General features: G+C 68.7%; 108 protein-coding genes, 2 tRNA genes and 1 pseudogene (1 of these 111 only partly in view). 50 read left to right on the top strand and 61 right to left on the bottom strand.

The genetic code is table 11. The features are described from left to right. Positions 1-140: the 5' portion of a stealth family protein gene (locus ABZ803_RS12085; RefSeq protein ID WP_357035872.1), read on the bottom strand. It extends 1,270 nt beyond the left edge of the window; only the first 140 of its 1,410 coding nucleotides appear in the window; the start codon lies at positions 138-140; the stop codon falls past the left edge of the window. A gap of 561 nt (positions 141-701) precedes the next feature. On the opposite strand from ABZ803_RS12085, the gene ABZ803_RS12080 reads away from it, so the two are divergent. From ABZ803_RS12080 to ABZ803_RS12055, 6 genes are all read left to right on the top strand, one after another. Continuing rightward, positions 702-1,157 (top strand): flavodoxin domain-containing protein, encoded by a 456-nt coding sequence (locus tag ABZ803_RS12080; RefSeq protein ID WP_357035869.1) that lies wholly within the window; start codon positions 702-704, stop codon positions 1,155-1,157. Between the two features lie 142 nt (positions 1,158-1,299). After that, positions 1,300-1,779, top strand: coding sequence for a hypothetical protein (locus tag ABZ803_RS12075; protein WP_040869971.1), 480 nt, complete (start codon positions 1,300-1,302; stop codon positions 1,777-1,779). Positions 1,780-1,849: 70 nt separating this feature from the next. Beyond that, positions 1,850-2,425, top strand: coding sequence for a TerD family protein (locus ABZ803_RS12070; RefSeq protein WP_040869776.1), 576 nt, complete (start codon positions 1,850-1,852; stop codon positions 2,423-2,425). 563 nt (positions 2,426-2,988) lie between these two features. Beyond that, on the top strand, positions 2,989-3,561 hold the full coding sequence (locus ABZ803_RS12065) for a GNAT family N-acetyltransferase (protein ID WP_357035865.1): 573 nt from the start codon (positions 2,989-2,991) through the stop codon (positions 3,559-3,561). A gap of 72 nt (positions 3,562-3,633) precedes the next feature. Next, positions 3,634-10,026, top strand: coding sequence for an SDR family NAD(P)-dependent oxidoreductase (locus ABZ803_RS12060; RefSeq protein WP_357035862.1), 6,393 nt, complete (start codon positions 3,634-3,636; stop codon positions 10,024-10,026). Next, positions 10,023-11,399: an aminotransferase class I/II-fold pyridoxal phosphate-dependent enzyme gene (locus ABZ803_RS12055; protein WP_357035859.1), complete on the top strand. Its 1,377-nt coding sequence runs from the start codon at positions 10,023-10,025 to the stop codon at positions 11,397-11,399. The genes ABZ803_RS12060 and ABZ803_RS12055 overlap by 4 nt, the downstream gene beginning before the upstream one ends. A gap of 283 nt (positions 11,400-11,682) precedes the next feature. On the opposite strand, the gene ABZ803_RS12050 is transcribed toward ABZ803_RS12055, so the two are convergent. The 5 genes from ABZ803_RS12050 to ABZ803_RS12030 form a co-directional block, all read right to left on the bottom strand. Then, the gene (locus tag ABZ803_RS12050; protein WP_357035856.1) at positions 11,683-12,006 is read right to left on the bottom strand and encodes a hypothetical protein; all 324 of its coding nucleotides are present in this window, start codon (positions 12,004-12,006) and stop codon (positions 11,683-11,685) included. A gap of 61 nt (positions 12,007-12,067) precedes the next feature. Continuing rightward, positions 12,068-12,706: a MazG family protein gene (locus ABZ803_RS12045; RefSeq protein WP_357036337.1), complete on the bottom strand. Its 639-nt coding sequence runs from the start codon at positions 12,704-12,706 to the stop codon at positions 12,068-12,070. Positions 12,707-12,855: 149 nt separating this feature from the next. Continuing rightward, positions 12,856-16,467 (bottom strand): transcription-repair coupling factor, encoded by a 3,612-nt coding sequence (gene mfd, locus ABZ803_RS12040; protein WP_357035852.1) that lies wholly within the window; start codon positions 16,465-16,467, stop codon positions 12,856-12,858. A 914-nt stretch (positions 16,468-17,381) separates the two neighbouring features. Continuing rightward, complete coding sequence (locus ABZ803_RS12035) at positions 17,382-18,029, bottom strand: TetR/AcrR family transcriptional regulator (RefSeq protein WP_039800936.1); 648 nt, start codon at positions 18,027-18,029, stop codon at positions 17,382-17,384. 181 nt (positions 18,030-18,210) lie between these two features. After that, entirely contained in the window at positions 18,211-18,825 is a 615-nt protein-coding gene (locus ABZ803_RS12030; protein ID WP_040869782.1) for a TetR/AcrR family transcriptional regulator, read from the bottom strand. Positions 18,826-19,243: 418 nt separating this feature from the next. Here ABZ803_RS12030 and ABZ803_RS12025 point away from each other — a divergent pair. From ABZ803_RS12025 to ABZ803_RS12000, 6 genes are all read left to right on the top strand, one after another. Then, positions 19,244-19,314: transfer RNA gene (locus ABZ803_RS12025), tRNA-Gln, on the top strand. A 90-nt stretch (positions 19,315-19,404) separates the two neighbouring features. Further along, positions 19,405-20,895 (top strand): bifunctional UDP-N-acetylglucosamine diphosphorylase/glucosamine-1-phosphate N-acetyltransferase GlmU, encoded by a 1,491-nt coding sequence (gene glmU / locus ABZ803_RS12020; RefSeq protein ID WP_357035849.1) that lies wholly within the window; start codon positions 19,405-19,407, stop codon positions 20,893-20,895. Further along, positions 20,892-21,872 carry a ribose-phosphate diphosphokinase gene (locus tag ABZ803_RS12015; RefSeq protein WP_357035846.1) on the top strand — a complete coding sequence of 327 codons (981 nt, stop codon included), beginning with the start codon at positions 20,892-20,894 and terminating at the stop codon, positions 21,870-21,872. The genes glmU and ABZ803_RS12015 overlap by 4 nt, the downstream gene beginning before the upstream one ends. A 94-nt stretch (positions 21,873-21,966) precedes the next feature. After that, on the top strand, positions 21,967-22,227 hold the full coding sequence (locus ABZ803_RS12010) for a hypothetical protein (RefSeq protein WP_357035844.1): 261 nt from the start codon (positions 21,967-21,969) through the stop codon (positions 22,225-22,227). A gap of 104 nt (positions 22,228-22,331) precedes the next feature. Continuing rightward, a complete protein-coding gene (locus ABZ803_RS12005) occupies positions 22,332-23,177 on the top strand; it encodes a hypothetical protein (RefSeq protein WP_357035841.1) in 846 nt (281 codons plus the stop codon). A gap of 50 nt (positions 23,178-23,227) precedes the next feature. Beyond that, the gene (locus tag ABZ803_RS12000; protein ID WP_357035838.1) at positions 23,228-23,875 is read left to right on the top strand and encodes a DUF2461 domain-containing protein; all 648 of its coding nucleotides are present in this window, start codon (positions 23,228-23,230) and stop codon (positions 23,873-23,875) included. 22 nt (positions 23,876-23,897) lie between these two features. On the opposite strand, the gene egtD is transcribed toward ABZ803_RS12000, so the two are convergent. The 4 genes from egtD to egtA form a co-directional block, all read right to left on the bottom strand. Next, positions 23,898-24,869 carry an L-histidine N(alpha)-methyltransferase gene (gene egtD / locus ABZ803_RS11995; RefSeq protein ID WP_357035835.1) on the bottom strand — a complete coding sequence of 324 codons (972 nt, stop codon included), beginning with the start codon at positions 24,867-24,869 and terminating at the stop codon, positions 23,898-23,900. 17 nt (positions 24,870-24,886) lie between these two features. Further along, entirely contained in the window at positions 24,887-25,696 is an 810-nt protein-coding gene (gene egtC, locus ABZ803_RS11990) for an ergothioneine biosynthesis protein EgtC (RefSeq protein ID WP_357035832.1), read from the bottom strand. 87 nt (positions 25,697-25,783) lie between these two features. Further along, positions 25,784-27,130 carry an ergothioneine biosynthesis protein EgtB gene (egtB, locus tag ABZ803_RS11985; protein WP_357035829.1) on the bottom strand — a complete coding sequence of 449 codons (1,347 nt, stop codon included), beginning with the start codon at positions 27,128-27,130 and terminating at the stop codon, positions 25,784-25,786. 100 nt (positions 27,131-27,230) lie between these two features. Further along, complete coding sequence (egtA, locus tag ABZ803_RS11980; RefSeq protein WP_357035826.1) at positions 27,231-28,571, bottom strand: ergothioneine biosynthesis glutamate--cysteine ligase EgtA; 1,341 nt, start codon at positions 28,569-28,571, stop codon at positions 27,231-27,233. Positions 28,572-28,747: 176 nt separating this feature from the next. On the opposite strand from egtA, the gene ABZ803_RS11975 reads away from it, so the two are divergent. Beyond that, on the top strand, positions 28,748-29,938 hold the full coding sequence (locus ABZ803_RS11975) for an aminotransferase class V-fold PLP-dependent enzyme (RefSeq protein ID WP_357035823.1): 1,191 nt from the start codon (positions 28,748-28,750) through the stop codon (positions 29,936-29,938). Between the two features lie 21 nt (positions 29,939-29,959). Here ABZ803_RS11975 and ABZ803_RS11970 read toward each other — a convergent pair whose 3' ends face one another. Further along, entirely contained in the window at positions 29,960-30,514 is a 555-nt protein-coding gene (locus tag ABZ803_RS11970; protein WP_357035820.1) for a TetR-like C-terminal domain-containing protein, read from the bottom strand. 115 nt (positions 30,515-30,629) lie between these two features. Between ABZ803_RS11970 and ABZ803_RS11965 the strand changes: the two genes are divergently transcribed. Together ABZ803_RS11965 and ABZ803_RS11960 are read left to right on the top strand one after the other, a co-directional pair. Further along, on the top strand, positions 30,630-31,289 hold the full coding sequence (locus ABZ803_RS11965; protein ID WP_062972603.1) for a lysophospholipid acyltransferase family protein: 660 nt from the start codon (positions 30,630-30,632) through the stop codon (positions 31,287-31,289). Between the two features lie 98 nt (positions 31,290-31,387). Continuing rightward, a complete protein-coding gene (locus ABZ803_RS11960; protein WP_357035817.1) occupies positions 31,388-33,040 on the top strand; it encodes a fatty acyl-AMP ligase in 1,653 nt (550 codons plus the stop codon). Between the two features lie 36 nt (positions 33,041-33,076). On the opposite strand, the gene pth is transcribed toward ABZ803_RS11960, so the two are convergent. Next, positions 33,077-33,664, bottom strand: coding sequence for an aminoacyl-tRNA hydrolase (gene pth, locus ABZ803_RS11955; protein ID WP_040869799.1), 588 nt, complete (start codon positions 33,662-33,664; stop codon positions 33,077-33,079). Next, entirely contained in the window at positions 33,657-34,259 is a 603-nt protein-coding gene (locus ABZ803_RS11950; RefSeq protein ID WP_357035814.1) for a 50S ribosomal protein L25/general stress protein Ctc, read from the bottom strand. The genes pth and ABZ803_RS11950 overlap by 8 nt, the downstream gene beginning before the upstream one ends. Positions 34,260-34,563: 304 nt before the next feature. Between ABZ803_RS11950 and ABZ803_RS11945 the strand changes: the two genes are divergently transcribed. Beyond that, entirely contained in the window at positions 34,564-36,207 is a 1,644-nt protein-coding gene (locus ABZ803_RS11945) for a peptide chain release factor 3 (protein ID WP_357035811.1), read from the top strand. 1 nt (position 36,208) lies between these two features. Here ABZ803_RS11945 and ABZ803_RS11940 read toward each other — a convergent pair whose 3' ends face one another. Beyond that, positions 36,209-36,736, bottom strand: a complete 528-nt coding sequence (locus ABZ803_RS11940) for a nuclear transport factor 2 family protein (protein WP_157114124.1) — start codon at positions 36,734-36,736, stop codon at positions 36,209-36,211. Between the two features lie 443 nt (positions 36,737-37,179). After that, on the bottom strand, positions 37,180-38,058 hold the full coding sequence (locus ABZ803_RS11935) for an Abi-alpha family protein (protein WP_357035808.1): 879 nt from the start codon (positions 38,056-38,058) through the stop codon (positions 37,180-37,182). 241 nt (positions 38,059-38,299) lie between these two features. Here ABZ803_RS11935 and ABZ803_RS11930 point away from each other — a divergent pair, with 241 nt between their 5' ends. Both ABZ803_RS11930 and ABZ803_RS11925 read left to right on the top strand, forming a co-directional pair. After that, the gene (locus tag ABZ803_RS11930) at positions 38,300-39,574 is read left to right on the top strand and encodes a hypothetical protein (RefSeq protein ID WP_245549089.1); all 1,275 of its coding nucleotides are present in this window, start codon (positions 38,300-38,302) and stop codon (positions 39,572-39,574) included. After that, complete coding sequence (locus ABZ803_RS11925; RefSeq protein WP_357035805.1) at positions 39,565-40,458, top strand: Abi-alpha family protein; 894 nt, start codon at positions 39,565-39,567, stop codon at positions 40,456-40,458. The genes ABZ803_RS11930 and ABZ803_RS11925 overlap by 10 nt, the downstream gene beginning before the upstream one ends. Here the strand turns inward: ABZ803_RS11925 and ABZ803_RS11920 are convergent. Beyond that, entirely contained in the window at positions 40,455-41,048 is a 594-nt protein-coding gene (locus ABZ803_RS11920) for a TetR/AcrR family transcriptional regulator (protein WP_357035802.1), read from the bottom strand. The genes ABZ803_RS11925 and ABZ803_RS11920 overlap by 4 nt on opposite strands. Positions 41,049-41,124: 76 nt before the next feature. Here ABZ803_RS11920 and ABZ803_RS11915 point away from each other — a divergent pair, with 76 nt between their 5' ends. Next, the gene (locus ABZ803_RS11915; RefSeq protein ID WP_357035799.1) at positions 41,125-41,877 is read left to right on the top strand and encodes an SDR family oxidoreductase; all 753 of its coding nucleotides are present in this window, start codon (positions 41,125-41,127) and stop codon (positions 41,875-41,877) included. Positions 41,878-41,967: 90 nt separating this feature from the next. After that, entirely contained in the window at positions 41,968-42,903 is a 936-nt protein-coding gene (locus tag ABZ803_RS11910; RefSeq protein ID WP_357035796.1) for a 4-(cytidine 5'-diphospho)-2-C-methyl-D-erythritol kinase, read from the top strand. Between the two features lie 324 nt (positions 42,904-43,227). Here the strand turns inward: ABZ803_RS11910 and ABZ803_RS11905 are convergent, their stop codons facing one another. Continuing rightward, positions 43,228-44,076: an LLM class flavin-dependent oxidoreductase gene (locus ABZ803_RS11905; RefSeq protein WP_357035793.1), complete on the bottom strand. Its 849-nt coding sequence runs from the start codon at positions 44,074-44,076 to the stop codon at positions 43,228-43,230. Between the two features lie 291 nt (positions 44,077-44,367). Here ABZ803_RS11905 and ABZ803_RS11900 point away from each other — a divergent pair, with 291 nt between their 5' ends. Beyond that, positions 44,368-46,170 carry an ABC-F family ATP-binding cassette domain-containing protein gene (locus ABZ803_RS11900; protein ID WP_357035790.1) on the top strand — a complete coding sequence of 601 codons (1,803 nt, stop codon included), beginning with the start codon at positions 44,368-44,370 and terminating at the stop codon, positions 46,168-46,170. 102 nt (positions 46,171-46,272) lie between these two features. Continuing rightward, entirely contained in the window at positions 46,273-46,479 is a 207-nt protein-coding gene (locus ABZ803_RS11895) for a copper ion binding protein (RefSeq protein WP_357035787.1), read from the top strand. A gap of 70 nt (positions 46,480-46,549) precedes the next feature. On the opposite strand, the gene rsmA is transcribed toward ABZ803_RS11895, so the two are convergent. The 3 genes from rsmA to ABZ803_RS11880 form a co-directional block, all read right to left on the bottom strand. Next, positions 46,550-47,431, bottom strand: a complete 882-nt coding sequence (rsmA, locus tag ABZ803_RS11890) for a 16S rRNA (adenine(1518)-N(6)/adenine(1519)-N(6))-dimethyltransferase RsmA (RefSeq protein ID WP_357035784.1) — start codon at positions 47,429-47,431, stop codon at positions 46,550-46,552. A 50-nt stretch (positions 47,432-47,481) separates the two neighbouring features. Next, the gene (locus ABZ803_RS11885) at positions 47,482-48,609 is read right to left on the bottom strand and encodes a transglycosylase family protein (protein ID WP_357035781.1); all 1,128 of its coding nucleotides are present in this window, start codon (positions 48,607-48,609) and stop codon (positions 47,482-47,484) included. A 197-nt stretch (positions 48,610-48,806) separates the two neighbouring features. Beyond that, positions 48,807-49,634 (bottom strand): TatD family hydrolase, encoded by an 828-nt coding sequence (locus ABZ803_RS11880; RefSeq protein ID WP_357035778.1) that lies wholly within the window; start codon positions 49,632-49,634, stop codon positions 48,807-48,809. 71 nt (positions 49,635-49,705) lie between these two features. Here ABZ803_RS11880 and metG point away from each other — a divergent pair, with 71 nt between their 5' ends. After that, positions 49,706-51,292 carry a methionine--tRNA ligase gene (gene metG / locus ABZ803_RS11875; RefSeq protein ID WP_357035775.1) on the top strand — a complete coding sequence of 529 codons (1,587 nt, stop codon included), beginning with the start codon at positions 49,706-49,708 and terminating at the stop codon, positions 51,290-51,292. Positions 51,293-51,515: 223 nt separating this feature from the next. Then, positions 51,516-52,184 carry a TetR/AcrR family transcriptional regulator gene (locus tag ABZ803_RS11870; protein ID WP_062972630.1) on the top strand — a complete coding sequence of 223 codons (669 nt, stop codon included), beginning with the start codon at positions 51,516-51,518 and terminating at the stop codon, positions 52,182-52,184. A gap of 81 nt (positions 52,185-52,265) precedes the next feature. On the opposite strand, the gene ABZ803_RS11865 is transcribed toward ABZ803_RS11870, so the two are convergent. Together ABZ803_RS11865 and rsmI are read right to left on the bottom strand one after the other, a co-directional pair. Further along, positions 52,266-53,018 (bottom strand): isocitrate lyase/phosphoenolpyruvate mutase family protein, encoded by a 753-nt coding sequence (locus tag ABZ803_RS11865; protein WP_357035771.1) that lies wholly within the window; start codon positions 53,016-53,018, stop codon positions 52,266-52,268. Positions 53,019-53,095: 77 nt separating this feature from the next. After that, positions 53,096-53,935, bottom strand: coding sequence for a 16S rRNA (cytidine(1402)-2'-O)-methyltransferase (rsmI, locus tag ABZ803_RS11860; protein ID WP_357035768.1), 840 nt, complete (start codon positions 53,933-53,935; stop codon positions 53,096-53,098). A gap of 181 nt (positions 53,936-54,116) precedes the next feature. Here rsmI and ABZ803_RS11855 point away from each other — a divergent pair, with 181 nt between their 5' ends. After that, positions 54,117-55,733, top strand: a complete 1,617-nt coding sequence (locus tag ABZ803_RS11855) for a phospholipid carrier-dependent glycosyltransferase (RefSeq protein ID WP_357036332.1) — start codon at positions 54,117-54,119, stop codon at positions 55,731-55,733. Between the two features lie 3 nt (positions 55,734-55,736). Here ABZ803_RS11855 and ABZ803_RS11850 read toward each other — a convergent pair whose 3' ends face one another. Next, positions 55,737-56,096 carry a GntR family transcriptional regulator gene (locus tag ABZ803_RS11850; protein ID WP_062972691.1) on the bottom strand — a complete coding sequence of 120 codons (360 nt, stop codon included), beginning with the start codon at positions 56,094-56,096 and terminating at the stop codon, positions 55,737-55,739. Between the two features lie 8 nt (positions 56,097-56,104). Then, positions 56,105-57,361, bottom strand: a complete 1,257-nt coding sequence (arcA, locus tag ABZ803_RS11845; protein ID WP_040869824.1) for an arginine deiminase — start codon at positions 57,359-57,361, stop codon at positions 56,105-56,107. A 134-nt stretch (positions 57,362-57,495) separates the two neighbouring features. Here arcA and soxR point away from each other — a divergent pair, with 134 nt between their 5' ends. Further along, positions 57,496-57,984, top strand: a complete 489-nt coding sequence (soxR, locus tag ABZ803_RS11840) for a redox-sensitive transcriptional activator SoxR (protein ID WP_040869825.1) — start codon at positions 57,496-57,498, stop codon at positions 57,982-57,984. On the opposite strand, the gene ABZ803_RS11835 is transcribed toward soxR, so the two are convergent. The 7 genes from ABZ803_RS11835 to ABZ803_RS11805 all read right to left on the bottom strand — a co-directional run bounded on the left by ABZ803_RS11835 (position 57,953) and on the right by ABZ803_RS11805 (position 66,037). Continuing rightward, entirely contained in the window at positions 57,953-58,792 is an 840-nt protein-coding gene (locus ABZ803_RS11835) for an SDR family oxidoreductase (protein WP_357035764.1), read from the bottom strand. The two genes, soxR and ABZ803_RS11835, sit on opposite strands and share 32 nt — an antisense overlap. 115 nt (positions 58,793-58,907) lie before the next feature. Then, positions 58,908-60,035 carry a glycosyltransferase gene (locus tag ABZ803_RS11830; protein WP_357035761.1) on the bottom strand — a complete coding sequence of 376 codons (1,128 nt, stop codon included), beginning with the start codon at positions 60,033-60,035 and terminating at the stop codon, positions 58,908-58,910. Positions 60,036-60,128: 93 nt separating this feature from the next. Beyond that, positions 60,129-61,946, bottom strand: a complete 1,818-nt coding sequence (locus ABZ803_RS11825) for an EAL domain-containing protein (protein ID WP_357036329.1) — start codon at positions 61,944-61,946, stop codon at positions 60,129-60,131. Between the two features lie 67 nt (positions 61,947-62,013). Further along, the gene (locus ABZ803_RS11820) at positions 62,014-64,152 is read right to left on the bottom strand and encodes an Rv1355c family protein (protein WP_357035758.1); all 2,139 of its coding nucleotides are present in this window, start codon (positions 64,150-64,152) and stop codon (positions 62,014-62,016) included. Next, positions 64,142-64,915, bottom strand: coding sequence for a hypothetical protein (locus ABZ803_RS11815; RefSeq protein ID WP_357035755.1), 774 nt, complete (start codon positions 64,913-64,915; stop codon positions 64,142-64,144). The genes ABZ803_RS11820 and ABZ803_RS11815 overlap by 11 nt, the downstream gene beginning before the upstream one ends. A 247-nt stretch (positions 64,916-65,162) precedes the next feature. Then, positions 65,163-65,597: an effector binding domain-containing protein gene (locus tag ABZ803_RS11810; RefSeq protein ID WP_062975927.1), complete on the bottom strand. Its 435-nt coding sequence runs from the start codon at positions 65,595-65,597 to the stop codon at positions 65,163-65,165. Beyond that, positions 65,594-66,037 (bottom strand): GyrI-like domain-containing protein, encoded by a 444-nt coding sequence (locus tag ABZ803_RS11805; RefSeq protein WP_357035752.1) that lies wholly within the window; start codon positions 66,035-66,037, stop codon positions 65,594-65,596. The genes ABZ803_RS11810 and ABZ803_RS11805 overlap by 4 nt, the downstream gene beginning before the upstream one ends. A 363-nt stretch (positions 66,038-66,400) precedes the next feature. Between ABZ803_RS11805 and ABZ803_RS11800 the strand changes: the two genes are divergently transcribed. Continuing rightward, entirely contained in the window at positions 66,401-67,138 is a 738-nt protein-coding gene (locus ABZ803_RS11800) for a uracil-DNA glycosylase (RefSeq protein WP_357035749.1), read from the top strand. 29 nt (positions 67,139-67,167) lie between these two features. Here ABZ803_RS11800 and ABZ803_RS11795 read toward each other — a convergent pair whose 3' ends face one another. The 3 genes from ABZ803_RS11795 to ABZ803_RS11785 all read right to left on the bottom strand — a co-directional run bounded on the left by ABZ803_RS11795 (position 67,168) and on the right by ABZ803_RS11785 (position 69,143). After that, positions 67,168-67,401, bottom strand: coding sequence for a hypothetical protein (locus ABZ803_RS11795; protein ID WP_357035746.1), 234 nt, complete (start codon positions 67,399-67,401; stop codon positions 67,168-67,170). A gap of 90 nt (positions 67,402-67,491) precedes the next feature. Then, positions 67,492-67,677: a ferredoxin gene (locus ABZ803_RS11790; protein ID WP_357035743.1), complete on the bottom strand. Its 186-nt coding sequence runs from the start codon at positions 67,675-67,677 to the stop codon at positions 67,492-67,494. Next, a complete protein-coding gene (locus tag ABZ803_RS11785) occupies positions 67,674-69,143 on the bottom strand; it encodes a cytochrome P450 (protein ID WP_357035741.1) in 1,470 nt (489 codons plus the stop codon). Before ABZ803_RS11785 ends, ABZ803_RS11790 begins: the two co-directional genes overlap by 4 nt. A gap of 101 nt (positions 69,144-69,244) precedes the next feature. Here ABZ803_RS11785 and ABZ803_RS11780 point away from each other — a divergent pair, with 101 nt between their 5' ends. Continuing rightward, a complete protein-coding gene (locus ABZ803_RS11780; protein WP_357035738.1) occupies positions 69,245-69,910 on the top strand; it encodes a TetR/AcrR family transcriptional regulator in 666 nt (221 codons plus the stop codon). Here ABZ803_RS11780 and ABZ803_RS11775 read toward each other — a convergent pair. Next, a complete protein-coding gene (locus ABZ803_RS11775; protein ID WP_357035735.1) occupies positions 69,894-70,520 on the bottom strand; it encodes a TetR/AcrR family transcriptional regulator in 627 nt (208 codons plus the stop codon). The genes ABZ803_RS11780 and ABZ803_RS11775 overlap by 17 nt on opposite strands. Before the next feature lie 137 nt (positions 70,521-70,657). Here ABZ803_RS11775 and ABZ803_RS11770 point away from each other — a divergent pair, with 137 nt between their 5' ends. The 3 genes from ABZ803_RS11770 to ABZ803_RS11760 all read left to right on the top strand — a co-directional run bounded on the left by ABZ803_RS11770 (position 70,658) and on the right by ABZ803_RS11760 (position 72,553). Beyond that, positions 70,658-71,110, top strand: coding sequence for a hypothetical protein (locus ABZ803_RS11770; RefSeq protein ID WP_357035732.1), 453 nt, complete (start codon positions 70,658-70,660; stop codon positions 71,108-71,110). A 165-nt stretch (positions 71,111-71,275) separates the two neighbouring features. Next, on the top strand, positions 71,276-71,647 hold the full coding sequence (locus ABZ803_RS11765) for a DUF2511 domain-containing protein (protein ID WP_357035729.1): 372 nt from the start codon (positions 71,276-71,278) through the stop codon (positions 71,645-71,647). Positions 71,648-72,016: 369 nt separating this feature from the next. Further along, positions 72,017-72,553, top strand: coding sequence for a hypothetical protein (locus tag ABZ803_RS11760; protein ID WP_357035726.1), 537 nt, complete (start codon positions 72,017-72,019; stop codon positions 72,551-72,553). A 16-nt stretch (positions 72,554-72,569) separates the two neighbouring features. On the opposite strand, the gene ABZ803_RS11755 is transcribed toward ABZ803_RS11760, so the two are convergent. Beyond that, entirely contained in the window at positions 72,570-73,136 is a 567-nt protein-coding gene (locus ABZ803_RS11755) for a CGNR zinc finger domain-containing protein (protein ID WP_357035723.1), read from the bottom strand. A 103-nt stretch (positions 73,137-73,239) separates the two neighbouring features. On the opposite strand from ABZ803_RS11755, the gene ABZ803_RS11750 reads away from it, so the two are divergent. After that, positions 73,240-74,457 carry an epoxide hydrolase family protein gene (locus tag ABZ803_RS11750; protein WP_357035720.1) on the top strand — a complete coding sequence of 406 codons (1,218 nt, stop codon included), beginning with the start codon at positions 73,240-73,242 and terminating at the stop codon, positions 74,455-74,457. A 675-nt stretch (positions 74,458-75,132) separates the two neighbouring features. Here the strand turns inward: ABZ803_RS11750 and ABZ803_RS11745 are convergent. Continuing rightward, the gene (locus ABZ803_RS11745) at positions 75,133-75,384 is read right to left on the bottom strand and encodes a hypothetical protein (RefSeq protein WP_357035717.1); all 252 of its coding nucleotides are present in this window, start codon (positions 75,382-75,384) and stop codon (positions 75,133-75,135) included. Further along, positions 75,381-76,121: a TauD/TfdA family dioxygenase gene (locus tag ABZ803_RS11740; protein ID WP_357035714.1), complete on the bottom strand. Its 741-nt coding sequence runs from the start codon at positions 76,119-76,121 to the stop codon at positions 75,381-75,383. Before ABZ803_RS11740 ends, ABZ803_RS11745 begins: the two co-directional genes overlap by 4 nt. Positions 76,122-76,219: 98 nt before the next feature. Between ABZ803_RS11740 and ABZ803_RS11735 the strand changes: the two genes are divergently transcribed. From ABZ803_RS11735 to ABZ803_RS11725, 3 genes and pseudogenes are all read left to right on the top strand, one after another. Then, positions 76,220-76,648: an NUDIX hydrolase gene (locus ABZ803_RS11735; protein ID WP_357035711.1), complete on the top strand. Its 429-nt coding sequence runs from the start codon at positions 76,220-76,222 to the stop codon at positions 76,646-76,648. A gap of 11 nt (positions 76,649-76,659) precedes the next feature. After that, positions 76,660-77,922 carry a helix-turn-helix transcriptional regulator gene (locus ABZ803_RS11730; RefSeq protein WP_357035708.1) on the top strand — a complete coding sequence of 421 codons (1,263 nt, stop codon included), beginning with the start codon at positions 76,660-76,662 and terminating at the stop codon, positions 77,920-77,922. A gap of 175 nt (positions 77,923-78,097) precedes the next feature. Further along, a pseudogene (locus tag ABZ803_RS11725) lies at positions 78,098-78,310 on the top strand (tyrosine-type recombinase/integrase); the annotation flags it as partial. 65 nt (positions 78,311-78,375) lie between these two features. Here the strand turns inward: ABZ803_RS11725 and ABZ803_RS11720 are convergent. The 5 genes from ABZ803_RS11720 to ABZ803_RS11700 all read right to left on the bottom strand — a co-directional run bounded on the left by ABZ803_RS11720 (position 78,376) and on the right by ABZ803_RS11700 (position 83,020). Then, positions 78,376-78,448 (bottom strand) — tRNA-Ala (locus ABZ803_RS11720). Between the two features lie 90 nt (positions 78,449-78,538). After that, positions 78,539-79,729, bottom strand: coding sequence for a gephyrin-like molybdotransferase receptor GlpR (gene glpR / locus ABZ803_RS11715; protein WP_357035706.1), 1,191 nt, complete (start codon positions 79,727-79,729; stop codon positions 78,539-78,541). Positions 79,730-79,992: 263 nt separating this feature from the next. Continuing rightward, entirely contained in the window at positions 79,993-80,643 is a 651-nt protein-coding gene (locus tag ABZ803_RS11710) for a GNAT family protein (protein WP_357035703.1), read from the bottom strand. A 12-nt stretch (positions 80,644-80,655) separates the two neighbouring features. Next, on the bottom strand, positions 80,656-81,912 hold the full coding sequence (gene glp, locus ABZ803_RS11705) for a gephyrin-like molybdotransferase Glp (protein ID WP_062975875.1): 1,257 nt from the start codon (positions 81,910-81,912) through the stop codon (positions 80,656-80,658). A gap of 151 nt (positions 81,913-82,063) precedes the next feature. Next, entirely contained in the window at positions 82,064-83,020 is a 957-nt protein-coding gene (locus ABZ803_RS11700; protein WP_357035699.1) for a UTP--glucose-1-phosphate uridylyltransferase, read from the bottom strand. A gap of 68 nt (positions 83,021-83,088) precedes the next feature. Here ABZ803_RS11700 and ABZ803_RS11695 point away from each other — a divergent pair, with 68 nt between their 5' ends. The 3 genes from ABZ803_RS11695 (at position 83,089) to ABZ803_RS11685 (ending at position 84,826) form a co-directional block, all read left to right on the top strand. Continuing rightward, positions 83,089-83,697 (top strand): 5-formyltetrahydrofolate cyclo-ligase, encoded by a 609-nt coding sequence (locus tag ABZ803_RS11695; protein ID WP_357035696.1) that lies wholly within the window; start codon positions 83,089-83,091, stop codon positions 83,695-83,697. Between the two features lie 69 nt (positions 83,698-83,766). After that, complete coding sequence (locus ABZ803_RS11690) at positions 83,767-84,072, top strand: FmdB family zinc ribbon protein (RefSeq protein WP_357035693.1); 306 nt, start codon at positions 83,767-83,769, stop codon at positions 84,070-84,072. Positions 84,073-84,160: 88 nt separating this feature from the next. After that, positions 84,161-84,826, top strand: coding sequence for an SAF domain-containing protein (locus ABZ803_RS11685; RefSeq protein ID WP_357035690.1), 666 nt, complete (start codon positions 84,161-84,163; stop codon positions 84,824-84,826). 174 nt (positions 84,827-85,000) lie between these two features. Here ABZ803_RS11685 and ABZ803_RS11680 read toward each other — a convergent pair whose 3' ends face one another. From ABZ803_RS11680 to ABZ803_RS11645, 8 genes are all read right to left on the bottom strand, one after another. Beyond that, a complete protein-coding gene (locus tag ABZ803_RS11680) occupies positions 85,001-85,672 on the bottom strand; it encodes an MspA family porin (RefSeq protein WP_357035687.1) in 672 nt (223 codons plus the stop codon). Positions 85,673-85,739: 67 nt separating this feature from the next. Beyond that, positions 85,740-86,414, bottom strand: a complete 675-nt coding sequence (locus ABZ803_RS11675; protein ID WP_357035684.1) for an MspA family porin — start codon at positions 86,412-86,414, stop codon at positions 85,740-85,742. Between the two features lie 323 nt (positions 86,415-86,737). After that, positions 86,738-87,409: an MspA family porin gene (locus ABZ803_RS11670; protein WP_357035681.1), complete on the bottom strand. Its 672-nt coding sequence runs from the start codon at positions 87,407-87,409 to the stop codon at positions 86,738-86,740. A gap of 65 nt (positions 87,410-87,474) precedes the next feature. Further along, positions 87,475-88,149: an MspA family porin gene (locus tag ABZ803_RS11665; RefSeq protein WP_062975832.1), complete on the bottom strand. Its 675-nt coding sequence runs from the start codon at positions 88,147-88,149 to the stop codon at positions 87,475-87,477. Between the two features lie 693 nt (positions 88,150-88,842). Then, positions 88,843-89,337, bottom strand: a complete 495-nt coding sequence (locus ABZ803_RS11660) for a MogA/MoaB family molybdenum cofactor biosynthesis protein (RefSeq protein WP_181719529.1) — start codon at positions 89,335-89,337, stop codon at positions 88,843-88,845. 101 nt (positions 89,338-89,438) lie between these two features. Further along, complete coding sequence (locus tag ABZ803_RS11655; RefSeq protein ID WP_357035678.1) at positions 89,439-90,812, bottom strand: trypsin-like peptidase domain-containing protein; 1,374 nt, start codon at positions 90,810-90,812, stop codon at positions 89,439-89,441. Between the two features lie 242 nt (positions 90,813-91,054). Beyond that, positions 91,055-92,440, bottom strand: coding sequence for a HAMP domain-containing sensor histidine kinase (locus tag ABZ803_RS11650; RefSeq protein WP_245549097.1), 1,386 nt, complete (start codon positions 92,438-92,440; stop codon positions 91,055-91,057). Between the two features lie 79 nt (positions 92,441-92,519). Next, entirely contained in the window at positions 92,520-93,206 is a 687-nt protein-coding gene (locus ABZ803_RS11645) for a response regulator transcription factor (protein ID WP_062977293.1), read from the bottom strand. 357 nt (positions 93,207-93,563) lie between these two features. Between ABZ803_RS11645 and ABZ803_RS11640 the strand changes: the two genes are divergently transcribed. The 6 genes from ABZ803_RS11640 (at position 93,564) to ABZ803_RS11615 (ending at position 99,774) form a co-directional block, all read left to right on the top strand. After that, positions 93,564-96,329: an ATP-binding protein gene (locus ABZ803_RS11640; RefSeq protein ID WP_357035675.1), complete on the top strand. Its 2,766-nt coding sequence runs from the start codon at positions 93,564-93,566 to the stop codon at positions 96,327-96,329. Beyond that, positions 96,326-96,736: a roadblock/LC7 domain-containing protein gene (locus ABZ803_RS11635; RefSeq protein ID WP_039801134.1), complete on the top strand. Its 411-nt coding sequence runs from the start codon at positions 96,326-96,328 to the stop codon at positions 96,734-96,736. Before ABZ803_RS11640 ends, ABZ803_RS11635 begins: the two co-directional genes overlap by 4 nt. Positions 96,737-96,743: 7 nt before the next feature. Further along, positions 96,744-97,115: a DUF742 domain-containing protein gene (locus tag ABZ803_RS11630; RefSeq protein WP_040782732.1), complete on the top strand. Its 372-nt coding sequence runs from the start codon at positions 96,744-96,746 to the stop codon at positions 97,113-97,115. A 100-nt stretch (positions 97,116-97,215) separates the two neighbouring features. Then, the gene (locus ABZ803_RS11625) at positions 97,216-97,773 is read left to right on the top strand and encodes an ATP/GTP-binding protein (protein ID WP_040870011.1); all 558 of its coding nucleotides are present in this window, start codon (positions 97,216-97,218) and stop codon (positions 97,771-97,773) included. Further along, positions 97,766-98,566, top strand: coding sequence for an MHYT domain-containing protein (locus ABZ803_RS11620; protein WP_357035671.1), 801 nt, complete (start codon positions 97,766-97,768; stop codon positions 98,564-98,566). Before ABZ803_RS11625 ends, ABZ803_RS11620 begins: the two co-directional genes overlap by 8 nt. Before the next feature lie 158 nt (positions 98,567-98,724). Then, positions 98,725-99,774 (top strand): DUF1906 domain-containing protein, encoded by a 1,050-nt coding sequence (locus ABZ803_RS11615; protein ID WP_357035668.1) that lies wholly within the window; start codon positions 98,725-98,727, stop codon positions 99,772-99,774. A 478-nt stretch (positions 99,775-100,252) separates the two neighbouring features. Here the strand turns inward: ABZ803_RS11615 and rpmF are convergent, their stop codons facing one another. The 3 genes from rpmF to ABZ803_RS11600 are packed head-to-tail and all read right to left on the bottom strand — an operon-like array spanning position 100,253 to position 102,025. Further along, positions 100,253-100,426 (bottom strand): 50S ribosomal protein L32, encoded by a 174-nt coding sequence (gene rpmF, locus ABZ803_RS11610; protein ID WP_040869869.1) that lies wholly within the window; start codon positions 100,424-100,426, stop codon positions 100,253-100,255. A gap of 1 nt (position 100,427) precedes the next feature. Next, positions 100,428-100,688, bottom strand: a complete 261-nt coding sequence (locus ABZ803_RS11605; protein WP_040869871.1) for a type B 50S ribosomal protein L31 — start codon at positions 100,686-100,688, stop codon at positions 100,428-100,430. Then, positions 100,685-102,025, bottom strand: coding sequence for a GTP-binding protein (locus tag ABZ803_RS11600; RefSeq protein WP_357035664.1), 1,341 nt, complete (start codon positions 102,023-102,025; stop codon positions 100,685-100,687). The genes ABZ803_RS11605 and ABZ803_RS11600 overlap by 4 nt, the downstream gene beginning before the upstream one ends. A 101-nt stretch (positions 102,026-102,126) precedes the next feature. On the opposite strand from ABZ803_RS11600, the gene rpmB reads away from it, so the two are divergent. The 4 genes from rpmB to rpsR are packed head-to-tail and all read left to right on the top strand — an operon-like array spanning position 102,127 to position 103,138. Further along, positions 102,127-102,363, top strand: coding sequence for a 50S ribosomal protein L28 (gene rpmB / locus ABZ803_RS11595; RefSeq protein WP_043697994.1), 237 nt, complete (start codon positions 102,127-102,129; stop codon positions 102,361-102,363). A 10-nt stretch (positions 102,364-102,373) separates the two neighbouring features. After that, entirely contained in the window at positions 102,374-102,544 is a 171-nt protein-coding gene (rpmG, locus tag ABZ803_RS11590; protein WP_019049259.1) for a 50S ribosomal protein L33, read from the top strand. 1 nt (position 102,545) lies between these two features. Further along, positions 102,546-102,851 carry a 30S ribosomal protein S14 gene (rpsN, locus tag ABZ803_RS11585; protein ID WP_357035660.1) on the top strand — a complete coding sequence of 102 codons (306 nt, stop codon included), beginning with the start codon at positions 102,546-102,548 and terminating at the stop codon, positions 102,849-102,851. Positions 102,852-102,883: 32 nt separating this feature from the next. Continuing rightward, a complete protein-coding gene (rpsR, locus tag ABZ803_RS11580) occupies positions 102,884-103,138 on the top strand; it encodes a 30S ribosomal protein S18 (protein ID WP_011211513.1) in 255 nt (84 codons plus the stop codon). Between the two features lie 86 nt (positions 103,139-103,224). Here rpsR and ABZ803_RS11575 read toward each other — a convergent pair whose 3' ends face one another. Beyond that, positions 103,225-103,809: a LysM peptidoglycan-binding domain-containing protein gene (locus tag ABZ803_RS11575; protein ID WP_357035657.1), complete on the bottom strand. Its 585-nt coding sequence runs from the start codon at positions 103,807-103,809 to the stop codon at positions 103,225-103,227. A 213-nt stretch (positions 103,810-104,022) separates the two neighbouring features. On the opposite strand from ABZ803_RS11575, the gene ABZ803_RS11570 reads away from it, so the two are divergent. Further along, positions 104,023-104,484 (top strand): hypothetical protein, encoded by a 462-nt coding sequence (locus ABZ803_RS11570; protein WP_357035654.1) that lies wholly within the window; start codon positions 104,023-104,025, stop codon positions 104,482-104,484. A 203-nt stretch (positions 104,485-104,687) separates the two neighbouring features. Here ABZ803_RS11570 and purH read toward each other — a convergent pair whose 3' ends face one another. The 6 genes from purH to sucC form a co-directional block, all read right to left on the bottom strand. Further along, on the bottom strand, positions 104,688-106,259 hold the full coding sequence (gene purH, locus ABZ803_RS11565) for a bifunctional phosphoribosylaminoimidazolecarboxamide formyltransferase/IMP cyclohydrolase (protein WP_357035651.1): 1,572 nt from the start codon (positions 106,257-106,259) through the stop codon (positions 104,688-104,690). Beyond that, entirely contained in the window at positions 106,256-106,912 is a 657-nt protein-coding gene (purN, locus tag ABZ803_RS11560; protein WP_357036324.1) for a phosphoribosylglycinamide formyltransferase, read from the bottom strand. The genes purH and purN overlap by 4 nt, the downstream gene beginning before the upstream one ends. Positions 106,913-106,969: 57 nt before the next feature. Next, positions 106,970-108,463 carry a DUF6350 family protein gene (locus ABZ803_RS11555; RefSeq protein WP_357035648.1) on the bottom strand — a complete coding sequence of 498 codons (1,494 nt, stop codon included), beginning with the start codon at positions 108,461-108,463 and terminating at the stop codon, positions 106,970-106,972. 89 nt (positions 108,464-108,552) lie between these two features. Continuing rightward, complete coding sequence (locus ABZ803_RS11550; RefSeq protein ID WP_357035645.1) at positions 108,553-109,626, bottom strand: DUF5336 domain-containing protein; 1,074 nt, start codon at positions 109,624-109,626, stop codon at positions 108,553-108,555. 440 nt (positions 109,627-110,066) lie between these two features. Then, complete coding sequence (gene sucD, locus ABZ803_RS11545) at positions 110,067-110,981, bottom strand: succinate--CoA ligase subunit alpha (RefSeq protein ID WP_040869884.1); 915 nt, start codon at positions 110,979-110,981, stop codon at positions 110,067-110,069. Between the two features lie 25 nt (positions 110,982-111,006). Next, on the bottom strand, positions 111,007-112,173 hold the full coding sequence (sucC, locus tag ABZ803_RS11540; RefSeq protein ID WP_357035642.1) for an ADP-forming succinate--CoA ligase subunit beta: 1,167 nt from the start codon (positions 112,171-112,173) through the stop codon (positions 111,007-111,009). Positions 112,174-112,710: 537 nt separating this feature from the next. On the opposite strand from sucC, the gene ABZ803_RS11535 reads away from it, so the two are divergent. Continuing rightward, positions 112,711-113,961: a M23 family metallopeptidase gene (locus ABZ803_RS11535; RefSeq protein ID WP_357035639.1), complete on the top strand. Its 1,251-nt coding sequence runs from the start codon at positions 112,711-112,713 to the stop codon at positions 113,959-113,961. The last annotated feature ends 187 nt before the right edge of the window (positions 113,962-114,148 follow it).

Genomic DNA, 114,148 nt, shown 5'->3' with positions numbered 1-114,148 from the left:
TGCGCCGCGTCCGCAGCGAGCACGAGCCGGTGCTCGCCGTCGCGGACGAGCAGAAACGGCACCTCGGCGGCCGCCAGCTCCGCGCGCAGATACCCGAGATCCGCGATCGTCGCGGCCGACACGGCGAAGTTGCTCGCCATGAGCCGCGTCACCATTTCCACTGCCCCCGAATCCACTGCTCCCCTGTCCACCATGACTGTTCTCCACATCCGTCGATCCACCGGTTTCGATACGTCCGGGGCACCGCGCCGAGCCGCGAGTCCGCCGATGCGAGACATCGGCGAGAGAAGACCGCGTCCGGCGCGGTGACATTCAGAAGTGGGGAAGGGAACCGAAGCGGGCGCGCGAATTGATCACCTGGAATGCAGACGACTGGTAGACCATTTCGTATTCACCTCACTCACGGCCGGACGCGCGAAGCGTCATGGATGGAAGCGCTGCACTCGTGCGAGAACTCGAAGGGCACGGGTGGCAACCGCGCAGCCGGACGGTCATCGGCCGGCGAAAAAGTGGTCAGCCCAGAAAACACCGGGCACCCTTACGAATGATGCAACGCGCTGGGGATTCCGTCAATCGTTGCAGCTGGACCGCGTGTGTTCGACCGCCGTCGCCGGTGACGCCCATCCGTGGAAGCCGCAGCGCATCTTCGGCTATAGTTAGGGTAGCCTCACCAAAATCACGCTGGAGAAAGGGTCGCGCCGGTGCGTGTCGTCATCCTGTTCGGAACCGAGATGGGTACCGCGGAGTCCGCGGCCGACAGCATCGCCGAGGAACTGCGCGGCGCGCACGAGGTCTCGGTGCACGATATGGCGGAGTTCGACGTCGAGGATCTGGACGTCCGCGACTTCCACGTCGTCGTGTGCTCGACCTACGGCGACGGCGATCTGCCGACGGGCGCCGAGCCCTTCGCCGACGCGCTCGACCGCCTCGCGCCGGAATTGAGCGGCCTGCGGTTCGCCGTCTTCGGGCTCGGTGACACCGTCTACGGCGACACGTTCAACCGCGGCGGCGAGATCATCGCCGAGAAGCTCGTCGCCCGCGGCGCCGTCCAGCTCGGCGAACACGCGCGCCACGACGCCTCGACCGAGATCCGCGTCCGGGACATGGCTCGGCGATGGGCCGCCGCGCTCGACATTCCCGCGCTGCTCTCGGCCTGACCGACGCCGCGCACCGGCCGCGGGTCTGCGAAGTGAGGTCCGGACAAAGCACCCAGCGCCAGCGCGCAAGGGGCACAGCGCCTTAGACTGCTATCAAGTGCGGCACAGCCCGCCGCGCTCGACGATCCATGAGGTGACGAAGATGGCAGCCGGAGCGAGCCCCGCCCAACGTCAGCACAACTCGACAGATCATCCCGAGCTGGACGTGCTTCCGGAATGGCCCCTGGAAACGATCGGCGTGCTGGTGACGACCGATCCCGCTCCCCATGCGATTCCGGTGTCCTGGCCGGTGCGGGCCGGTGACCGGCGAATCCTGCTCAGCCTGAAGTACGATCGCGGCTCGCTGGCCCGGCTGCGCGACCATCCCGAGGTGGCGCTGCTGATCCTCGGCGGGGGCAACGTGGCGATGTGCGCCAGGGGCACCGCGCACGTGGTCGCCGAGCAGATGCCCGGCGCCGACGACTACGTCGCCGTCCGCATCGACGTCGACGTGATCGACGACCACCGCCAGTCGGCCTTCGCGGTCGTGCAAGGCATCCAGCGCACGGTGCTCGACGACGAGAGCGAACTGCGCGCGCTGAAGGACCGGGTCAGCACCCTGCGATCCTGGGCCGACCACTAGAACTGAAGCAGCCCGACGTTTCCGGGAGCAGAGAGAAGGCGGCACCGCCCGTGCCGCGCGGAAGGGGATCATGAGCGTCACTCTGGCCAAAGGCGGCAACGTCTCGCTGTCGAAGCAGGCGGCGAATCTCACCAAAGTGTCGGTGGGGCTCGGCTGGGACGTACGCACCACCACCGGCGCCGACTACGACCTCGACGCCAGCGCGCTGGCCTGCGGACCGAACCTGAAAGTGCTGTCCGATCAGCATTTCATCTTCTACAACAACCTGCGTTCGCCCGATGGATCCATCGAGCACACCGGCGACAACCTCACCGGTGCGGGCGAAGGCGACGACGAGGTGATCAACGTCGACCTCACCGCCGCCCCGCCGGAGATCACCAACATCTTCTTCCCGGTGTCCATCCACGACGCCGACGCCCGCGGCCAGTCGTTCGGCCAGATCCGCAACGCCTTCATCCGCGTCGTCGACGCGGGCACGGGCGTCGAACTGGCTCGCTACGACCTCACCGAGGACGCGTCCACCGAGACGGCCATGATCTTCGGCGAGCTGTACCGCCACAACAACGAGTGGAAATTCCGCGCCATCGGCCAGGGTTATGCCTCCGGCCTGGCGGGCATCGCCCGCGACTACGGCGTCAACGTCTGACCGCGTTCTCCTTCCACGGCCGCCGCGCCGGGTCTTCCGCTCGACGGTGCGCATAGCACCGTTCGTGAAGACTCGTGCGCGCGAGCCGATCTGTCGCGTTCTCGCGGAGCGCTGATACGACGAGGTGCCGCCGCTGCGCATCCGTCGGACGTCCGCGACGGACACTCACTCGACGATGCCGACGGTGTGCGGCTTGCCGTCTCCGATATCGGCGGCAATATCGCCGCGACCATATCGACTGATAGCACTTTGCTTTGGCCTGAATTGTCCAATTCGAGGCGTACCGGCGGTCCCGGTACTCCCACGAATGGTAAGCCAGAGATTTGCAGAGTGGCGCCCAGCCACTCAAGACTGCCGCACGGGACAACATTGGAACGCGTTACATATTGCACACTACCGGCGGGTAGTGCCGCGCGCGGATTCATGTAGTCTACTGATCGGTAGCTTCTTTCACGGCGCTGCCGCGCAGTCCGCAGATGATCGATATGCCATGAGGGACAACAGTTTTGAAGCAGGCGAACGGACCGGTCGTGCGTCCGGCGACGCGTGATGATGTGACCGAAATGGTGCGCGTACTCAGTGCCGCCTTCGCCGAAGACGATCCGATCGAGGACTTCGTCTTCCCTGACGAGCGCGTGCGTCATCGTCGTGCTGCGCGGATGCTGCGGTTGATGATCGAGTACCGATTCCTGCCCGCGGGCGGCGCTGAGGTCGCCATCGTCGACGACAAGGTGGCCGGAGTGCTGCTTTGGTATCCGGCCGGATACCGGAAAGATTTCTGGCGCGAACTCGTCTCGGGGGTTCAGCTGCTGTTCGCGATGGGCACCGCGACGCGACGCGGGGTCGTCGTGGACACCACCATCGAGCGGGCGGCGCCCGCCGAGCCGAATCTGTGCTGTGTGTACCTCGGGTGCGACCCCGGGGTACAGCGCAGCGGTGTCGGGCGCGCGCTGTTCGGGTCGCTCGTGGCCAAGTCCGACGCGCAATCGGTTCTGCTGTACGGACTCTGCAAGGACGCCAATGTCGACTACTACCGTGCCTTCGGCCTCGAACCGGTGGCCAAGACGGTGCTGGGCAAAAATGGTCCGGAAATGAACGTGGTGGCTCGTCGGCCGCTGCGCAACAACGACGCGTAGCCGGGACCGGCAGCGCGATTCGAGTTCCCATTCCAGTCGGGGAAAATTTTCGAGTTCGATCCAGGGAGTGTTGTGTCCGACATTGCAATTATCGGTATCGGCTGCAGGTACGCCGGAGGTATCGATTCCCCCGAATCCTTCTGGGAATTCATCGTCGGAAAAGGCGACGGTGTCATGGATATCCCGGAGAGCCGCTGGGATTACCGGCGCTTCTACGACCCGGATCGCAGGACACCGGGCCGGATGTACACCAAGCGCGCGGCTTTCATGATCGGTGACCCGTGGGCGTTCGACCCGGACTTCTTCGGCATCTCACCGCGCGAGGCGGCGGCGATGGACCCGCAGCAGCGCCTCGTTCTGGAGGTCACCTGGGAGGCCTTCGACGACGCCGGTATCGCAGGGCGGGTCAGCGGTGCTCCGCTGGGCGTGTACGCCGGCGCGTTCACCATGGACCAGCTGGGCGTTTCGGTCGGCGGCCCGGCGCTGCCGTTCGTCGACATGCATACCGCGGCAGGCGCCTCCTACACGATGATCTCGAACCGGATCGCGTACGCGCTCAACCTGGTCGGCCCCGCCATCACCGTGGACACCGCGTGCTCGTCGTCGCTGGTCGCGGTGCACCTGGCCTGCCAAGCCCTGGACAACGGCGACTGCGAGGTCGCCGTCGCGGGTGGGGTGACCGTGCTGGCCGAGCCCGAGCCGTTCGTCTCCATGTGCAAGGGCGGCTTCCTCGCCGCCGACGGCCGCAGCAAGCCTTTCGACGCCGCCGCCGATGGTTACGGTCGTGGTGAGGGCGCCGGGATGGTGGTGCTGAAGAAGCTGGCCGACGCCGAACGCGATGGTGATCGGGTCTACGCGGTGATCAAGGCGACGGGATCCAACCAGGACGGCCGCACCACGGCGATCACGGTACCCAACGCCGACTCGCAAGAGGCGCTGGCGAAGATGGTGACCCGCCGCGCGGGCATCCGGCCGCACGAGGTCACCTACGTTGAGGCACACGGCACCGGAACCCCGGTCGGAGATCCCCTGGAGCTGAGGGCGATCGGTCGTGCGTATGGCGCCGTCGAGGGCCGCACCACACCGCTGGGTGTCGGCTCGGTCAAGGCCCAGCTCGGCCACACCGAGGCCGCGTCCGGTATCGCGAGTGTCATCAAGTCGGCGCTGGCCGTGTCGAAACGGACCATCGCACCACAGGGTTGGCTGGAAACGCCGAATCCGGACATTCCCTTCGGCGAACTCGGGCTCCGGTTGCAGTTGGAGGCCGAGGAAGTCGGCCCGGAGGTCGAGCGGATGACCGTCGCGGTCAACGGATTCGGCTACGGCGGCACGAACGCGCACGCGATCCTGCAGGAATATCGCCCTTCGATCGCGGCGGAACGTCAGCCGAAACATTTCGGGGTGCTGCCGATTTCCGCGCGCAGCGAGGAGGCCGCACGGGATCTGGCGCGGGGTTTCGCCGAGCGCGTTGCCGATGGCGCCGACCCGGGCCGCCTCGCCGAGGCCGCCTGGACCCGCCGCAATCACCATCTGCTTCGCGCCGGAATACCCTTCGGCGACGACACCGAATTGGTTCGCTCATTGATCGAATTCGCGGGCGGCGCGGGACGGGTGAGCCGGACCGTCGCTCGCAACGTGCCCGAACCGGTATTCGTGTTCACCGGTATGGGTCCGCAATGGTGGGCAATGGGTCGTGAACTGTTGCAGAACGGTGGCACTTTCGCCGCGGAAGCCGAGCGCATCGATGCGGTGTTCCGGGAGATCGCGGGCTGGTCGATCATCGAGGAACTGCTGCGGCCCGAGGAAGAGTCGCGCGTGACGACGACCGCTGTGGCGCAGCCCGCGAATTTCCTCGTGCAGGTCTCCTTGTACGCCATGCTGGACGAGCTGGGCATCAAGCCCGCGGCGATCGTCGGTCACAGCGTCGGCGAGGTGTCGGCCGCCTACGTGACCGGCATGCTGTCGCTGCGCGACGCCCTGCTGGTCAGCTATCACCGCGCCCGGCTACAGGCCACGACCGCCGGATCCGGTGGGATGCTCGCGGTCGGCCTGGCGCTCGCCGACGTGCGGGAGCTGATCGCGGGCGATGGACGGGTGGATGTCGCGGCCGTCAACAGCCCGTCGGCCGTCACGCTCGCCGGTGACGCCCTCCGCTTGGACGAAATCGCGGAAGCACTCACCGAACAGGGTGTTTTCGCCCGTCGACTACAGGTCGAGGTGCCGTACCACAGCCACCTGATGGACCCCATCCTGGACGAGCTGCGCTCCGTACTGAGCGAACTGGAGCTGCGACCGCCCCGCATCCCGCTGTTCTCCACCGTCACCGGTGCGCGCGTCACCGAACCGGATTGGGATGCCGAATACTGGTGCGGAAACGTCCGGCAGGCGGTTCGCTTCCACGACGCGATCACCGAACTCGTGCGCGCGGGCAGCCGTGTGTTCCTCGAGGTCGGCCCGCATCCGGTACTCGGCGCCAATATCCGCGAAATCCTCATCGCCGCGGGCGAGACCGGAGCGTCCGTCGCGACGCTCAACCGCAAGCAGTCCGATGCCGACAGCATCAGGCAGACCATCGCGGGACTGTACAACGCCGGAGCGCTCGATATCGACGCACTGTTCGCCGATTCGACCACCCCGCATATCGATCTGCCTGCCTACCCGTGGCAGCGGACCCATCTGCGCAACGACATCCCGGCATACCAGCGCAAGCGGCACGGCACGCCCGACGCGTATCCGATGCTGGGCGACCAGGATCCGGACGACGCCTCGACCTGGCGGGTCGAGCTGGGCATCGAATCGCTGCCGTGGCTGGCCGACCATGTCGTCGGCGGATCGCGGATCCTGCCCGGCTCGGCCTATCTGGATGCCGCGCTCAGCGCCGCAGCGCTGCGGACCGAGTCGGCGTCCGTGGCGGTCGAAGACGTACGTTTCGTCGCACCACTGGTGATCGACGAGGGCGAGACGCCGATCATGGAGTTCGACCTCGAGGAGTCGACCCGGCGCTTCACCATTCGCTCGCGTGGCGTAGCGGGTTCGGTGTGGACGATCAATGCCGTCGGACGGCTCGTGGAGGGCGTGTACGAACCGGCCAAGATCGACGTGCCCGATGACGATTCCATGCTCGAGATCGATCCCGTCGACTTCTACACCGGCCTCGCGGCGCACGGACTCGATTACGGGCCCACATTCCGCCGCGCGACCTCGATTCGGATCTCCGGCTCCACGGTCGTCGGCACCCTGGATGGCACCATCGCCCGCAAGGCGGGGCATCCGGCACACCCAGCGGTCGTCGACGCGGCGTTGCAGAGCGTGGCCGCCCTGCTCGCGGGCGCGGGCAGCAAGCAGGACGGCGCGATGGTCCCGGTCGCGGTCGGGGCGGTGCGATTGTTCGCGTCGCTGCCCGAGGAGGTCACCGTGGTGGCTCGGCTGGACACCACGGACGAGCCGACGGCGGACATCGACCTGCTCGACGCCGACCACAACCTGCGCATGCAGATCGTCGGGATGAGGTTCGGTTCGATCGCGCCGCGGCCGGGCCCGATGCAGCGGATGGTCGACTTCTTCTACGAGGACCGCTGGGAGATGCGCGATCCCATCGACCGCGCCGCACTGCCTGCGACGGACAACCTGTTCACCGTGGTCGTGGCGATGGACCACGCGGCGACGGAGCGGGCCGAGCACATCGTCCGCATCACCGCTCCTGTTGCGCCGGGCGAGGTTTCGCCCCTGATCGTCACCGGTGACCCGGCCCGTGACGATTTGGAAACCGTGGTGACCGAACGGCTTCGAGCCGCTCGGACGCAGCCGGGCGTCGGCCGCCTGCACCTGGTGGTGGTCGCCGGGTCGAGCTACGACGATATGGACAACCTCTGGACACTGCGGCGGGTTGCCCTGGCCGCGCAACAGTTCCTGGACTCGGCCGCGCAGGACTTCCTCGACAGCTGGCTGGTAGAGCAAGGTTCCGACCGGGATGTCCTCGGTGACGACACCTTCTACGCCTCCCTGGTCACCGAGCGCGCTTACACCCACCCGGAGGGCGATGCCGCGCCGAATCCGAGCCATGCCGCACTGGCCGGTGCCCGTCGTGCGCTGCTCAATGAGCAGACCCGGCTGCGATGGCGGCTGATCGACGTCGAAGCCGACGTCGCCGATGCGGATCTGCGCGCGGAACTGACTATTCCGGGAGCCTTCGTTTTCGACCGCGCCGACGAGGTGTTCCTGCGCAACGGGTTGCGCTGGACCACCGTGGTGAGCCGGACATTGCAGGATCGCCTGGACGCCCTGGACGAGGCCGAGCCGCTGACCGATCCGGAAGCCGATTTCCGGCTGGAGATCCCCAGGACCAAGACCTTCTCGCGGCTGGGCTGGCGGCGTAGCGAGCGGCGGGAGCCCGGTCCGGGTGAGGTCGAGGTGCGCATGGCGGCCATCGGCCTCAACTACAAGGACTCGCTGCGGGTCATCGGACTGCTCGGTGATCGCGAACTCGGCGACACCTTCTTCGGCACCGCGCCGGGCATGGAGGGTGACGGGACCATCGTCCGCGTCGGACCGGGTGTCACCGAATTCGAGATCGGTGACCAGGTCAGCTTGGCGTGCAAGGGGATGATCGGCCGATTCAACACCCTGAGTACGGACCTGGTCTGGCGCGTCGGCGACGGCTTCGAACCGGGCCGATGCAGCAGTTCGACCTCGTTCGTCGCCGCGGAGTACGCGCTGCTGGAGCTGGCCCGGCTACAGCCGGGTGAGACGGTGCTCGTGCACGGCGCGGCCGGCGGTGTCGGTTCGGCGGCAGTGCAGATCGCGAAACTCCACGGCGCGACGGTGATCGGCACCGCCAGCACCGCCGAGCGCCGTGCCTACGTGCTGGAACAAGGTGCGGACCACGCGCTGCACTCGCGGTCGCTGAACTTCGTCGACGACGTTCTCGAACTCACCGGCGGTCGCGGCGCGGATGTGGTGATCAGCTCCGCGCCCGGCGAGATCGTGGTTCAGAACTTCGCCGCGGTCGCGGAGTTCGGGCGCATCATCGAGGTCGGCAAGGCGGACATCTACTTCGGCGGCGTCCTCGAGCTGCGGCACTTCGACAAGAACGTGACGTACTCCTCGTTCGACCTGGACCGGATGATGAAGCTGCGGCAGCACAAGGTCTTCGATTTCGTCAAAGCGGTCAACGGCAGGCTCAACGACGGAACCTATCGGCCGCTGCCCTTCGACACGTTCGGCACCGCCGAGGTAGCCCAGGCGTTCGAGGAAGTGGCGCGATCCACGCGGATCGGCCGCGTCGTGTTGCGCATGGACGAGCAGGCGCCACAGGTGCGCCCGCGGATTCCCGATGTCGTGTTCCACTCCGACGCGCAGTACCTGATCACCGGAGGTTTCGGCGGGTTCGGGCTGGCGATCGGCCGCTGGCTGGTCGGCAAGGGCGTTCGGCGCCTGACCCTGCTCGGACGCGGCGGCGCGACCACCGAGGAGGCCAGGAAACAACTGGCCGTCTGGGAGCAGCAGGGTGTCGAAGTGACCACAGAGCTGGTCGATGTGACCGATCCGGAGGCCGTGGGTGCGGTGATAGCGCGGGCGCACCGGCCCGAGCATCCGCTCAGGGGCATCTTCCACACGGCGGGCGCGGTAGACGACAAGCGGATCCACGCGATGGATCGCAACAGCCTGGGCAAGGTTTTCCTGCCCAAGCTCGACGGCGCGCGAGCCCTGTACGCCGGAGTCGTGGCGGCCGGTGCGCAGCTCGACCAGTTCGTGCTGTTCTCCTCGGGCAGTGCCATCTTCGGCGGGATCGGCCACTACTCCTACACCGCGGCCAATATCGCGGTGAACGCCTATGCGCAAGCCCTCGCCCGCGAGGGAGTCAACGCGCTGGCGGTGGGCTGGGGCCATATGGCCGGAGCCGGTATGGCGGCGGCCGACGAGAATCTCGCGCGCTACCTGGTCAACACGGGATTCGACACGATCGAAATGGACGAGGGACCGGAGTATCTGGAGGAGGCATTGCGACTCGGCGTCACGAGAGTCGACATCTTCCCGATCAACTGGACCCGGGTCGCCGCCACCGGACCGCAGCTGGCCCTGACCGGCCGGATCGAGTCCATGATCGCGGCGGCGGCACAGAACGATTCCGCCGCCAGCCGCCTTCGTACCGAGCTCGCCGCCCTCGACGAGGCCAAACGCAACGAGGTGGTCGCGCACATGCTGGCCGAGCAGCTGGCGTCGGTGATGGGTGTGTCCGCTGAATCGATCGACCTGACCCTGCCCTTGCCGGAATTGGGCCTGGACTCGCTCATGGCGGTGGAATTCGGTTCGCTCGTCACGCAATCCTTGGGTGTCGAACTGATCTCCCTGAAGCTCGGGCGCTCGTTCAGTCTGGAGCAGGCCGGCGCCAAGGCGGCGGAGGCGATCGTCGAAGGCGTCGGCTCGCATGGGGCACCGATCGGCGCGGCGACGGTGCAGGCATGACCGAGTCGGCGCGCGACTTGGCGCGAAAACTACTGGCGGATAAGAGTTCCGGGAGCACCGCGGCGACCGCGCCGCCGGTGCGACCGGTGACGCGGTCGCGGCAACGCCGCGGCCCCGGCCGGCAGTTCGCCGATCATCCGGACGTGGCGGCGGCCGTGCAGAAGCGAGCGATGATCGCGTCACTGTATGAGCAGACCCAGCTGGTGAACCCGTTGTTCCTGCCCCGGACAGGACCCAACGACACGGTTATCCACGTCACGGAGCCGCGGCTGGCGGGCACGGATCTGGTGAACTTCAGCGCCTACAACTACCTCGGCCTGGCCAACCATCCGCGGGTGGTCGACGGCGCGAAGAAGGCCCTGGATCAGTACGGGGCCTCGGCGTCGGCCAGCCGCATCGTCGCCGGTGAGATCCCGCTCTACGAGGAGTTGGAACGCCGCCTCGCCGGCATCTACGGTGTCGGCGACGCCATGGTGACCACCAGCGGTTACCTCACCAATGCCGGTGTGATCGGCTTTCTGCTCGGCGATGGCGATGTCGCGGTCTGCGACTCGCTCATACACGGCAGCGTCATCTCCGGCGTGCAGTGGTCCGGCGCGCGACGCATCAATTTCCGGCACAACGACCCCGAGTCGCTGCGGTCCGTGCTGCGTACCTCGCGCAGCGGCTTCGATCGTGCGCTGGTGGTGCTCGAGGGCCACTACAGCATGGACGGCACCGTCGGCCGCATCGAGGAATTGGCCGCCATCGCACGGGAGTACGACTGTGCGGTGATGGTCGACGAGGCCCACTCCTTCGGGGTCTTCGGCGCCAAGGGGCACGGCATTCGCGAGCACTACGGTCTGCCTGGTGACGCTGTGGACATCTGGATGGCGACGTTGTCCAAGGCGTTGGGTAGCACCGGCGGGTTCGTCGCGGCCGACGCGGATCTCATCGGCGCGATGAAGTCCTCCGCGCCGGGCGTCGCCATGCTCACCGGCGCGCCCGCGCCCGCGGCGATCGGCGCCGCACTCGCGGCACTGGACGTGCTCGAGCGGGAGCCGGAACGCTTGACCCGCCTGTGGGCGAATGCCGCCCTGTTCCACGGTGCGCTCTCCGAACGCGGCGTGAATCTGGGTGTCTCCCATGGCACGCCGATCGTGCCCGTCATCGTTCCCGGCGAGATCCGCGCCGGGTACGTCTCCTCCACCCTGCTGGAGAACGGCGTCTACTCGGGCCTGATCTCCTCGCCCGCGGTCCCGGCCGGACAGGAACGCCTCCGCTTCTTCATCACCTCCGAGCACACCGAGGAGCAGCTGACCAGAACGGTGGATCTGCTCACCGAAACGATCGCCCGAGCCGAGCAGATCCCCGACAGCACGGTCGACAGATGATCCGCACCGCCCACGCAGTCAGCGGCCTGTCGACTGCGCGCATCGGCGAACCCGAGCTCTCCGAATCCGGATTCATCTCGACCGGAATTCGCGCCGATCGCCGACTGTGATCGGAAGGCGCCGACCGCGATTTTCCCGGCCGGCGCCTTCCGCCGCGGATGGTTGCGCGATCCCATCGCAGGGTCTCTGGATGGTCGATCGGTCACGCCACGCGGCACTTTCGGCTCTTCAGGACCGGCTGATCACCGACATCGTGTGCCTTGGATATCCGTGCGCACATCGGTCAACCGCAGCAGACCGGGTCGTCGCAGGGTTTTCCCACTTCACTGCCGTAGGCCACGAAGTCCTTGATGCGCGCCAAGATCTGTTCTGCTGTGTTGGGCTCGAGCGGCGGTAGCGATCGAGCGCTCGGTCGACCCCAGGTGGCCGGGGGGTCGTCGAGGTCGAAACGCGGTGCGCCGTCGATGAACAGTGTCCACAGCGGATGGTCGGGAAAACCGTTCATCCGTAGGACCCACCACTGGCCGTCGACGTGGGCGGCGACGGGAAACCTGCGGTTCCCGGTCGACTGCCATCGTGGTCGTGCGTTCAGCTCGGGGTACGGCATCATCGAGATCCGAAGGGCCGCGCGGATTGCATCGCCGTCTCCACGCCCGAAGCCCGGCGGACTACTCGTCTTCCGGCCAGAAAGCGCGCCAGTCCTCGGCGGTGAGCGGGAGACGTTCACCGCGCTCCTTTTCCGCCGCGTCCTCCGTCGCACGGATAGCGGCGGCGAACGTCAGCGTCGCTTTGCGGAGACGTTCCTCGGCGCTTTCCGGACCACCGAGACGCACCACCCGCAGCGCTTCGGGAACGAGATCGGGCGGGAGACCGGCCTTGGTGCTGCGGGAGACGACCTTTTCGGCGAGTGCCAGGGCGGGCTGGGCCATGGCGATGCCGTCCAGGCAGGAGCGGCGGGACTTCTCGGCGGATTTGCGCTCCTCCCAGGCGCGTTCCTGCGCGGCGATCTTCTCCGCTACCGAGGCGGACGGATCGATCGGGGCGTCGACGAGGTGCGGACTGCGGTTGACCAGCTTGGCGACCAGGGCGGCGGCGACGTCGTCGACCGTGAACTCCCCCGCTGCCTCGGCGATCCGGGAATGGAACAGCACTTGCAACAGCAGGTCCCCGAGTTCTTCCTTGATCGTTTCGGCATCGCTGTGCTGGATGGCGTCGAGCAGCTCGTAGGTCTCCTCGAGCAGATAGGGACGCAGGGAATCGTGGGTCTGCGTGACCTCCCACCCACCGAAATGCCAGAGGCGGTCCATCACCTCGACCGCGCCGGCCAGCCCCGCTGCGACCACCGCCGTGTCCGTGGGCGGCAGCGAGTCGCCGTTCGGCGCGCTACCGGACGGCACGCCCGCGGCGGCACGATGCCGGGCGGCCCGGAGGACGGACTCGTCGCGACCCGTCGAACTCATCGCGGCGCCAACTCGGCGGCGACGGTGAGATCGACCGCCCCTTGCGCCTTCCCGTCCAACGCCAGCAGCAGATCGGCGACGAATTGCAGCAGCACCACATCTCGGACGCGCTCGGCCCCGACACTGTCCTCGACGCGCGGCAACGGAAGCTGCACCACTCCGGACGCGGCGCGGTATCCCGCGCTCGGGTAGAGCCGCTTGAGCCGCATCTGCTTGGAATCGGGCAGATGCAGGGGCGAGATCTTCAACGTCGTCCCGGTGACCGCGATCTCGGTGACCTCGTACTCCCGGGCGAGCAGCCGCAACTTGGCCACCGACACCAGGCGTCCGACCTCCACCGGCAGCGGGCCGTAACGGTCGACGAGTTCGTCCACGACCAGCGCGAGCGCCGCATCCTCCTGCGCCGCGGCGAGTTTGCGGTACGCCTCCAGGCGCAGCCGGTCGCTGGCGATGTAGTCGGGCGGGATGTGCGCGTCCACGGGCAGGTCGATGCGCACCTCCTTGACCTCCTCGGTGGTGATCGGCTTGCCGTCGGCGGCGGCGCGGTAGGCCTCGACGGCCTCGCCGACCAGCCGCACGTAGAGATCGAAGCCGACGCCCGCGACGTGACCGGACTGCTCGGCGCCGAGCACGTTGCCCGCGCCGCGGATCTCCAGGTCCTTCATCGCGACCGCCATGCCCGCGCCGAGGTCGGAGTTCTGCGAGATGGTGGCCAGCCGGTCGTAGGCCGTCTCGGTGAGCGGCTTCTCCGGCGGGTACAGGAAGTAGGCGTAGCCGCGTTCCCGGCTGCGCCCGACCCGGCCGCGCAACTGGTGCAACTGCGAAAGGCCAAGCGCGTCGGCGCGTTCCACGATCAGCGTGTTGGCGTTGGAGATGTCCAGGCCGGTCTCGATGATCGTGGTGCACACCAGCACGTCGTATTCGCGCTGCCAGAAACCCTGCACGGTGGACTCCAGCGCGTCCTCGTTCATCTGGCCGTGCGCGACCACCACCCGCGCCTCCGGCACGAGATCACGAATCCGCTTGGCGGCCTTGTCGATCGATGACACCCGGTTGTGCACGTAGAAGACCTGCCCGTCGCGCAGCAGTTCGCGGCGGATCGCGGCGGTGACCTGCTTGTCGTTGTATCCGCCCACATAGGTGAGCACCGGGTGGCGTTCCTCCGGCGGGGTGAGGATGGTCGACATCTCGCGGATCCCGGCCAGGCTCATCTCCAGGGTGCGCGGGATCGGGGTCGCCGACATGGTGAGCACGTCGACGTGCGTGCGCAGCGCCTTGATGTGCTCCTTGTGCTCGACACCGAACCGCTGCTCCTCGTCGACCACGACGAGGCCGAGGTCCTTCCAGCGCACGCCGGTCTGTAGCAGCCGGTGGGTGCCCACCACGATGTCGACGCTGCCGTCGGCCATCCCCTCCAGCACAGCGCGGGCCTCGGCCGGATCGGTGAAGCGGGACAGGCCCTTCACGGTGATCGGGAAACCCGCGACACGCTCGGCGAACGTCTGCAGATGCTGTTGGGCGAGCAGTGTGGTCGGCACCAGCACGACGACTTGTTTGCCGTCCTGCACCGCCTTGAACGCCGCGCGCACCGCGATCTCGGTCTTGCCGTAGCCGACGTCGCCGCAGACCACGCGGTCCATCGGGACCGGCTTCTCCATATCCGCCTTCACCTCGGCGATGGCGGTCATCTGGTCGACGGTCTCGGTGAACGCGAACGCGTCCTCCATCTCCTTCTGCCACGGCGTGTCGGCCCCGAAGGCGTGACCCGGCGCGGCCTGACGGGCCGCGTACAGCTGCACGAGCTCGCCCGCGATCTCGCGAACTGCCTTGCGCGCCTTGCGTTTCGTGTTGGCCCAGTCCGAGCCGCCGAGCTTGGACAGGCTGGGCATCTCGCCGCCGACGTAGCGGGAGAGCTGGTCAAGCGACTCCATCGGCACGAACAGCCGGTCGCCGGGCTGGCCGCGCTTGCCCGGCGCGTACTCGATCACCAGGTACTCGCGGCGGGCGCCGCCGACGGTGCGTTCGATCATCTCGACGAACTTGCCGATGCCGTGCTGGTCGTGCACCACCATGTCACCGGCGCTCAACGCGAGCGGGTCGACCTGGTTGCGCCGCTTCGCGGGCATCCGCTTGCCCTCGGTCGGCGCGGTGACCCGGTTGCCGGTCAGGTCGGACTCGGCGACCACCACCAAACGGGCGTCTTCGAACACCAGGCCGTCGTGCAGGGAGCCGCACAGCACGCCGACCACGCCCTCGTTCGGCTCGGCGCCGGTCTCCAGCGCCGCGGCGGGCACCTCGGCATCCGCCAGCCGTTCCATGATGCGCTGCGCGGTGCCGTGACCTGCGACGACCACCACGGCCCTGCCGCCGGTGGTCACGTGGGCGCGCAACGAGGCGAACATGGTCGCGACCAGTTCGTCGGACCCGCGCGCGGCGGGGCCGGGCAGCACCCGCAGGACGACCTCGGACGAATCGCCGGAGGCGAGCGGGCTCAGCGTCCACCAGGGCAGACCCTGCCGGTCGGCGCTGGCGTGCACGTCGGACAGCGGCTGGTAGGCCGACGCGGCAAGGTCGAGCCCGTGGCCGCCGAGCGGCGCGGCGCCACCGAACGAGGCAGCCGTCCAGGACGCCTCCAGGAATTCCTCACCGGTGCGCACCAGGTCGGCGGCGCGGGTGCGGATCTTCTCCGGATCGCACAGCAGCACGTGGGTGCCTTCCGGCAGCACCTCGGTGAGCAACCGCAACTGCCCCGGTCGCAGCACCGGCAGCAGCGCTTCCATGCCTTCCACCGGGATGCCCTGGGCCAGCTTCTCCAGCATCTCCACCAGCGCCGCGTCGGCGGAGTTGGCGGCGGCCACCTCGGCGGCCCGCTCCCGCACCTCGGCGGTGAGCAGCAGCTCCCGGCACGGCGACGCGACCACGACGTCCACCGCGACGTCCGGCAGCGAGCGCTGGTCGGCGACGGCGAACGGCCGCAGTTCGGTGATCTCGTCGCCCCAGAACTCGACGCGCACCGGATGGTCGGCGGTGGGTGGGAAGACATCGAGGATGCCGCCGCGCACCGCGAACTCGCCGCGCTTGCCCACCATGTCGACCCGGGTGTAGGCGAATTCCACCAGCCGCAAGAGCAATTCGTCGAAGTCCAGCTCGACGCCCACGCGCAGCACGATCGGCTCGATGTCGCCGAGACCGCCCGCCATCGGCTGCATCAGCGATCGCACCGTGGTCACCACCACGCGCAGGGGCGCGGGGAAATGCGGGTCGTCGGGGTGCGCGATCCGGCGCAGCACCTCCAGCCTGCGCCCCACGGTGTCCGCGCCCGGCGAGAGCCGCTCGTGCGGCAACGTCTCCCAGGACGGGAACTGCGCGACCGCGGGACCGAGCATCTCCGCCAGCTCGACGGTCAGGTCGTCGGCCTCCCGCCCCGTGGCCGTGACCACCACCAGCGGCCGCTCGGCGGCCACCCGCGCCGCGACGAACGGACGCACCGCCGACGGCGCGACCAACGCCACCGACGTGGTCCCGATCAGCTCCGCGACGGTCCGTAGCGAGGTATCGGCACCGGCCGCAGCGGCCAGTCCCGCCAACGGTGGGCGGTGGGTGGACATCGACAACTCCTGAGCGCAGGCGACACGGTTCGAGCGGCCAACCGAGTCTAGTTAAGCGGGTGTCCCGTAATTGCAGCGCCTGCGGCGACGCGCGCTCACGGCTACCGCCGACGTGCGCCGGAGCGACCACGTTCGGGCGACTCTGTCGCGAACACGCGATCACCTGTTTGCGCTCCGGCGGACCGTCGGAGCACCGGCGATCGCATCGTCTCGCGGAGTGCTCGAGAGTTGGCCCCGGCTTCGACGATAAGCGGACATGCGCAACTCCAGCAGGGCGAGCGAAGCGAACCCGGACCGGACTCGTGCCGGCACCGCCCCGTCCGCCCGCCACCAGTACCGAGGCTCACACCGGTCGTCGCTCCCGCCCACACTTCCCGGGTTCGAACGCCGACGCGACCCGCTCACCCCTACCCCGAGTGCCGGGCCGAGCGACACCGAGCTTCCGCCGTTCCCGGCCCGGGGCGCGCCCGAACGAGGCAATACCGTCACGAATCACCACACCGGTCGACCCGAACCCCACCCACCCGAGCCGCGCGCACTTCGTCCCGACTTCGAATCCCGACGCACCCAGCGCACCCCAACTCCCGGTTTCGAGCCAAGCGAGACCGACCATCCACCGTTCCCGGCCCGCCTCGCGTCCGAGTGGCCGCCGCCTCCGCATAGAAGTCGCCAGCGGCGGTCGACCCGAATCCCACCCACCCGAGCCGCGCGCACTTCGTCCCGACTTCGAATCCCGACGCACCCAGCGCACCGCAACTCCCGGTTTCGAGCGAAGCGAGACCGAGCATGCGCCGTTCGCGGCCCGGCTCGCGTTTGCGCGGCCGCCGCGTACGCGACGAAGGAGCAAGCGGCGGTCGCGCAAACGCGAGCCACAAAGGGGCCGCGAACCCGCCGCGCCGCAGGCGCGGCCAAAATTACGGCACGTAGCGGCGCAGGCGCCTAGCGGCGAACTCGCGGAAGTAGGACAACTTCTCCGCCGGCACGAGGGCCGGGAGCAGGAAGTACCACGCGCGCTCCATCCGGACCGCCATCTGGTCGATGGATTCGGTGCCGACGGCGATGATGTGCACGCCCGCGGCCATCTCCTGCCAGAGCAGGCCGATGACCTCCGCGTCCAGGTCGGCGATCAGGTCGCCCTGGGCGATGGCTCGTTCGGCGAGCAGCCGGTAGGTGTCGCCCCAGTTCTTGGCGATGTTGTCGCCTTGGGCGCCGCGGTAGTCGCCGATCTGGTGGGTCAGCTTCAGCATGGCCCCGACCATCGGGTCGTTCATCGATAGATCGGCGACGACGTAGGTGATGCCGATGCACGCTTCCAGCGCGGGCACCCGGGGATCGAAGAAGCCCTGACACGAGCTGGTCAGTCGCTCGTTGCCCTGGTCGACCACGGCGCGCGCCAGCTCTTCCTTCGAGCCGAAGTGAAAATACAAGGCGCCCTTGGTCACATTGGACTGCGCGATGATCTCGCTCAGGCTCGCATTCGCATATCCCAAGCGCAGAAAGACATCGGCCGCGCCTGCCAGGACGGAGTCGCGGGTGATCTCCGCGCGCGCTTGCCTAGCCATCAGATCCGCCTGTCATCCCAAAACCAGCCATCCTGAAGTAGACCGACATCCCGAAGTTGACCGACTTACCGCCCGAACAGCACCCAAAGGATGGGTGAACCGTACCACCAGGCGCGCGCCCGGCAGCCAATTCGAGCATTCGGCAAGACCCGCCGCGCAATTTGCTGGTTAACAATCCGGGTCACTCACCTGCGCTCGCGCGCCACTCCGAACTCAGTTGCGGCTCGGCCTCCAGATGGCTCAGCCCGTTCCAGCACAGGTTCACCAAGTGTGCCGCCACAACCTCTTTCGAGGGTTGGCGCTCGTCGAGCCACCAGGTCGCGGCGGTGGCGACCTGGCCGACGAGCGCCTGCGCGTAGAGGGTGGACAGACTGGTGTCGAACCCGCGCCGCGCGAAATCTCCGGCCAGGATGTGCGCCACCTGATTGGTCGCCTCGTTGAGCAAACTGGAGTACCTGCCCTCCGCCGCCGCGGCGGGCTGATCGCGCACCAGAATTCGAAACCCGTCGGTTCGTTCTTCGATGTAGGTCAGCAGTGCCAGCGCCACCTGTTCGAGCCGGATCCGCGATCGGTTCTGCGTGAGCGAGGAGGTGATCATGTCGAGCAGCATCGACATCTCGCGATCGACGACGACCGCGTACAACCCCTCCTTGCCGCCGAAGTGTTCGTACACCACGGGTTTGGAGACCTGGGCGCGTTGCGCGATCTCCTCGATGGAGGTCGCGTCGTAACCGCGTTCGGCGAACAGCGCGCGCCCGATCTCGATGAGCTGCTGACGCCGCTGCGTGCCGGTCATCCGCGGCCGGGACACTCGATGCGACTCACCCGAAGACACCCCTGCTCCTCCGCCCTCTCCGCGTTGTTGCCGGTCGTGAGTGCCTCGGCGGTTCCCTCCGACCGACGGTCGCATGCCGGGCGGGTCGCGGGCGAGCCCGGCGAGTTGCCCTCGTGCGTGTCGAGCCGGCCGTCGCACCGGGGCTCCGACGCACGACACCGACATTCGGATACCACTGTCCCAGACCGGCCGGGGATCCACCCGCCCGGCCCACCGGTCCGCCGCCGGCGTGTCTGCGGCCGTCCCGGCTCCGCCCTGGTACGGCCGGAATACGCGGACAGGCGGGCCGAACAATTCGCGGGGAGGCGGCCTAGTATGCGAGGATTCATCCCGTGCCATGGCACAGCGGCGGGGTGTTCGCCAACCGCCGGTGTGGCAATCCGCCGTGGTGTAATGGCAGCACATCTGATTTTGGTTCAGAGAGTTCAGGTTCGAGTCCTGGCGGCGGAGCTCGAGAGCACGATGCCCTACCGTTGGCCCGCAGATCGCTGACCAAGCACGACGATGCCCCGCACGAGGACAGGCAGCCGAGGGAGATCCATGCCACAGCAGACCGCCGTCGTCGTTCTCGCAGCCGGTGCCGGGACGCGAATGCGGTCGAAGACCCCCAAGGTCCTGCATTCGCTGGCCGGTCGAAGCATGCTCGCCCACGCGCTGCATGCGGCGAACGAGATCGACCCCGCGTACCTCATCACCGTGGTGGGGCACGACCGCGAGCAAGTCGGCGCGGCGGTGACCGCGGTGGCCGACGAACTGGGCCGGGAGATCACCCCGGCGATCCAGGAACAGCAGCTCGGCACCGGGCACGCCGTGCAGTGCGCGCTGGCCGCCCTGCCGGTCGGATTCACCGGTGACGTACTGGTCACCTCCGCGGACGTGCCGCTGCTGGACGGACACACCCTGGCCGCACTGCTCGACGAGCACCGCAGCTACGCCGAACGCCCCGCGGTCACCGTGCTGACCTTCGTACCGCCGGACCCGAACGGCTACGGCCGCATCGTGCGCGACGCGGAGGGCCAGCTGGCCGAGATCGTCGAGCACGCCGACGCCACCCCCGAGCAGGCCGCGATCACCGAGGTGAACTCCGGTGTGTACGCGTTCGACGCGGCGGTGCTGCGCACCATGATCAGCCGACTGTCCACCGCCAACGCCCAGCACGAGCTGTACCTCACCGACGTGCTGCGCCTGGCCCGCGAGGCAGGTCACCCGGTGCACGGCGCGCGCCTGGTCGACGCGGCCAAGGTCACCGGCGTCAACGATCGGGTGCAACTGGCCTCGGCGGCGCACACGCTCAACCGCTACATCCTGGAACGCCACATGCGCGCGGGCGTCACGATCATGGATCCCGCCTCTACCTGGGTCGACGCCGGTGTGCGCATCGGAAGGGACGCCGTGCTGCGCCCCGGCGTGCAACTTATCGGCAACACTGTCGTCGGCGAGGACGCCGAGATCGGCCCGGACAGCACGCTCACCGACGTTGTCGTCGGCGACGGCGCCCGGGTGATCCGCACCCACGGCGAGGGCGCCACCATCGGCCCGAAGGCGACCATCGGCCCGTTCAGTTACCTGCGGCCCGGCACCGTCGTGGGCGAGGTGGGCAAGCTCGGCGCGTTCGTCGAGACCAAGAACGCCTCGATCGGCGCGCATTCGAAGGTCCCGCACCTGACCTACGTCGGCGACGCCACCATCGGGGAGCACAGCAACATCGGTGCGTCCAGCGTCTTCGTCAACTACGACGGGGTGACCAAGCACCACACCGTGGTCGGCTCGCACGTGCGCACCGGCAGCGACACCATGTTCGTCGCGCCGGTGACGGTGGGTGACGGAGCCTATACGGCGGCGGGTACTGTACTGCGCAGAAACGTTCCGCCCGGAGCTCTCGCGGTCTCCGGCGGACCGCAGAAGAACATCGAGGGCTGGGTGCAGCGACACCGTCCGGGGACGGACGCGGCCCGCGCGGCGGCGGAAGCCATCGCGGCCAAGGAGATGTCGGGTCAGGCAATAGAGCAAAAGGATGGCAATCAGCAGTGACCGCGTCATGGATCGATAACCAGAAGAACCTGATGCTCTTCTCGGGACGCGCTCATCCTGAGCTGGCCGAGCAAGTCGCCAAGGAACTCGACGTCCACGTCACGCCGCAGATCGCGCGGGACTTCGCCAACGGCGAGATCTTCGTCCGGTTCGAGGAGTCGGTCCGTGGTTCCGACGCCTTCGTCCTGCAGAGCTTCCCCGCGCCACTGAACCAGTGGCTGATGGAGCAGCTCATCATGATCGACGCGCTCAAGCGCGGCTCGGCCAAGCGGATCACCGCTGTGCTGCCGTTCTACCCGTACGCCCGCCAGGACAAGAAGCACCGCGGCCGCGAGCCCATCTCGGCCCGTCTGGTCGCGGATCTGCTGAAGACCGCGGGCGCGGACCGGATCATCACCGTCGACCTGCACACCGACCAGATCCAGGGCTTCTTCGACGGCCCCGTCGATCACATGCACGCGCAGGTGCAGCTGGCGGAGTACATCCGCACCAACTACAGCCTCGAGCACATCACCGTCGTCTCCCCGGACTCCGGCCGCGTGCGCGTCGCCGAGAAGTGGGCCGACTCGCTGGGCGGCTCGCCGCTGGCCTTCATCCACAAGACCCGCGACCCGCTGGTGCCCAACCAGGTGAAGTCCAACCGCGTGGTCGGCGAGGTCGAGGGCCGCACCTGCATCCTGATCGACGACATGATCGACACCGGCGGCACCATCGCGGGCGCGGTCAAGGTGCTGAAGGAGGCAGGCGCGGGTGACGTGGTCATCGCCGCGACCCACGGCGTGCTGAGCGCGCCCGCCGCCGAGCGCCTCGCCAACTGCGGCGCCAAGGAGGTCGTGGTGACCAACACCCTCCCGCTGGCGGAAGAGAAGAAGTTCCCGCAGCTCACCGTGCTCTCCATCGCGCCGCTGCTGGCCCGCACCATCCGCGAGGTCTTCGAAAACGGTTCGGTCACCGGCCTTTTCAACGGCAACGCCTAAGCCTCACACCGCGGAAACGGCGGCTCGGACTCCGGTCCGGGCCGCCGTTTCCGCGTTCGCGTTAGCCGCGGCGATCGGTGGGGATACTGAGGGTATGGACCGTGACCCGTTGGAGACCGAAATGGGGGATGACGACCAGGAGGACGAGATCCGCGAGTATCAGCGCAATATCGAGGATCCGCCCGACGACCTGCGCATCCGCTACCACGAGGACGAGGACGACGGCAGGCTCGGCATCGGCGACGAGCTGGATCAGGAGTGGACGCCGCACGACGGCCGCACCGAGGACGACGAGGCGGACGACCGGTCCGCCGAGGTGGCCGCGATCGAGATCGTCGACGACGAGGACCTCTGAGCCGAATACCGCCCCGACGCGCCGCGCTGTAGCAATCGGCTATGACGGCGCGTGCCGCGTGGTAGGCATAGGTTGCGTGACCGGGACGACACGAGGAGGGTGCGATGAGCACGCCGAAGGATCCGGACCACACCGACGACGAGCGGCGGGAGCCGGAGGCACCGTCGTTGTCGAGACAGACCGGTGAGACCTCCGGTGACGAGCCCGCTCAGCCACTGACCGGCGCCGCCCCGGCCCAGACCGGCACACCACCCACCGAGCACGATCCAGCCGCCGCGCGGCCACCGGAAGGCGAGCAGGGTTCGGCGGACCAATGGTGGCAGTCGGGCGGCACACCGCCCGCGGGGCCGCTGGGCGGCCAGTGGGGCGCGGAACCCAGCGGTCAACCGGCCGAACCTCAGCCCTGGGGCGCCGACGGGCCGGGCGGCCAGCAGTCCTGGGGCGCCGAACCCGCCGCGCCGGGGTCCCCGCTGTCGGGTTCCGCTCCCCAGCCTCCGACCGACGAGGAGACGCGCCGGTTCACACCGGACGACCACGCTCGATACGGGTCGGGCGGACACCCCTACCCGCCGTACGGACAGCCCGCCGACGCCGGGCAACCGTATCCGCCGCCCGGGCAACCTCAGTACCCGGCGGGCGGAGGGTACGACCAACCGGCGGCCGGTCCGCAGTACGGCTACCCGTCCTACCCGCAGGAGGGGTACGAGCCGTATGGCACCCCGCCGAGGCAGCCGGGTAGCCAGGTGTACTCGATCATCGGGTTCGTCTGCGCGGTGATCGCGGTGCTGTTCTGCCCGATCTTGTTCGGTCCGGCCGGGATAGTCCTGGGGATCGTCGGGCACAACAAGGGCGAATCGCTAGGCAAATGGGCAGCGATCGCAGCGGCCGTCGGCATGATCATCGGCTTCATCGTGGGATTCGCCGTGTTCGGCGGAGACTTCACGACGTAGATTTCCGGTATGCGTTCCTTCGGTGACACCAGCGCGGCGAGTGTGCGCGCATGACCGGATTCACAGGCTTCCCGCTGGCCGGGCTGGACTTCTACGAAGACTTGGAGGCCGACAACTCCAAGGCTTTCTGGACCACGCACAAGAATATTTACGACGAATCGGTACTCACGCCGATGAAGGCGCTTGTAGCCGAGCTGGAGCCGGATTTCGGCGCGGCGAAGATCTTCCGGCCATATCGGGATGTGCGATTCGCCAAGGACAAGACACCGTACAAGACCGCGCAGGGCGCGGTGGTGCGCGCCGCGCCCGGCGTCGGCTGGTATGTCCAGATCAACGCCGCGGGCCTGTTCGTCGGCGGCGGCTTCTACCAGGGCTCGCCCGATCAGCTCGCGCAACTGCGCGCGACCATCGACGACGAGGTGCGCGGCGGCGAACTGGCGGCGATCCTCGCGAAACTCGCCGGCGCCGGCTTCACCATCGGCGGCGAGAAGCTGAAGACCAAACCCAAGGGTTACGACGCCGACCATCCGCGCATCGACCTGCTGCGGCACAAATCCATCACGTGCGGCAGGGAATTCGGCGCACCCGGCTGGCTGGACACGCCGCGGACGGCGAAGGAGGTCCGCGCCGCGTGGGAGACGATGCGGCCGCTGGTCGAGTGGCTCGCGGCGGTGGTCGGCGGCGCGCCATCCCGGTGACCGCCGCCGACCGGAGCCCCGGTCAGCGCCGTCCGGCGAGGATCAGCGCGAAGCGATCGTCCGGATCGGTCCACACGTGCCCGGTGGCGAAGCCCGCGGCGGCGAGTTCGGCGTCGAGCCCCTCGACCCGGAACTTCGCGGAGATCTCGGTGCGCATCTGTTCGCCGCGGCCGAAACGCACGGTGAGACCGAGGTCGGCGACCGTGACGGTCATGTCCTCGCTCGCCTCCAGCCGCATCTCGATCCACTCCCGCGCCGCGTCCCAGACCGCGATGTGCCGGAACTTCTCCGGCGGGAAGTCGGCGCGCAGGCGAGCGTTCAACACGTGCAGCACATTCCGATTGAACTCGGCGGTGACGCCCGCCGCGTCGTCGTAGGCGGGCACGAGCACCGCCGGGTCGGTGACCAGCCCGGCGCCGAGCAGCAGTTGCTCACCCGGCTCGAGCACGGCGTGGATCCTGGCGAGGAATTCGGCCCTCTCCTCGGGGACGAGGTTGCCGATGGTGCCGCCGAGGAAGGCGATCATCCGGCGACCGCCGCGCGGGAGGTTGTCCAGGGTGTCGGTGAAATCGCTGACCACCCCGTGCACGCCGAGACCAGGGAACTCGGCCGCGACCTCGTCGGCCGCCGCTCGCAGCGCCGCGGACGAAACATCCTGCGGTACATACGTCTTCAAGGGTCCGCGCGCGCTGAGGGCGGTGAGCAGCAGGCGGGTCTTGGCCGCCGATCCGGCGCCCAGTTCGACCAGCACCTCGGCCTGGGCCGCGTCGGCGATCTCGTCGACCACCCGCTCGAGCAGCGCGCGCTCGGTGCGCGTCGGGTAGTACTCGGGCAGCTCGGTGATCCGCTCGAACAGTTCGCTGCCCTTGGCGTCGTAGAACCATTTGGGCGGCAGCCATTTCGGGTTCGCGGTCAGGCCTTGTGTGGCGTCCGAGCGGAGCGCCGTGTTCAGGTCGTCTTCGGTGAGGTGGATGTCCAGCGTGGCTGCGGTCATGGCGCGGGCCTTTCGGGTCAGAGGAGGGCGTCGACGGACAGCGCGCCGGGCCTGGCGCTCACCAGGCTGCGGTCCGGGATCGACCGCCAGCGGGGGTCGTCGTCGAAGGGTTCGGAGGACACGAGCGCGAAATCGTCGGTGACCAGCACCGACAACGAATGGTGGCAGGTGGTCGCCCACAGTTGCGCGCCGTCGGAGAGCAGGAGATTCAGGCGTGCTTCCGGCGCCCGGTCGAGGATCGCGGACACCAGCAGCCGCAGTGCCGCCGGAGCGGCGGACCATTCGCCGTCCGGTGCGCCGGTCGCCAGCAGATCGCACAGCAGTACCCACAGCGTGGCAGCGTCGGTGGCGGATTCCGCCTCCAGCAACCGCGCGGGGGTGAACAGGTCCTCGGCGCCGAGTTCGGCGGCGATGAGCGCGAACTCCTCGGCCACGCCGGTCAGCGTGCGCCGCCAGTCCGGCACTACGCCGTTATGACTGAACGCCCAGCGGTCACGGGTGAACGGCGCGCACGCGGACCGCTCGACCGGCATGCCGACCGTCGCCGACCGCACCGCCGCGAGCACGGCGGCGGACTCCAGCTGCGGAAGCACCTCGTCCACGGCCGGGTCGGTCCAGATCGGCGCCGCGTTGCGGTAACGGCTGGCGGTGACCGTGTCGTCCGCTCCGACGCGCCACCAGGCGACGCCGAACCCGTCGGCGTTGATGGTGCCGCCGTGGCGCATGTCGCGCGGCGCCCACGCCTGCGTGTGCAGCGAATGGGAGCCGAGGGTCAACATGTCGCCTACCCGCACCGGCGGGCCGATGTAACCCAGGTGCCTACACATCGGCACCCTCCGATGCCACCTTCGACCGGCGCGGTCCGCTCACCGCGGGACCATGGTCCGGCCACAGGCCGGAATGACGGGCGTCGCTCACTCGCCTTCTCCCGGACGCAGATCCCGCGCCAAGCGGAATCCGGCGAAGATCTGGCGGCGGATGGGATGGTCCCAGTTTCGGAAGGTGCCGCGACAGGCCACCGGATCGGTGCCGAAGGAACCACCGCGCAGCACACGGTAATCGCCGCCGAAGAACACCTCGGAGTACTCCCGGTACGGGAACACGCGGAAGCCCGGGTACGGCTCGAAACCCGAAGCGGTCCATTCCCACACGTCACCGATCAACTGGTGCACGCCCGCGGGAGACGCCCCGGACGGATACGCGCCGACCTCGGCGGGTTCCAGATGCCGCTGCCCGAGGTTCGCGGTGGTCGCGTCGGGATCGGTGTCGCCCCACGGGAATCGGCGCGACGCGCCGGTGGCCGGATCGAACCTGGCCGCCTTCTCCCACTCCGCTTCGGTGGGCAGGCGCTTACCCGCCCAGTTCGCGTAGGCCTCGGCCTCGAACCAGCACACGTGCACGACCGGCTGCCGCGGCCGCAGCGGGGTCATCACCCCGAATACCCGCCGCCACCAGCGCCCGGACGGATCGCGCTCCCAGAACTGCGGCGCGACGAGGCCTGCCTCGGTGCGGTGCGCCCAGCCGCGCTCGGACCAGAGTTCGGGCCGCTCATAGCCGCCGTCGTCGATGAAGGCCAGGTATTGCTCGTTGGTCACCGGCGCGGCGTCGATCGCGAAGCCCGGAACCAGGACCGGATGTGCGGGGCGTTCGTTGTCCAGCGCCCACACGTCGGTCGAGGTGCCCATGGTGAATTCGCCCCCGGGGATCACGACTTCCCCGGTGACCGGCGCCACGGCGGTGGGTGCGGCCGCCGCGGCGAGCACGGGTGCGCCCGCGCGCAACTGATGGGTGGCCAGCATGGTCTCGTCGTGCTGCTGCTCGTGCTGGGCGATCATGCCGAACGCGAACCCGTCATCGATCAGTGGCCGGCCTCGCAGGTCGCTGCGCTCCAGCACATCCCACACCTTGTCGCGCACGGCGCCGACGTAGTCGCGGGCCTGGCCGGGATCGAGCAACGGTAGTTCGGGCCGGTTCGCGCGGGCGTGTTTGAAGGCGTCGTAGAGCTCGTCGATGTCGGCGCGCACCGCGTCGCGTCCGCCGACGTCGCGCACGAGCCAGAGTTCTTCCTGATTGCCGATGTGCGCGAGGTCCCAGACGAGTGGGCTCATCAGTCGCGAATGCTGGGCTACCAGTTCGGCTTCGTCGAGGCAGTCGGTGAGGGTGAGGGTTCGTTGCCGGGCGCGCGTGAGCACTTCGGCGATCCGGTCGCGCAGCTGTTCGGTACCGGAGTGGTCGGTGAAGGCGGAATGGGAAGTGGTCACGGGAAACGTCTCCGGGATTCGTGCTGATCGGCGTCTGCGCTGCTGGGCGACTCGGCGCGGTGGACCGGGTCGCTGTCGGGGAAATACGGTCGGCTGCTGGTCACAGGGCTGTCTCCGTGGGCTCCGTGCTGTGCTCGATGTCGTCCTCGGTCGGGGTGCGTCCGTGGCGACATCGTTTCGCGGCGGATTCCACGGCGCGGGCGGCGTCGTCGGTCGCGGTGTGCTCGGCCGCCAAGCGCAGCAGGGCCACCGCACCGGCCCGGATGTCGGGATCGGCCAATCCGTAGCGGGCGGCATCGACCCAGCGGCCGGCCAGCGGCGCGGCGATCGAGCTCGCCTCCGCGACCACCGCCGGGCTGGACATGAGCGCGTCGATCACGTGCACCGGCACGGTCCACGCATCGCCGGGCTGGGCGTCGATGTAGCGGACCTCCAGGTGGCCCGAGGCGCGCACCGGCGGGAACAGCGTGGTCAGGTGGTAGTCGAGGTCGCCGATGCCGGGGCGGCGGCCGACCTCGTCGTCCAGTGCGCCGGACAGCCAGTCGGCGAAGGTGGCACCGGGCGGTGCGGACCATTCCGCGCAGTCGCCGTCACCGCCCTCGGCGCCGCCGTCCGGTCGGCGCACGCACAGCAGCGGCACGTCCAGCGCCCATCTGCCGTACGCGGCGATCGGGTCGGCCCAGTCCAGCACCGGAGGGCGGGTGCGCGTGTTGTCCAGCCGCAACCAGGCCCGCATGCGCTGCGACGCCCATGTTCCCGGCGGCGCGCCGCGCAGGCCGGGTGAACAGGCGAAGGCGGCCAGCAGCGCCGGGCCGACGGCGTACAGGGCGCTCCAGCGCGCGGTGACGTCCGCGCGGTCGGCCCCCGCGTCGACGCTGACCTGGGTGGCCGCGGTATTGCACATCATCAGTTTGCCGAACGGCCCGATGCCGCCGAAGGAGCGCTCCATCGCGCGATAGCGCGGCAGCTGAAGCAAGCGCTTGGGGCGGCGGTCCGCGTCGGCGGCGACGGAAACGGGGCGGATGGACCGGGATTCGAGAAGTTCCCGCAACAGGCGGGCATCATCGCGCAGGCGATCACACAGCTGCGCGGCAGCTCCGTAGGGAGCGCTGGAGAGTTCGATCTGACCGCCGGGTTCCAGAGTGACCCGGCTGCCCCCCGGCAAGGCGAGCGCCGGCGAATCGGGGGCGATGGACCGTGGTGCGTACGGTCCGAGTGCGTCCGCCATGGCGGACAGCTGGGGGCGCGGAGCGGCCGATGGACCCGACGCCGAACACTCACCCTGCACCGTGAGCCATTCGAGTTCGGCGCCGATCAGCGCCGGTGGCCCGAGCTTGAAACACACCCCTCCGACATATGCTTCCGCCGCCGCGCGGGAGGACAGTTCTCCCTGCTCGGTGGCACACCCGGCCGACTCAGGACTCTCGAGCGTGACCGCCATGCCAACCTCCAGTGGGCTCCGGGACGTAGTCCGCTGCTCTTCGGTTATCGCCATTCTGCGCGGTGGTATTCCACTCCCCGGCCGAAATTCGAGTGCGGCGATCCATCCAGCGTAGCGACGCAGGCCGACAAGAAACCGACATGAAGCCGAACAATTCACCCGATAAGGTCGGCTCCATGCTGGATGACGATCGCGTACGAGCCGACACTCCCGGATGCGCGGCGGGGCCCGGACCGGGACCCGTTTTCCTCGACAGCGCCGGCTCGTCGCTGCCCCCTCGGGTCGTCACCGACACCGTCGTCGCGCATCTGCGCAGGGAGGCGGAGATCGGCGGCTATCGCGCCGCGAACGAGCGGCTCGACGATCTGGCCGATGTCAAGACCGCGATCGGCGCGCTGATCAACGCCGCGCCCGAGAGCATCGCGCTCAGCGACAGCGCCACGCGCTCGTGGGCGGACTTCTTCTACTCGGTGCCGCTCGCCGCGGGCGATCGCATCCTGGTCTCCGAGGCGGACTACGCCAGCAACGCCATCGCCGCCCTGCAGCGGGCCCGCGCCACCGGCGCCACGGTGGAGAAGATTCCCAGCGACGGGACCGGGCAGATCGACTTGGACGCGCTGTCGGCGCTGGTCGACGAACGGGTCAAGCTCGTGTCGGTGCTGCACGCGCCGACCAACGGCGGGCTGGTCAATCCGGCCGCCGAGGCGACCAGGATCGCGCACTCGGTCGGCGCGCTGGTGCTGCTCGACGCCTGTCAGTCCGCCGGCCAGCTGCCCCTGGACGTGGCCGAACTCGGCGTCGACGCCTTGTCGGCCACCGGCCGCAAGTGGCTGCGCGGCCCGCGCGGCACCGGTTTCCTTTACCTGCGGCCGGAGTTGGCGCGCTCGATGGAACCCGCTCGGCTCGACCTGCACGGCGCGCAATGGACCGGCCCGCACGACTACCGGCTCGCGCCCGATGCCAGCCGCTTCGAGTTCTGGGAATGCGACGTCGCGGGCAGGCTCGGCCTGGGCGCAGCGGTGCGATACCTGCTCGAACTGGGCCCGGACGACGTCTACGCCGCGATCGCGGCCCGCGCCGAGCACCTGCGCAAGGCGCTGCCGGAGATTCCCGGGGTGACCGTGCGCGACATCGGCCTGCGGCACAGCGGCATCGTGTCGTTCACCGTGGACGGCGTCGACTCCGTCGAGGTGCGCGACCGGCTGCTGGCGCAGGACATCACGGTCACGGTCAGCCACGCCGGTTCCACCCTGCTGGATATGACCGGCCGTGGCCTCGCCTCCGTCGTGCGCGCCTCGCCGCACTGCTTCGTCGGCTTCGACGAACTCGATCGCTTCGTCGCCGCGGTGGCGGAACTGCGCGCTTGAGCCGCGAGCGGCCTGCGACACTCAGGCCAGATGCACCGCGAGCGCCCTGGCCACCAGAGCCTCGACGTCGACGCCCGGTGCGACCAGACGCAGGCTGCGATTGGCCTGCGTGGTGGCGATGCCGTGCAGATTCGTCCACAGGGCGATCGCGCGGTTGCGCGGATCGGTCGTGCCCGCCGCCGCGCCGACCAGTTCGGCGAACCGCGCGAACAGCGGCAGGGTGACCGACCGCAGGTTCTCGCCGGAGCCTTCGAGCAGATCGTGCCGGAACATCAGGGTGAACATCTCCGGCCGCCGCGCGGCGAACTCGATGTACTCGGCGCTCATCCGCCCGAGACGGTCGCGCGCGGACTCGGCGTCCACCGCTGTGAACCGGTCGGCGAGGTCGGCGAACCCCCGCGCGGCGATGGCGGCCAGCAGTGCGCGGTGGGTCGGGAAGTAGCGCCGCGGCGCACCGTGCGAGACGCCCGCCGCCCGGGTGATCGCGCGCAACCCCAGTTGCGCGGCGCCCACCTCCTCGAGCAGATCGACGCCGACGTCGACCAGTCGATCTCGCAGCGTCTCGCTCTCGGGCATGCGGACATTGTCTACGCCTGCCACGGCAGAACCACACTCCCGCACATAGACACTGTCTACGCGATGCGGTAGACAATGTCTACGCTTTCGTCTGCGTTCGTCTACGGAGGTCTACATGTGGTACTCGCTGTTCAAGTACGTGCTGCTCGGTCCGCTGCTGCGGCTACTCGGCAGGCCCGATGTGGCGGGGCTGGACAACATCCCGCGCACCGGGCCGGTGATCATCGCGGCCAATCACCTCGCCGTGATCGACTCGCTCTACCTCGCGCTGGTCGTCCCCCGGCGCGTGACGTTCCTGGCGAAACAGGAGTACTTCACCGGGAAGGGCCTGCGCGGCCGGTTCAATCGGTGGTTCTACTCGGTCTCCGGGCAGGTTCCGGTCGACCGGACGGGCGGCGACGCGGCCGCGGGCGCACTGGCCGCGGCCACCCGCATCCTGGAAGCAGGCGGCGTCTGGGCGATCCATCCCGAGGGCACCCGTTCACCGGACGGGCGAATCTACCGCGGCCGCACCGGCACCCTGCGGGTCGCCATGGCCACCGGCGCGCCGGTCGTTCCGGTGACGCTGTCGGGTACCGACCGGGTGAACCCGCGCGGCAGTCGTCTGCCGCGGTTCGGCAAAGTGCGCATCGAGTTCGGGGCGCCGCGCCGCTACCCGCCCGCCGAGCAGCGCCACATGGTGCGCGCCGCCACCGACGAGCTGATGCGCGAACTGGCCGCGCGCTCGGGCCGGTGCTATGTCGACCGCTACGCGGCCACCTTCTCGTCGCTGTGACCTGGGGCCCCCGGAAAAGGGGTTAACGCCGCACCGCGATGGCGGGATAGTGGGGGGAGGCCGGTTCCCGGCGACAGCTGGTGGTTAGGAGATGAACGTTGAGCAGGTTCACCGACGAGATGTATGCCACGGCGCGAAACTCCGAGCGCGGACTGGTAACCGGCGAGCCCAGCGCGCCGCTGCGGCGCACCTGGGCGGAGATCCACCGGATCGCCCGGCGCATGGCGGGCGGGCTGGCCGAAGCGGGCATCGGGCACGGCGACGCGGTCGGCGTGCTCGCGGGCATGCCGGTCGATATCGCCCCGGCCTGCCAGGCCGTCTGGATGCGCGGCGCGTCGATCACCATGCTGCACCAGCCGACTCCGCGCACCGATCTGGTGGTCTGGGCGCGCGACACCGAGACCGTGCTGACCATGATCGAAGCGCGCGCGGTCGTGCTGGGCGCGCCGTTCGAGGCGGCCGAGCCGCTGCTGCGCGAACGCGGCATCACCGTGGTGCGCATCGACCAGCTGCCCGACGGTCCCGACACCGACCCGGTACCCACCGCCGAGGGCGATATCGCGTTGCAGCAGTTGACCTCCGGTTCCACCGGCTCGCCCAAGGCGGTCCGGATCACGCACGAGAACTTCTTCGTCAACGCCCACGCCATGTTCGACCGGGTGAAATTCCAGCTCGACGACGACGTGATGGTCAGCTGGCTGCCCCTGTTCCACGACATGGGCATGGTCGGATTCCTCAGCGTCCCGATGCAATTCGGCGCCGAAGTGGTGTGCGTGACGCCGCTGGACTTCCTCACCAAGCCGCTGCTGTGGGCCGAGCTGATCAGCAAATATCACGGAACCGTCACCGCCGCACCGAATTTCGCCTATTCGCTGCTGGCCCGGCGGCTGCGGCAGGCCGACGACGGCGCGTTCGACCTCAGCAGCGTGCGCTACATGTGGAACGGCGCCGAACCGGTGGACCCGGACACCATGGACGCTCTGGCCGCCGCCGGGAAACGCTTCGGGCTCAACCCGATGGCGCTCACCCCCGTCTACGGCATGGCCGAGACCACGCTCGCCGTGTCGATCCCCGACGCCGGTCACGGACAGGTGCTCGACGTGATCGATGCCGATCTGCTCGAAGCGATCGGCAAGGCGGTGCCCGTGCCGGAGGAGCACGGCCAGCCCGCCAACATCCGCAGGCTGCCCACCCTCGGCTATCTGGTCGACCATCTGGAGGGCCGCATCGTCGACAGCGAACGTCAGCCGCTGCCTACCCGGTCGGTGGGTGTGATCGAATTGCGCGGCCCCGCGGTCACTTCCGGGTATGTGACGGTGGACGGATTCCAACCTGCCCAGGACGACGAGGGCTGGCTGGACACCGGCGACATCGGCTACTTCACCGACGAGGGGCTGATCGTGGTGTGCGGCCGGATGAAGGACGTGATCATCATGGGCGGCCGCAACATCTACCCCACCGACATCGAGCGCGCCGCGACCAGGGTGAGCGGCGTACGTCCTGGCAACGCGGTGGCGGTGCGCCTCGACGCGGGCCAGAAGCGGGAGAGCTTCGCCGTGGTGGTGGAGAGCGGCAGCCACCAGAACCCCGAGGAGGTCAAGCGCATCGAGCGCGAGATCGTGCATTCGGTGTTCGCGGAGGTCGGCGCTCGGCCGCGCACGGTCGCCGTGCTCGGCCCCGGCGCACTGCCGAAGACCTCTTCGGGCAAATTGCGCAGGGCCGCGACCGCGATCCATCTGCCGCGCGGATGATCGGCCGGGCGCACCTCGTATCGAGCGGGGTGCGCCTCAGTGCACTTGGTTCTGCGCGGTCTCGAGACCCACGCGCAGCAACAGCTCCACCGCGTCGGCGGCCTGCTCGACGATCACCGGGACCTCTTTGCGCTCCGGCGCGGAGAACGGCTTCAGCACGTAGTCGGCCGGATCCTGGCGGCCCGGCGGGCGGCCGATGCCGATGCGGGTGCGCAGGTAGTCCTTGGTGGTCAGGGCGCTGGAGACGGAGCGCAGACCGTTGTGGCCGCCCTCGCCGCCGCCGCGCTTGAGCCGGATGGCGCCGAACGGCAGGTCGAGTTCGTCGTGCACGACGATCACCTCGGTCGGCGGCACGGAGAAGAACTTCGCCAGCGCGGCCACCGGCCGCCCGGACAGGTTCATGAACGACCGCGGCTTCGCGATCAGCACCTGACGCCCGTCCAGCCGCGCCTGCAGCAGGTCGGCGCCGGATTTCTTGTGCACACCGAAACGGCCGCCGACGCGCTCGGCGAGCACGTCGGCGACCAGGAAACCCACATTGTGCCGGGTGCGCTCGTATTCGGGACCGGGGTTGCCCAGTCCGACGACGAGCGCGGGCCCGGCGGACGGTGCGCTGTTACTCAGCGCTCTCGCCCTCGGCCTCGGCCGTTTCCTCGCCCTCGACGGGCTCGGCGGCCGGGGCGGCGATCACGTTGACGATCAGGGTCTCCGCATCGGCGGCCAGCTCGACGCCCTCGGGCAGCTGCAGCTCGCCCGCGGTGATCTGGGTGCCGGCCTCGATGCCCTCGACGGAGACCTCGATGGACTCGGGCAGCTTCAGCGCGTCGGCCAGGACGGAGACGGTGGTGGCTTCCTGGGTGACCAGGGTGCCAGGGGCGGCGTCGCCCGCGACGGTGACGTTCACGTCGGCGGTGACCTTCTCGCCGCGCTTGATGATCAGCAGGTCGGCGTGCTCGATGTAGCGACGGATCGGGTGCACCACAACGGACTTGGTCAGCGCGAGCTGCTTCTGGCCGTCGATGACGAGGTTCAGCACCGCGTTGGTGCCGTGCTCACGCAGGATGGCGGCGAAGGCCTGGGCGTTCACCGACAGATGCTGCGGGTCGGCCTGGTGGCCGTACAGCACGGCCGGGACGTTGCCCGCACGACGGGTACGGCGGGCGGCGCCCTTGCCGAACTCGGTACGTACGGATGCTTCGAGAAGGTTGACGTCGGACATGACTGGATCTACTCCTACGGCTCTTCCGGGCTGTCAGTTACACGTCAGGGGTTCCGCACACCTGACGGGGGTGGTCTACTCGTCGGGGCGAAGACCGAACGAGGACGGCCGGAAGCCGAGCCGCGTCGATCACGGTGTCGCAAAACTGGTCTGCGGTCACCCTCGCCGAGACAACCCGAACACCATACCCCAGCGCAGAGGCGCTCTTTGAATCGGGTGGTCACCGGCGGTTCGGCTCGCGCTCGAGCGAGTCGCGTACGCTGGCGTGGTTGCCGATCGGTTGTCTGCGAAAGGTTGTCTTGCGTTGAGCGCCTCCCCTGAGGGTGTTGTCGCGCCCGCACCCCGCGGGCTGTCCGCCGAGGTGGCCCGCCGGCGCACGTTCGCGGTGATCTCCCACCCCGACGCGGGCAAGTCCACGCTCACCGAGGCACTCGCCCTGCACGCCAGGATGATCTCCGAGGCGGGCGCGATCCACGGCAAGGCCGGGCGCAAGTCCACCGTCTCGGACTGGATGGAGATGGAGAAGGCGCGCGGCATCTCGGTCAGCTCGACCGCGCTGCAGTTCAACTACCGCGCCGCGGGGTCCGAGGTCGACAGCGTCATCAACCTGGTGGACACCCCCGGCCACTCCGATTTCTCCGAGGACACCTACCGGGTGCTCACCGCCGTCGACGCCGCGGTGATGCTGATCGACGCCGCCAAGGGCCTGGAGCCGCAGACGCTGAAGCTGTTCCAGGTCTGCCGCCACCGCGGCATCCCGGTGATCACCGTGATCAACAAGTGGGACCGGCCGGGCCGGGCTCCGCTGGAACTGCTCGACGAGATCGACGAGCGGATCGGCCTCACCCCCACCCCGCTGTTCCTCCCGGTCGGTATCGCGGGAGATTTCCGCGGCCTGCTGCGCCGCGGCCCGGACGGCGCGGCGCTCGAATACATCCACTTCACCCGCACCGCGGGCGGCGCGACCATCGCGCCGGAGGAGTCGCTGACGCCGGAGGCCGCCGAGGCGCGCGAAGGCGAGCCGTGGATCACCGCCGCGGAGGAGAGCGAGCTGCTCTCGGCCACCGGCCAGGACCACGACCAGGAGTTGTTCCTGGCCGGGCAGACCTCACCGGTCATCTACGCCTCCGCGATGCTGAACTTCGGCGTGCGGCAGCTGCTGGAAACCCTGGTGGCGCTCGCGCCCGCGCCGGGCTCGCGCCGCGATGTCGAGGGCAAGCCGCGCGAGACCGGCGATCCGTTCAGCGCGGTGGTGTTCAAGGTGCAGGCGGGCATGGACGCCGCCCACCGGGACCGGCTCGCCTTCATGCGGATCGTGTCGGGCGAGTTCGAACGCGGCATGGTGGTCACCCACGCGCAGACCGGGCGGCCGTTCGCCACCAAGTACGCGCTGACCGTGTTCGGCCGCGAACGCGCCACCGTCGACACCGCCTACCCCGGTGACGTCGTGGGCCTGGTCAACGCGACGGCGCTGGCTCCGGGGCACACGCTGTTCGTGGACAAGAAGGTGGAGTTCCCGCCGATCCCGTCGTTCGCACCGGAGCATTTCGCCGTGCTGCGGGCCCGTAGCGCGGGCAAGTACAAGCAGTTCCGCAAGGCGATGGACCAGCTCGACTCCGAGGGCGTCGTGCAGGTGCTGCGCAACGACATCCGCGGCGACGCCGCTCCGGTCCTGGCGGCCGTCGGCCCGATGCAGTTCGAAGTGGTGACCGCGCGCATGCTCACGGAGTTCAACGTCGAGACCACGATGGAGCACCTCGGCTACACGCTGGCCCGGCGCACCGATGCCGCGTCGGCGGAGGAACTCGGGCGGCAGCGCGGGGTGGAGGTGTTCACCCGCTCAGACGGTGCGCTGCTCGCGCTGTTCAGCGATAAATGGCGGCTGCAATACATCGAGAAGGAGCACCCGGCGCTCACCTTGGAGCCCCTGGTCGCCACCGCCGACTGAGTCAGCCGGCCTCGGACTCCGGCCGCATCGGCGGGGCACCTGGGTCGCGTTCGATCGAAGAGATGCCGTCTTCTTTCGCGATCAGACCCCAGCGGCTCGACGTCAGCCGCAGGCTGGGCAGGTCGCTGAGGGAGAGCACCACTTCGTAGGTGCGTTCGTAGCCGGTGTGCGAGATGCGCCAGTGGCCGTCGTCGCAGCGGACGTAGCGGTCGGTGTAGAAGGCCGCGCCGCGCAGCAGCATGTTGTGGCCCGGAATGAGCACCGTGTCGGCGAGGTACCACGTGCCGGTCGCGGTGTCGCCGTCCACATCGATCTCCGGGTGGTCGCAGCGGTGCTCGGTGATCACGTGCGGCCCGAGTGTGTTGCGCATGAACGCGATGAACGCCTCGCGCGATTCGAACTGCAGATATTCGCTGTAGGTCGCGGTCGCCTCGGGCACCATGGTGTCGGCGAAGTCATCCCAGGATTTGGTGTCGAGGGTGCGCAGGTACCGGTACTTCAACCGGGAGATCGCCGAAACGTCGTCCAACTCCCGCTCGTCGCGGCCGCGGCCCGCCCGCGGATCGTCGCGCACCTGCCCGAAGTCGATGGTTCCCGCGTCGAAGCGCAGCCGGTCATCGGCGTCGGCATCCCCTTCACCGGCGCTTGTCGCCCGCCTGTCGCGGTTCGGACCCGCACCGACCGGGTCGAAGTCTCGTTCCTCCGGCTCCGGTATGCCGGAATCGATGTCCACCCCGCCGCGCTCTTGGCCGCCCGGGGGAAAGCCCAGGTCGTCGCGCTGCGGCCCACCGGAGCCCGTGCCCCGGTCGTTACGCACTTGCCCAGCGATGCCCAAACCTGGGTCGCCGCGCCCCTGCCCGCCGGTTCGCTGATCCATACCCTCAACAATCCCATCCCGAGTGCCGGATTGGGAGGGTTGTATCAGATTGCTATCACGGCGAGCGGAACATTCCGGTCAAGATCAACTTCGGGTCAGCTCCCGATCGTGAAGCAGGTACGGCAGAAGTCCTCACCGAACTCGGTCAGGCGGAGACTCTTGCGCACGATCTTCGGCGCCCGGCCCGCCTTCTTCAGCGCCGCCTCCACCACGGGCTGCACCTCGAGCACCATGTACCGGCTAAGCACCACCGGATCGTCCGAGGTCAGCGTCAGCCCGAGGCGATTGAGATTGATCAGGTAGGACCGTGCGCGGTCGGGGTAGCGCACCCCGGCCTGCTCGGGCACCGAGGTGAGATCGCCCTGCACCAGTTCCGAGCCGATCCCCAGCGGCCGGTTGGTGCGCACGTCGACCGCCGGCTGCGGGCCGTTGAGCGCCATGAAGCGCAGGATGCGCGCCTCGTCGGGAGCGAGTTCGTCGAGGATGCGGTCGTAGGCCGGGTGCACGTCCTCGGTGAAGTAGACGTCGGCCGACCTGGCCAGCAGCGCGTCGCCACGGCGGCGCAACTCCTCGGTGCTCGCCGAGCGCAGGTAGGGGCCGACGGCCAGCGGCGGCTGCGAGGTGGGGCCGTTGGAGGTCGGGACGTAGCTGACGATCTCCCGGACCGAGCCCTCGGTGACGCCGAGCGCGCTGCGGGCGATGGAACGCAACGCGTTTCCGGTCCGCTCGGCGATCTCCGCCGAGGACTCCCCGTCCAGTGCGGCCTGGGTGATCTCCCTGGTGACCTCGTAGGTCGTGCCGACCGCCCATTGGCTTCCGCGCACGACGGTGCCCGCGGCCACTCCTGCCGCGCGGAACACGCCGCGGATCAGCCGTGCCTCATTGCTGATCTGCCGCTGTTCGACATCCGAACTGCGCTCGACGGCGCGGGAACCTGGCCGGGCCACGTCCTGTCCGGTCCTGTCGTCTGCCACGTTTTCTCCGATATCGCCGGGGGGAACGAATCCGCTCCACAGATTACTTCCCCTTGTGTCGCGGGTCATTCGCACCGCCTGACTCGGACAGTGCGACCGGCACGCGGCGCGCAATAGGGTTTCTTCGAGGAGGGGGTGCTAGTTTTGGGTGCCGGTGAGGCGGCGATCACCGGTGTATCGGCAGGAGGGTGTCGTGTTAGAGAGCGTATTCGGAATCCACCCCACGATCCTCCTCGAGCTCGTGACCATACCGCTTTTCACCGGCGTGATCGGCTACATCACCAACTGGACCGGCGTGCTCATGCTGTTCAAGCCGGTCGCCTTCCACGGTGTCCGAGTTCCCGGTCTGCGCGCGCTGTATCCATTCCTGCCCAAGCGAATTCAGGTCCTTCCGCTGCTCAGCTATGACGGCCGGTTCGGGTGGCAGGGCATCGTCCCGTCGCGCGCCGACAAGATGGCGAGCATCGCGGTCGACAAGGGCCTGGCCAAGCTGGGCAGCGTAGCCGACTTCTACCGGGAGCTCGAGCCGGACAAGCTGGCCGAGCATCTCACCAGCATCGCCGACGCGCAGATCAAGGACATCGTCGAGGACATCCTGCGCCGCGAGCATCCTCAGCTCTGGTACAACCTGCCCGCCCAGGTGCGCGACATGGTGCATGCCAGGGTGCGTCAGCAGCTGCCGGAGATCCTGCGTGAGCTGACCGAGGAATTGGGCGCGAATATCGATCAGCTGCTCGATGTGAAGCAGATGGTGATCCGCTACTTCCAGGCCCGGCCGCATCTGCTCAACACGCTGTTCCAAGTGCTCGGCGCGAAGGAACTGCGATTCATGCAGAACTTCGGTTTCTACTTCGGCGCGCCGATGGGCGTGCTGCTGGTGGCCATCCTGCATCTGAGCGGCTGGTCCAGCCTGGTCGTGCTGCCGATCGGCGGCGTGATCATCGGCTGGGTGGTCAACTGGATCGGCATCAATATGATCTTCGCGCCCGCATATCCGAAGTGGTGGGTCCCGTGGCGGCAGGGCCTGCTGATCAAACGCAAGTCCGAAATCACCGACGGATACGCGGAATTGGTTTCCAGCCAGGTGATCACCGTGGCGAATATCGGCGACGAGTTGCTCAACGGCCCGCGTTCGGATCGCACCATGCAGATGCTGGAGGACACGCTGCGCCCGGCCGCCGACCGCGCGCTCGGCCCCGCGCGCCCTGCGGTCAAGTTCATGCTCGGCAGCCGCGAATACGACTCGCTGCAATCGACCTTCACCAACGAAGCCATGTCCATCGCGCCGATCGCGTTCGCGGATCCGGAGTTCAATGTCCGCCAGGGCAGGCAGATCAACGAATACATCGCCAGGCAGATGGCGATGTTGTCGCCGCCGGACTTCGTCGACATGCTTCGCGCGGCCATCAAGCAGGATGAATGGCTCCTTTTCGTCCATGGCGGCGTGCTGGGGCTCTTCGCCGGATACGCTCATATCCTGATCTTCGGAACGGGAGTGGCGACATCATGGCTGTAGCGAGTCCGGACGACGGCGATCTCGAGGCCGTCGAGCACCTCGACGCGACGGCGGCGAATGCCGGGCCATCGCAGGAGATCGCCCGGCGGCCGGCTTCGGACATCGCTCACACCGACGAATCACCAAGACGGGTCACGGTTCCCGTGGCCACCGTGCGCGCCGCGACCGGCGTCGCACGGGTGGCGTGGACCGCCGTCACCGGGGTGACCTCCTGGGGCGTCGGCACCGCGGTCGACGTCACCTCGACCGTCGTGCGGCGCAGCATCGAGGGAGCCCCACCCCGAGAAGTGCTGGCCGAGGCGGAGTCCGAAGTCCGTGACGCGATGCGCAAAGCGCTCGGCCTTTCCGCCGCCGCGCAACCGCCCGCGCAGGACGCCGTGCCGACGCTGCGCGAGCAGGGCGCCGCGCTGCTGCGGTTGTCGGCCAGCCCGCACGGCGAGGACGACAACCATCCGGCCTTCGCGGGCATGCTCGCCGAGCTGACCCCCGACGAGGCGCGCATCCTGCGTTTCCTGCACCTGGACGGGCCGCAGCCCTCGATCGATATCCGCACCGGACGCCCGCGCGCGCTCGGCTCCGAACGCCTCGGCTCGATGCTCACCCTGATCGGCGAGCACGCCGGCCTGCGCTTCCCCAACCGGATCCAGCAGTACCTGACCAACCTGCGCAGACTGGGCCTGGTCGAGCACGCGCGCGAGCCGGTCGGCAATCCGAACCGGTATCAGCTGCTGGAGGCACAGTCACCGGTGCGGGAGATGCTGAAGCGGTCCGGCTTCGGCACCAAGGTGATCTACCGCAGCGTGGTGCTGACCGACTTCGGCGCGGACTTCGTGCGCACCTGCCTGCCCGTGGTGGTGCAGGACGGACGCGCCTCGGGGCACTAGGGTTCCCAGCCGCGCAGCGCCAGCTCGGCCACCCGCTGCAATTCGGCCCGGCTCGCGCCGTCCCGCGCCGCCTGGGACATTCCTTGCATCACCGTGCCGACATAGCGGGCCAGCGTGCGTGCTTCCAGGTTGGGCGACAGGACGCCCGCGTCGATGTCGGCCTGGATGCGCGCTGCGAACGCGTCGATGTTCCGGTTGCGCATGTCGCGCAGGAAATCGGCGATCTCGGCGCTCGTGGTGTTGACGCCCGCGCTGATCACCAGACAGCCGTGCGGGCATTCCGGCCTGCTGTACTCCACGGCCGCCTCGCGCAGGATGCGCCGGAGCGCCGCGTCTGCGGTGCCCTCCTCGGCGAGCGCCCGCGTGACGAATCCGCCGTAGCGCGCGCCGAATTTGGCGACGACCTCGGCGAACAACGTCTTCTTGTCCCCGAACGCCGCGTACAGGCTGGGCGCACCGATTCCCATCGCCGCGGTCAGGTCGCCGATCGACGTGGCTTCGTACCCGCGTTCCCAGAACAGCCGCATGGCCTTCTCCAGCGCGGCGTCCCGGTCGAAGGATCGGGGCCGCCCGCGGGTCGTGGTACTCATGCCGCAATTTTATAGCGGTCACTAGAGAATGTGCTACCTTGCTTTCTGTAGCGACCGCTAGAGAAAGAGGCGCGTGATGGGCGCACTGACGGGCAAGACGGCACTGGTGACCGGAAGCAGCCGGGGTATCGGCCGGGCGATAGCCGAACGACTGGCCCGCGACGGCGCACGGGTGGCGGTGCACTACAACAGCGACGAGCAGGCCGCGAAGGCGACCGTGGCCGCGATCGAGGCATCGGGCGGCGCGGCATTCACGATTCGCGCCGAACTGGGCGTGCCCGGCGACGCCGAGGCGCTGTGGGCCGCCTTCGACGCGCACGCCGACGGCCTGGACATCCTGGTGAACAACGCGGGCACCGACGGCATCCGGGAGCCGATCGCCGGGACCGACGAGGCGGCGTTCGACCGGGTATTCGCGATCAACGCCAAGGCGCCCTTCTTCATCACTCGCCTCGGCCTGGATCGGTTGCGGCCAGGCGGGCGGATCGTCAACATCTCCACCGGCCTGACCCACGGCGCGTACATGCCGCAGCTGATCGCCTACACCATGACCAAGGGCGCGATCGACAGTTTCACCAGCGTGCTCGCCAAGGAGGTCGGCGCACGCGGCATCACCGTGAACGCGGTGGCCCCGGGCATCATCGACACCGACATGAACGCGAACTGGCTGCGCAACGCCGAAACCCAGGCGGCGGTGGCGGCGATGTCCCCGCTGAAACGAGTGGGGCAGCCCGCCGACGTGGCCGACGTGGTCGGATTCCTCGCCTCCGACGAGGCACGCTGGGTGACCGGGCAGTGGATCGACGCCACCGGCGGCGGCCTGCTGTAACGGCCAGGGGATTGCCCCTCCCCCGGTTCCTTTTCGCGACGCCCGCTACGGAACGGCATCGCCCGGCCGCTCCCATTAGGCTTGAGCACCGTGCTGTCAGTTGTGCCGAGTCCCGTCACCGTGCGGGCGCCGTCGAAGGTGAACCTCCATCTCGGAGTGGGCGACCTGCGTGCCGACGGCTACCACGATCTGACCACGGTGTTCCAAGCGCTGTCCCTGAGCGACGATCTGGAGATCTCCCCCTCGGGTTCGCTGGCCGTCCGGGTCACCGGAGAGGGCGCCGCGGACGTGCCGACCGACCGGACGAACCTGGTCTGGAAGGCGGCCGTCCGGCTCGCGCACCTCGGCGGCCGTGCGCCCCTGGTGGAAATCGCCATCGCCAAAGGTATTCCGGTAGCCGGGGGCATGGCGGGCGGGAGCGCCGACGCCGCCGCCGCGCTGGTCGGGCTGAACGAGCTGTGGGACCTGGGACTGTCCAGGGAGGAACTGAGCGCGGTGGCGGCCGAACTCGGCAGCGATGTGCCGTTCGCCCTGCACGGCGGCACCGCGCTCGGCACCGGCCGCGGGGAGCGCCTGCTGCCGGTGCTGTCGCGCAATACCTTTCACTGGGTGCTCGCCTTCGCCAAAGGCGGCCTGTCCACGCCCGCGGTCTTCGCCGAACTCGACCGGTTGCGCGAGCACGGCGACCCGCCTCGGGTCGGCGAACCGCAGCAGTTGATGCAAGCGCTGGCCTCCGGCGACGCGCACCAGCTCGCACCCTTGCTCGGCAACGACCTCCAAGCGGCGGCGGTGTCGCTGAAGCCGGAACTGCGCCGCACGCTGCGGGCGGGTGTCACGGCGGGCGCGCTGGCCGGGCTGGTGTCCGGCTCCGGGCCCACGTGCGCGTTCCTGTGCGAGAGCGAGGAATCGGCGATCTCGGTGGCCGCCGAACTCGCGGGCGCGGGCGTCTGCCGCAGCGTGCGGACGGCCAGTGGGCCCGTGCCGGGCGCGCGCGTCCTCAGCGCCGACCCGTCCGGCAAGCACTGACCGCCACGAGCCCGGATCGCCCAATGGTGGATCTGCCACGGCGAGCAACTGGTTGCCGAGGCACGGCCCCGTGAACGGTCGGTCGGTCGGTAGGTGGGCGATACGCACAGGTCCGCCGCGGCTCGACCATGCCGCCGCGATCGGCCCGCCGCCGGATGGAGCGCTTCTCGGCGCCGACGAAGGCGACCGCTCCAACACGGCAGCGCGGGGCGGCCGCGACGAAGACAGCCGACCACAGCAGCCGCGCAGAAGATCGCGACCGGCGCTGGGATCAAGCCGAGTTCCCGCGCCGATCGGAATCGCGCGACCGGTGCGACGCGTCGCTCAGGGCAGCGCGTCGGCGAGGCGATCGACCTGATCGGCATCGCGGCCGTAGCAGTAGAACATCACCTCGTCCGCGCCCAGATCGCCGAATTCGGCGATGGTGGCGCGGATCTGCGCGGGCGTGGTGAGCATTCCGGCGAGGAAGCCCTCGGTGTAATCGCTGAACGCGTAGTAGGCGCCCATCGACGCGCGGGCGTCCTCGATGACGTGATCCGGGCCGAGAGCCACGTTGACCTGGGCGACAATCCTCGGCTCACCCGAGCGACCGTGGTCGGTCCAGGAACGGCGCACGATGTCGAAGAGGTTGCCCGCCCAAGAGGGCGGCGCGGCGGCGAGGAACCCGCCGCCCCACCGCCCGACGCGGTCGAGCGCGGCGGGCTGGAAACCGCCGAACAGGATCTCGGGCCCTTCCGGGCGCAGCGGCGCGGGGCCGATCGGCCCGCACTCGTCGCTGTAGGCCTCCCCCGCCCACAGGCGGCGCAGGAGCGCGAGTTGCTCGTCGAGGCGGCGGCCGCGGGTGCGCAGGTCGGTGCCCGAGGCGAGGTGGTCGTCGGCGCGACCGCCGACGCCGAGGCCGAGCACCAGCCGTCCGCCGGTCATCCGGTCGAGCGTGGCGGCCTGCTTGGCCAGCAGCACCGGGTCGCGCAGCGGCGCGAGCAGCACTTCGGTCTGGACTTTGACACGGCTGGTCGCGCCGGCGATCGTGGCCAGCGCGATCAGCGGTTCGGGGTTGTCGTAGACCAGCCGGTCGAGCAGGCCGAGGGTGCGGAACGGGCCCGCGTCGGCGCGCCGGGCCCAGTCGAGCAGGGCGGCGGGATCGGAAATGGGCAGGCCGAGGCCGACGTGCATGGAATTCCTCCGAAGAAGCGATGCGGAATGGGACGGTTGCCGCCCGCCGACACCTCGAGGCGAGGTGGGCGTCCCACTCTGCGGCTGTACTTCTGGGGAACGCCGGATCGGTTAATGGAACGAACAGTGTTCGTTCGCCGCTCAATCTAAACGAACATTGTTCGTCCCGCAAGCTCTCCCGCTGCTCGCCGGGCGAACGGACGCCCCGCCCGGGTCGGTACGCTGGCCCGGGGCCCAGGACCGCGACAGGCAGGTCTCATCGGACCGCCCCCGCAAGACACGGAAGGATCCATGTCCAACCTGATCAATCTCGAACAGGTCCACAAGAGCTTCGGGATCAAGCCGCTGCTGGACAATGTCTCGCTCGGCGTGCACGCGGGCGAACGGATCGGAGTCGTCGGCCTCAACGGCGGCGGCAAGACCACCCTGCTCGAGGTGCTCACCGGTATCGAGGAACCGGACAGCGGCCGGGTCAGCCGGCTCGGCGGCCTGCGCATGGCGGTGGTGACCCAGCGCGGCGTGCTGCCCCCGGGAGCGACGGTCGGTTCGGTGGTGCTGGCAGGGCTGGCCGACGACGCCATGACCGACGAGGTCGCCGAACACGAGTGGGCCGCCGACCCGCGCATCCGCTCGGTGATGGAAGGCATCGGCATCGCCGATCTCGGCTTGGACACCTCGGTGGACAATCTCTCCGGCGGCGAGCGCCGGCGGGTCGCGCTCGCCGCCGCGCTGGTGCGCGAACTCGACCTGCTGGTACTCGACGAGCCGACCAACCACTTGGACGTGGAGGGCGTGCAGTGGCTGGCCGCACATCTGCTCGGCCGCCGCAGCGCGCTCGTCGTGGTGACCCACGACCGCTGGTTCCTCGACACCGTCGCCACCAACACCTGGGAAGTGGTCGGCGGCAAGGTCGAGAGCTACGAGGGCGGCTACGGCGATTGGATCTTCGCCCGCGCCGAGCGCGCCCGTCAGGCGGACGCGTCCGAAGCCCGGCGGCGCAATCTGGCCCGCAAGGAATTGGCTTGGCTGCGGCGTGGCCCGCAGGCGCGCACCTCCAAGCCGCGCTATCGGGTCGAGGCCGCCGAGGCGCTGATCGCCGATGTGCCGCCGCCGCGCGACAGCGTCTCGCTGGCGGCTTTCGCGCGCAAACGCCTCGGCCGCGTCGTCGTCGAACTGGAAGACGCCACGCTCACCACCCCGGACGGCAGGGAGCTGGTGCGGGACCTGACCTGGCGGCTGGCGCCCGGCGAGCGCGTCGGCCTGGTCGGCGTCAACGGCTCGGGCAAGACGACGTTGCTGCGCGCTCTGGCCGGAGACACCGGCGCGATCTGGGCCGGTGGCAAGCGCGTCCAGGGCCAGACCGTCCAGATCGGCTGGCTGCGCCAGGAACTCGACGACCTGCCGACCGGCCTGCGGGTGCTGGAGGCGGTGCAGCAGGTCGCACAGCGAATCATGCTGGGCGACAAGGAGGTCTCCGCCGGTCAGCTGGCCGAGCGGCTCGGCTTCACCCCCGCCCGCCAGCGCACCCCGGTCGGCGACCTGTCCGGCGGCGAACGGCGGCGCCTGCAACTGACCCGCATCCTCATGTCCGAGCCGAACGTGCTGCTGCTCGACGAGCCCACCAACGACCTGGACATCGACACCTTGCAACAGCTGGAGGACCTGCTCGACAACTGGGCGGGCACGCTGGTCGTGATCAGCCACGACCGGTATCTCATCGAGCGGATCTGCGACTCGACCTGGGCGCTGTTCGGCGACGGCAAGCTCACGAACCTGCCCGGCGGCATCGAGGAGTACCTCACCAGGCGCGCGACCCTCACGGCGAGCCGGAGCCGCGCCGCCGCGCCGGAGGCCAAGCCCGCCGACGCACCGGCCACCGACTCCGCCACCTACCGCGCGGCCCGCAAGGAACTCACCCGGCTGGAACGCGCCATCGACAAGCTCTCCGAACGCGAGCAGCGCTTGCACTCGGCGCTCGCCGACGCGGCCACCGAGCCGGACAAGCTGGTCACCTTGGGCGCGGAACTCAAGCAGGTGCTCGCGGAGAAGGAGACGGCCGAGGAGCGCTGGCTGGAACTGGCCGACGGCGTGTGATTTCGCGGCACCCTTGCGGACTCATACCCATAGGGGGTATCTTTCGGAGGTGGTCGAGGTACCCCCCGGCCGTATGAGAATTTGGATGTGAAGGAGTCGGACATGCCCACCACCACCTACACCGTCACGGGGATGACCTGCGGGCACTGCGTCAGCTCCGTCAAGACCGAGATCGGCAAGATCGACGGCGTGACCGGCGTGGATGTGGATCTCGACAGCGGCGCCGTCCGCGTCGACAGCACCGCGCCGATCGCCGACGCCGACATCGTCGCCGCGGTGGACGAAGCGGGCTACGAAGTCGCCGTCTGATCCGGACCGTTCGCGTGGCTCCTCGCTCCGGCCGATGCCGGTACGGGGAGCCACTGCCTTGTGCGCAGTGCTAGGCCTGGGCCGCCAGGCGGACGAAGGCGGCGGTGTCCAGGGTTTCGCCGCGGGCGGTGGGGGCGATGCCCGCGGCGAGCAGGCGGCGTTCGGCTTCGGCGGGCGAGCCCGCCCAGCCTGCGAGCGCGGCGCGGAGGGTCTTGCGGCGCTGCGCGAACGCGGCGTCGACGACCGCGAAGACGCGGCGGCGATGCTCGGCGTCCATCGGCCACGGGGGCTGGGCGTAGCGGTCGATCCGAACCAGCCCCGACTCGACTCGCGGAACCGGCCAGAACACCTGGGTGCCCACCGCCCCCGCACGCCGGACCGTCCCGAAGAAGCCCGCTTTCACACTGGGCACGCCGTAGGTGCGACTGCCGGGATCGGCGGCGAGCCGATCGGCCACTTCCGCCTGCACCATCACCAAAGCGACTGCGATGCCGGGCAATTCGGCGAGCAGGTGCAGCAGCACGGGCACCGCCACGTTGTACGGGAGATTGGCCACCAGCGCGGTCGGCGCCGCGGGCAGATCGGCGGCGCCGACGCGCAGCGCGTCCGCCTCGACCACCGACAACCGCGCCGCCAGATCCGGCGCCCGGTCCGCGACCGTCATCGGAAGGTGGCGCGCCAGCACGGGATCGATCTCCACCGCGACCACCGAGTCCACCACGTCCAGCAGCGCGAGGGTCAGCGAACCGAGACCGGGCCCGACCTCCAGCACCACGTCACCGCGCCCTACCCCGGCGGCCGCGACGATCCGCCGCACCGTGTTCGCGTCGTGCACGAAGTTCTGCCCGAGTTGCTTGGTCGGCCGCACCCCCAGCCGCTCGGCGAGCACCCGCACTTCGGCGGGCCCGAGCAGCGCCGCACTTCCACGAGCGGAGATTTCAGGTTCGGACACCTCGAGAATCTATCAACCGCGCCGCGCCGCCCCCGGCGTCCGGTGCGGCGTCAGCTGATGCCGAGCCGGCCGGTGCAGGCGGGCCACGCGCCCCAGCCCTGCCGCTGGCGGGTGATCTCGGCGATCGCGATCTGCTCTTCCCTGGTGGCCATGTCGGCGCGGGGTGCGTACCGCAGCCCGCCCTGCCGCTCCCAGGTGCCCTGGTCGAACTGCACGCCGCCGTAGTAGCCGTTGCCGGTGTTGATCGACCAGTTCCCGGTCGACTCGCAGCGGGCCAGCGCGTCCCAGATCGCGCCGTCGCGCACCGGCGGCACCTCGGTGCCCGGCTTGGCGCCCTTGCGGACGGTCTTCGGCTGCGCCGCCACGGTCACCGTGGAACCGACCGCCTGACGGTCCACTTCCTGGCCGTTGACCATGGTGACCGCGAACGTGACGTCCTGGACGCCGGGAGCGCCGGGGGACTCGACCACCGTGCGGCTCATGTTCATGGCCGGGTCCTCGATGACGTTCTCCGGCGGGTCCAGCGGCAGCGTCTCGGTGTGCTGTTCGACCCGCTTGCGCGTCACGGTGACGCGCAAGCCGTTCGTCACCGGAGTGGAGGCGGCCGGTTCGACGGAATCCTGCTCGATCAGCGGGATGCCCGCCACCTCGAGGAATTTGCCGACGGTGGGGGCGGCGGCGCGCACGTCCACCGGGTTACCGATGCCGTCGACCAGCGAGACCACGCGCGGGGTCGCGATCATGAGCGTGGCGCCCTGCAACGGGAGCCGCTCGTCGCGGGCCGGCGAGACGTACACCTCTTTCGAGATCTTCAGCTGCTCGAGCGCCTCCCCCGCGGTCACGCCGGTGGTCCAGACCCGCTGCGTCATCCCGTCGACGGACAGATCCACCTCGCGGGCGCGGTTGAGCGTGATGGTCGCGCCGTCGCCGATGTGCGCGGCCAGGGCCGGCGCCACCTTGTCCCGATCGGTCACGGCAAAGCCCGCGGCCTTCAGCACACCGCGCACGTCGCGCGACATCGTGGTCTGGAAGAGCTTCTCGCCGTCCACGACGACGGTCACCGTCTTGCGATTCACGATCGCGAGGCCGGCGCCGATGATCAGCGTCAGCAGCAGCGCGCCGACCGCGATGTGCAGCAGGGGCGAACGCGACTGGTTGATCCGCGTGAAGGGGGACATGGTCACAGCACGATAACGAGGGGCGCGGGCGCGGACAACAGCAAGCTCAGGAACAGCGCCTTTTCAATATCACGATCAAATATCGACCCCGCAGGTAAATCACGAAACGGAACATCGAAAGTGACATAGGACACATTTCGCATACACCGATGCATTCCGGGCATCCGTGGGCGCCCACGGGTATGCGGGCGCGGCGCTCAGAGCCGGTAGACGCGCCGCGCGTTGTCCGTGGTGATCTTCGCCAGTTCCAGCGGATCCTGGCCGCGCACTTCGGCCAGCGCCCGCACGGTGTACGGCAGGCAATACGGCTCGTTCGGCGCTCCGCGGAACGGATGCGGGGTCAGATACGGCGCGTCCGTCTCGACCAGGATCTGGTCGTCGGGCACCACCTTGGCCGCTTCCCGCAATTCGTGCGCGTTCTTGAAGCTCACCGTCCCGGAGAAGCTGAGGATGTAGCCCTCGGCCACGCAGGACAGCGCCATGTTCGTGTCCGAGGAGAAGCAGTGGAAGATCACCCGGTCCGGCGGGCCCTCGTCCAGCAGCACGGTCAGCAGGTCGTGATCGGCCTCGCGGTTGTGGATCATGAGCGGCTTGCGGACCCGCTTGGCCAGATCGATATGCCAGCGGAAACCGTCGATCTGCGTCTCGATGTCGGCGCAGCCGTCCAGTTTGCCCGGCCAGTAGTAATCGAGGCCGGTCTCGCCGACGGCGACCACCCGCGGGTCGTCGGCCAGGCGCTCCAGCTCGGCCTTGGCGTCGTCGTCGAGTGCGTTCGCCCTGGTCGGATGCAGCGCGACGGCGGCGTACACGCGATCGTCCCAGTGCGCGGCCCGCACCGCCCACTGCGCGGCGGCCAGGTCGTCGGCGACGGTGACCACTCGGCCGACGCCGACCGAGGCGGCGCGGTCGACGATCGCGGCGGTGGACGCCGCGTCGGTCGCTCCGCAGGCGTCCAGGTGGGTGTGCGCATCCACGATCGGCGCCAGCGGCTCGGGCAGCTCCGGCGCGGGACGTGCTGCGCTCATCGGCGGCCACCGCGCGGCGCGGACGCGGGGACCCGCGCGTCGGCGCAGGGCATATTCACGCGAGCGAAAGAATGCACGCGCATTACAGTAGACACACCATGAGCGAAGCTGACCGCCCCGCCTTCTACATCACCACGGCCATCGCCTACCCGAACGGCGCGCCGCACATCGGGCACGCGTACGAGTACATCTCGGCCGACGCCATCGCCCGCTTCAAGCGCCTCGACGGTTACGACGTGTTCTTCATGACCGGCACCGACGAGCACGGCCAGAAGATGCAGCAGGCAGCGGCCACCGAGGGCCTCCCGGTGGAAGAGCTCGCGGCGCGCAACTCCGACGTCTTCGAGGCGATGGACAAGACGCTCGACATCTCCTTCGACCGGTTCATCCGCACCACCGACGACGATCACCAGGTGGCAAGCGCGGCCATCTGGGAACGGATGCTGGCCAACGGCGACATCTACCTGGGCAACTACTCGGGCTGGTACTCGGTGCGCGACGAGGCGTTCTACACCGACGAGGAGACCACGGTGCTGGAGGACGGCACCCGCATCTCGACCGAGTCCAAGACGCCGGTCACCTGGACCGAGGAGTCGAACTACTTCTTCCGGCTGTCGGCCTACCAGGACAAGCTGCTGGCGCTCTACGAGGAGCACCCGGAATTCATCGCGCCCGCCACCCGGCGCAACGAGATCGTCAGCTACGTCAAGGCGGGTCTGAAGGACCTCTCGATCTCGCGCACCACCTTCGACTGGGGTGTGCCGGTGCCCGGCCACCCCGACCACGTCATGTACGTGTGGGTGGACGCGCTGACGAATTACATCACCGGCGTCGGATTCCCCGACACCTCCTCCGCCGCCTTCGGCAAGTTCTGGCCCGCCGATGTGCACATCATCGGCAAGGACATCACGCGGTTCCACACGGTGTACTGGCCCGCGTTCCTGATGTCGGCCGGTATCGAGCTGCCCAAACGCGTGTTCGTGCACGGGTTCCTGTACAACAAGGGCGAGAAGATGTCCAAGTCGGTCGGCAACGTGGTCGATCCGCTGGAACTGGTCGAGAACTACGGCTTGGACGCGGTGCGCTTCTTCCTGCTGCGCGAGATCTCCTACGGCCAGGACGGCAGCTACAGCCACGAGGCCATCGTGGGCCGGATCAACAGCGACCTCGCCAACGAGTTCGGCAATCTGGTGCAGCGCAGCACCAAGCTGGTCGCACGGGACTGCGGCGGCGTGGTGCCGACCCCCGGCGAGTTCACCGATGACGACCGCGCGCTGCTGGATCTGGCGGGCGGACTGCTGGAGCGCTGCCGGGCCGAGTTCGACGCGCAGCAGATGCATCTCGCGCTGGAGGCGATCTGGCTGACCCTGGGCGAGACCAACCGGTACTTCTCCGCGCAGGCGCCGTGGGCGCTGGCGAAGTCCGGTACGCCGGAGGATCTCGCCCGCGAGGCCACCGTGTTGTACGTGACGCTGGAAGTGCTGCGCATCGTCGCGATCCTGGTGCAGCCGGTACTGCCGGGGTCGGCGAGCCGCATCCTCGACCAACTGGGGCAACAGAGCCGGACGTTCGCCGATATCGCGACCCCGATCGAGCCCGGACTGACGCTGCCCGCGCCGGAACCGGTGTTCCCCAAGTACGTCGAGCCGAAGGACTGATCGCTGCGGCCCAGCGTCGCGGCGGGCCGGAACGATAAGGCGCACAACACTTTCGCCGTGTTGCGCGGCACCATGCCCACGGGTGGATCCACCTGCCTTCCCACCGTGGAATGCGTTGTCGGATAATGAAACACCGGTTCGCGGCCTGGCGACACCCCGGACCGTGTGCGATCGGTACGACGACGTTCCGTTCGGGATCGGTTCCGGCACAGAGAGGGCACACATGGGCCAGCAGCACGCGACGGCATCCGTTCACCGGTCCGGTTTCGCCGAGCGGCATCGGGCGGCACGCGAAGCCGTGCTCACGTCGCAACGCGGCAGGCTGGTCGAGGCGATGGTGGAATCCGTGGACAGCAAGGGCTACCCGGCCACCACGCTCACCGACATCGTTGCCAGAGCCAGGGTTTCGCGCACCACCTTCTACGACCACTTCGCCAACAAAGAGGAGTGTTTCGCCGAGGCGGTGCACACCGGGGTCGACATCATGGCGACCCGGATCGCGGACGAACTCGCCCAGTTGCCGCCGGACGCCGACGCCTACGCGAAGATCGAATCCATCGTGGTCACCTTCTGCCGGACCGTCGCCACCGAGCCGGATTTCGCCCGGCTGGTGCTGGTGGAGTCGTTCAAGGTGAACCAGGACGCCGTGGGCTACCGCGACCTGGCCGTCGACCGGTTCGCCCAGTTGTATCGGGTGTTCTACGACCAAGCGCGCGCGGCGGACCCGGCGCTGCCGGAACTCTCCGACGGGCTGATCGCCCTGATCCCGGACGCGATCGGCGAACGGACACGGCGGGTGATCGTCTCCGACGGACCCGCGCGGGTGCCGGATCTGGCGCCGCTGTTCGTCGAGTTCGTCATGACCGCCCTGGGGCTGGCGGTCCCCTCCTGATCACCGCGACCGCCGTGCGGGCCTTTCACAGTGCGCGGCCGGTACCCCACTCGTCGTCCGGTGGGGTACCGGCCGCGGGTCTCACTTCCAGCGGCCGAGCAAGGTCTCGATCTCCTTGGTCAGCACGGCCTGCAAGAACGGGCCGAAGGTGATCCGTGCGACGCCCTGATCGGCGAGGGCGGCCTTGTCGGCCTGGTCCGGCGCGACGGTGGCGCTGATCGGCAGCGGCAGTTCACCGGTCAGACGGCGCATGTCGGCCTCGGCGTGGCGGCCCACCGGGAACAGCACGTCCGCGCCCGCCTCGGCGGCCAGCTTCAGGCGCTCGATGGCGCGGTCGACGCGATCGGAAGCCTCGCCGTCCTGACGCAGGAACAGATCGGTGCGCGCGTTGATCACCAGGTGCACACCCGCCGCGTCGGCGGCCTCGCGCAGGCCGTGCACGAGGTCGGCGTGTTCCTTCGCCGCGCGCAGCCGCTTGCCCTCGCTGTGCACCGTGTCCTCGATGTTGAGCCCGATCGCACCCGCTTCCAGCAGCCCGTCGATCAGCCGGGCGGGCTCCTGCCCGTATCCCGACTCGATGTCGACCGACACCGGAACGTCCACCGCCGCCGTGATCTGCCGTACCCGGGTCATCGACTCGTCGAACGTCATCTTCTCCCCGTCCTCGCGGCCGATCGAGTCGGCCAGCGGGTGACTGCCGACCGTCAGGGCCGGAAAGCCCGCCGCCACGGCGACTTTCGCGGACCAGGCATCCCACACCGTGGGGAAGACTCCGGGGTCCCCGGGCACGTGCAAGCCGAGGAACGTCGTGGCCTTGCTCTCCAGAGAAGTCATACCGATGATCATGCCCGCCGCACCACCTCGGGTCGACTACCCGCGGCGGAGCGAAACCTCACAGGGACGCGGTCGGCCTACGAGGTGCGGCGCGCGGCGAGAACCGCGTCGTAGAGTTCGCGACGGGAAACGGCATGGACGGCGGCGACCTCCGCGCAGGCATCCTTGAGCCGCGCGCCCGCGGCGGTCAGCGATTCGACGGCGTCGACCAGGTCCGCGGGGTCGGCGGCGGAAGGCTGAGCGCCCGCGAGCACCACCGTGATCTCGCCGCGCGCGCCCTCGACGGCCCACCGGGCGAGTTCGGCCAGGGTGCCGCGCACCACTTCCTCGTAGGTCTTGGTCAGCTCCCGGCAGACGGCGGCGCGGCGGTCCGGACCGAGGACCTCGACCGCGTCGGCAAGGCAGTCGGCGAGCCGGTGCGGCGCCTCGAAGAAGACGCAGGCACGTGATTCGGCGGCCAGCGTGCGCAACCATTCCCGGCGCTGGCCGGATTTACGCGGCGGGAATCCGTCGAAGCAGAATCGTTCCACCGGCAGGGCCGACAGCGCGAGCGCCGTGGTCACCGCCGAGGGGCCGGGCAGGCAGGTCACCGGCAGGTCGCGCTCGACGCACGCCGCCACCATGCGGTAGCCGGGATCGCTCACCGACGGCATGCCCGCGTCGGTGACCAGCAGCACCGTGCGGCCGTCGGCGATCTCGTCGAGCAGCATCGGGATCCGCGCGGTCTCGACGTGGTCGTAGAAACTCACCACCCGGCCGGAGATCTCGACGCCCAGCGCCTTGGCCAGCGACCTGGTGCGCCGGGTGTCCTCGGCGGCCACCACGTCGGCGGTCGCCAGTCCCTCGCGCAGGCGCTGCGAGGCATCCCCGATGTCGCCCATCGGTGTCGCCGCGAGCACCAGCCTGCCCGTCGTCACTGTCGCTGTGCCGCCTCTCCGAGTAGTCGGGCCGTCCGAGTCGGGTGTCGAAGGATTCGCGAGTTACCCGTGTGCTGACGAAATCGGTTCGTAGCGTATTCCGGTCTCGGCGAAACCACCCAACGCGTACGGCCTGAATACTCGCAGCGGCGGCACAGCATACGATCGGGGCGTGACCCAGGTGACCGACCAGCGCGCGACCGCACGGTTCGGAACCGTGCCCTCCTGGTCGAGCCCGGGCCCGCTGCGGCCGCCGCCCGACTTCGGGCCCGACGACCGCCTGCGCGGCTGGCTGGTGACGGCGTTCCTCACCGCGATCGCGGCGGTGACGCGCTTCACGATGCTGAACTACCCGACCGACGCGGGCACCCCGGTGTTCGACGAGAAGCACTACGCCCCGCAGGCCTGGCAGATGCTCACCGGCGGCTGGGTGGAGGACAACCCCGGCTACGGGCTGGTGGTGCATCCTCCGGTCGGCAAGCAGTTCATCGCGCTGGGCGAGGCGATGTTCGGCTACAACGGCTGGGGCTGGCGCTTCACCGCCGCGCTGGCCGGAACCGTGCTGGTGCTGCTGGTGATCAGGATCGTGCGCCGGATGGCGCGCTCCACCCTGATCGGCGCGATCGCGGGCATCCTGCTGATCGCCGACGGGCTCACCTTCGTGTCCTCGCGCATCGGCATGCTCGACATCTTCATGGGGTTGTTCGTCACCGCCGCCTTCGGTTGCCTGATCGTCGACCGCGACGAGGTCCGCGCCCGATTCGCCCGCGCGGACGCCGACGGCCGGATCGGCGTGACGGACTGGGGGCCGCGCCTCGGGGTGCGCTGGTGGCGCTTCGGCGCGGGCGTGCTGCTCGGCCTGGCCTGCGGAACCAAATGGTCCGGCGTCTATTTCATCGCCGCCTTCGGCCTGCTGAGCGTCTACTACGATCTCGCGGCGCGGCGCGACTACGGCGTGCGCCGTCCCTGGCTCGGCGTCGCGCTGCGCGATATCGGGCCCGCGCTCTACGCGCTGGTGCTCGTACCCCTGGGCGTCTATCTGGCCGGCTATTGGGCCTGGTTCGCGAGCGAGACGGGCGTGTACCGGTACATGCCGGGCAATCCGTCCGCGCCGACCGACCCGATCGGCACCGGCGGATTCTGGTCGCATGTGGTGCCGGGCGCGCTTCGTTCGCTCTGGTACTTCAACGCCAGGTCGCTGGAATTCCACACCGAGCTGACCAATTCGGCGGGCAACCATCACCCGTGGGAATCCAAACCATGGACCTGGCCCATGGGGCTGCGCCCGATGCTGTACTACTACGCCGACAGCGGCGTCAGCGGTTGCGGCCAGACCCAGTGCGTGAAGGCCGTGATGCTGATCGGGACGCCCGCCATCTGGTGGGTGGCGGGCCCGGTGCTGGCCTGGATGCTGTGGCGCGCCGTAACCCGTCGCGACTGGCGGTACGGCGCCGTGCTGGTCGGCTACGGCGCCGCGCTGCTGCCCTGGTTCGCCACGCTCGACCGGCAGATGTACTACTTCTACGCCGTCCCGATGGCCCCGTTCCTGGTGATGGGTGTGGCACTGGCACTCGGCGACGTGCTCGGCCCGGCGCACCCGAGCATCATTCCGCGCAGCCCCGCCGGGACCTACCTACCCGCCCCGCCGAACGAACGGCGCAGCCTGGGACTGCTCGCGGTGTGTCTCTACCAGGGCCTGGTGATCGCCAACTTCATCTGGCTCTGGCCGATTCTCACCGCCCTCCCGATCACCCCGGGCAACTGGCACGACCATCTCTGGCTGCCCAGCTGGAGGTGAGGGTTACCCCTCCAAGGCCGCCTGCACGTAGTGCAGGGCGGTGGCGTCGTCCAATCCCAATCTGCGCACCGTCGCGACATAGGCGGTGGCCGCGCGGCCCGCGACGTCGCGGGTGGGGTCGCCGGACGACGCGATGAACGAGCCCTGCCTGCCCCGCGTTTCGACCACGCCGTCGGCCTCCAGCTCACGGTAGGCACGCGCCACCGTGTTGGGGGCGAGGCCGAGTTGGGCGGCCAGGGCGCGGACGGTCGGGATCTTGGTTCCGGCCGTCAGCTCGCCGGAGCGCACCTGGGCGATGACGGCGAGGCGTAGCTGCTCGTAGGGCGGCACAGCGGATTCGTGGGAGACCGTGACGGTGAACATGCCCGCGCTCACAGGTCGTCTCGGGACAGCGGGCACGACAGGCAGCGGGGTCCGCCGCGGCCGGAGCCCAACTCGGAGCCGGGGATGCGCAGCACCTCGATGCCCGCGTCCTCCAGCCTGGCGTTGGTCATCTCGTTGCGCTCGTAGGCGACCACCACGCCGGGAGCGAGGGCGAGGGTGTTGTTGCCGTCGTCCCACTGCTCGCGTTCGGCGGTGACGCCGTCCAGCCCCGTGTCGATCACCCGCAGCTTGCCGATGCCCATGGCCTCGGCGGCCGCGGGCAGGAACGGATCCGGGCCGCTGATCCCGACCCGGCCGCTGCCGGACCGTCCGCCGTAATCGTCCTCCTTGCGAATCGTGAAGGCGCACAGCGACTCCCGCACCGCCGGATACATCACGACGGCGTCCGCGTCGACCATGGTGCACACCGTGTCCAGGTGCATGGTCGCGCGGGTCTGCACGATCGGCACCACGAGCACGGTGTGCGCGAGGTCGTCGTCGAACAAGCTGCGCGCCAACGCTTCCGCACCCGCGGGCGAGGTGCGCTCCCCGACGCCCACCGCGACCACCCCCTCCGACAGCAGCAGCACGTCGCCCCCTTCGATCGGAGCGGTGTGCGATTCGTAGGCGCGGCGCACCCCGAGAAACCGGGGATGGAAGGCGTAGATGAGGTCGGTCAGCGAGGTTTCCCTGCCGCGGGCGGGCAGCGCGAGCGAGGTGATCGCGACACGCGGACCGACCCAGAACGAGGAGTCCCTGGTGAACAGCAGATTGGGCAGCGGATCGATGACGAAGTCGCCGCCGTGGTGCATGCGGCGCACCAGCGAGGTGGCATCGGGCCCGAAGGGCAACTCGTCGAAGGTCATTCCCGCCACCAGGATCTCGGCCAATTCCGTGGCGGGCACACCGCGCAGGAAGGCGGCCAGCTCGTCGGCCAGCGTATGCCCGAGCCTGCGCGCGTCGACCGCGGCGGCGATGCCCTGGATGCGGGCGGCGCCGCTGACCTCGATGGTTTCGGCGAGCAGGTCCGACAGCAGCAGCACCTCGGTGCCGCGTCCGCGCAGGACCTCGGCGAAGGCGTCGTGCTCCTGCTGCGCGCGCTCCACCCAGGGGATGCCGTCGAACAGCAGCTGATCGTTGTTGCGTGGGGTAAGCCTGCGCAACTCGTTGCCCGGCCGGTGCAGCAGCACCGTACGCAGCGTGCCGACCTCGGATGTCACGGCCAGGCGCGCACCCTCCCGCGCGGATACAGCATCTGCTCCCATGATCAGACCGTAGTGCGCCGAGGCCCGGAGAGCACGGAATTCCCGGCTTCGGATGCCGATCACCCGCGATCACCGAATCCGGTCCCGGCACCTCCGTACCTCAAGTATTGTTGAGGTGATTGGGAGGAGCGTGCATGTCGACAGCAGCCGATTGGCGGGCGAAGGAGCTGACCCCCGGGCAGCTCTCCGAGCGTAGTGGAGTCGCGGTCTCCGCGTTGCACTTCTACGAACGCGAGGGGCTCATCACGAGTAGACGTACCAGCGGCAATCAGCGCAGATATGCCCGCGAGACCTTGCGCCGCGTGGCGTTCATCCGCATCTCCCAGCGCGTCGGCATACCACTGAGCGAGATCCGTGCCGCACTCGATCAGCTGCCCGAGGGCCGCACCCCCACCCGGCGCGACTGGGAGGCCCTTTCCACCGTCTGGCGTGCCGATCTCGACGACCGGATCACTCAGTTGATCCGCCTGCGCGACAGCCTCACCGGTTGCATCGGCTGCGGCTGCCTGTCGCTGGGCAGCTGCCGCCTGGTCAACGAGCACGACCGGCTCGGCGCCGAGGGTCCGGGCGCCCGCGTGCTCGACGTGCAGCTCAACTGCCCGTCGAAGCCAGCAGCCTGCTGAAACGCGCACTGGTGCGGCGCATCACGAACTCGTAGGGGAACGCGAATTTGCGTGCCCACCAGTATCCGAAACGGATGTCGAACGAGCTGTAGACGAGGAACCGGTTGCGTTCGATCCCGCGCAGGATCGCCGCGGCCACCCGTTCCGGCGGCACCGCGTGCTCGGCGAAAGCCGCGGTGAGCCGCTTGATCTTCGGGTCCTCCTTGTTCACCCCGGCCAGCTCGACGCTCTGCACCAGCGGCGTGTTCACCGCACCCGGCGCCACCAAGTGCACCGTGATGCCGTGTTGCGCCAGATCGAAACGCAGCACCTCCGACACGCCGCGAATACCGTATTTGCCCGCGCTGTAGGCCGCGTGCCATGGCAGCGCGAGCAGCCCCGCCGCCGAGGACACGTTGACCAGCGCACCGCCCTTGCCCGCGCGCACCATGGGCGGCACGAAGGTCTCGATGACGTGGATCGGGCCCATCAGGTTGACCTCCACCATGCGCCGCCAGTGCTTGTGCTCCAGATTCTCCACGGTCCCCCACACCGAGGTGCCCGCGATGTTCATGACGACGTCCAGACTGCCGAGTTCGGCGTGCACCCGGTCGGCGAAGGCACGCACCGCGTCGTAGTCGGTGATGTCCAGCGCTTCCGCCAGGGCGACGCGACCGCCCGCGGCGCGGATGTCGGTCACCGTGGCGTCCAAGCCCTCGGCATTGATGTCGGTGAGCACCAGCTCGGCGCCGTCCGCGGCGGCGGCCAGCGCGGTGGCCCGGCCGATGCCGCTCGCCGCACCCGTGACCAAAGCCTTCGCATCGCGCACCGTAGTTCGCCCCGCTCGCCCACGCCCTCTACCCAGCACCCGCGCATCCCATCTCGAATCGCCGAATCGGTTCCCCGCAGGGTAGTCCAGTGGGCTGTCGCCGACCGGAACGCCGCTATCGCCCCAGGACCGCGAGCATGCCCGCGACGGCTCGCGGCCAAGTGAACTGCTCGGCGCGGCTGCGGGCGGCGCGGCGGCGACCGGCCTGCGGCATGGCCAGCACGTCGCTGACCGCCGCCGCGAACGCGGAGGGATGGTCGGCGGCCACCGCGCCGCAGTCGGCGGTCACGATGTCGGCCAAGGCGGAGGATCGGCTGGCCACCACGGGTGTGCCAGCCGCGAGCGCTTCCAGCGCCGCGAGGCCGAAGGTCTCGTGCGGGCCTGGCGCCAGCGAGACGTCCGCGGTGGCGAGCAGCTTGGCGACCATCGCGCGCTCGGAGATGAAGCCGGTGAAGTGCACGGCGGGCACCCCGCCCGGCAGCGGGGCCAGCGCGCGGGCCCGCCGTTGCAGCGCGTCCCGGCGCGGACCGTCCCCGGCGACGACCAACCGCGCCTCGACACCCGCCTCCCGCAACGCGCCGATCGCCTCGATGCTGCGATCCACCCGCTTCTCGACGGACAACCGGCCGCAGTGCACCAGCAGCGGATGACCCGGCACGCCGAGGTCGGCGCGCAGCCTGCGATCGCGCCGGTGCGGATTGAACAGCTCGAGGTCCACCCCGAGCGGGACCAGCTCCACATTCGCCGCGCCGATGCGCAGGAACTCCTCGCGGGCGAACTCGGTGGTGCACACGACCATGTCGTAGTCGGTGGCGGTGTGCCGGTTGGCCACGTCGGCGCAGCGCCGCGCCAGCGGACCGGGCAGCACCTGACCGAGCAGCCGGTCGAGCCGCTCGTGCGAGATCATCACGCCGGTCACGTCGCGCCGCCGCGCCCAGCGGCCGAAGCCGCGCAGGGTCAGCCGGTCGGACACCTCGAGCACGTCGGGCCGCAACCCGTCCAGCACATCGGCCACCCGGCGTGGATCGGCCGCACGGTAGCCACCGGTCCACGGAATGGCCAACGCGGGCAGCGTGATCCGCGCGACCCCGGTGGCCAGGATCTCCTCCGACCGGCGCGGACCCGGCACGATCAGTACCACGTCGTGTCCGGCGGCGACGTATCCCTCTCCCAGGTGGTGCAGCGCCGTGCGCAGCCCACCCGAACGCGGGCCGTAGAAGTTCGCAAGCTGAACTATGCGCACGCGGCCGATCGTGCAGCGCATCGGGGCACCCGTGCCCAACGGTGCGTGAACGGGCGTGGAAGACCCGGATAACCGGCGGCTGCGGCCGTGATCTCAGTGCGCGGGCAACCCGCGCCCGGCCCGGGGCAGATCCAGATCGAGCGGGATGCGGCCCGCGGTGAGGTGCGTTTCGACCTGCTCGGCGGGCATCGGCTTGGCGATCAGGAAGCCCTGCGCGCGGTAGCAGCCGAGACCGACCAGGGTGCGCGCGGCGACCGCCGTCTCGACGCCCTCGCCGACGACACCGAGCCCGAACGAGCCGGCCAGGCCGATGATGGATTTCACGATGGCCAGATCGTCGGTGCTGGCGCCGAGCCGCTGCACGAACCCCCGATCGATCTTCACCGCGTCCACCGGCAGCGCCTTCAGATGCGACAGCGAGCTGTAACCGGTGCCGAAGTCGTCGATGGCGATCTGCACACCCATCCGCTTCAGGCCGCGCAGCGTGACCTGGGTCCGGGCCAGGTCCTGCACCACGACGTGCTCGGTGATCTCCAGGCACACCGAGCTGCCATCGATGCCGAACAGGCGAAGGATGTCCTCGATGCGCTCGACGAAGTCGAGGCTGACCAGCTGCACCGGTGACACGTTGATCCGCATCACCACGTTGCCCGCCAGGCCGCGCCTGCGCCATTCGGCGAACTGCGCACACGCCGAACGGATCACCCAGCGCCCCAGCTCGCCGGCCAGGTTGGTGGCCTCGGCGACGGTGACGAACGCGGCGGGCGGCAGCAGCCCCCTGGTCGGGTGCAGCCAGCGGACCAGCGCCTCCAATGCCACGATGCGGCCCGTGCGCAGATCCACCTCGGGCTGATAGTGCAGCAGCAGCGAGCCGTCCGACACCGCGCCGCGCAGGTTGAGCTCCACGTCGTCCTGGAGTTCGAATTGCGCGCGCATGGTGTCGGTGAACACCGCGACGCCGTTGCCGCCGCCCGATTTCGCCGACAACAAGGCGTGATCGGCGCGGCGCAACACGTCGGCGACGGTGGTCTCACCGGGGAAGCCGAGCGCTACGCCGACACTCGCGCCCCGGCTGACCGACTCGCCGCCGACGGTGACGCGCCTGGCGATCAACTGCTGGATGCGGTTCGCCTCGTATTCGGCGGCCACCGCGTCCATGGGCTTTGCGGGCACGATGACGAATTCGTCGCCGCCCAGTCGGGCGATCATGTCGTTCGGGTCCAGGTTCTCCCGCAATCGCGTCGACAACGTGCGGATGAAGTTGTCCCCGGCGGTGTGGCCGAGGAAATCGTTGAGGGCTTTCAAGCGGTCCAGATCGAGGAAGAAGGCGGCCACCGGGCCGGGACTGCCGGAGCGTAATCGCTCCTCCATGTGCTCGAGCAGCGCACGCCGATTCGCCAGGCCGGTCAGGTCGTCGTGCAGCGCGATATATCGGAGACGTTCCTCCGCGACCACCCGCGCCTGTAGCTGCGCGAACAGCGCCGCGATGGCTTTCAGCACGTTGAGTTCACGAGTGCTCCACTCGCGATCGCCGGACTTGACGAAGCCGAGCACGCCGGTCGGCTCGCCCCGCGACAGCAGCGGCACGGCGGCCGAGGTCACCCCCGCGATGCCGGACCCGCGGCGGACGGTCTCCTGGTAATCGGCGAACTCCGGGGTCGGGCGCGCGACCATCGGCTCGGTCGCGTTCTCCAGCGCACGGAACACGGGATCGGCCCCGTCGAAGTAGATCACGCCGAGCGGGTCGGGATCGGGAATGTTCTGCCGGTGCGGCCATTCCGCGACGAGCACGGTTGCCCGGCGTTCGCGGTCGGTGTGTCGCACGTAGCTGAAATCCACGTCGAAGTACTCGACCAGTTGAGCGAGCACGCGTTCGGTGGCGGCGACCATGGTCGTGGCGTCCACACCCATGAGCTCAGAGGCGACCTGGGTCACCAACGAGTCGAGTGTCCGCCGTGGCACATTGTCTCCGATCGCGCTAACTACTGGTGTCCACACCGAGCACCGGACGCCGCCTGCTGCGTACGGTGGCGGCGGAGGCGTAGCTCAGGCGAAGCACCAACGCCATGGTCTCATGCTCAGGCACTTCCAGCAGGTCCAGGAAACGGCCCTGAAGTGACGCTAGTGTATCCGCGAAGTCGGGGGAAATCGCAGCAAGTTCGCCATGGCGTCGGGCGTAGAGGTATACGGGGGAAATCGGTTGCACACCCAATCCGAGGCGCTCGGCCTGCACCCAAACCCGCGCGACCGCCGCTCCGGCCGCCGCGTAGTCGGTCAATCGCGGGTCGATCCCGTCGAATGTCACCGCCAGAATGGCGGAGCTGGAGCGCACCCGGTCACCGGTGTATTTGCCCAGCGCCGAACCGCCCGCCCAGGACCGCAACTGCGCCATGACGTCGGCGCGGGTGGTGATCTCGAATGCCGCCCGCTCGTCCTCGGTCAGCTCCAGGCTGCGCGCGTCGATTCCGGTCTCGGGGTCGTCGTCGGAGGCCCAGCGGACCTCGGCGAGCATTTCCTCGTATAAGCGCGGCGTGAGATAGCGGATTCGATCGGAATCGCCCAGCAAACGTGCAGCTTCTTCGATGTCCTGCCGATCCACGACCGCGCGCACGTGCGCCCCGGCCGATTCGGCGACCGCTGTTAGCGTGTCGAGTACGCCGTCGGCAGGCCCGGCACCGGTGCCGATCCTTCGGTTGGTCTCGCGGCGCAGCACAGCGGGATAGTCGGCGGCCAGCTCGGCACTGCGGCCGTTCCCCAGTCGCAGGCGGGCGAGGAGACGACCGGAACCCGGCGGGCCCTCGACGAACTCGTGCGGCCCGAGAATCCCGTGCGCGGCGGCGGCGACCCGCGCGTTGTACACGGCCGCGCCGAGCGCGACGGCGCTGCCGCGATAGCCGATATCCATCGCCGTGCTGTGCTGCGGCGCCAGTTCGATGGAGATCTCCCCTGCCTCGGCGCGCAGCGACCACGGCTGCATGTTTCCCCCGGACGGCGCCCGTTGGGCGCAGGCCAGGACGCTTTCGACGGGTCCGCCGACGGGCTCCGGCGGCGCCTCGGCCCACACCGGCTCGTCGTTCGGCGGAGGGTCGGCCAGCTCGTCGAGATGCCGCTCCACATCGACCCGGACGCGACCGGAAGCCAGCTTCATCCCCAGTCCGATGCGCCGTACCGCGGCGACCACGCTCGCGGCGCCGAGGGTGACGTCACCGGCCAGCTGCGGCCAGCTGGTCACCGTCTCGCCGACTTCGACCAGGCTCGCACCCAGCCTCGGCGACAGGCCGGCGGCGCCGAGCAGCTTCACCACGAACGGCGCCTTCTCGCGCGAGGTCAGCCCGCGCAGGTCCTGCGCGCGAACCTCACCGAGCAATCCGTGAAACGCCGGACGCTCCGGTTCGAGATCGAAACGCTCGACGTCCAGCAAACCGCGGTCACTGGTTTCCATCAGCACCGGAATACGATGCCGAGCCGCCGCCTCGCGAATCACCAGTTTCATATCGAGAGAATCGCATTCCTCGACCACGATCGCGAGGCCGTCCAAGAATTCGTCCGCCGAATTCTCGTCGACCCCGGCCGCGAAGATCTCCACCGGAAGATAGGGATCCAACTCGGCGATACGGCGGGCGGTCACCACCGCTTTGTTGACGCCGACGTCGAACAGCGTTCCCGCCACCCGGTTGAGATTCGACAATTCGATTTCGTCCAGATCGGCCAAGCGCAGCCCGCCGCAAACGCCCTCGAGTGCGAGCAGTTGCGCGATCGCGTTTCCCGCGCTTTGTCCGATTATCCCGATGGTGCCTTCGGCCAGACGTTCCTGTTCGGCTCCGGTGAGTTTGTTCCGATTGCGATCCAGCCGAATGGAGCGGAAAGTCCGCGGCCCCGGCAATCCGACCACCGCGGCGCGCCACGGATAGTAGATCCAGCGATCCGCTTCGGGCCCCTCCGGGAAATCCGGCGCGGCGACCATCTTGCGACGCTCGGCGCGCAACGACACACGCAGGTCGCGGAACTCGACGTGCGGGTCGTCGCGCAGGCCCGCCAGGGTCCGCCCGTCCGCCGGATCGGCCGGGTCGAGGATCAGCGGCCGGTATTCCGCCTCTCGGTGCCGGTCATCGCCCATGGCCGCGCCGGCCCTCCGTCGCCCGGCCCGCCCCGCACCGCGTGTCCAGCGGACGCACGGGGGGCAAGCCGAGCGCGTCCTGCTCGGCTCGCGTCGCGGACCGCTGGGATTCCTCGGCGAACGCGCCATAGCTTCGCGTGTCCCACCACAGCGGAACGGTTCGGTAGCGCTCGTCCGGATACGGCACCGCCGGGATGCGCTCGGCCGCGACCGCACCGCACGCCTCGTGCCGGGACACAGTGAAGGAGGCCACCGTCGCGAAGCCGTACCGTGCCCCGAGCAGGCGCGCGCCGTGCAGCACGGTGCGCGAGATCGCGGCACCGAGTTCGGCCCGGTGGGCCGCGTCACGGGCGACCCATGCCCCCTTGGCCTCGACCACGCCGTGCGGTATCCGGGCGGCGATCATCCGCCGCAAGTCCTCCGCGCCCGGATGACCGGCCCATTCCACCAGCGCGTGTGCCTGCCCCGTGTCCGTATACGGCCCTTGCATCCGTGTTCCGGCGACCATGTCGCCGTCGGCGTCGAGCGCGGCGAAGAACAGCGACGTCGACGCACCGTCGGCGACGGCGTCGTATTCGAGCGCCTGTTCGACTCCGAATCGCCGGTAAACGTCGCGCGCCCCGTTCAGATACCGGCGCCAGAGTTCCGGCTGATCACTCGGTTCGGAGACAAAGAACGCACACTCGGATTGCGCGTCGTAATACCGTTGCACTCCCCGTCCACGGGAGTTCCTCGGCACGACTGCAATCAGATCCACAGTCATGTTGTTCCACTCCATCGCCGCGCTGCCCTGCGCGATAGTCCAGCCCGATGCAGCCCCCCACGGCCCCGAGCCGAGACGAAGTTGCCCAGGGCAGTATCCGTCATCGGACAGGAATTGACCAGCCGTCCGGCTAATCTTCCGAAAACTCTCCGGTACATGCAATATTTTTGCAGGTCAAACCCGGCGCAATCGCAATCGGAAATAGCGGGGAGACCAGTCGGTTCGGGAATAGTTACTATTCGGCAAGCTAAACGAGGATGGAAATGAACAACTCGACCGATTCCGGCCCGTGCCAGATCTCGATCTCCTCGCGGTAAGCCCGGGTGATCTCGGCGGACGCCGTCGCGTCATCTACCTGCGCCCAAACGTCCTCGACGGGATCGTGATAGTCGCCATTCGGCGCAAAACGGGCATAAACGCCTTTGGGTACCCGCACCAAGACGTCCCCCACCGGAACAGCGTCCGGGGACGGGTACTCGAAGCAGACCACCGCGTTGTAGTTCCCGGCCGGATCCGGCACGTAGACCGTGTACATCGGATGGTCGTCGCCGGCCCGGTCGCGCAGCCGGTCCTTGAGGAAATCGATCAGGTCGCTGTTGCTGACCTTGAAGCTCGGGCGCACCCGCGGCACCACCAGCCCGCCGTAGATCGCCTCGGCGCGCACCACGATCGCATAGCTCATCGCGCGTCGACCGCCAGGTACAGATCGATCTTGTAGGCGTGCGGGTAGCACTCGAAATCGCCGGTGTAGGTCCGTTTGATCTGGTTGTGCTCCTCGGCATAGGCGATCTGCGTCCACAGGTCGGTCATCACCTGCGGGAAGTTGCCGACCGAGGAGAACCGGGCGTAGGCACCGCCCGGCAGCCGAGCAACCAGGTGCCCGCGGGTGACCTGGTCGAACGACGCGCACTGATAGCCGACGATCTGCGTGTTGTAAGTGCCCAGCTCGCCGGTGTAATCGGTGTAGGCGCTGGCCAGCGGGCCGCCGAGTTCCTGGTGCAACACCGCGGCCCAGGCGGCCTCCAGATCACGGTCACGCAGTTCCCCGAGCGCACGTTTGGGGCTGCGCACCGGCAGCCCGGCAACCCACGTCTCGTCCCGCTCGACGATTTCAAACTGCATGGAAAGACTCTTTCGGAGAAAGCCGGAGGTGAACCACCGCGTCCGGTCGGTCGGAATCGCCATGCTACCAACCCGGACCGGGTGGTACCGATCACACATCGCCCCCGGCGACCGCGCGATCACCCCGCTGAACTGGACAGATGTCCGAAGCGGTACGGTCCGGACGGAGGCGATCGGCGGCCGACGGCACCGGCGGGTCGCGCTGATGCATAGTGGGCATGATCGTCCGGTTCGCCCCTCGGGCACCCCCGAACGGAGTTCTGATGAACGAGACGCCGATCTCCGACCGGCACCGCCGCGCCGCGCCCGGGCACGCCCGCGAGCCGCGCGAGCCCGCCGCCGACCCGAACAACCGGTACTGACATGTGCCGGACCATCGCCGAACTCGACGCGACGATCGCCGACTGCTTCGCCTGCCCACGTCTGGTGGCCTGGCGAGAACTCGTCGCGAAACAGAAGCGCGCCGCCTTCCGCGACCAGACCTATTGGGGCCGCCCGGTCCCCGGCTTCGGTCCGGCGGACGCGCGGATGCTGATCGTCGGACTCGCGCCCGCCGCGCACGGCGGCAACCGGACCGGACGGATGTTCACCGGCGACCGTAGCGGCGATGTGCTCTACGCGGCGCTGCACGCGGTCGGCCTCGCCAACCAGCCGACCGCGATCAGCCTTGACGACGGCCTGCGACTGGACGGCGTGCGGATCACCGCCCCGGTGCATTGCGCGCCACCGGACAACAAGCCGACGCCCGAGGAACGGGATCGCTGCGGCCACTGGCTGGATACCGAGTTGCGGTTGCTGACGCCCACCGTCCGGTCGGTGGTGGTACTGGGCGCGTTCGGCTGGCAAGCCTTGCTCCCGGTACTGGTACGGGCGGGCTGGGTGGTGCCCCGCCCGCGCCCGCGCTTCGGCCACGGCGCGCACGTGGAACTGGCCGCGACCGACGCCGAGCGGAACCCGCTGCACCTGTTCGGCTGCTATCACGTCAGTCAGCAGAACACCTTCACCGGACGACTCACTCCGGCCATGCTCGAGGCGGTACTCGCCGACGCGGCCGAAACCGCCGGGCTCGAGGTACGGCGAAGCCACGCACCGCGCGGGTGATCGCTCCCGCATCGCCGCTGTCGCGCGATTCAGACGTGATCGACCAGGGCCGGGTGTCCCGCTTCATGGGCGCAGTGCGCGCAGCAGAAGTACTCTCCCCGCGCCTCCACCCCATGGCCGAGGATGCGGCAGGAACAGTGCGTGCACGTGGGCGCCATGGCGTTGATCGCGCATTCGAAGCTGTCGAAGGTGGCGGACTCGCCGTCGCGGGTGATGGTGAACGTCTTGTCGTACTCGTTTCCGCAGGTATCGCAGGTGGCCATCTGGTCTCACCGGTCCTCTCGCGTCGAATGGACTAGCGCGTCGCAGTTCGCGGTACCCAGCGCCGTCGTCGCAAAACGAATCGGGAAACCTCAGGTCAGGCGCAGCGCTTGGACCGGGCAACTGTCCACGACGAGTTCGAGCAGCTCCCGTTCGGTCGGCGCGACCGTGTCCGCGGGCACGACGATTCCGTCCGCGCCGACCCGGAACAGGTCCGGCGCCAGCGCTTCGCACATGCCATGGCCCGCGCACACGAGGCGGTCGGCGACGATCCTCATCGGCCGATCCGCTCTAACCGGAGGGGCAGGCCGTCGGCGGGCACCGGACCGGTCCCCGCGACCAGCGGTAGCTCGTAGCCGTCCGGCACGCTCCAGCGATACCGCAACAACATCTGGTGCACCACGGCCTTGACCGTCATGCCGCCGAAGTAGAGGCCGATGCACTTGTGCGCCCCACCGCCGAAGGGCGCCCACGCGAAGCGGTGCGATCTGTCCTCACGGCGGTGGTCGGCGAAACGTTCCGGATCGAATGTGTCGGCGTCGTGCCAGTACTCCTCGTTGCGCATGAGCCCGTACGTCCCGCACAGGATGAACGTCCCCTTCGGCAGGTAGTAGCCGAGGATGTCGGTGTCGGCGATGGTTTCGCGGACCTGCTGGGCCACCGGCGAATAGACCCGCAGCGCCTCCTTGAACGCGAGGTCGAGCGAGGGCAGGCGGTCGAGATCGTCGTAGTCCAGCGCGGGCTTGCCCAGCGCGACGGATTCCGCGCGCAGCCGCTCCTGCCATTCCGGATGCCTGCCCAGCTCGTAGACGAGCATGGACGCCGCGATGGTGCTGGTGTCGTGAGCGGCCATCATCACGAAGATCATGTGCTCGACCACCTCGTCGTCGGTGAAGGTCTCACCCTCCGCGGTGCTCGCCCGGCACAGCACGCTGAACAGATCGTTGCCGTCGCCCGCGCGCTTGGCGGGCAGCTCGCGGCGGAAGTGCTCCTCCAGCACCCGCCGCCCGCGCACGCCGCGGGCCCACACCCCACCCGGCACGTTCGCCCGGATCAGCGCTGCCCCACCGCGCACCGCGTCCTCGAAGGCGCGCTCCAGCCGTGCGGCGTCCGCGCTGGGTTCCGCGCCCGCGAAGACCTCGGTGGCCTGCTGGAGCAGCAGCTTCTTGATCGCGAGGTAGACGCGGAAGTCGTCGGCCGGCTCCCACTGCGCGATGCCGCGGGTGATCCGCGGCGTGGTCATGTCGAGGTAGCCGGTCAACCGCGGCCGTGTGAAAGCCTGCTGCATGACGCGCCGGTGGAAGAGGTGGTCGTCGAAATCGCGCAGCAGCAAGCCGCCGCGGAAGAACGGGCCGATCAGCCACTCCCAGCCGCGTTGCGCCGACAGCACCTTGTTCCGGTCCAGCATCACCGCCTCGTACCCCTCCGGGCTGCCGAAGGTGACCATTCGCCTGCCGAGCATGCCGAACCACTGCACCGGACCGAAGCGATCGAAGCGGGTGCGCGCGAATCCGATCGGATCGGCCAAGGCGTGCACGGTGTACCCGATACCGGGAAGCCCGAAGTCGCCGAGCACCGGTTTCAGTCCGCTACCCTGCGGCGGATCGGCCAGCGGCCGCACCGGTGCCGGGTAATGCGCGACCGCCCGCGCGGCCGCCCGCTGCGCGTGCCACGCCCAGGTGGTCCGCGCTCGGCGGATCGTGCCGGAGACCTCATCGAACGACTGGGGCACAAGCAGACTCATGGCCGTCTTCCCTTCGCGACACTGCGGTAGTCCGACGATAAAGGAAACATACGTTTCCGTAAACGTTTGTTTCCCAATTTTGACTGTGCCAAGCTTGCGGGGTGACCCGAACCGTCAGCGGCACCTACCGCGGAGCCTCGACGGCCGAGCGCCGTGAGGACCGGCGCAGGCGGTTGCTCGACGCAGCCCTCGACATCATCGGCACCCAGGGACTGTCGGCGTTGACCGTGCGCGGGGTCTGCGAACAGGCCAAAGTCGGCCCGCGCTTCTTCTACGAAGCGTTTCCCGACCGCGACGCGCTCGCCTCCGGCGTGCTGGTGGAGATCCAGCAGGCGGCGCTCGACCGGGCGAAGGCCGCCATCGCCGACACCACGGGCACGCCCGCCGACCGGATCCGCGCCGGGGTCGCGGCCCTCATCGTCGAACTCACCGACGATCCGCGGCGGGCGAAGGTGGCCTTCGCCCAGACCTACGGCGACGAGGCGCTCATGCGCAGCAGGTTCGCGGGCATGCGCCAGGTCGCCGACGTCATCATCGAGCAGACGCGCCTGGTGCTCGAATTGCCCGAAGGGCAGGACACCGCCATCGCCGCGACCTCCCAGCTGATCACCGGCGGCGCGGCCGAACTGGTCATGGTCTGGCTGGACGGCGGACTCGACATCGACCGGGACGGATTGATCGCGCTGCTCGGCGATTTCACCGTGGCGATGCTCGATCGGCTGCCCGCAGTCGCCGCACGACTGTCCGGCCTCACACCAGATTCCTGATCAACGACGACATCAGCGGCTCGCGCAAACCGGGCAGCGCGGCGAAGTCGCCCGCGACGACGCGGTTGGTCGCCAAGGAGACGACCGCGCCGATCACCGCCTCGCCCACCAGCCGCTGATGCGGCCGGGCCGCGCCGAGCGCCGCGGCGAATCCGTCCACCAGAGCGGCCTGGGCCGCCAGCCGCCGCTCCAGCACGGACCTGCCCGCCGCGTACACCTCGACCAGAAAGACCTTCGCGACCTGCGGTTCCTGTGCGAGGGTGGAGAAGTACGCGTCGAGTGCGCGGTCTATCCGCTCCAGCGGCGTTCCATCGGCCGCGAGCGCGCCCGCGATCCGGGTCATCACGATCTCCACGGCCATGTCGTAGGCGGCGAGGAAGCACGCCTCCTTGTTCGCGAAATGCTGATAGAAGGTCATCCGCGACACCTCGGCCCGTTTCAGCACGTCGGCCACCGTCGCTGCCGCGTAGCCCTTGTCCGCGGCCGCCTCGATCATCGCCACCAGCATGCGGGCGCGCTGCGCGGCTACCACGTCTTCCGGCGCGATGCCGTGATTACCGCCGTGCAGTTTCCCGCCCGCCCGCGCTTTCAGCAACGATCCTCGCTCCACGTACCGATGCTAGGCCGGTCACGGTCCCGCGCATACCGCGGCGACGATGCGCGGGAATCGGACCGCGAACGGTCCCGGACGGGGCACAATGGCCGTCCGAGAGTGCTCGATTCGACGAAGAAGGAGCGTGATCGACGGTGCTAGGCAGACAGCCGGCGAGACGAAGCGCCCTTGTCGCGGCGCTGTGCATCGGCGGGTTCGCCGCCTCGGCGGCCCCGGCGACGGCGGACGAACCCGCGTTCGTGAACATCGGAGTGGTCTACACCTTCGGCGATATCTGCTACGGCGAAGGCCGGGCAGGCGTCTCCTCGCCCACCGGAACACCCGGTGCGGCCCGTTTCGGCATCAGCTTCGTCAATCAGACGCCGGTGGACACGCCGTGCGCCTTCACCGCGTTCGCCAACTGGCGCAACCTCGACACCGGCGCCGCGGGCACCGTGGCCGTCCCCATCCGCGACGACACGGCTGGGAACCAGCCACCGGGAACCGTCTTCGCCGCCCTGCCCACCGGCCCCGGCCGCGTACGGGTCGACGTGACAACCGACTACCCGCACCTGGCGGCCCCGCCGGTCGAGATCAAGATCAGCTGAGGTTCGATTCCGCCCACCGCGCCGCATCCCTGGCGCTGCGTCGGTTTCCGCCAGTAGGCTGCGTTCCTAGCGCCTCGAGTCGGCGCGACACAAAGGGGGGATACACGGATGTCCGTGTCGGAAAAGCGCGTTGATCTCGATACTCGCCGCAGGGATCTCCGGTGGATGCTGATCACCGGTCTCATCGCAGGCACGTTGGTGGCCTCCGCGTGCGGTGGCGGGTCAGGTCCGAAGAATCCCGCGCACCCGGTTCCGTCACCCCTCCCGACGCCGACTTCCAGCAGTCAGGCGATCAGCAGTGAGAATCTGGGCTACCTGTGGCCGCTCACCGTCGACCACGGCACCCTGGAATGCCGGCCCGGAGACCTCGCCGTGTTCATCGCCCCCGACGGCACCGCCTACGCGCTCAACGACAACGCCTCCACCGCCGGAATCGCGAGCATCGAACCCCTTCGCGCCACCGGTGCCGGAGGCGACAAGATCAGCCTCGGAGCCATGCGTAGCAAAACTCTCGCGCTCTGCCATCTTTCCGGCTGAGGGCCGCAGCTTTCCTCGACTCTTACCAGGAGCAGAGCGACGCGCGGGCTCGGTGCAGCGCATCATCCGCGGAACGTCGCGGCTCAGGCGTTCACGGTTGCCCGAGTCGATACGGAGAGTGGCGACACCGTGATGACGACCATCGCGCAGCAGGGATATCCAGTCGTGAACGAGCGGCCGAATCCGAGGCCATGGATCCGCCGACGAAAGCGGGCGATGGCGGTGCGCGCACTGTGCCCGGCTCCTAGACTGGGGAATTGCGGCACGGTCGACCGTCGAAGCGCCGCGGCAGCTTCGCGATCGGCGCAACTCGAAGTCCCGATCCAGCGAGGGCCGGTGCACCCGGTCCGCCCCATGCAGGAGGGCCGCATGCCCGACTCGTTCCATCTGCGCGTCTGCCTGGTCGGCCCAGGTTGCCTTTGCCCAACGGTGACGCTGTTCCTCGCACCGGAGCCGCTGATCCCCGGTGGCAATATGCTGCACCTACTCGAGCAGACCCCGCTCTCCGCCGACACCGGCGCACCGACCCCCGACGCCGAGGTGATCGACCTGGTCGAGAACGAACCGGCAGCCGGGGACCCAGGGTTACGTCCCGAACTGCACGAGTTCCGTACCGGCCGCCCCGACCCCCATCAGGTCCACGACATCCTGCACGACCACCACATCACCGACGCCGCGCCGATCGGCTTGGACATCACCGATCCCACCGAACTGACCCGCTTGGCGCTGCTCCCCGAACACCCCATCGGCTACCGCCGCATCGACGACTTCCAGCAGGAAGCGACGGCCCGCGCCATGCTCGCCGTCTACCGCCTCTTCGAGGTGGACCAGCGAGTCCGCCTGATGTACCACGGCTTCGCCGACCCAGGCACCGGCTGGTTCGCCCTGCGCAGCGCCACTGCTTGAGCCTGCGGGCAGGCATTCAGCGTTTGTTTTTTCGCTGATTGGCGTTGAAGCGCGCCTTCTTCTGACGATTCCCGCATGTGTTCATGTCGCACCATTTTCGGGTGCGACTCTGGCTGGTGTCGAAGAAGGCGGCTCGGCAGGTCGGCGATGCGCACAGCGCCAGTTTTCCGTCGCGTTCGCCTGCGATGATGCTGATCGCGTCGGCGGCGATCACGCCTAGGGCATCTTCCACACAGGAAGCCGAGCCGAGTCGCCATTGACGACTGCCCTCCGGCGTCAGGATGGCCGCCGCACGACCCGCCATGCTGCGGTCATTGATGACTCGGACAGCAGACGCAGGCAGAGGGTCATGCATCGCGGCCGCTGTCGCGGCGGCGTGAATCGATTCCCTCAGTTCCCGGGCGAGTTCGAGCTGGGCGGTGGTGCAGGAGTCCACGGCCAGGCCGTACACGACCAGCCAATCGACGAGTCGCTGCGGCGTGGGAATGCGTTCCACCGGATCGCCATGACGCTCCGACAGAGTTCCCGTGAAGCTGGTCGCCAGCACGTTACCGAGGCGAAAGTCAGGAGGCCCAGCAGGCATGGAACCACCTTAGCTGGTTGCAAGCCGATGCGAAGCCATGTTAGAACCGTCTTAGCCGGTTCTCGATATGCCGTAGCCGGTTCCGCGACGACCAGGAGGTCTCATGCCCGCACTCGGCCACCTCGATCCGGTTTTCCCGCCCGACCCTGTCGGCGTCCAAGCATTCGAAGCCCACGCGAGTGACGCCGACCTCGACGATCTGCGCGCGCGACTAGCCGCGGCGCGGCTACCGGAGACCGAGACGGTCTATCGCGCCTCCCCCGACCCTCGCCGCTGGGACCAGGGCGTTCCTCTCGCCGACCTCGTCGAGGTCGTGGACTACTGGCGCACCGGGTACAACTGGCGGTCGTTCGAAGAGCGTCTCAACCGGATCGGCCAATTCCGCACGACCATCGACGATTTGGGAATCCACTTCCTGCACCGCCGATCCGCGCGCGCAGACGCCACTCCCCTGATCTTGACGCACGGCTGGCCGGACAGCATTGCCCGGTTCATCGATGTAGTGGACGAGCTGGCAGATCCGAAAGACGCGGACGCGCCGGCGTTCCACGTCGTGGTTCCGTCGCTACCAGGCTTCGGATACAGCGACAAACCGGCGACCACCGGGTGGGGAACCGAAAAGATCGCGGCCGCATGGGTGGAACTGATGGGAAGGCTCGGCTACAGCAAGTTCGTGGCCCACGGCGGCGACTGGGGAGGCAATATCACCACGGTTCTCGGCGGCAGATTCCCGGCGCACGTTCTCGGCATCCACACGACATTCGCGCAGGCGCCGCCCGGGATGACAACGGACGGGCTGACGGCGGTCGAGCGCGAATGGATCGAGGAAACCCGCGATTTCTGGAGCGGATCGCCGACGCGCCACCGCGCGGCGTACGCGAAGCAGCAGGCGACCCGGCCGCAGACCATCGGCTACTCGCTCGTCGACTCACCGGTCGGGCTACTCGCCTGGATCCTCGACAAGTTCGCCGAGTGGAGCGATACCGAAGACAGCCCGTTCGAGACGATTTCCCGAGACCGCATTCTCGACAACGTCACCCTGTATTGGCTGACGCGGACCGGCGCGTCGTCGGCCCGTATCTACTACGAGAGCCACAACTCGCTCGACCCCGAACTCCGCGTCGACGTCCCCTCGGCCCTCACTATATATCCCCGCGACATCGAGAAGTGCCCGCGCCCTTGGGCACAGCAGCGGTACCGACAGATCGTCCGATGGAAGTCCCCCGAAACCGGAGGCCATTTCCCGTCGCTGGAGGTCCCCGAGTATTTCGTCAAGGACCTGCAAGAAGGCCTCGCAGCGGTGCTGGACGCTAATCGGTGAACGCGGCCGTGCCCGGAATCGGTCCGAGGATCCGAGCTGCGCCAAATGCTCGGCCCCGCGACCGTTTACGTCCCACCGCCCGAAGCGCGCAGCCATGAACCCCGCATGGCTCGGCAACGTACAACACACCCAACCCCCCGTGATGTTGCTCGGCAATGCCACACAACAAAGAAGCCGCAGGTCGATGACCTGCGGCTTCGTCGGTGAGTGGAGCTAAGGGAAATCGAACCCCTGACCTTCTCGATGCGAACGAGACGGGGAGCCGCTGGCCAGTGTCCAAAGTAGCTGTCTACCTGCTAAATCGCATCACTGTGATTCACGCTGAATCGTGCTGATTTGTGGGCAATTGTGGGCAGCGCATGGGCAGACGAATGCCCCACCAAGGGGCACCGAGGCGGGGCATTCGATGACGTATCCGAGCCGACTACCGTTCGGCGTTCGACTCCCCGGCGCTCTCACCCCCTCTCCGGCGTTCTGGATGCGCTGCCCGATATCTGGCGACCACTCCGTCGATCTCGGTTTGGAGACGAGGCTGCTCCGTCTGCTCGTGTAGTTCGGCGGCCACGCGCGACAGAGTCTCCAGATCTGCGCGGCTGGCTTCTCGCAAGATCGCTTCGGCCTCCGCGAGCTGCTGGGCGTTGAGCTTGCCGCACCGAGGAAGCCAACTCGCGTCACTCATGAGGTGGTTACCGATCGAGTTGCGCGATGCAGACGGCCCGCCGCCTCCAAGGTGCTCAGCGCCGCATGTTTCTGCTTGCACTGAACCGAGTCGTTGTGCAGGTGGATCTGCAACAACCGGTGCGCCTGTTCTGGCGTGAGTGGACCCGGATCGAAAGCGCAGTGGTCGTAATAGGGATAGTCGTTCGGATCATTCGAGCCATTCTCGAAGTGGATCGACACCCGCACGGTGTCGTAGTCAACGTTCATGGCTTCACCCCGACTGCGTCCGAGGCCTCGAAACCCGATGGAATGGCGAACTCTTCGTGCGGATTCAGGCTGAGCCGGTACATGACTCGGTCGCCGCTGAATCGAGTACGACCATGCAGCCAGCGATGGTTGTGCAATATGTAACCCTCCCCAGGCTCCAAGCCGAACTGGATCATGTGGCGCTCCACAGCGTCATTCAACGTGGGCAGCCATCGGACGATCCCCGGGGCGAACTTCGCCAGTTCGTCTCGCCGGTAACGAATCCGCACTCGCCCGTCCGTCGTGCGCTCGAATATCGAACTCAGGTAGCCCGCTGCCCCACCGAACAAGACCGTGTTGGGATGTGAAAGTGCTTGTACTGCTTGCGTGTTGCTTGCGGCAAGGTCGAGGAACACGCTCCGACCATCGATTGCGATGGTGTCACCGCCTCGGCCCTTCCGACCGCAAACCACCATCAACAGCGCAGGCGGTTCCGGTATGCCCGATCGGTCCGTGTGCGGAGCGAGTGCGCCGTTACCGAACCCCTCGAAACCGGCACGGCCGCCGAGCTTTCCACGATGCATCAACGTCGTCACGCCATCCGGTCCGCTATCCCGATGCGGGACAATGCGACCCAGAGACGCCCCCAGGGTGACCAATTGCGCCCGAGTCCGAATGCCTTCGAATCGAGCCAAGCCATCCGCAGCCAGCTTTGCGGCTACCCCTGCTGCCCACTCATGCTGTAAGTCCACGAACATGGATCAACCGTGCGCCCGGTTCTACAGGCCCGTCCACTGACAAACTGTCACCGCGCAACCAGCGGTCCCGCGCCTGCGCCGGTGCTAGCGTCGCGGCTATGACTGCCTCCGGATACGTACCGCACATGTACTCGATCTCGATCAAAGGCGTTGTCGTTCGTGACGGTCGGGTGCTGCTGCTGAAGAACGAGCGCGAGGAGTGGGAACTGCCGGGCGGCCGGATCGAACCGGACGAGACACCCGAGGAATGCGTGGCCCGCGAGATCACCGAGGAGACGCAGTGGCCGGTCACCACCGGGCCGATTCTCGACTCCTGGATCTACTACATCAACGAGGCCGAGAAGCACGTCTTCATCGTCACGTATGGCTGCTATCCGGACACCGACGCCGAGCCGGTCCTGTCGCATGAACACAAGGAAGTCGGGTTGTTCGGCGAGGACGAAATCACCGGATTGAACATGCCTGACGGTTATAAGCGGTCCATCATGACCTGGTTTGCTCAGCTTCGAGCCGCGGAGAACGTCTAAGGGGGAACGCTGTGGACGGCAGCAGGTGTCAGGCTTGCGGCTTCGCGATAAGCCGCTACGCAACCGAAGCCGTATGCCCCACCTGCGCCGCGAACCAAAGCCCCACCCCGAGTCTGGTTCGCGCTACGCCGATCGTCTCCGCTATCTGGCTATGGGCTGCTCCGGAAGCAGCGACGGCGATAGCAACCCGCGACCTACCCACGATCCTGCGGACCTACCGCCGGATCAACGGCCTGAACCAAATAGCGCTGGGCGAGCTACTCGGCTACGACAAGTCCTACGTGTCGATGCTCGAGACCGGCCGTAGGGCAATTGCCGATGTCGCATCGCGCCGGCATATCGCCAGTCGACTGGGCCTACCCGCACACGTCCTCGGCGTCACCGGAGTCGATGACGCCGAATACCGCGCGATGCTCCAATTCGGCGACAGCACAGTTCGTCTCGCCGAAATCGCGCGCCAGTCCGGACATACTGTCGAGGCCGTCAATGAACTCTGGCCACTTGTGGCGCGACTAGAGGCCAGGGCAGCCGAGGGCTACATGGAACGAGACAGCCTCATTCTGCTCGCCCAAGCTCGAGTAGCGCTCGGCGTCTCGCTGGGCACGGTGCTACCCGAGGAACGTTTGGCCTCGGCCGCGCGCTGGACCGGACAAGCTGTCAAGATAGCCTCCGAGCTCAACGACCCGGCATTCCACGCTCATACACTCCGAATGCACGGCAACGAGTTGCGCAAGGCCGGACATGTCGGCGCGGGCGTAGCGAGACTGGAACAGTCACTTGCCCTTTCGATCTACCCAGCTGACCGCGGTGCGGCCCTGGCGTTTCTGTGCCGCGCGACAGGCGAACTCGGTGATGGCGAACACTTCGACCATGCCCTACGGCAGTACCGGCACCTACTGGAGCGAAATACGCACAGCGGCCTGCTATTTCAGCCGTTCACCCTGCACGAAATCGAGATACGAGGCTTGCTCGGTACCGGCCGGACAGCGGAAGCGGGCCAACTCGTAGGTGCTCCTGTCGGCACACCCTCCGCTCCGCAGTGGCGCATCATCGAACGCGTCACGACCGGAGAAGTGCTCGCGGCGATCAACGATCCCGACGCCGCCACAGAGGCATTCATCGACGCCATGCGATCGGCCGAACACCATCGGCTGCCACACCAGATTCAGCGAGTCATCCGCGCGACCATCAAGACCGGCATGAGAGAGCTGACCAGCGAAGCGCAAGCGGCCCTGCGTCGCATTCGGTCGTCGCTGGTGTCGCACTCGAAATGAAAGCTGCCGCCGACGAGTCAGGGCCGAGGGGGCCGGATTTTCCTGGGCCGCCGTCGTGGCTACCGAAACTCCCAAACCCGTACGAACTGGCAGGCCCAATGCCCACCGCCAAGGCTTCGACAGGGGGGCTACCGCCCTGTCAGACGTTCGAGGCGGCGATCGGTGTAGCACCCCGATCTTGCCGCACGACTTGCGGCATACGGCCGCGTCGCTCTCGATCAGCGCCGGAGCGAATGTGAAGGCAGTTCAGACCATGCTCGGCCACAAGTCGGCAGCGATGACGCTCGACACCTACGCCGATCTGTTCCCCGATGATCTGGAAGCCGTTTCGGCCGCTCTGGACAAGGCAGCGCGCGCAAGTGTGGGCAAAAAGTGGGCAGCGAGCTAGCCGCACTGTCGCTCGAACGAAAACCGCCCGACCTTTTCTCAGGTCGGGCGGTGTTTTTCTTGCTGTGGAGCTAAGGGGAATCGAACCCCTGACCTTCTCGATGCGAACGAGACGCGCTACCAACTGCGCTATAGCCCCGTGCGGTTCCGGGGAACCGCGCTGTGACACTGTATCAGGCCATCCGCCCAGACTCCGAATCGGTGCCCTGACCTGCGGGAACAGGTGGGACTATGCGCCGGCGGCGCGGCGCATGTCGCCGTTGGCGCGGGTGCGCAGGGCGCGGGCGGTGGCGGGGTCGAAGGGGTCGAGGTGGGCGAACATGGGGTCTTCGTCGTCGGGCTCGACCAGGGTGGAGCGGCGGCGCAGGGCGCGGGCGGTGTCGCGGTCCATGGTGCCGTGTGGGGCGCGGGCTCGACGGGCGTGCGGATCGGCCTCGTCCTGGTGGCCACGGTTGAGGCGGGCGGCGCGCCTGCGGCGGATCTCCTCCTCCATCCGCACCTGCTTGCGCAGGTAGGCCAGGTAGGTCACCAGCACGGTCGCGGCGAGCCCGCAGGCCCACCACAGCAAGGGGGTGAGAACCAAGGCGAGCGCGCCGGAGAGGATGGCGGTGAGTAGCAGGCCGAGCACGGCGCGCTGCCGGAAGGTGTAGCGGGCCGCGCGCGCGATGGCGTCGGCCTCGGGGTCGTAACCGCCCCGGCCACGACGGCTGGGGACGAAATCCTGTTCCGCCGAGCCTCCGCCGTCGTAGTCGTCGTAGTCGTCGTACTTGTCGTAGTCCACGCGCGCGGGCGCCGTGGAGCGAGCAGGCGGGATTCTGGCCGCGACCGTCTCGGGGTGGTATGCGCCCACGCCGACATCATCGGTCTCCGCGTCGATCTTCGCAGCGACTTCGGCGGCTTCGTCGTCGGCCGACCGCTCGGCGGCCGACTCGGCCTTGTCCAGCTCCGCCTCGTCCAGCTCGGCCTCGTCCGGCTCGACCTCGTCCGTCTCGGCCTCGTCCGGTGCGTCGGTCCCGAAGTCGTCGGTCCCGAAGTCGTCGGCCTCGGTGTCGTCCGTTTCGGCGTCAGCGATGTCGGATGCCGCGACGTCGTCGGCCGCGGGCATGTTCTCCTCGTCGGTCTCGGTGACGGGCTCGTCGGCCGGTGTCGTCATCCGGTCCTCCGCATCATCGCTGTGGGGATACTTTCTCGGTACGCGGCGTCCATCGTGTCGCCCACGGGGCCGCCAGTTGGGATCGGTTTCGTGCCCGGCGGCCGGGCCTTTCCGGAGACGTCGTTTGCCTCCGCCGCGATGCAGGACCCTGGTCGCCAGCGCGGCGTCGGTGGTCCGGCGGATTCTCGGGTGGCGATCGGCGAGGATCGGGAACAGGACGAAGACCCAGAGCACGACCAGCCCGATCCACAGGATCGAATTCGGCATCGCGTCAGCACCTCCGTCCCGCCTGGGGTTTTGTCCGGCTCGGCCCGCGAGCGGTTCGTCACACGCTCCGCCCTCGGCCGGCCCCCGTCCGACGCAGCGGCGCGGACGCCGGTCCCCTCGCAGGCTCTGTGCCGATGACGCAAGACGCACCATCGACGTCCGTAGGCTAATTCCGGGTAGCACCAAGTTCCGGCAGGCGCGCCGTGCACATCCGCCACACCTGTCACATTTCCACCAATGTCACCGCGGCCGGGTGGCCGGATCTACTGCAGGGTGACGCGCCCCTCTCGCACCAGCCGGTCCAGGACCGTTCCGGCCAGCTCCTCGACGGTTATGCCGACCAGCAGGTGATCCCGCCAGGCGCCGTCCACGTCGAGATAGCGCCGTAGCAGTCCCTCTTCCCGGAAACCGACATTGCGCAGCACCGCCTGGCTGGCCAGATTCTCCGGCCGGACGGTCGCCTCGACCCGATGCAGACCGACCGGCCCGAAGCAGTGGTCGAGGCCCAGCGCCAACGCCGCCGTCGCGACGCCCTGCCCGCTGAGATCCTTGGCCACCCAGTAGCCGATCCAGGCCGAGCGCAGGGCGCCGCGCACGATATTGCCGACGGTCAACTGCCCGCTGAACACGCCGTCGACTTCGATCACCAACGGGATCATCGCGCCGCGCCTGGCCTCCGCCTTGAGACTCGACCACAGCGACGGCCAATTGGAGGCGTGGTTGCGCGCCTCCCACGACCCGCGGCCGGTCGGCTCCCACGGCTCCAGATGCGCTCTGTCGCGCAAACGGATCCGGCTCCAGGCCGCCGCATCGCGCAGCCGCACCGGACGCAGGGTCACCTGTCCCGCGGCCACCCGGACCGGGCCCAGTCGCGCGGGCCACCCCGGATGCTGCGTGGCCCGGAAGACATTCATCGCGTCCACGTCTCAGCCACGCTGTGCGAGAAAGGCGACCTGGACTTCGTCACCGGTACGGATCTCGGTGTCGTCCGGGTCGATCACGATCAAGCTGTTCGCCTCGGCGAGCGTGGCGAGCAAGTGTGAGGAGGAGTTCCCGTTGCCGAGCGGCTGCACGAGGTATTCACCGGTCGCTTCGTCCCGCATGAGCTGCGCGCGCAGGTATCCCTTGCGCCCGGCCATGGAACTGATCGGGGTGATGGTCCGCGCGCTGATGATCCGGCGCATCGGTTGCCTGCGCCCCAACGCGATTCGGATCAAGGGCCGCACCATCACCTCGAATACCACCAGCGCACCCACCGGGTTGGACGGCAGCAGAAAAGTCGGCACCTCGTCGCGGCCGAGCCGGCCGAAGCCCTGCACGGAACCGGGATGCATGGCCACGCGGGTGATTTCGAGCTCGCCGAGCCCTTCCAGCGCCTCCCTGACCTGTTCGGAGGCCCAGCCACCGACCGCGCCCGCGATGACGACCACCTCGGAGCGCACCAGCTGCCCCTCGACCACGTCGCGCAACCGGCGCGGATCGGAACTGACGATGCCGACGCGATTCACGTCCGCGCCTGCATCGCGCGCGGCCGCGGCCAACGCGTAGGAGTTCACGTCGTACACCTGGCCGGGGCCGGGCGTCCGATCGATGTCGATCAGTTCGCCGCCCACCGAGAGCACCGATAGTCGCGGGCGCGGATGCACCAGCACTTTGTCTTGACCGACCGCTGCGAGCAGACCGACTTGCGCGGCGCCGATGATGGTCCCGGCCCGCACCGCCACGTCACCCGGCTGGACGTCGTCGCCGATGCGCCGCACGTAATCGCCGGAGCGCACCGGTTCGTACACCTTGATCCTGGCCCGGCCGCCGTCGGTGAAATCCAGCGGAAGCACCGCGTCGGCGAGAGTCGGCATCGGCGCGCCGGTGTCCACCCGGACGGTCTGGCGCGGCTGCAAGCGGATCGGCTGACGCGAACCGGCGACCACCTCGCCGACCACCGGGAGGGTCAGGTCGACGAGGTCGCCCGCTTCGTCGCGGATGTCGGCCCCGGCGGAAGCCACGTCGACGCTGCGCACGGCGTAACCGTCGATGGCGGCCTGATCGAAGCCGGGCAACGGCCGCTCGGTGACGACGTCCTCGGCGCACAGCAGACCCTGGGCCTCGGAAATCGCGACCCGGACCGGCCGGGGCGCGACCGCCGCGGCGGTCACTTTGATCTGCTGATCCTCAACCGAGCGCATCCAGCCCTTCCTGATCCTCTCCGCACTCCAACCGGTCTCGCCTGCGCGGGCACGCGCGATCCCGCCGCGGCGCAAGCGCATTCGCGCGCACCGCGGTGACCATCATTCGTACCCGACGGTCCACGCTCGGCGAAACCCCCGGCCGGGTCCCTCAGTCGTCGGTCGTCAGCTGCGGATCCCAGTCCGGACCGAGGCGGTGCTGCAACCACTCGCGCAGGGCGGGGCCGTATTCCTCTCGTTCCAATGCGAAATCGACCGCAGCACGAAGATAACCGCCCGGGTTGCCCAAATCGTGGCGCGACCCACGGTGCACCACCACATGAACCGGATGTCCCTCGGCGATCAGCAGTGCGATCGCGTCGGTGAGTTGCAGTTCGCCGCCCGCACCGGGCTCGATGCGGCGCAGCGCGTCGAAGATCGCGCGGTCCAGCAGATACCGGCCCGCGGCCGCGAACGTCGACGGCGCGTCGGCGAGCGCGGGCTTCTCCACCATTCCCTTGACGCGCAGCACGTTCGGGTTCACCGCGTCCGGCACCGGCGCGACGTCGAACACGCCGTAGGCGCTGACCTCGTCCTTGGGTACGTCGATGGCGCACAGCACCGTTCCGCCGCGCTTGCGGCGCACTCGGCACATCACGTCGAGCACACCGCGGGGCAGCACCAGGTCGTCGGGGAGCAGGACGGCGATGACGTCCTCGTCGTCGTCGAGGGCCTGCTCGGCCTGAGCCACGGCGTGCCCGAGCCCGAGCGGCTCCTCCTGCACCACCGAGGTCACATCGAGCAGTCCCGGCGCCTTGCGCACCTTCTCCAGCAGCTTGAACTTGCCGCGCTCTTCCAGCGTGCTCTCCAGCACCAAGTCCTCGACGAAGTGCGCGACCACGCCGTCTTTACCCGGGGAGGTGACGATCACCAGGCGCTCGGCGCCCGATCCGGCCGCCTCGGCGGCGACCAGCTCGATGCCGGGGGTGTCCACCACCGGGAGAAGTTCTTTGGGCACCGTCTTGGTCGCGGGCAGGAACCGAGTTCCGAGCCCGGCCGCGGGCACCACGGCCGTGCGGAAGCACGACTCCGCCGGGGTGCCACCGGGCTGTCCGGACTTTGCTGTCATACGCATACCCTATCCATCCATCACGCCGCCGGATCGGCGTCGAGCCGACTCGGTCCCGGGGTGAGCCTATGGTGATCACTGTGAAGATGCCCGGCGAGCGCGATAAACATGCATGGCGCATCGAACTACTCGCCCGGCGAGCTGTGATGAGCGCCACGGAGCGCGAAAAAGAAGCGTTCGCCCTGGCCACGGCGATGGACACCCTGGAAGCCCTGGGGTGGGTCTGCGCCTACGTACCGGTGGCGGGTGAACCGGGGTCGACAGCGATGCTGGACGCGCTGGTGGCCGGTGGCGCGCGGATACTGCTGCCGGTCACCGGGCCGCCGGGACCGTTGAGCTGGGCCGAGTACACCGGCGCGGACGCGCTGCGGCGGGCCCGCTACGGCTTGCTGGAACCCACCGGCGCAGTGCTGCCGCCGGACGCCGTGACCCGGGCCGAGCTGATCCTGATTCCCGCCCTCGCGGTGGACTTGCGCGGCGTGCGGCTGGGTCGCGGCGCGGGCTACTACGACCGCACGCTGCCGGCCGCGCGTCCGGACGCGCGGCTGGTCGCGGTGGTCCGGGACGACGAGTTGGTCGACCGGCTGCCCGAGGAGCCGCACGATCGGCGCATGGGCTGGGCGCTCACGCCACGGGGCGGCTTGCGCCGCTTGGGCGACCATTACGCTGGGGAATGAAACACCGATTGGCGGTGTTGGCACTGTCGGCTGTAGAGTGCCAGATCGACGAACACCGCGGAGGATCCTGTGCCTACTTACTCGTATGCGTGCACCCAGTGTGACAACCGCTTCGACATCGTTCAGTCCTTCACGGACGAGGCGCTGACCGTGTGCTCGGAGTGCTCCGGCAAGCTGCGCAAGCTGTTCAACTCGGTCGGCATCGTCTTCAAGGGCAGCGGCTTCTACCGCACCGACAGCCGGGGCGGCTCCACGACCGCCAGCGAGCCGGCCAAGTCCGACGGCGGTTCCAGTTCCTCTTCCGACTCCGGGTCATCGAGTTCCGGGTCGTCGAGCGGGTCCACCGCGTCCACCAGCACGGCCGTGGCCAGCTGATTCGACGGTTTTCCCACAGCCAGTCACCTATCCACAGCCCACCGTGATCCCGGCGGGGTGAGTGCGCGTCCGGCCATAGGATCCGGCCATGACTCGTGTACTCGCCGACCTCGGCCGCGGCGGCTGGAATCCGGCCGGGTGGCAGCGACCGCCCTGGGCCGACGCCGCACTCGCCCGACGGCTGCTCGCGGCCGCGCTCGCCGCCCTCGCGGTCTTGCTCTTCCTTCGCGGTGACCCGGATACCGAACGCACGACGGTCCTCGTCGCGGGCCGGGATCTGGCGCCGGGACGACTCCTCGAAGCGGGTGACCTGCGCACCGCAGCGCGCGAAGCGGGCACGCTGCCCGCGGGTGCGGTCGCCGATCCCGCCGCGCTCGTCGGCGCGACGCTGAGCGGCGCCATGCGGCAGGGAGAGGTCTTCACCGATCTACGCGTCGTCGGCCCGCGTTTGGCCGCGGCGGCGACCGGCGCGCGCGAGGCGCGCATCGTGCCCATCCGTCTCGCCGACACGGCGGTCGCCGACATCTTGCGCGCGGGTGATCGCGTGGACGTGATCGGCGCCGAAGACGCGAACGGCCCCGCCACCCGTCCCGCGCGCACCCTCGCCACCGACTCCGCCGTCGTTCTCGTCGCCGGCGCGGGTGACGGTCGCGCAGCCGCGGAACGCGTGGTGTTGGTGGCGATGGACGCCGAGCACGCGACCGCCGTCGCCGCGGCGTCCCTGCGCACCGCACTCACCGTCGTCTTCCATTGACCGGCCGACAGGCTTCGCCCGAAGCACCAGACTGAGAGGTGCCGATTTAGATTCGCGATTTGTGCGCCGAGAGCCGGACCAACGCGGGTGGGCGTAACTCACTTCAGCTGCGCCGCAAGCGAAACGAGCCCGGCATCGACGGGCCCGTTCGCCTTGCGCGCGTTACTCTCCGGCTCAGCCGAGGCTGAAAGGCGCTCCCCACAACGTCACCCAGGTGATCACGTTGTCGGTCTCGACCTCGACGCTGACGAAGGCCCGCGCTTGGGCGTAGCCTCCGCACCCGTTGAGACCGATGGTCTCGTCGGCCCACGTCACCGAACCGGACGTGCCCTTGAACGCATTACGGGTCTTGTGCGTCTCGTTACCGAAATCATCGGCCTGCTCCAGATCCAGCACATAGAACGACTTCGACTGCCCCGGACCCAAGGACAGATTGCCGCCCGAGTTGGCGCCGACGCCGCCGGTGACGTTCTGGCCGTCGCTCCAGTCCACGTTGCCGTCCACACCACCCGTGGCACCGCCACCGGCGATGTTCACCTGGCAACCGACGGTGTAGCCCGGGAAGATCTTGCCGCCCGCTGAGCCCGACAGGTCCACTTGTGCGCTACCGGAGACCCATGCGTTGCGGTGCAAGGGTGTAGCGCCCATGGACGGACTGATGGTCGCGGACTCGCCGACCAGGCGAATGGTCACGACGGTGCCGTCCGAGAGCGTCTTGGTCAGCTCCCCGCCCGGCAGTGGGACGAAGGTGTCGGCGTTCGCCGCACCCGTGGAGAGCAGACCTACCGCGATGGCCGCGGACGCGCACAGCCCGGCCGCGCGCGCCAGTTTTTTACGATCGAACATGATGGTAATTCCCCTAAAGAATCGAGTTCGCTTCAGCGAAAAGAGATTTGATGGATCCGAACCGCGTTCAGCCGATGCTGAACGGCATCCCGTAGAGGGTGGTCTTCGAGTAGTGATCGCCGATGATCTCGACGACCGTGTACGAACGAGCCTGCGCGTAACCCGCGCAGCCCTGGATCTCGATCTCGGCATCCTGATACTCCACCGAATACACACCCGGCTTCAGAATGTCCTTGTAATCGATCTGAACGAACTTGACCTCACCGGGACCGAGGTTGATGCCGATCGAACCACCGGCGCTCGCGCCGCTGAGGTTCACACTGCCCGACACTCCCGCCGAAATCGCGTCGTCGGCGATGCTGACCTGGCAGCCGACGATGTAACCGGTGCTCAACTGCGACGCACCGTGCGTGGACGAATTATTCGTTCCCGGATTCCCGGTCGGCCCGTTGTTCGGGCCGATTTCGCCTTCCGGCGTCACGGCGACATCCGCGACGGCATTCCCTGACACCCACACGACACGGCCGGCACCGTTCGCAGCGAGGGATGGGGAGATCAGTGCGCGCTCACCCGTACGGGCGATGTTCACGCCAGGGCCTGCCTTGTGGCCGTCCGGCAACGGCACGAAGGTATCGGCGTCGGCGGCGCCGGTCGAGAACAGACCGGTGGCCACGGTCGCCACGGCGGCGGCGCCCGCGACGCGGACGCCTCGAGACAGACCGTTGATGCGGTACTTGCTCATGTTTTTCCTCATCAGGTTGCATCCGCCCGCCCCAGGGTGTCGAGGCGGACGTGTCCCTCCAAAGCCGACGGCGCGCTCGGTGGAATGTGCTGTCCACCAGACGATCCGCCGACCATCGCGTCATCGAGCGATCTCGGACGAAACAATGTTATTCGGTATCAACCAGACTTTTCCGGAAATTCGGGCAATTCGTCACGCAACGCAAACGATCCGGCTAGGATCGCACCGGCTTGCGGCGCAATGGAATTCATGACGAAATGGACCCGCCGCGATACGAGGGGTCCATTTCATCAATGGCTACGGGCTTTTCACCCGTAGTTCACTCAGCCGAGGCTGAAAGGCTGTCCCCACAACGTCACCCAGGTGATGACATTGTCGGTCTCGACCTCGACGCTCACAAAAGCCCGCGCCTGGGCGTAGCCTCCGCACCCGTTCAGACCGATGGTCTCGTCGGCCCACGTCACCGAACCGGACGTGCCCTTGAACGCATTACGGGTCTTGTGCGTCTCGTTACCGAAATCGTCGGCCTGCTCCAGATCCAGCACATAGAACGACTTCGCCTGGCCGGGGCCGAGCGAGAGGTTGCCGCCGGAGTTGGCGCCGACGCCGCCGGTGACGTTCTGCCCGTCGCTCCAGTCGACGTTGCCGTCGACACCACCGGTGGCACCGCCACCGGCGATGTTCACCTGGCAACCGACGGTGTAGCCCGGGAAGATCTTGCCGCCCGCCGAGCCGGAGAGCTCGACCTGCGCGCTACCGGAGACCCACGCGTTGCGGTGCAGCGGCGTCGCGCCCATGGACGGGCTGATGTTCGCCGACTCGCCGACCAGGCGAATGGTCACGACGGTGCCGTCCGACAGCGTCTTGGTCAGCTCCCCGCCCGGCAGCGGGACGAAGGTGTCGGCGTTCGCCGCACCCGTGGAGAACAGGCCCATGGCGATGGTGGCAGCGGCGCCGACGCCGGCCATCCGCGCCAGGTTCTTACGGTTGATCATGGTTGGTATCCCTCGAGGGTTGAGTCCGCTTCAGCGGGAGGATGGTTCGTTGGAGTCGACAGACGTCAGCCGATGCTGAACGGCATCCCGTAGAGGGTGGTCTTCGAGTAGTGATCGCCGATGATCTCGACGACCGTGTACGAACGCGCCTGCGCGTAACCCGCGCAGCCCTGGATCTGAATCTCGGCATCCTGGTACTCGACGGAGTACACCCCGGGCTTGAGGATGTCCTTGTAATCGATCTGAACGAACTTGACCTCACCGGGACCGAGGTTGACACCGATCGAACCGCCCGCGCTCGCGCCGCTGAGGTTCACACTGCCCGACACACCCGCGGAGATGGCGTCGTCGGCGATGCTGACCTGGCAGCCGACGATGTAGCCGGTGCTCAGCTGCGACGCACCGTGCGTCGAGGAGTTGTTGGTTCCGGGGTTTCCGGTCGGACCGTTGTTCGGGCCGATCTCACCCTCCGGCGTCACGGTGACGTCGGCGACCGCGTTGCCCGATACCCAGACCACGCGACCGGCGCCGTTGGCAGCCAGCGACGGCGAAATCAGGGCCCGCTCTCCGTTCCGGGTGATCGTCACGCCCGGCCCCACCTTCTGGCCGTCCGGCAACGGCACGAAGGTATCGGCATCGGCGGCACCGGTCGAAAGCAGGCCCAGGGCAACAGCCGCGGCAGCGCCCACGCCCGCGACGCGGGCACCGCGGCGCAGACCTTTGGTGCGGTTCTCGCTCATACTTCCCCTCATCAGGTTCAAACAGTCAACCTCGACCATCGAGGCTGGACAGTGGTCCTCTCAGGCCCAGCTCAGTGTGTCGCTCCTTTGTTGCCGGTGTGTAACCGGTTGTTATTTCGGCGCAACGGACTTGCTGGTAACGGAACCGAGCCAGGGCTCCGTCGAACGGCTCCATGCGTGCCGGTACCCGCGCCTGCGGGGCCCGATTGCGAGTGGCTCGATGGGGAGATTAAACGTTTTATAACGGCGCTGGCAACGTAACGTTTCGTAAAGTTCAAGGTGACCTGTATCACACTTGCGCACATTTGAATATGGCTTGACGTGCATAAATACCGGATCGCTACAGCCGGGGCGGGCTGAGTGGAGCAGATCGCGGCACAGGAGCGCCAGCGTCCGGATACGGGACAGGGCCGTAATGATCGCGCCGGAATTACTTCCGCGCAGAAATGATCACTGGCCGGTTACAAACCCAGGGGGATTGATTACGTAGCTACTACGTAGATAACGGTCAGCCGTGATGCGGGGGGATCTGGGCGCGCAGCCAGTCGTCGGAGGACCGGACGTCGTCGCGCTCGTCGCGCTCGTCCGCGGTGGTCTCGGGCAGAGTGTCGCCGAAGATCTTCGCCAAGCGCGCGGCATCCCTCGCCCGGCGCGCCGCCGGGCGAGGGTCCTCAGGGGGTGTGGGGGCGGTGATTACTCGACCAATCCGGACAGCTCACCGATCACCCGGCTCGCGAGCGGGCCGAGCGTCGCCATACCGTCCCGGATGGCGGAACGGGTGCCCGGCAGGTTGACCACCAGGGTGCTGCCGGACACGCCTGCCACACCACGGGAAAGCCCGGCGTCCAGCGAACCGGCCACCCGGCCGGAGGACCGCAGGGCTTCGCTGATTCCCGGCAACTCGCGGTCGAGCACCTGCGAGGTGGCCTCCGGCGTCACGTCGCGCGGGGACATGCCCGTGCCGCCGACGGAGATCACCAGATCGACGCCGCCGATCACCGCGGTATTGAGTGCGTTGCGGATTTCCACCTCGTCGGCCTGCACCGACACCGACGCGTCCACGAGGAAACCCGCCTCGGTGAGCAGCTCGGTGACCAGCGGACCGAGCGAGTCAATACCTCCATGCGCCGTTCGATCGTCGACGACCACCACCAGAGCACGCCCCGCCACAGGAGCATCGATTTCCATGGTGCTCACCGTAGCGCCTGCGTCCAGCAACTCGGCGGCCGCGCCGAGAACGTCGGCGTCCACTTCGAACTCCGGGCCCCGCCCGCCGGGCACCAAGCGCATCACCGGCCGCCGTCCGCGGGCGCGCCGGAGAGGGTCACCTCGACGGTCTTGGGGTTGTTGCCTTGTGCGTCGGTGTAGGTGACTTTCACCTTGTCTCCGGGCTGATGCGAGCGGACCGCGGCGACGAGCGCGTTCCCGGAATCGATCGGGCGGTCGTCGAGCTTCGTCACCACAGCCCCCGGCGGAATGCCCGCGCGTGCCGCGGGACCATCCGGTGTGACGTCGCGAACCTGCGCGCCGGAAACCTGTTGGGCCGGGTCCTGCTGACGCGACACCGTGATGCCGACCTGGGCGTAGGTGGCCTTGCCGGTCTTGATCAGTTCGTCGGCGACGCGGCGCGCCTGGTCGACGGGGATCGCGAAGCCGAGTCCGATCGACCCGGTCTGGCCGCCCGCCGTCTCGGTGGGCCCGAGCGTCGCGATGGCCGTGTTGATGCCGATGAGCTTGCCGTTGCCGTCCACCAGCGCGCCGCCCGAGTTGCCCGGGTTGATCGCGGCATCCGTCTGGATCGCGTCGATCACGGGGCTGACCGCCGCGGCGGGGTCGCTACCGTCGCCGCTGGTCACCACGGGCCGGTTCAGCGACGACACGATGCCGGTGGTGACCGTGCCCGCCAGCCCGAGCGGTGAGCCGATCGCGACGACGGGCTGGCCGACCTGGAGATTCGCCGAGGTGCCCAGCTCGATGGGAGTCAGGCCGCTCTTTCCGGACGCCTTGATGACGGCCAGGTCGGAGACCGGATCGGCGCCGACCAGCGTCGCGGGCGCGCTGCTGCCGTCGGAGAACACGACCTCCATCTTGGCGCTCGGCCCACCGCCCGCGGCCACGTGATTGTTGGTCAGGATCAGGCCGTCGGAGGACAGGACCACCCCCGAACCCTCACCCTCGGCCTTGCTGCTGGCCACCTTGATCATCACCACACTGGGCAGCACCTTCTGAGCGACCGCTTGGGTGGAGCCGGCCGGAGCGTTGACGGCATTGCTCACGTTCGGCCTGGGAGCGTCCAGGGCGTTGGTGGCCGGGGCGCGACCCTCGTCGCCGTGCGTGACCAGCGCGCCGACCGCGCCACCCACGCCACCGCTGACCAGCGCGAGCGCGACGGCGCCCACGGCCAGGCCCGCGCGGAACGGACGTCGCGGCGGGGCGGGCGGGGCGCCATAGGCCGGGCCGTGCGGTCGAGTGGGGTCATTCGGCGGACCGAAGGACGCCGGATAACCCGGGAACGGCGCGGCCGGATGTTGCTGCGGCGGGTACTGCGCGGTGGGATGCGGCGTTTCCTGCGGACCGTAACCGGCGGCATGCGCCTCCCCCGGCCCGAACGGGCCCGCGGCCTGCGGGCCCGGCTCCCGGCGATCCTTCGAATCCTCGGTCATGGACTCCTCGTTTCTCCTCGCGTCCCGACCAGGTTGGCCACGGCGACTGAGAGCGGACTGAGACCGCGCTTTCAGTTTTCCGAGAGCTGTGCAGCCGGTACTGCGATAGAACCACTGACTACTTCATGTCTCAAATCTTGCGGCAAACCAATCGGAGCAATCGAAATACCCGACCGACGATGAATATTTCGCACAGCACTCGACATTCTGTCGGAAATGGACTTCCGTCGCCCGGTATTGCGTCAATCGGACACCGGCGCGCCCGGCTCGCCGGGCAACACGATGCGGACAACGGCGCCGCCGCGTTGCGAGGTATCGATCGCGATGGTGCCGCCGTGTTTTGTCACCACCTGCTTGACGATCGCCAGACCGAGGCCGGAGCCGGGCATCGATCGCGACGACATGACGCGATAGAAACGCTCGAACACCAGCTCGCGTTCCGCCGCCGGAATACCGGGACCCGCGTCATCGATGGACAGCTCGAGCAGGCCCGGGCCGCTCTCCCGCATGAGGATGCGGACCTGCGCGCCGGCCGGGCTCCATTTGGCCGCGTTGTCCAGCACGTTCAGCACCGCGCGCTCCAAGCCCGCCTCGTGCCCGTAGACGAACCAGGGGCGCAGATCGGCGACGAACTCGATGCCGGTGCGGCGACGGCGGGCGCGTTCGAGTGCGCGTTCCACCACCTCGCCCAGATCCACGCGCTCGTAGACGGTTTCCGGCGCGTCCTCGCGCGCGAGATCCACCAGATCGCCCACCAGGGTCGACAACTCCTCGATCTGGGCCATCACGTCGGCGCGCAGTCCGGCCATGTCCTCGTCCGGGATGCGGGGAGCGCCGGGACGGCTCGAAGCGATGAGCAACTCCATGTTGGTCCGCAGCGACGTCAGTGGCGTACGCAGCTCGTGTCCGGCGTCGGCGACCAGCCTGCGCTGCCGATCGCGCGACTCGGTCAGCGCGCGCAGCATGGTGTTGAAACTTTCTGTGAGCCTTGCCAGTTCGTCGTCACCGGTGACCGGGATCGGAGTCAGGTCGTCGGTGCGGGCGACTCGCTCGGTGGCCGCCGTCAGCCGCGCGATGGGCCGCAGACCCGTCCGCCCGACCGCCGTGCCCGCAGCGGCGGCCAGCACGACGCCGCAGCCGCCGACCACGAACAGCAGCCAGGCGAGCCGGTCGAGCACCTCCCTGGTGCGGTCCAGCCGCTGGGAGATGACCAGCGTCGCACCCGAGTTGGTGTAGACCGCCAGCACGCGCTGGTTACCGTCGGTGCGCAACGACGAACTCCGCTCGCCGCGCGCCACGGCCAGCTCCTGGTTCCCGACCGGCGGATCGGTGGATTGCGGGGGAAGCCAGCGCCGGAGGTCGGGATAGATCAGCGCGATGCCGGTGTCGTCGTAGAACGCCGCGGCGACCATCAGATTCAGGTTGTTGAACCCGTACGGATTGCTGGCGATCACGGCCGTGGAACGGCTGCGCAGCTGGGCGTCCACGTCGGCGTACAACGCGCGCGCCACCAGCGCGTAGGCCGCGATCGAGGTGACCGCCACCGCGATCGCCACGACCGAGGCGGCCAGCAGCGTCACCCGCCAGCGCAGCGAGACCGACCGCGTCAGCGGCATGGGCGGCCGCATGTCCGCGGGCTCGGGCGGCCGCTGGCCGAGTGCGGCGACGGCGGGGCGTCTGGGTGTGGTGCGTACCATATCCCTGGACCTACGGTGGCGTTTCACGCAGCACATAGCCCACGCCGCGCACCGTGTGAATCAGCCGCGGCTCGCCTTCGGCCTCGGTTTTGCGGCGCAGATAACCGATGTAGACCTCGAGCGCGTTTCCCGAGGTTGGGAAATCGTAGCCCCAGACTTCCTCGAGAATGCGGCTACGGGTCAGCACCCGGCGCGGGTTCGCCATCAGCATTTCCAGCAGTGAGAACTCGGTGCGGGTGAGACTGATCGGCCGGGCGCCTCGGGACACCTCGCGGGTCACCGGATCCAGCGACAGATCAGCGAACTTCATTTCCTCCGATGCCTCACCCGGGCCAGCGGTCGTCCGCCGCAGCAGCGCGCGCAGCCTGGCCAGCAGCTCTTCCAGTGCGAAAGGCTTCGGCAAATAGTCGTCCGCCCCGGCATCCAGCCCTGCGACCCGCTCCGATACCGAATCTCGCGCGGTGAGAACCAGAATCGGCAAATCATCGCCGGTGCTGCGAAGACGGCGGCAGACCTCGAGCCCGTCGAGCCGGGGCATCATGACGTCCAGAACGAGCGCGTCGGGTCGCTGGACGGTTGCCTTCTCCAGCGCGTCCACACCGTCCACCGCGAGATCGACGGAGTAGCCGTTGAACGTCAGCGACCGGCGCAGCGATTCCCGGACCGCCCGATCGTCGTCGACCACTAGAATGCGCATGCCCCCAGTTTGACCGCACCGACTGAGAGGTAACTGAGAGGGCGCTCTCGACACGCCGTGGCGCACACCCGCCAGAACCCCCGGCGCGTCGCCCGCGTCAACCCCGGGTGACCAGGCTCTTCCAGGGGCCCACCGAGAAGTTGACGCGTCCCTTACACATTCCACCGCGAAACACGTTCTCTATAGCCATATTCGGTAAATTGAAGACCGACTCCCCCGGATTGCCGATGACCCCTCTGCACGGTATGTTCCGTGCGGTAAAAAAGAAGACCTCTAGTTGGTTCTTTGCGGGTTGAATCAATACCGAACAGCCACGCGCGCCCGAGGTCACTGGTGAAGCGGAGGCGACGGAAGCGGATGGAAGCTGCACCGCGGTCCTGGCAATTCAGCCTGTCGAACTGGTCGGTCACCCGCAAGGTTGGCGTGGTGCTGGTGCTTCCGGTGCTGCTGGCCACCGTCTTCGCCGTGCTCCGAATCAACAACGAACTGCGTACCATGGCGCAGTTGGACGCGGCGACCGAACAGGCGATCATCATCCGTCCGATCGTCAAGTTCGGTTCGGCCACCGAGCAACTCGGCGTCACCGCGACCGCAACCTGGGGCAATACCGCGGACCCGCAGACCGACGCGGCGCTGACGAAGTTCGACCAGGCCCTGGCCGAACTGGAAGGCGCCTTGCAGACCACCAAGGTCAGCGGCCGGGTCACCTCCGAACTCGCCTCGGCCATCGCCACCGGCACCACGATGCGCAACAGCCTGCGCAACGGCTCGCCCGCCATGGTCGGCGAGCAGTCCGACGAGATCATGGTCCGCATCGGCAACGCGCTCGCGCTGTCACCGTCGGTGGACGACCTGGTCATCCAGCGGTACTTCCTCCAGCTGGCGTCGGTGCAGACCGCCCGGCGGGTGCTCACCCAGCAGCGCATGCTGATCGGCTCGCCGGACGCGGGCCGCAACCCGAGCGTGCGGCCGCGCGTGCTGGTCGCGGCGGGCGCCGAGATCACGATGATCTACCAGTACGCGCAGATCCTGCCGGACTACGCGGGCAATATGCGCCCGCTGCTGGACGCGGTGCAGACCCGTCTGGGCACCTTCAGCCAGAACGTCGCCGATCCGGCGTCCAACCCGGCCGTCATCGACTCGCTGCTGGTCAGTTCGGACACCTACGAGAAGACCACCGCGCAGCTGATCGACACCATCGATGCCGCGCTGGCCGCCCGCACCACCGAAGCGCAGGCCGGTGCGCTGCGCGAGACGACGATCGTCATCGGCATGCTGCTCGCGGGCCTGGCGCTGGCCCTCTCGGTGGCGCGCACCCTGGTCGTCCCGGTCCGCCGCCTGCGGCGGGACGCGCTCGAGGTGGCGCACATCAAGCTGCCCGACGAGCTGGCCGTGGTGCGCGCCGGCGGCACCACGCCCGAGATCACCCCGGTCGCGGTGCACACCACCGACGAGATCGGCCAGCTGGCTCGCGCCGTGGACGAGATCCACGAACAGGCGCTCAACCTCGCCGCCGACCAGGCCCGCTTGCGCCTGCAGATCGGGAACATGTTCGAAACCCTGTCCCGCCGCAGCCAATCGCTGGTCGAGCAGCAGCTCGCGCTGATCGAGGACCTCGAGCACGACGAGGACGACACCGACCGGCTGCAGAGCCTCTTCCGCCTCGACCACCTGGCCACCCGCATGCGCCGCAACGGCGACAACCTGCTGGTGCTCGCCGGTACCGCGCTGCGCCGCGGCCAGCTGCACCCGGTGCCGCTGTCGGACATGCTGTGGAGCGCGGTCTCCCAGGTCGAGGACTACCAGCGCGTCGAGATCGGCGCGGTGCCCGACGGCATCGTGGCGGGCGAGCCCGCCGTCGACATCGAGCACCTGCTCGCCGAGCTGATCGACAACGCGCTGCGCTACTCGCCGCCGACCACGCCGGTCACGGTGATGGTTTCGCGCGCGGTGGACGGCGGCTACCTGATCGAGATCACCGACCGCGGCCTCGGCATGTCGCTGGAGGACCTGCAGACGACCAACGACCGGCTCGCCTCCGGTGGTGAGGTGACGGTCGAGACCGCGCGCCGCATGGGCCTGTTCGTCGTCGGCCGGCTGGCCAAGCGCCACACCATCACGGTCAGCCTGCGGCGCACATCCACGATGGCGCAGCAGCCGGGCATCACCGCCAGCGTGCACCTGCCGGGCGCGCTGGTCGCGCCGCCGATGGACGTCACCGACCCGGCGGGAAAGCCGCTCGACCTGACCGCCGAGCACCACCTGCCCCCGCACGTCACGCAGCCCACCGGTGCGCACCCGCGCAACCTGGTTCCGGTGCCGAGCCTGCCGCAGCGCGACACCGCGCGTTTCGGCGTGACGAGTTCCGGCTTGCCGCAGCGTCGTCCGGCCATCCGCGTGGCCGACACCCCCGACCAGCCCACGGTCTCCACGCCGGTGGGCCGGGCGGTCAACCCGGCGGATCAGCCGCCCACCCAGCCGTGGCCGGTGCTCACGCCGCGCACCGACGACCGCACCCCGACCGGTCCGTTCGCCTCGGTGGCGACCACCACCGGTGAACACGCCGTCGAACGGGAGCAGAAGCCGGCGCCCACCGATCTGTGGGCCGAGGTGAAGGACGACGAGCCGGCGACCGGCCCCACGCCGACCGTGCCGAGCCAAGCGCCCGCGCCGCAGACCACCGCGCGATCCGGTCTTCCGATCCGGAAGCCCGCCGCACCCGTCGACCCGCCGCAGGAGGTGGCACCGGAACCCGCGACGGTGACCTCCTCCCGGCTCCAGCCGGTCGCCGGAGCGTCCCCGACCCCGATCTATCAGCGCATGGTCTCGGAATGGCTGGTCGAGCCCTCGACTTCGCAATCGCCGGAAAGCTCGTGGTCCTCGCCTGGTGACGCGGGCTGGCTGGCCGCCGAGGATGCGAGTCATCCGACCACCACCGCGCGCACCGTCGGCGGGCTGCCGATCCGCAGGCCGGGCGCCCAGCTGGTGCCGGGCGGCCTGGCGCCGGTGGAGGACGCGGGCCCGCGTGATCCGGAAGAAATTCGCAACAACCTGACCAGGCATCTCAGTGGGGTCCGCAGCGGGCGGGCCAATGCGCAGTACAACGACGGAGGGCTTGCATGACCAACGCGAACAACAGCACCACAGACGAGAATCTGAACTGGCTGGTCGCCCGCTTCACCCGCGATGTGCCCGGCGTGTCCCATGCGGTGCTGGTATCGGCGGACGGCTTGTTGCAGGCCACCAGTCCGCATCTGCCCAGCGATCGCGCCGAACAGCTCTCCGCCGTCACCGCCGGGCTCGCCAGCCTCTCCATGGGCGCGGCCTCGCTGTTCGACGGCGGCAAGGTGATGCAGTCGATCGTGGAGATGCAGCGCGGCTACCTGCTGGTGATGAGCGTCGGCAACGGCTCGCATCTGGCCGTGCTGGCGAACAAGTCGCATGACATCGGCCGCATCGGCTACGAGATGGCACTGCTCGTCGATCGGGTGGGTTCGGTGGTCACCGCGACCGCGCGCACCGCTGTCTGAGCGTGAGATGTCCAACCCATACGGCCCCGGACCACGCCCGACAACGCGCGTCCGGCCCTACGCCCTGACCTCGGGGCGTACCGAACCCGCGATCGACCTGCCATTGGAGGCGGTCATCGAAACCTTGTCGTACACTGCACATCTCGACTGGCCGACCGGCGATATCCGCACCGAGATCCTCCGGCTCGGCACGCACCGCCTGTCGGTCGCGGAGATCGCGGCACATCTGGACCGGCCGCTCGGCATGGTCCGGGTGGTGATCGGCGACCTCGTCGTCGATGGCACCATGCGCGTGCATTCGACCCTGACCGAAGAGGCGAGCTATGACGAGCGCCGTTCCCTGATGGAGAGGACATTGCGTGGACTCCGCGCCCTATAGGAATCTGGGGCCCAGTGGACATCCCGGGCCAAGTGCGAATCTCGGACCGGGAAACGCCCCCGGACCGGACGGCTTCGAGAATCGGGTCGCTTCGACCAAGATCGTCGTCGCGGGCGGCTTCGGCGCGGGCAAGACCACCTTCGTCGGCGCGGTGTCGGAGATCGTTCCGCTGCGCACCGAGGCGATGGTGACCCGATACTCCGACGGCATCGACGATCTCGCCGAGACGCCGGAGAAGGAGACGACCACCGTCGCCATGGACTTCGGCCGGATCATCCTGCCGGGCAACCTGGTGCTCTACCTGTTCGGGACGCCTGGTCAGCGGCGGTTCTGGTTCATGTGGGACGACCTGATCCGTGGCGCGATCGGCGCGGTGGTGCTGATCGACACCCGGCGGCTGGAGGACAGCTTCGCCGCTGTCGACTTCTTCGAGGCACGCAAGCTGCCGTTCCTGATCGCGGTCAACCGCTTCCCGGACGCGCCGCGCTTCCCCATCGCGGAGCTGCGCGAGGCGCTCTCGGTGCGCGAGGGGGTGCCGATCGTGGACATCGACGCGCGCAACGCGATGGAGGTGCGTCAGGCGCTCGCCGCGGTCACCGAGTACGCGATCGCTCAGCTGAAAGCCAGCGAGCTGGAAGGGACCGCCCGCCATGCGTGAGGTCGCGGTGCTGGCCGCAGGCGGGGCGTCCGTCGACCAGTTCGCCCTCGGCTACTGGATGATCGCGCTCTCGCTGGGCATCTCGGTGCTCGGCGCGGTGGTGGGTCTCGCCTGCATCGTGCACGGCGCGCGCTCGGTCCAGTTCCGCCTGGTGTGGCTGATCTCGGCGGCGATCTCGCTCGGCGGCGTCGGGGCGTGGCTGGCCACCTCGGTGGCCATGCTCGGCCTCAAAGTGCCCGGCAGCGCGATGCGGTACGACCCGGGCAGGCTGATCTCCGCCTTGGTGGTGTCCATCGCGGCCGTCTTCGCGGCGCTGCTGATCATCGGGCGCACGCCTCGGCTGACGCTGCTGCTGCCCGGCGGTTTGGTGCTCGGCCTCGGCATCGGCGTCACGCACTATCTCGGCATCGGCTCACTCGAGATCCAGGGATCGGTCGGCGTGACGACCTGGCTGGCCGCCGTCTCCGCCGTGATCGGGGTGATCACCGCGACCGCGACGCTGTGGTTGTTCCAGACCATGCGCTTCCCGCTGGCCCGCGCCGCGACCGTGCTGCTGTTCGGCGTCGGCGTGTCCGCCACGTACTACACGGCGCTGGCCGCGTTGCATTTCGATGTGGACCGGACGGCGAAGGTGCCCGGCGGCGTCGAGCTGTTCGACTTCGTGTTCCCCATGTTCGTCATCGGCTTGCTGGCGTTGACCGTGCCGATCTCCGCGGTGCTGATCGCGCCGGATCGCCGTGAGCTGGCCGGTCCGCCGAAGGTGCGGCGGCCGAAGCTGCAACCCGTCCGCTGACCCGCGGTCGCCGATAACGGCGAATCACACGGCCCGCGGTTCGGATTCACGGCGCGGAACGGGGCTGTTCCACCGTTTCGCGCTGACCGATCCCCGCGGGTGGTGCGGATTCGGCGATGCCCCGGATTCACCCGCCCGGCCCACTTACAGTGGAGGCCATGCGTTTCGGTCTCGACTACGCCGCGGGACGTCCGGGGGGCGCGGCGATTCGGGCGGCGGGGTACGACTTCGTGGTGCGGTATCTGTCCGCGGGTGGCCCGAGCTTGCCGGGAAAGCTGCTCACCCCGGCCGAGGCGAACGATCTGCGGACGCACGGAATCTCGATCGTCTCGAATTGGGAGACCACGGCCGCGCGGATGCTGGACGGCTACGGTGCGGGCATCGTGGACGCGCGCGCGGCCCTCGCCCAGGTGCTGCGCTGCGGCGGCCGGGTGGACCGGCCGATCTATTTCTCGGCTGATTTCGACGCTTCGCAGCAGGATCAATTACGCGTCCACGCCTATCTGGACGGTGCGGCGACCGTGCTCGGCCGCCCGAACGTCGGTATCTACGGCGGGTACTGGGCGGTCAGCCGCGCACTGGACGCGGGGTACGCGACGTGGGCATGGCAGACCGACGCGTGGTCGGGCACGAACGTGGAGACCAGACGCGCGATCCATCAGACGCTGCGCCAGGTGACGGTCGGCGGCGTGCTCTGTGACGTGAACGAGGCCGAGACGACCGATTTCGGCCAGTGGGATTTCGTGGGACGGGAGGATCCGGACGTGACGCCGGAACAAGAGGAAGTGCTGCGCGACATCCAGATTCAGCTGCGCGGACCCGGCTTGTCGGGCTGGCCGCAACTGGGCGCCGACGCGGACGGCCGGAATCGGACGCTGGTGGACGGATTGGCCGCGGCACTGGCGCGAATCGCCGCATTGGAGCGCGAATCCGCCGAATTGCGAACGCAAGTCGGCGAATTGCGCACCGAGATCAGCGAACTGGAGGCGACGACCGCCGAACTGACCGACCAGGTGGAACGTTGGAACGGGCGGCACTGGCCGTGGCCGCTGTCGCTGATCGAGGGTCCCGCGGCGCTGGTCGGCGAGCAGCTCGCGCGCTTGGAGGCCCTGTTGCCGGATCTGCCCGGGCTGCCCGGACACGACGGTGGCGTTCGGCGCGCGCCGGGCGGTGACGACGGCCCGGCGGCGTTGACCTCGAAAAACTGAGTCTCACACCGGCGCGACGATCGGAGCCGCGCGGTCCGGTGGACGAGAGCGACTCGGGAGAGCGGAAACCGGCGAACAGCCCCGGAATTGGCGATGGACGGGTTCTCTTGGAAACCAAGAGAACCCGCCCTCGACGACGAGGGTACCGGTATCGGGCTGTGAGCGCACCATTTTCGGTGAACTTTTCCGCCACCGAAAACCAACCATTGGTCCGGGATTCATCGCCTGGCTATCCGATCGCAATCGCTTCCCGCGCAATAGTGCGACGTGATGCGGGACACATAGTTTGCTAGATATTAGCCATTGCGCCTTGGTGATCGGGGCGAAATTCTCCTCAGAAGGCATCGACGTGGCCGTTTCCGGACGGTTGACCAGCATCCTGCTCATCCGGAGCCCCGTCCGCATCGGCCGAGCAATCGCCCGTCGAGACAGGCGCTCGCGCGGCGAAGGGCGGCACGACACTTTCGGCGCGTACCGCTCAGAGCTTCTCGACGTCGATCAATCCGCGCCGCACGGCCGCGACCAACCGGCGCGGCACCTTGTGCACGACGCCCGCGACGGTCACCGGCACCAGATCCACGGGCGCGGCCTTCCAATTCGACCGGCGGCTGCGGGTGTTCGACCGCGACATCCTCCGCTTCGGTACCGCCATCTCAGGATTCCTTCCGTGCGCGCTTGCCGTACTTGCGTTCGAACTTCTCCACCCGGCCCTGGGTATCCAGCACGCGGTGCGCACCGGTCCAGAACGGGTGCGAGTCGGCGGTGACGTCCACCGTCAGCAGCGGATAGGTGTTGCCGTCCGCCCACTCCACGGTGCGCGTGCCGGTGGCCGTGGACCGGGTGAGAAATCGCTTGCCGGTGTTCACGTCCTCGAAGACCACCAAGTGGTAGTCCGGGTGGATTCCCTTCTTCATTTCGCCTCTCCTCTCGGGCTTTTCGCGTCCTCTACGGGTTGTCCCGGTTGGTCGCCGTTCGCGCACGGGTCGGCGTGCCATTCCCCGAAGGGGTCCTCCCACTGGGCGACTCGCTCCGGCGCACGCTCGACCAGCCGCAGTTCGTCGTCCTCCACCAGCGCCCAGTGCAGCGCTTCGCGGATCTCCGCCGGATCGGCGTCGTGCACGAGGATCGACAGCGAGACGTCCCGGTCCCCGAACCGCTCGTCCCAGCGCAGGGCGGCCATCGCGCGGCGCTCCGGATCGGCTTCGGCCAGTTCCTCTTCCGGCAGCGCGGCCAGCCAGCGCCCGGCACCGCCCACCCGCAGGCCGCCACCGGCTGATTCGAGCCACACCACCTCGTCGGGCTGCGTGGCCAGCCAGACACGCCCGCGGGCGGTGACCACGCCCTCGAGCAACACGTCGAGAGCCTGGTGCAGGCGGGCGGGATGGAAGGGCCGCGCCGCGGCGAACTCCACGAGTTCGACGCCGTAGTCACCGGTCAAGGGCGGTCGGCCACGCAGCAGCGGCGCGTGCGCGTCGAAGATCCTGCCGCGGCGCGAATCGGCGGGGACGCGCGTGAGCAGCGTTTCGGCCAGCGCGGGGGTGATGGAGTCCGGCTCGTCCACCCAGGCGATCGGCGCGCCGGGGACCAACCGGGCCAGGACGGCGGCGAGTTTGCCGCGGTCGACGGCCATGTCCGCGAGCAGCGCTTCGGGCGTGACGGCGGCCAAGGCGATCACGGCATCGGCGAAATCGACCTGCCCGACCGCGACCTGCGCCACCGTGCGGTCGTCGTCGGCGGCGGCGAGGCCGCGTTCGGCGAGTGTGTCGTCCCCGGTCGCGTCGGCGAGCCAGGCGCCCGCGTCCAAGCAGGTGACAACCGCGTCCACCCGCACGTCGCGCCCGGCCGGGCCGTCTATGCGGCCGTGCACGCCGGCGACCACGACATGCTCGATCGCCTGGCACACCGCTTCGGCCTCGAACGCCGGGTCCAGCGCCAGCACGATGCGATCCACCGATTCACGCTGGGAGAGAGTGCGCAACAGCGGAAGCAGATCCATCCGCAGCGTGCACGAGACGCAGCCGTGCGCGAGTTCGAGCACCGCCGAAGTCTCCCGCGTCGCGGTGCGCACCGTGCGGTGCACGATGCCTTCCCGCAGCTGCGTCAGATCGTGGCGAACCACGATGGTGCCCGGAGCCATGCCCAGCACCGCGGCCGCGCGATCGACGCCCGTCGCGGCGAGTCCCGCGAAACCGGCGAGCACCACCACGGGCGTTCTGCGGTCGGACTCGGGTGGGGAATCTGCCGCCGCCACCGGTACTCCTTTCAGTAACGATTTTCATTTGCTGTAAGGCAACGGTACATTGCTGGACAGCCATTGTCGAAAATGATTGTCATCTACTGGAGGGAGTCCGGATGTCGGCCCACTGCCAGGTCACCGGGCGCAAGCCCGGCTTCGGTAAGTCCGTGTCGCACTCGCACAAGCGGACCAGCCGCCGCTGGAACCCGAACGTCCAGCGCAAGACCTACTACCTGCCCAGCGAAGGCCGGCGCGTCACACTGACCGTCTCCGCCAAGGGCATCAAGACCATCGACCGGGACGGGATCGAGGCCGTAGTGGCCCGGATCCGGGCCCGCGGCGACAAGATCTGAGGAGCGACCCATGGCGTCGAAATCGACCGACATCCGCCCGATCGTCAAGCTGAAGTCCACAGCGGGCACCGGGTACACCTACGTGACCCGCAAGAATCGCCGCAACGACCCGGACCGCCTGGTACTGCGCAAATACGACCCGGTGGTGCGCAAACACGTCGACTTCCGCGAGGAGCGCTGAGATGGCCAAGAAGTCGAAGATCGCGCGCGATCAGCAGCGCAGGACGATCGTGGCGCGCTACGCGGCACGACGCGCCGAGCTGAAGGATCTCATCCGGAAGCCGGATACGCCGGAGTCCGAACGCGCGGCGGCCCAGGCAGAACTGCGGAAGCAGCCGCGCGATGCCAGTCCGGTACGATTGCGCAATCGGGACGCCGCCGACGGACGACCGCGCGGTCATCTCCGGAAGTTCGGACTCTCCCGTGTGCGTGTGCGCGAGATGGCCCACCGGGGCGAATTGCCCGGTGTGCACAAATCGAGCTGGTAGACAACCACTGATCTCGAGAAGGAACTCGTCATATGGCAGTCAAGCGAGCACCGTCGAAGAAGGTCCGCGCCGAGCAGGCCCGCCGTCCGAAGAAGAACCCGCTCATCGCCGCCGGCATCGAGACGGTCGACTACAAAGACGTGAACCTGCTGCGTACGTTCATCTCCGATCGCGGCAAGATCCGCAGCCGCCGGGTCACCGGGCTCACCCCGCAGCAGCAGCGCCAGGTCGCTGTCGCGGTGAAGAACGCCCGTGAGATGGCCCTGCTGCCGTTCACCAGCCGGTAGGCGAACCGCGCGACGAGCGAAGCGGAAAGACCCCCGATGCGCACGCATCGGGGGTCTTTGTCGTCGCGGCTATCGGACCGGCCGGATCACGGGATGGTCAGCACCTGGCCGGGGTTGATCGCGTCCGGGTTCGGGATGCCGCTGGCGTCCGCGATCTCCTGGTAGCGGTTTCCGTCGCCGTAGAAACGCTCGGCGATCGCCCACAGGGTGTCGCCCGGCTCGACGGTGTAGGTGCGCGGCTCGGGAGCCGGAGGCGGGGGCGGCACCTCCTCGGCGGCCGGAGCCGCGACCTGTTCGGGCTCCGGCGCCTGCTCCGGTTCCGGGGCGGGCAGCGGAGTGTCGGTGTGGGTATCGGACGCCCACAGCGCGCCGCCGTCGGCGCCGTACAGCACGACGTTGCGATCGGGCTGCACGACGAGCCGATCGGCCGCCCGGCCGTTGGTCTCGGTCGCCCACGCGGCGCCGTCGCTCTTGTAGAGCACGAAGTTGCCGTCCTCCTGGAGCACGGCCCGCTCGACGCCCTGATCATGAGTTTGGGTGGCCCACACCACATTTCCGCCCGGCTCGGACAGCACTAGATTGCCGTCGTCCTGCAAAGTGAGGGTGTAGGCCCCGCCCTGGAGCGATTGCCCCCGCCCGAGTTCTTCGCCTACGCGCAGCGTGTCGACCACGATACTTCCTTTCCAGAAAAAGCTGGTAGAGCATCCGACATGGACGCGCGCCACCACTTCCCGGCGCGCATCCCCGCAGAACTTACTGCCCCCGAACGATTTTCGGAGCTGTTACGCGCAGGGTTCGCGGAACGTTCACTGTGGGGTTCGTCCCAGTGCACGACGCACCCGCCGTGGCGATAGGCGAACCAGCTCCGGGACTAGGGTGTCGGTATGGATCGGATCCAGGCCGGACGCGCCGCCACAGCTGTCGCCGTAGTACTCGCCTGCCTCGCCGTCGGAGGCTGCGGCGACTCCGGCGAGGAGGGGGCACCGCAGAGCACGAGCGCCGCGTCGAGCGCCGCGCCGCAGAGGCCGATCGAGGACCCGCGCGGGAACCAGGGCAATGAGTTCACCGCCGATCCGGCCATCGTCGGCGCGCATCCGATTCCGTTCCAATCGTGGACTCGCTTGGCGGACAACAAGATAGCGGTCAACTTCGAAACCGGATCGCCGGAGTGCTATGGCGTGGACGCCACGGTCACCGAGACCGCGTCGACGGTCACCGTCGAACTGCGCTCGGGCAGCCGCGCCGAGGCGGTGGGCCGGATGTGCACCATGATCGCGGTATTCGGCACCCTGGAGGTGCCATTGAAAGAACCGCTCGGCAACCGCACCGTGCTCAGCGCGGCCTAGGACGACGCGCGGCACGGCCGGGGACTCCGGGCCGCACGGATTCGCCTCCGCCTTCCCACCTGGGAGGCCGGGTAGCTACCGGCTTGCGCCGGCCACGCCGAAGCGCCTTGCCGTGTGCGCGATCCACGGCCGCGTCATCTCTGCTGGAACGAAAACGCCGCGCCGGACCTTCGATCCGACGCGGCGTTCCAGGACTACCGATCTCAGTGGGCGAAGTGGCGGGCCCCGGTGAGATAGAGGGTGACGCCTGCCTCGCGAGCGAGGTCGATGGTCTCCTGGTCGCGCACCGAACCACCGGGCTGCACGATGGCGCGGACACCGGCCTGGATGAGGGTCTGCGGACCGTCCGGGAACGGGAAGTAGGCGTCGGAGGCCGCCACCGAGCCCTTGGCGCGGTCCCCGGCCCGCTGGACCGCGAGGCCGACCGCGTCCACACGGTTGACCTGGCCCATCCCGACACCGACCGAAGCGCCCTCGTGCGCGAGCAGGATCGCGTTGGACTTCACGGCCCGGCAGGCGCGCCAGGCGAACGCCAGATCGGCAAGCGTTTCGGCGTCGGCGGGCTCGCCCGCGGCCAGGGTCCAGTTGGCCGGGTCGTCGCCCGGCGCGTCCAGCACGTCGCGCTGTTGCAGCAGGACGCCGCCGCTGATCGGGCGCAGCTCGGCGCCCGCGCGCCGCGGCGGCTCGGCGACGAGGATGCGCACGTTCTTCTTGCGCTGCAACACTTCCACCGCGCCGTCCGCATAGGACGGCGCGACGATGACCTCGGTGAAGATCTCGGCGACCTGCTCGGCCATCTCCACGGTGACCTCGCGGTTGGTGGCGATCACGCCGCCGAACGCGCTGACCGGGTCGCAGGCGTGCGCCTTGCGGTGCGCCTCGGCGATGTCGGCGCCGAGGGCGATGCCGCACGGGTTGGCGTGCTTGATGATCGCGACGGCCGGGGCCTCGTGGTCATGGGCGGCGCGCCAGGCCGCGTCGGCGTCGACGTAGTTGTTGTACGACATCTCCTTGCCGTGCAGCTGCCGCGCCTGCGCCAGCCCGAGGCTGCCGTCGCCGTTGGTGTACAGGGCGGCGGACTGATGCGGGTTCTCGCCGTAGCGCAGCACCGCCGACCGCGCCCAGGTGCCGCCGAGCCATTCGGGGAACCGGATCGCGGTGTCTTCGGCCGCGTCGCCCGTGGCCAGCACGTTGGTCATCCAGCTCGCGACCGCCACGTCATAACTCGCGGTGTGCTGGAACGCCTTGGCCGCCAGGGCCGTGCGCTCGGCCAGCGTGAAACCGCCGGACTTCACCGCGGCCAGCACGTCGTCGTAGTCGCCGCTGTCGACGACCACCGTCACCGAGGGATGGTTCTTCGCCGCGGCGCGCACCATGGACGGCCCGCCGATATCGATCTGCTCCACGCACTCGTCGGGGCTCGCCCCGCTCGCCACGGTCTGGGTGAACGGGTAGAGGTTGACCACCACCAGCTGGAACGCCTCGACGCCGAGCTCGACGAGCTGGTCGACGTGCTCCTGCTTGCGCGAGTCCGCCAGGATGCCCGCGTGCACCCGCGGGTGCAGGGTCTTGACCCGGCCGTCCAGGGTCTCCGGGAACCCGGTCAGGTCCTCGACCTTGGTCACCGGGATGCCCGCGTCCGCGATCTTGCCCGCGGTGGAACCGGTCGAGACCAGCTCGATGCCCGCGGCGTGCAGACCGGTCGCGAGCTCCACGAGACCCGTCTTGTCGTAGACGCTCACCAGCGCCCTGCTGATCGGCTTGCGTTCACTCACCGGAGAACTCGCTCATCTGGGATAACTGCCTTTCGTCCGTCGGAGACAATGCCTCGTGTCGCGACGGCGGCGACGACCTCCGCCAGCAACCGTCGCTCGACAACCTTGATGCGCTCGTGCAGGGCGGCCTCGTCGTCACCCGGCAGCACCGGCACCGCCTCCTGCGCGAGAATCGGCCCGGTGTCCACGCCCTCGTCGACCAGATGCACGGTGCAGCCGGTGACCCGCGCGCCGTAGGCGAGCGCGTCACGCACGCCGTGCGCGCCGGGGAAGGCGGGCAGTAGGGCGGGATGGGTATTGATGATCCGGCCGCCGAACCGGTCCAGGAAGGCGGGACCGAGCAGCTTCATGAAACCCGCCGATACCACCAGATCCGGCTGGTGCGCGGCGACGGTCTCGGTGAGCTCCACATCCCACGCGGCACGGTCCGGAAAGTCCTTCAGCGCCACCCGGAAATGCGGTATGCCCACGGCGTCGGCGTGGGTGGTGGCGGCGCACAGCCGGTCGACGCCGACCGCGACGACCTTCGCCGGATAGCCGGGTGCGGCCGTGGCGTCCAGCAGGGCACGCAGCAGTGAGCCGGTGCCCGACGCCAGCACGACGACGGTGGCCGGCGTCGCTGCCGGCTTCCACGAGGCATGCGGGGACGTCAGCGCTCTACTCCCTGATCGATCGGATGGCGGATGGATGCGGCACCGCCGGGTTAGAGCCTAACGACCGTCCACCCGGTCACTGTCCGGCAGGTCCGCCTCGACCACTTCGGCGTCGACGATGTCCGATGTGGCGTCGTGGTGGTATCGGCCGCCGGACTCGATCGCGGGCGGATCGTCGACGAGTTCGGCGTCCAGTGGGGCTTCCAGCTCCGGCCGCTCGTAGTCGTCGTAGTAGTCGTCCTCGTAGTAGTCGCCGTCGTCCGCTTCGTAATAGGCGTCGTAGTCGGCGTCGTCCTCGTCGAGGTAATCGTCGTACGGATCGGTGTAGTCGCCCGGCGGGACGCCCACCGGTACGAGGAACCATCGCGCGAACGCCAGGCCCGCGCAGCCGGGAACGGCCAGCCAGGCGAACGTGATCAAGGGGAACACCGGCAGGTCCAGCCCGACCCGGCCGACCGCGCCGAGTTCGCCGCCCGCCACCGCGCCGGCCAGCGTGAGCGCGAGCGCGGCGAGCCCGGCGGAGGTGAGCGTGGCCCACGGCGCAGTGATCCGGTCGGTGGAGGTGCGCGCGAGATCGAGCCCGCCGAGCACGCCGACCGCGGCGGGAACCACCAGCAGCACCGGCCACCATCCCGCCGCCGGGCCGGTCGGCACAGCGGCCAGCAGTGGGAAGGCCGGGATGGGGCCGCCGACGACGGAGAACACCCCGAAGGACGCGGCGCCGATCTGCGCGCTGGAACCGACCAGCACACCGACGGTCTGGATGGCCAGGTTCGGCACGTACGCCAGCGAGAGCAGCGTCAGGCCGAGGACGCCTCCGAAGTTGCCCGCCGACTGATACATCTCGCCCAGGCGGGAAATGTGCGCGAGGAACGAGATCACCACGACCGCCGTCGCGCAGCCCAGCAGGCGCAGGACCGAACGCCCCGCGCCGTAGAGACCGGATACCGCCCAATCGGGCAGGCGCAGCACCGCGAACAGCTGTCGCCGGAGACGGACGGCGATACCGATGGCGGCGGCGAGCAGATACAGCGCCGCGACCCAGGCGAAGGCGGCGAGGGTGTTCGGCGGTTGCAGTGCGATGACACCGGAAGCGTCTTCGGTGACCGCGAGGCAGACGGAGGTGACCAGTAATGGACCGCCCACCGCGGCGCCCACGATCCATCCGAGATCCGCCCTGGTGGACTGCGGTTCCACGGCGCGCGCGCATTCCCGTGCGGCCAGCCAGACCAGCAGCGCGGTCGGCAACAGCGGAAGTAGTCCGAGCGAGGTCTTGCCGATCACCAGCGGAACCTGGTGCACGCCCAGCCAGGAGGCGGCGATCGCGCCGGAGGTGCCGTCCAGATCGCTGCCGGAGGCCAGCAGCGTGACGAAGACGAGGACGACGAGGGTGGTCAGCCCGAAGGCCGAGGGGCGGCCCGCGACCGCGATGAGCACCCTGGATCGCTCGGGGGTGAGGGACAGAAACCCGTCTTCGTCCGCGTCCGGGGGCGGCTGCGACGCACGCGACCCGCCGATCCGGCGGGTCGAGGAGTTTCTGGAGGAGCTCATGGCGATTCAGCGTGGCATCCTCCCCGGCGCGAGCGGGTCAGGCGCGCCGCAGGCACGCGACCGCCGCGCCGGGGGACGCCGCTGAGTTCCTACTTGTTGTTGTTGTCGTCCGAGGAGGGACGGAACGCCTGGGTGGCATCCGAGGACGGATCGCCGCTCTGCTCGCCGCCGAACGGCTGGTTCTGCTGGCCAGGCTGCGCCTGCTGCTGGCCGTAGCCGGGCGTACCGTAGGGCGCCTGCTGACCGGTCTGCTGCTGGCCGCCGAAGTGCTGGGTGACGCTCTCGTCCGGGCGCGGCTGCGCGCCGTACGGCGAGCCCGGCTGCTGGGACGCGCCATAGGCCGTGGTCTGCTGGCTCTGCCCGTAGGGCGACTGCGGCTGGCCGTACGACTGGCCCTGCTGCGCCTGACCGTAACCCGGCTGACTCTGCTGCTGCCCATAGGGCGAGGGCTGCCCCGCCTGGGACGGGAACTGCGGCGGCGCGGCCTGAGCGCCATAGCCCGCCTGACCGTACGGGCTTGCTCCGTAACCGGGCTGGCCCTGGCCGTAGGACTGCTGACCCTGTCCGTACGACGGCTGCTGCTGGCCGTAGCCGCCCTGGCCGAATCCGCTCGGCGCGGTGGCCGGGCGCGGTGCGGGGGCCTTGAGGATGCCCGCGTCGAACAGCGCCGCGGCGATCGACACCGCCGCCTGCGCGAAGGCCAGCACGAGCAGGACGTACGCGCCCGCCTTCAGCTCGCTGCCCTCACCGAAGTTGAACGACTGGAACAGCAGCGCGATGAAGCCCGCGGTCGAAGCCGCCGCGGCCGCGCCGATCCAGTTCTGCTTCGGCAGCAGCGACAGCGCGGCGAGCAGGCCGCCCAGCAACAGCAGACCCAGCAGCGGCGTGCCGGACGCCACCTCGAAGAAGTTGGCCGTTTCCGGTGCGCTGACCCTGCGACCGCCGATATCGATGGGCTTGCTGCCGAGGAACGGCAGGAAGCCGAGCAGGAAGTTGATCACGCCGAGCGCGGCTACGCCGACCACCAGGAAGAACGGCAGACCTTTGGCATCGGAACCGGTAGCGCTCGAACCTGAAGTGGCACCACCCGTCGCCGGGCTCTGACTGGATGGCGCTGAGGGCTGGGGTGTGTTGTACCCGGAGCCCCCGGTCGGGTAGGACATGTCGTCGTCTCCTCAATCGAGTCGTACATGGTCTTCACGGCTGGATTACTTCTGACGCTACTGCACTGTCTCGCCCCGGTCACCCTGCCGCGACGGCCGGAATGGGCGAGTCCGCCCGTATCCCGGCAGGTCGCGGCACATGTCCGGTGCGAAGCACCTAGCGAGACCACCTACCGCTCTTTGAAACTGTTGCCCGCGATGGCGCTTTTCACACCACGGGGGTTCTCAATAGCGGGGAATTTCCGGTGACAGGTCGATGAACCATCCATTCGGCTGCCTCGTTGTGAACAGAGAAGGGGAAGACGGAACCCCCGGCACATCGAACAGTTCCGCGCGTGGCGGGTCCGGATGCTCGGCTACTGCCCAAGCCAGAGCCCGCCGCCACACATGACGAAGGCCGCCCCCCGAATTCGGAGGCGGCCTTCGTGCGCGGGGGGAGATCAGGCGGTGATGCTGGCCTTCTCCAGGATCTCGCGAGCCAGCGCGGCGGTCTCGGACGGCGTCTTGCCGACCTTCACGCCCGCGGCCTCCAGCGCGTCCTTCTTCGCCTGGGCGGTGCCCGACGAACCGGACACGATGGCGCCCGCGTGGCCCATCGTCTTGCCCTCGGGGGCGGTGAAGCCCGCCACGTAGCCGACGACCGGCTTGGTGACGTTGGCCTTGATGTAGGCCGCGGCCCGCTCCTCGGCGTCGCCGCCGATCTCGCCGATCATCACGATCAGCTTGGTCTCCGGGTCCTTCTCGAACGCCTCGATGGCGTCGATGTGGGTGGTGCCGATGACCGGGTCGCCGCCGATGCCGATGGAGGTCGAGAAGCCGAAGTCGCGCAACTCGTACATCATCTGGTAGGTCAGGGTGCCGGACTTGGAGACCAGGCCGATCGGGCCCTTGCCGGTGATGTTGGCCGGGGTGATGCCGACCAGCGACTCGCCGGGGGTGATGATGCCGGGGCAGTTCGGGCCGATGATCCGGGTCTTGGCGCCCTTCTCCACGTTGTAGGCCCACGCGTAGGCGGTGTCCTGCACCGGGATGCCCTCGGTGATGACCACGAGCAGCGGGATCTCCGCGTCGATGGCCTCGATGATGGCGTCCTTGGCGAACTTCGGCGGCACGAACGCGATGGACACGTCGGCGCCGGTCTCCTTGATGGCCTCGGCGACGGTGCCGAACACCGGCAGCTCGACCGCGTTGCCGTCCTTGTCGGTGTGCGCGACGGTGGTGCCCGCCTTGCGCGCGTTCACACCGCCGACGATCTGGGTGCCCGCCTTCAGCATCAGCGCGGTGTGCTTGGTGCCCTCGCCGCCGGTGATGCCCTGGACGATGACCTTGGAATCCTTGTTCAGGAAGATAGACATTCTTTTCGTCCTTACTCGGCCGTCGTTATCGGGCGGCTGCCAGTTCGGCGGCCTTGTCGGCGCCTTCGTCCATTGTCTGCGCCAGCGTCACCAGCGGGTGCGCGGCCTCGACGAGGATCTGGCGACCCTCGTCCACCCGGTTGCCGTCGAGGCGGACCACCAGCGGCTTGTTCGCGTTGTCGCCCAGGATCTCCAGCGCCTTCACGATGCCGTTGGCGACCGCGTCACACGCGGTGATGCCGCCGAACACGTTGACGAACACGCTCTTGACCTGCTCGTCGTTCAGGATGACGTCGAGACCGGCGGCCATCACCTCCGCCGAGGCGCCACCGCCGATGTCCAGGAAGTTGGCCGGCTTGACACCGCCGTGGCCCTCGCCCGCGTAGGCGACGACGTCGAGGGTCGACATGACCAGACCCGCGCCGTTGCCGATGATGCCGACCTCACCGTCGAGCTTGACGTAGTTGAGGTCGTTCTCCTTGGCCTTGAGCTCGAGCGGGTCGGTCGCGTCCCGGTCGGCGAACGCCTCGTGCTCCGGGTGGCGGAATCCGGCGTTCTCGTCGAGGGTGACCTTGCCGTCCAGCGCGAGGATCTCGTCCTGCGGGGTGCGCACCAGCGGGTTGACCTCCACCAGGGTGGCGTCCTCGGCGACGAACACCTCCCACAGCTTCTGGATGGTCACGGCCGCGGCGTCCAGCACGTCGGCGGGCAGGTGGCCCTGCTCGGCGATCGAACGCGCGAACGCCAGGTCGACGCCCTTGACCGCGTCGACGGGAACCTTCGCCAGCCGCTCCGGCTTGGTGGCGGCGACCTCTTCGATCTCCATGCCGCCCTCGACCGAGCACATGGCCAGGTAGGTCCGGTTGGCGCGGTCCAGCAGGAAGGAGATGTAGTACTCCTCCGCGATGTCCTTGGCCTCGGCCACCAGGATCTTCTTGGTGATGTGGCCCTTGATGTCCAGGCCGATGATGTTCTGCGCGTGCGTCAGCGCGTCATCCGGGGTGGCGGCGTACTTCACGCCACCGGCCTTGCCGCGGCCACCGGCCTTCACCTGGGCCTTGATCATCACCGGCTTGCCGATTTCCGCCGCGATGGCGCGGGCGTCCTCGGCCGTGTCCGTGACGCGGCCCTCGGACGAAGGCACTCCGTGCTTAACGAAGAGCTCCTTCGCCTGATATTCGAAGAGATCCATGTACTCACCGTCTCGTCTGCGTTGTGATGACAACGTCTTTGTTGGCGGCCCGACGTCGGAAGCGGGTCGGGTCGGACTCTAATCAGTCACATGGAGGGCCAATCGGCCACGTTCATCCTAAGTGGCGCAGGTCACGGAGTGGCGCCCAGGGCGGCAAAACCGCTGGCCAACGCTACTCGCGAGTAGGTTGCTGGCGCCGCGCCAGGTAGAGCGGGCGAACCCGGGAGCGAACCGCGATCTACTACGAATCGTCGTTGAACGACCTCTCCGGAGTGCCCATACAGCAGTGAGATATTCCGTGGGGTTAGGGTGATGAATCTCACATGTTTGTCACGGACCGTGCACACCGCTTGTGGGCACGACATCGTTTCGTTACCGTCATTGCGGTCGATGTCACAACACGGTCACGACTAGGAGGACGGCAAGCTTGACGCAGCACAGCACTCCGCAGACGGAGAGCCGCTCCGCATTCGACCGATCGACGCCGCTGGTCAAGCGGCATCCGAGTTCCATCCGCTTCACGATGTGGCACCGCCGATGAACCACAGCTCCACCTTCGCTTCCGATGATCGCTTGCGGTCGGGACATCGTTATCGCCCCGACGACGAGCCCTTCGCTCCGGCGGCCCGCCACGCAGGCGCCTCGTTCGACCAGCATCACGCCGGGTACGAGGCAGCGCCGCAGGCGGAATACGACTTCCGCCCCGCCGGTGGCGATTACGGCTTCGCGGCCGAGCCCGCTCACGATTCGGGCTACGACCAGCCGGCCTATGAGAACGCGGCCTACGACAACGCATGGGACACCAACAGCGCGTGGTCGCAACAGAATTGGGCACAGCAGGACTCCTGGTCCGACGGCGGCGCCTGGAACTCCGGCGACGCGTGGGCCGAGCAGGAGCCCTGGACGCCCGACGAGAAACCCTGGGTGTCCGACACCGGCTGCTGGGCTCCCGAGGAATCCTGGGCGACCGAGACCCCCGAGGCCGAGGCCGACGAGGAGCCGAGCGCACCCGTCCTGCCGACCGTCATCCGCGGGGGCCGCTCCACGAACAAGCGCGGTGGCGCGCACCGGGTAGCGGCGCCGCCCGCCGCTCTCAAGGGTCGGGCCGCGGTCGCCGCCGTCGCCGCGGGCGCGGTGGTCGCGGCCGGGCAGGCCGCGTTCGCCTCGCCCGAACAGCCGTCACAGGCGGTCGACTACGAAGCCGCCGGGCAGATCCACGAGATCGCCGCGCAGTCGATGAACATGGCCGATCCGACGGCGGCGCCGGACTCCCCCCAGGTGCTGAACGTCTCCTCGCCCGCCCACCTCGACCAGTTCAACGACATCCTGCAAAAGGGCCAGAAGTACGCCGAGGACCTCGCCGCCCAGGAGTCCGCGAAGCTTCGCCCGCTCTTCACCAAGTTCGCCGCGGGCACCTTCACCTCCGGCTTCGGCGCCCGCTGGGGTGTGCAGCATCTGGGCATCGACATCGCGGGCCCGATCGGCACCCCGATCTACGCCGTCGCCGACGGCACCGTGCTCGAGGCCGGTCCCGCGTCGGGCTTCGGCATGTGGGTCCGCCTGCTGCACGACGACGGCACCGTCACCATCTACGGCCACATCGACACCGCCACGGTGTCGCAGGGCCAGCGCGTGCTCGCCGGAGACCAGATCGCCACCATCGGCAACCGCGGCTTCTCCACCGGCCCGCACTGCCACTTCGAGGTCTGGCTGAACGGCGTCGACAAGGTCGACCCGCTGCCCTGGCTGGCGACCCGCGGCATCAGCCTCGGCCCGCAGCGCGACTGAACGGCGCGGATACCGGACGCGTTCGACGCGCCGCTTGGTCGACCGACATCGAACGGCGGTTCAGGACTGCATCGCTACGAACCGGGGCGGAGCGGATACCGGACGCGTTCGACGCGCCGCTTGGTCGACCGACATCGAACGGCGGTTCAGGACTGCATCGCTACGAACCGGGGCGGAGCGGATACCG

The organism is Nocardia sp. NPDC047648, from assembly GCF_040642815.1.
Lineage (GTDB): Bacteria > Actinomycetota > Actinomycetes > Mycobacteriales > Mycobacteriaceae > Nocardia > Nocardia gamkensis.
The sequence above is the reverse complement of the archived record's forward strand: the minus strand, read 5'-3'. Positions and strand labels throughout refer to the sequence as shown.

Coding starts and splice junctions, on each gene's coding strand:
- ABZ803_RS11710 (WP_357035703.1), bottom strand. CDS start 80,643: ATGAATGTCTTCCGGGCCACGCAGCATCCGGGGTGGCCCGCGCGACTG.
- ABZ803_RS11640 (WP_357035675.1), top strand. CDS start 93,564: ATGGAAGCTGCACCGCGGTCCTGGCAATTCAGCCTGTCGAACTGGTCG.
- ABZ803_RS11915 (WP_357035799.1), top strand. CDS start 41,125: ATGGGCGCACTGACGGGCAAGACGGCACTGGTGACCGGAAGCAGCCGG.
- ABZ803_RS11970 (WP_357035820.1), bottom strand. CDS start 30,514: ATGCCCGAGAGCGAGACGCTGCGAGATCGACTGGTCGACGTCGGCGTC.
- ABZ803_RS11635 (WP_039801134.1), top strand. CDS start 96,326: ATGACCAACGCGAACAACAGCACCACAGACGAGAATCTGAACTGGCTG.
- ABZ803_RS11555 (WP_357035648.1), bottom strand. CDS start 108,463: ATGAGCTCCTCCAGAAACTCCTCGACCCGCCGGATCGGCGGGTCGCGT.
- ABZ803_RS11765 (WP_357035729.1), top strand. CDS start 71,276: ATGCTGATCACCGGTCTCATCGCAGGCACGTTGGTGGCCTCCGCGTGC.
- ABZ803_RS11815 (WP_357035755.1), bottom strand. CDS start 64,915: ATGACTGTGGATCTGATTGCAGTCGTGCCGAGGAACTCCCGTGGACGG.
- ABZ803_RS11615 (WP_357035668.1), top strand. CDS start 98,725: ATGCGTTTCGGTCTCGACTACGCCGCGGGACGTCCGGGGGGCGCGGCG.
- ABZ803_RS12045 (WP_357036337.1), bottom strand. CDS start 12,706: ATGGACCGCCTCTGGCATTTCGGTGGGTGGGAGGTCACGCAGACCCAC.
- ABZ803_RS11645 (WP_062977293.1), bottom strand. CDS start 93,206: ATGCGCATTCTAGTGGTCGACGACGATCGGGCGGTCCGGGAATCGCTG.
- ABZ803_RS11805 (WP_357035752.1), bottom strand. CDS start 66,037: ATGCAGTTTGAAATCGTCGAGCGGGACGAGACGTGGGTTGCCGGGCTG.
- egtD (WP_357035835.1), bottom strand. CDS start 24,869: ATGACCGCAGCCACGCTGGACATCCACCTCACCGAAGACGACCTGAAC.
- ABZ803_RS11620 (WP_357035671.1), top strand. CDS start 97,766: ATGCGTGAGGTCGCGGTGCTGGCCGCAGGCGGGGCGTCCGTCGACCAG.
- metG (WP_357035775.1), top strand. CDS start 49,706: ATGCACGCGCATTACAGTAGACACACCATGAGCGAAGCTGACCGCCCC.
- ABZ803_RS12050 (WP_357035856.1), bottom strand. CDS start 12,006: ATGCCGTACCCCGAGCTGAACGCACGACCACGATGGCAGTCGACCGGG.
- ABZ803_RS11870 (WP_062972630.1), top strand. CDS start 51,516: ATGGGCCAGCAGCACGCGACGGCATCCGTTCACCGGTCCGGTTTCGCC.
- ABZ803_RS11685 (WP_357035690.1), top strand. CDS start 84,161: ATGACTCGTGTACTCGCCGACCTCGGCCGCGGCGGCTGGAATCCGGCC.
- ABZ803_RS11740 (WP_357035714.1), bottom strand. CDS start 76,121: ATGTTCGTGGACTTACAGCATGAGTGGGCAGCAGGGGTAGCCGCAAAG.
- ABZ803_RS11680 (WP_357035687.1), bottom strand. CDS start 85,672: ATGTTCGATCGTAAAAAACTGGCGCGCGCGGCCGGGCTGTGCGCGTCC.
- rpsR (WP_011211513.1), top strand. CDS start 102,884: ATGGCAGTCAAGCGAGCACCGTCGAAGAAGGTCCGCGCCGAGCAGGCC.
- ABZ803_RS11865 (WP_357035771.1), bottom strand. CDS start 53,018: ATGACTTCTCTGGAGAGCAAGGCCACGACGTTCCTCGGCTTGCACGTG.
- ABZ803_RS11755 (WP_357035723.1), bottom strand. CDS start 73,136: ATGCCTGCTGGGCCTCCTGACTTTCGCCTCGGTAACGTGCTGGCGACC.
- ABZ803_RS12010 (WP_357035844.1), top strand. CDS start 21,967: ATGGACCGTGACCCGTTGGAGACCGAAATGGGGGATGACGACCAGGAG.
- ABZ803_RS11650 (WP_245549097.1), bottom strand. CDS start 92,440: ATGCGGCCGCCCATGCCGCTGACGCGGTCGGTCTCGCTGCGCTGGCGG.
- ABZ803_RS11795 (WP_357035746.1), bottom strand. CDS start 67,401: ATGGCCACCTGCGATACCTGCGGAAACGAGTACGACAAGACGTTCACC.
- ABZ803_RS11535 (WP_357035639.1), top strand. CDS start 112,711: ATGAACCACAGCTCCACCTTCGCTTCCGATGATCGCTTGCGGTCGGGA.
- glp (WP_062975875.1), bottom strand. CDS start 81,912: ATGCGCTCGGTTGAGGATCAGCAGATCAAAGTGACCGCCGCGGCGGTC.
- ABZ803_RS11570 (WP_357035654.1), top strand. CDS start 104,023: ATGGATCGGATCCAGGCCGGACGCGCCGCCACAGCTGTCGCCGTAGTA.
- ABZ803_RS11920 (WP_357035802.1), bottom strand. CDS start 41,048: ATGAGTACCACGACCCGCGGGCGGCCCCGATCCTTCGACCGGGACGCC.
- ABZ803_RS11790 (WP_357035743.1), bottom strand. CDS start 67,677: ATGAGGATCGTCGCCGACCGCCTCGTGTGCGCGGGCCATGGCATGTGC.
- ABZ803_RS11895 (WP_357035787.1), top strand. CDS start 46,273: ATGCCCACCACCACCTACACCGTCACGGGGATGACCTGCGGGCACTGC.
- ABZ803_RS12055 (WP_357035859.1), top strand. CDS start 10,023: ATGACCGAGTCGGCGCGCGACTTGGCGCGAAAACTACTGGCGGATAAG.
- ABZ803_RS11660 (WP_181719529.1), bottom strand. CDS start 89,337: ATGGAAATCGATGCTCCTGTGGCGGGGCGTGCTCTGGTGGTGGTCGTC.
- egtC (WP_357035832.1), bottom strand. CDS start 25,696: ATGTGTAGGCACCTGGGTTACATCGGCCCGCCGGTGCGGGTAGGCGAC.
- sucD (WP_040869884.1), bottom strand. CDS start 110,981: ATGTCTATCTTCCTGAACAAGGATTCCAAGGTCATCGTCCAGGGCATC.
- ABZ803_RS11800 (WP_357035749.1), top strand. CDS start 66,401: ATGTGCCGGACCATCGCCGAACTCGACGCGACGATCGCCGACTGCTTC.
- ABZ803_RS11965 (WP_062972603.1), top strand. CDS start 30,630: ATGTGGTACTCGCTGTTCAAGTACGTGCTGCTCGGTCCGCTGCTGCGG.
- mfd (WP_357035852.1), bottom strand. CDS start 16,467: ATGTCCACCCACCGCCCACCGTTGGCGGGACTGGCCGCTGCGGCCGGT.
- ABZ803_RS11675 (WP_357035684.1), bottom strand. CDS start 86,414: ATGAGCAAGTACCGCATCAACGGTCTGTCTCGAGGCGTCCGCGTCGCG.
- ABZ803_RS11655 (WP_357035678.1), bottom strand. CDS start 90,812: ATGACCGAGGATTCGAAGGATCGCCGGGAGCCGGGCCCGCAGGCCGCG.
- ABZ803_RS11745 (WP_357035717.1), bottom strand. CDS start 75,384: ATGAACGTTGACTACGACACCGTGCGGGTGTCGATCCACTTCGAGAAT.
- ABZ803_RS11880 (WP_357035778.1), bottom strand. CDS start 49,634: ATGAGCGCAGCACGTCCCGCGCCGGAGCTGCCCGAGCCGCTGGCGCCG.
- ABZ803_RS11605 (WP_040869871.1), bottom strand. CDS start 100,688: ATGAAGAAGGGAATCCACCCGGACTACCACTTGGTGGTCTTCGAGGAC.
- ABZ803_RS12035 (WP_039800936.1), bottom strand. CDS start 18,029: ATGGCTAGGCAAGCGCGCGCGGAGATCACCCGCGACTCCGTCCTGGCA.
- ABZ803_RS11550 (WP_357035645.1), bottom strand. CDS start 109,626: ATGTCCTACCCGACCGGGGGCTCCGGGTACAACACACCCCAGCCCTCA.
- rpmF (WP_040869869.1), bottom strand. CDS start 100,426: ATGGCGGTACCGAAGCGGAGGATGTCGCGGTCGAACACCCGCAGCCGC.
- ABZ803_RS12070 (WP_040869776.1), top strand. CDS start 1,850: ATGAGCGTCACTCTGGCCAAAGGCGGCAACGTCTCGCTGTCGAAGCAG.
- ABZ803_RS11825 (WP_357036329.1), bottom strand. CDS start 61,946: ATGGGTGTGGACGCCACGACCATGGTCGCCGCCACCGAACGCGTGCTC.
- ABZ803_RS11750 (WP_357035720.1), top strand. CDS start 73,240: ATGCCCGCACTCGGCCACCTCGATCCGGTTTTCCCGCCCGACCCTGTC.
- arcA (WP_040869824.1), bottom strand. CDS start 57,361: ATGGGAGCAGATGCTGTATCCGCGCGGGAGGGTGCGCGCCTGGCCGTG.
- ABZ803_RS11670 (WP_357035681.1), bottom strand. CDS start 87,409: ATGATCAACCGTAAGAACCTGGCGCGGATGGCCGGCGTCGGCGCCGCT.
- ABZ803_RS12075 (WP_040869971.1), top strand. CDS start 1,300: ATGGCAGCCGGAGCGAGCCCCGCCCAACGTCAGCACAACTCGACAGAT.
- ABZ803_RS12030 (WP_040869782.1), bottom strand. CDS start 18,825: ATGACCGGCACGCAGCGGCGTCAGCAGCTCATCGAGATCGGGCGCGCG.
- ABZ803_RS11630 (WP_040782732.1), top strand. CDS start 96,744: ATGTCCAACCCATACGGCCCCGGACCACGCCCGACAACGCGCGTCCGG.
- ABZ803_RS11695 (WP_357035696.1), top strand. CDS start 83,089: ATGGTGATCACTGTGAAGATGCCCGGCGAGCGCGATAAACATGCATGG.
- ABZ803_RS11905 (WP_357035793.1), bottom strand. CDS start 44,076: ATGCACGTCGGCCTCGGCCTGCCCATTTCCGATCCCGCCGCCCTGCTC.
- ABZ803_RS11950 (WP_357035814.1), bottom strand. CDS start 34,259: ATGTCCGACGTCAACCTTCTCGAAGCATCCGTACGTACCGAGTTCGGC.
- ABZ803_RS11785 (WP_357035741.1), bottom strand. CDS start 69,143: ATGAGTCTGCTTGTGCCCCAGTCGTTCGATGAGGTCTCCGGCACGATC.
- glmU (WP_357035849.1), top strand. CDS start 19,405: ATGCCACAGCAGACCGCCGTCGTCGTTCTCGCAGCCGGTGCCGGGACG.
- ABZ803_RS11735 (WP_357035711.1), top strand. CDS start 76,220: ATGACTGCCTCCGGATACGTACCGCACATGTACTCGATCTCGATCAAA.
- soxR (WP_040869825.1), top strand. CDS start 57,496: ATGTCGACAGCAGCCGATTGGCGGGCGAAGGAGCTGACCCCCGGGCAG.
- ABZ803_RS11760 (WP_357035726.1), top strand. CDS start 72,017: ATGCCCGACTCGTTCCATCTGCGCGTCTGCCTGGTCGGCCCAGGTTGC.
- glpR (WP_357035706.1), bottom strand. CDS start 79,729: ATGCCGAATTCGATCCTGTGGATCGGGCTGGTCGTGCTCTGGGTCTTC.
- ABZ803_RS12065 (WP_357035865.1), top strand. CDS start 2,989: ATGGTGCGCGTACTCAGTGCCGCCTTCGCCGAAGACGATCCGATCGAG.
- ABZ803_RS11665 (WP_062975832.1), bottom strand. CDS start 88,149: ATGAGCGAGAACCGCACCAAAGGTCTGCGCCGCGGTGCCCGCGTCGCG.
- ABZ803_RS11810 (WP_062975927.1), bottom strand. CDS start 65,597: ATGAGCTATGCGATCGTGGTGCGCGCCGAGGCGATCTACGGCGGGCTG.
- ABZ803_RS11900 (WP_357035790.1), top strand. CDS start 44,368: ATGTCCAACCTGATCAATCTCGAACAGGTCCACAAGAGCTTCGGGATC.
- ABZ803_RS11975 (WP_357035823.1), top strand. CDS start 28,748: ATGCTGGATGACGATCGCGTACGAGCCGACACTCCCGGATGCGCGGCG.
- ABZ803_RS12000 (WP_357035838.1), top strand. CDS start 23,228: ATGACCGGATTCACAGGCTTCCCGCTGGCCGGGCTGGACTTCTACGAA.
- ABZ803_RS11820 (WP_357035758.1), bottom strand. CDS start 64,152: ATGGGCGATGACCGGCACCGAGAGGCGGAATACCGGCCGCTGATCCTC.
- ABZ803_RS12005 (WP_357035841.1), top strand. CDS start 22,332: ATGAGCACGCCGAAGGATCCGGACCACACCGACGACGAGCGGCGGGAG.
- egtA (WP_357035826.1), bottom strand. CDS start 28,571: ATGGCGGTCACGCTCGAGAGTCCTGAGTCGGCCGGGTGTGCCACCGAG.
- rpsN (WP_357035660.1), top strand. CDS start 102,546: ATGGCCAAGAAGTCGAAGATCGCGCGCGATCAGCAGCGCAGGACGATC.
- ABZ803_RS11885 (WP_357035781.1), bottom strand. CDS start 48,609: ATGTCCCCCTTCACGCGGATCAACCAGTCGCGTTCGCCCCTGCTGCAC.
- ABZ803_RS11850 (WP_062972691.1), bottom strand. CDS start 56,096: ATGTTCACCGTCACGGTCTCCCACGAATCCGCTGTGCCGCCCTACGAG.
- rpmG (WP_019049259.1), top strand. CDS start 102,374: ATGGCGTCGAAATCGACCGACATCCGCCCGATCGTCAAGCTGAAGTCC.
- sucC (WP_357035642.1), bottom strand. CDS start 112,173: ATGGATCTCTTCGAATATCAGGCGAAGGAGCTCTTCGTTAAGCACGGA.
- rpmB (WP_043697994.1), top strand. CDS start 102,127: ATGTCGGCCCACTGCCAGGTCACCGGGCGCAAGCCCGGCTTCGGTAAG.
- ABZ803_RS11925 (WP_357035805.1), top strand. CDS start 39,565: ATGGCTGTAGCGAGTCCGGACGACGGCGATCTCGAGGCCGTCGAGCAC.
- ABZ803_RS11700 (WP_357035699.1), bottom strand. CDS start 83,020: ATGACAGCAAAGTCCGGACAGCCCGGTGGCACCCCGGCGGAGTCGTGC.